Here is an 85539-nt window from a genome sequence, read left to right as displayed (position 1 = left end):
GGGGCCACCCTCCTCGGCGATCGGGTTAGTCAGGACGTTGATATGGTCACAGTGCGCTTCAACTACCGCTTCGGCGGCTACGGCTATCCTCCCGTCGCGGCGAAATACTGACCTTCTTCTAGACGTTTTTGTCAGCACAATAGGCCGGGCAGGTTTGCCCGGCCTTTTTGTTAGAAGGCGTATGTCCGCATGATTGCGAAGCAATCCATCAGATCATCTCGAACAAATCGCAGAGTGATCGCAGAACGCATCAATGGCGCATTGGAGACCGGCGACATCGTGGAGATCTGTCACGCAATTGGGGCAGCCACTCGGCAGCACAACATTGCAGACCTCGCGCGCCGTGCTGGCATCGAAAGGACAAGCCTCTATCGCGCATTCGCCGGAGAAGAGAAGCATCCCAATTTCAGCACAGTCCTACACGTTCTCGGCGCGATGGGATTTGAGTTGCGCGTGATAGCGCGCCAGAACGCTCAGGCGCGTAATTCGGGCGACCAAACGCCCCAGCCGCCAACTGCGTTTGATCTGGACTGAGGGGGCAAACTGCAACCGCAGGCCAATGTGTGGACCGGCAGCGCGTCAATGATGAACGACACCATATAGCCAGACCATCAGCACCGCTAAAATTATGGTCCATAAAACAGAAAAAGCGAACGCACGCTTATTGAAGTTCATTCTTCACTCCCAGCGATCACCTCGTCGGCGCGCAGCTGACCCGCCGGTCGTGCGGGACTATTGATCTGCCTCAAGCGCCCGATGATGGGCGCTGAAAGCATTCAATGGGGCACCGCAACAACCTGCGCGCCTGTCATCCCGGCGGAGGGACGCGGACTGATCGCGGGTCAAGGAGGACAAGAAATGATCAAGCTGTTCGCTATTGCGAGTTTTGCGCTTTCGATTGCAACATCGGTGCAAGCCATGACGCCTGCACCGATCGCTCAAACGGACAATGATATGATCACGCAAATTGCCGCCGCTTGTGGTCCGGGCAGGACGCGAGTCAACGGCGTATGCGTGGCCAGAACTACCATCCGTCAAACCCGCCGAGCCGTTCGCAGATGCGTGCGATGGCAAGGTGGGGTCTGCGCCTTGTACGAATGAGGACTTCCACTGGCGTTCGATCTTACAGCCGGACGCCAGTACGTTCCGATTGAACCGACGTGATTGAGCAGGCCGGATGCGGGATTCCGCTTAGTGAAGCCCGACAGTGCGTCAGTTTTTGCCGCATGCAAGCAATCTCTACGTTACACCTTTGTAGGTTCTCCAACTTGCCAATCGCTCGGCCGCGTCCGCGATCTTGGCTGGTGGGCTGACGCGCAGCTTGGCGAGCAAGCGCGTTCGCTGTTGTCCGACTTGCTTGGCGGTCCCGCCAAGTCGCTCGGCGATCTGAGCATCAGTCTTCCCAGCGGCGAAGCGCCTCAGGAGCTGCTTCTCGCGCGGACTTAGCGGCAGTTTGCTCATCGGCCATTTATCTGGGCTCGGCGCCGTCCGGCCTGTTTCAATGCGCCAAGTGCACAAACGCATTTGGGACGACCGGCAGTGGAGTGCAAGCGCATTCAGTCCGGCAAGAACATGGCAATGGCCAGCGCTCCCAGCGCGGCTAGCAAGAGTAGCGCAATGAACAGACGATCTACACGCCCCATGCCCCTCGCTAACAGGATCAGCCCCGACCAAATTTTGATGCAGATCAATGCCGAGCCCTAGTCAATGGTTCTCGGCATGGAGGTGCGATGGGGAATGGAGCCAACCTCTGCCTACGGCGCGTGGCCACTGCATCAGCGGCTTAGGCCAAGCGGCGTCGCCGCTCAGTACGGATACCCGCCGGGGCAAACCCAGTTGCCGTAAGCGTCGTAGCCGCAGCCGCCGCGGTAGTAGGCTCCCGCCGCAGCCGCGCCGACCGCGGCGGCTCCAACCGCCGCCGCACCGACCCCGTAGCGGTAGCCGCGATACGCCCCTGCATACGCACCCCGATAGCCGTAGCGCCCGCCGCGCACAGCGACAGCGCCGCCCCGGTATCCGCGAGCGGCTACCGCGCCACCGCGGTAGCCTCCTGCTCGCACGGCACCACCGCCGTGGTAACCTCCGGCGCGCATGCCGCCGCCGCGGGCGAATGCGTCATCGGAGGTGAAGGTGACCAGCAGCATGGCTGCGGCTGCCGAAGCGATGAGAATCCGACGCAACATTAGCGTTCTCCTTCTTTCGAGAGCGGAACACCGCGGACACCGCACATCGCACCGAGCCACGGGTCTGTCTGAAGCCTCGCGTGCGGGAGCTTCGCGGCCTTGACTTGGATCAAACAAACCTCACGTACATCTACGTGAACGACGCTGCTAGCGATTTGTATTTTGCGGCGGGCGTTGGCGGCGTCGAGGCACCGCCAACTCCGCGCGCATCGCGTACTCTTCGATGAAGAGACCGCCAAGCTCGCTGCCGTGGAAGATGTCGGTGAGCTGACGTTCGACAAACCTGTACTCGGCGCTGCCTTCGCGGGCATCCTCAAGCCGATAAGCCAGCTCTCGGATGATGTCTTCCAGTTCGACCTCTTCGGCGGTCTTCGGAACGTCAGGCGAGAAACGGTGCTGGTCATCAAGGTGTTCGCCAATGTAGATGCCGCCGAGAAATGGTTCGAGGAGAACGACCCCGAGGGCGTCGCGTTCGAGTAAAAGGTTCTGGAGTGAGAAGTGCTGCTACAGCGCGCTGGTTCGCGCCCCATTAGTGCCGCGCTTCAGCCGAGGAAAAAGCACGGATCCGCAGAAGATCCCCGCGGATAAAAAATGCGCTCACCAATGGTGCGACGTTCCAAACGCCTGCCATTACCCTCACCGCTGCACCGCCCAGCGCCATGGTAGCGGTACGCGGGTGGCTCTGCGGGCGGTTTAGCCGTGGTTACGCGGTGGTTCCATTCGAGTCGGGCGAACTGACGGTCAAAAACACTACTACAATATACGTAATTTAATCAGTGAGTTGAATGGTGCCGCAAGAGGGACTCGAACCCCCGACCCCGTCATTACGAATGACGTGCTCTACCAACTGAGCTATTGCGGCGGACCAATGAGGGGCCAGCATGGCGGCCCCAGCTACGCGCGCCCCTGATATCGGGCATGGCCGGAATTGGCAAGGTCAAGCCGGGCCGAACTTGCCGATCAGCGGCCCCAGCGGGACCAGAAACCCCGCCAGCCGCCGGCCTGGGCCTTCGGCGTGCCGATTTGTTCCGTAAATTCATCGCTGGGCCCCTCGTCATCGATCCCGGGGTCATCTGGCGCGCGGATGATCGGGATGACGGCGGGAATCGGGGAGGACGCTGGCTTGCCGAGGTCGGCTCGGGCACGGAATACGGGCGTAGCCGCAATGGGGCCTGATTCGGCGGGCCCTGGGCCCGGTTTGGCCTCAGTTGCCGAAATAGCCGGCTCGGGCGCCTTCACGTCGACCGACTTGGCTTCGATCTGGGCGTCAGTCTTGGCTTCCGGAAGCTTGGCTTCCAAAGGCTTGGCTTCCAAAGGCTTGGGCGCGGGCGGCAGATTGTCCTGCGCGGCGGGCGCAGGCGCTGGCGGGACCGGTTCCAGCGCCTCGCTGCTCACGGTGATCCGCTTCGGCGGCGGGGCAGCCAGCATGGCCTCCTCGAACGGGGAGGCCTCGATCGTCGTGCCCTTGTCCGAGGGCAGACTTGCCACCGGCGTCTGCCATTGGAAGGCGTCGAGCCGGCCAGTAACCGGCGAAACCGGACGCCAGCGGTTGCTGACATAGCCGTCGGCGGTCCAGGCCGGGTCGTGACGCGCGCGCACGGCGCGCAAGGTCCAGGCCCGCGCCCGGCCGCTATCGCCATGCTCGGCGCGCTCGATCTCCGCCATCAGCAGCGCAACCCGTTGGGTCGGATCGTTGATCAGCGGCGCCAGCGCCTCGCGCGCGCGGGCAAATTCGGATGCGTCGATCGCGGCGCGCGCGAGTGCGAGCTGGCCCTCGACATGTCCGGGCGTCTTGGCCGACAGCGTCTCGATCCGCTGCAAGCGCTGCCGCGCGGAATCGCCGAGCTTCACATGCGCATAGGCGTCCGCGAGATCGGGATGCGGATGCGCGAGCCAGGCGGCTTCCACCAGCTTCATGGCGCGACGCACCTGGTGCGCCTCGCTCTCGAATTTCGCGGCAAGGGCAGCAGCCGGCACCAGCGTCGGCGCGAGCTTCACCGCTTCCATCACGCTCTCGCGCGCGACGTCGCGGTCCATGGTCTCGAGCTCGAGCGCACGCGCGGTGAGCAGCACGCCGCGCTGCCGGCGCCAGGCCTTCTTGTCGATCAGGCCTGCCGAGAGATTTGAATCGAGGATCGCGAGTGCGCCGCTCCAGTCGCTGCGGGCACAGCGGAAACCGAGCACCGCCTGCGAGGCCCAGGTCGAGGACGGCGACAGCTTGATCGCCTCCTCCGCGATCATCACCGCGGAGACCGCGTCATCGGCACGCTGCGCCTCGATGAAAAGGCCGCGCAGGCCAAGCAGCCGCGTGTCGGGACGTTCGGCCATGGAACGGAAAGCGCGCTGCGCCTCCTCACGATTGCCGTCGAGCTGCGCCGACTGTGCATGCAGCAGCAGCGCCAAAGGATCGTCCGGCGCATGCCGCCGCGCGGCTTCCGCGTGGCGGCGCGCGAGCGCGGTGTCGCCGTGGCCAATCGCCAGCAGGCCATGGGTGATGGCGTGACGGCCGCGCGCCTGACGCTTCTCGTGACGACGGCGACGCATCCGCGCCGGCGTTCGCCAGACCCCGCTCAAAATGCTCCAGGCGACTATGGCAGCCACCGCAAGGACGCCGAGCGCGAACGCGAACACCGGCACTGTCGTCGTGGCGCGCAGATTACCCCACGTCAGGATGATATCGCCGGTCTGATCGGCAACCCAGGCCGCGCCGGCCGCGGCAAGTGCGATGAGGATGAGGAACGATACGACGCGAAGCATGGTGATCCCTTCAGGCGCGGTCTATTGCGCGGGTTTGGCGAGATCCGCCATGGCATCGTCGGCGAATTTGCGGGATGCGGCGAGTGCGGCATCGCGCGCATCGGCCTTGTCGAGCCAGGCCTTTGCGGCTTCGCGATCGGATTCCGGCAAGCCCTTCAGCTCGCGCCGCGCCGTTTCGAAATCGTTGCGCAGCGCCGCCGCGGTCACCCGCGCGACGATTGCGCCGCGATCATTGCCGACACCGTCGGTGCGCTCGATGCGGACGAGCTTTGAGGCGCCCGCCTGAAGGTGTTCGATAATGCCGCCGCTGGTCTGCGCCTCCGCCGGCGGCGACAACTTCGGCACGATGTTGAGGAGCTCGCGGCTCAGCGCGACCGGAGACGGGACGCCTGTGGACGCGAACGTCTCGAGCGGCTTCAACGCCTGCGGATCGGGCGCGAAGGATTTCGCTGCCGCGAGCTGCGCTGCATAGCCATCGCCGTGACGGACGGCAACGTCGAGCAGCGCCGCCGCAACGACGCGACGCATCGCCTTGTCGTCGGTGGACTTTGCATCGGCGATCTTCTCGCCCTGCTGTGTAAGCTCGGCGCGCTCGGCCTTGATGGTGCGTTCGAGCTGCGCGATGCGATCGTTGATCTCAGACAGATCCGGCGCGGCGCCCGCGTCGCGCGGCGCCGACTTCACGTCGTTCAGTGCGCTGCCAAGCTTGTCCGATTGCGTACGCAGGCTCGCAATGTCGCTGCGCAAGGCGGCGACGGATTTGTCCAGCGCGTCGAGCCGCGCCACTGCGGCCGGGTCCACCGCTGGAGCCGCTGCTTTGTTGACCTTGGTCTCGACAGCGGCGACGCGCCCGCTCAATGCATCGACCGTCGCAGTCGTAACCTGCGGCGCCGCCGATGGAGCTTGCACAGGTTCCTGGCCGACCTGGGGCCAGCCCAGCATCCAGCCGACCGCGATCACCAGCGCGGCTGCAACCGCGCCCGACAGCGGCGCGATGACCCAGGGGGACACCGGCTTAGACGTCGGAGGCACCGCGGCCTGGGCCTCGGCGCGTTCGGGCTCGTCTTCCAGCCTGGCTGCTTCGGGCTTGGCTGTTTCGGGCTTGGCTGCCTCGGCCGCGACCGATTCGGCTTTGGCCGCATCGGCCTCGGCCGGCTCCGGCTCCGGCTCATCAGCCGCCTGCTGCGGCTGGGTGGACACCTCGGTCGCCTCGAGATCGATGGTGGGCGGAGTGCGCTTTGCACGACCTGACTCGGGGGCCAATCCTGCGTCTTCAGGCTTGTCTTCGGCCATCGTGACGTTTCCCTCACACTTGCAAGCGACGTACTCGGACCGGACCCCTCAACTCAAGGATTCGGCCCGTTCTCTTACGCCAAACGGGTGCGCAAAGCACGCGCCAAGGTCTCAAATAAGGCATTTTCGTCCGGCGAGGCCGCGACCGCAACTTGCGTCGCGCCGGCCTCGCGGAGCACGCCGGCAATGCTCTCGGACAGGCAGCACTGCGGAATCGACAATGCGGAGATTTCGACCCCCTCGTCGCGTGCTGCATCCAGGAAGGCGCGCGCGCTGCGCCGCGAATAATGCAAGACGGCTCGGATGCCATCGGCGGCAAACCCTTCGCAGACCTCGCGCGGCAGATGCTTGACCGGCGCCATGCGATAGATGGTTTGCGTCGCCACGTTGAACCCCTCCGCACCGAGCTCGGCCGAGAGATCGCGCGACAGATCCGCGCCCGCGAGATAAAGCAGCGTGCTCTTTTTCTTCACGACCTTGTCGCGCGCGCTTTGCAGCACCTTGTCCCTTAATGCCGCAGCATCGCCGCCGGCAACGATGACCTCGGTAAAGCCGGCCTCGCTCGCGGCGCTCGCGGTGTGCTCGCCGACCGCGAACAGCGGCAGCTTCGACAGACGAAGCTCCGGCAATTGCGGCGCGATGGCTCGTATCGCGTTCGCCGACGTGACGATGATGCCACTATAGCTTGCCTCGCTTTCGTCACGAAACGCGACCGGCTCGAACTTGAGCGCTGGCGCCAGCAACACCACATAGCCCAGGGCACGCAAGTCTGCCGCGGTGGCCTCATTGTCGGGATGCGGCCGTGTGACAAGAATGGCCATGATCTCTATTCTCCGGCGCACCGCAACCTGGTGTTCCAGAAGTTGTAAGGCGCGATTGCCTTTGGCGACCCCGGAATGCTACCGGACGTACCAGAACTCTGCTTTGCGGAAGAGCGCAAGGGCGCAAATTGGATAACAATTCGCCAATGCTGGTATTGGGCATCGAAACCACCTGCGACGAAACCGCCGCAGCCGTGATCGCGCGCACAGGCGACGGCGAAGGCAGGATTCTCTCCAACATCGTGCGCTCGCAGGTCGAGGAGCACGCCCGCTTCGGCGGCGTGGTGCCGGAGATCGCTGCGCGCGCCCATGTCGACCTGCTCGACGGTATTATTGACCGCGCGATGAAGGAGGCCGGCGTCGGCTTCGCCGAGTTGTCGGGTGTCGCGGCCGCGGCCGGACCGGGATTGATCGGCGGCGTGATCGTCGGGCTCACCACGGCAAAGGCGATTGCGATGGTGCACGACACCCCCCTCGTCGCGGTAAACCATCTCGAGGCGCATGCACTGACGCCGCGGCTGACCGATCACCTCGAATTCCCCTACTGCCTGTTCCTGGCTTCGGGCGGCCATACCCAGATCGTCGCCGTGGTCGGTGTCGGACAATATATTCGGCTCGGCACCACCGTCGATGATGCGATCGGCGAAGCCTTCGACAAGGTCGCGAAGATGCTCGGGCTGCCTTATCCCGGCGGACCGCAGGTCGAGCGCGCCGCGGCAGACGGCGATGCGACGCGATTTGCGTTTCCGCGGCCGATGCAGGGACGGCCCGATGCCAATTTCTCACTGTCGGGATTGAAGACGGCGGTGCGCAACGAAGCGAGCCGGATCGTTCCGCTCGAGCCACAGGACATCAGCGATCTCTGTGCGAGCTTTCAGGCCGCGGTGCTCGACTCGACCGCAGACCGCCTGAGCATGGGCTTAAAGTTGTTCCGCGAGCAGTTCGGCGCGCCGCAAGCGCTCGTCGCGGCCGGCGGCGTCGCCGCCAATCAGGCGATCCGCGGCGCGTTGCAGGACGTTGCCGATGCGGCCGGAACGCGGCTGATCATGCCGCCGCCCGCGCTCTGCACCGACAACGGCGCGATGATCGCATGGGCCGGCGCCGAGCGTCTCGCGCTCGGCCTCACCGACACGATGGACGCCCAGCCCCGCGCACGCTGGCTGCTCGATGCAACCGCGACGGCGCCCAAAGGCTACGCCAACACGCGCGCGGGATTCTAGCGATGACAGCCTTTCAGTCCGTCGCAGTGATCGGCGCGGGAGCCTGGGGCACGGCGCTGGCGGCTGTCGCTGCACGGGCGGGAAGAACCGTGACGCTGTGCGCACGTAATTCCGAGCACGCAGGCCGGATCGCATCGTCGCGCGAAAATCCGCGGCTTCCTGGCGTAAAATTGTCTCCCGACATCGTGGTGACGAGCGAGCTGGCGCTCGCGGCGCGCGCAGAGATCCTGTTGATCGTGACGCCCGCGCAGCACCTGCGCGGCGCGGCCAACACGCTGGCGCCGCATTTGACAAAACCAACACCGGTCATTGCCTGCGCCAAGGGAATCGAGCACGGCACGCACAAATTCATGACCGACGTGATCGCGGAAGCCGCGCCCCTCGCGCAGCCTGTGATCCTGTCGGGACCGAGCTTTGCCGATGACGTCGCGCGCGGCCAGCCGACGGCGGTGACGCTGGCCGCGAAAGACGAGCAGCTCGCTAGCTCCCTGGTGCAGGCGCTGGGCTCGCCGACCTTCCGCCCCTATCACTCGACCGACGTGCGCGGCGTCGAGATCGGCGGTGCGGCCAAGAACGTGCTGGCGATCGCGGTCGGCATCGCGGTTGGACGCAAGCTCGGCGCCTCCGCGCAGGCTGCGTTGACCACGCGCGGCTTTGCCGAACTCGCCCGCTTCGGCCGTGCGCTCGGCGCGCGTAGCGAGACGCTTGCAGGCCTGTCCGGCCTTGGCGACCTGATCCTGACCTGCTCAAGCCCGCAGTCGCGCAATTTTGCGCTCGGGCTTGCGCTCGGGCGCGGCGAGGCGCCGCCAGCCGGCAAGCTCGCCGAAGGCGAATTCACCGCACCCGTGCTGATCGAGCTCGCATCTTCGCAAAATATCGAGATGCCGGTATCAGAAGCGGTGGCGGCGATCCTGAGCGGCAAGAGCACGATCGACGCCGCAATATCCGGACTTTTGACGCGCCCCTTCAAGGCAGAGGAATGATTTCCGACGTCATGCCCGCGCTTGTCGCGGGCATCCACGTCTTGATATTGAGTACCTGGCAAAGATGTGGATGGCCGGGACATAGGCGAGCGAAGCGACGCCGTCCTTCGGACGGCTATGCCCGGCCATGACGAACGGATGGGACGCATTATGAATTACTGGCTGGTGAAATCCGAACCGTCCGTCTGGTCGTGGGACCAGCAGGTCGCCAAGGGCGCCAAGGGCGAGGCCTGGACCGGCGTGCGCAACTTCACCGCGCGGCAGAATCTCGTGAACATGAAGAAGGGCGACAAGGCGTTCTTCTATCATTCCAACGAGGGCAAGGAGATCGTCGGCATCGCCGAGATCATCAAGGAGGCCTATCCCGATCCGACCGACAAGACTGGCAAGTTCGTCTGCGTCGACATCAAGGCCGACAAGCCCTTGAAGACGCCAGTGACGATGGCCGCGGTCAAGGCCGACAAGAAGCTCGCCGACATGGCGCTGGTGAAATATTCGCGCCTCTCGGTGCAGCCAGTAACGGCAGATGAATGGAAGCTCGTCTGCAAGATGGGCGGGGTGTAGCCGCTGCCGTCGCCGAATTGTAGGGTGGGCAAAGCGAAGCGTGCCCACCTCTTCTTTCGCAATCATTGAGAGATGGTGGGCACGGCGCGCAAGAGCGCGCCTTTGCCCACCCTACGGCAGCCAACTACTTCGTCAACTTTCCGGCAGCGCGAAGATCTCGCAAGGTGATGCTATGCCGCGAAGCGAATGCATCCCGAGCGGCAGCAATGGCGTGTCGGTCTCGGCGGCCAGCGCACCCGACACCAGAACCGTCTTGCCGAGCGGCTTGCACAATCCCTCGAGCCGGCTCGCCAAATTGACGGCCGAACCGATCGCTGTGAAATCCAGCCGATTGGCGGCGCCGATATTGCCCCACAACATCTCGCCGAGATGAAGCGCGGCGCCGAACGACAGCGACGGCAATCCCTGGCGGCGCCGTTCGTCATTCAAATGCATCATGCCGGCGCGCGCCGCGGTCGCCGCGCGCAAGGCGGCGCTGCAAGCCTCACGCGGTGATGCGCCCACGACCGGAAAAATCGCCAGCACGCCATCGCCGATGAATTTCAGCACCTCGCCACCAAAGGCGTGCACCGCGCCCGCGATGCGATCGAACCAGGCATCGAGCGCCGAGATGACTGCAGCCGGTGGATTGCCTTCCGACAGCGCGGTGAAGTCGCGCAGGTCGGCATAGAGCAGTGCAGCCTGGATGGTTTCACCGAGATCGCGACGTAGCGGCGCCGCCAGCACGCGCTCTGCGCTGCGCCGGCCGAGATAGGCTTCGAGCGCTGCTGCCAGCGTGGCCCGTGCGGCGAGCACGGCGAGCGGTGCGGTGGCAAAGCGCGCGGCTTGCTGGAGATCGTCGATCTCGCGCGGCGTGAACGGGCGCGGCCCGATCCAGCCGAGCAACGGCCCGTCCTGACGCGGCCCGATCGTGTCTTCGTGGACGATGCCGGCGGCTGTCGCGCTCAGCCAGCGCCGGCCGGCGTCGTTGCGCGGCGCAAGTGCGGCTGCGCCCTGCACAAATCCGAGAGCTTCGACGACCTCGCCGCTTTCGGCGCGCCACAGCCAGGTTCGCTGTGCGATCAGGGGATGCGGGACGTCCAATGTCAGGCTGCCCGCGACGAGCGGCAATCCATCCGCAACCAGATGCGCGCCGAGATCCGCGAGCAACCGGTCGGCACCCGTGGTCTCGGCAGCCGCATCGACGAGCCAGGCGAGCGTCGAGGACAACTGCATGGCGCGATCATGCGGTCTGCCCGCCATTCTTGTCACGACCTATCGTTGATGGCGGGCCTTGAAGAGGCGTTGTCGCGGCGCCATCTGCCTGGTGCAGCCAGGGAACCGACGCCGATGACTGATCCATTCATAGTCCGCCGCGAGACCCACATCGCGGCCCCGCGTGCCACTGTCTTCGCTTACCTCGCCGACCCCGACAAAATCGTGAACTGGATGGGCTCGGAGGCGACGTTCGAGACGCAACCTGGCGGACTTTACCTGCTCAAGGGCATTGGCCAGCGCGGCGGCGCCGCCCGCGGCGCGTTTCGCGAGGTCGTGCCGGTGCATCGGCTCGCCTACACGTTCGGTTGGGAGGGCGGTCAGGAAGTGCCACCCGGCTCGAGCCTGGTCGAGATTGACCTGATCGAACGCGATGGCGGCACGCTGTTGCGCATGACGCATAGCGGCCTGCCGACTGCAGAACAATGCGAAGCCCACAGCAAGGGCTGGGCCCATTATCTGGGTCGGTTGAGCCTCGCGGCCGGGGGCCGAGATCCCGGGCCCGATGTGATGAAGTCTGAGGGCAAGATGTAGCGGGCGTTACTCGGCGGAATTCGTAGGGTGGGCAAAGCGAAGCGTGCCCACCACTTCTGTCGTGATCGCGGAGAGATGGTGGGCACGTCGCTTCGCGCCTTTGTCCACCCTACGACAGGGCAGATTGGTTACACCGCGGCCGTCGCCACCACCTGCGCCAGAAGCTGCTCGCGCCTGGCCTGCGAGCGCTGGCCCTTCATCGTCGCGGCAAAACGCTCGAGGATACCGTCCTCGAACGCGGTGACGATGGTGTCGTGGACGTAGCTCCTGCGGCAGATCGCCGGCGTATTGGAGAGCTGGTCGGCAGCGGCACGGATCGCGTCCAGGACCTGGCGCTTGCGGCCGCGCTGGCTGGTCGCCGGCGTGATCCGCGACAGCGATTCCACGACGACGGCCGAGGCCATCAGGGTACGAAAATCCTTGAGCGAAATCTTGATGCCGGCGATCTCGCGCAGGAACGCATTCACCTGCGTGGTATTCACCGAGCGCACGGTGCCGGAGGCATCGCGATACTGGAACATGCGCTTGCCTGGAACGCCCTGCAGAATGCCGATGGCGCGGACCAGCTTGGCCGCGCCACATTCCTTCCGCACCGCCTTGCCGCCCTTGGCCTTGAACGTCAGCACGAAGGAGTCGTCTTCCAGCGTAACGTTGGACTTCAGCAGCGTGGTGGCGCCGCGGGTGCCGTTGAGGCGCGCGTAGGATTCATTGCCCGGACGGATCGCGGTGCGGGCGATCAGCTCGATCACCGCCGAGAGCGCGAACTCGCGCGTCGGCTCCTCGCCGGAGAGGAACATCGAGACCTTACGCCGGATCTTCGGCAGCGCGCCGACGAGCTTTTCCAGGCGATGCGCCTTGCGCTGCTCGCGCACCTTTTCCCAGTCGGCGTGATAGCGATATTGCAGTCGCCCTGCGGCATCGCGCCCCACCGCCTGCAGATGCGAGCTCGGGTCGGCCGAGTAGCGCACCTCGCGATAGGCCGGCGGTACCGCCATGGCGTGGAGCCGGCGGATGGTGCGGGCGTCGCGGATATGGGCGCCGTTGGGGCGGACGAAGGAATAGCCCTTGCCGCGCTTGATGCGGCGGATGGTCAGCTCGTTCTGGTCGCCGAGCCGCAGGCCCAATTCCCTGGCCAGCGCCTCGACCGAGGTCGAAGGTGCCGTATCGAAGATCTTCTTGGGGCCGGGACGCCTGAAACCAGTCGGTTTCGGCCATTGTCCGAGGGCTTTGGCGAGCGCAATTGCGGCGGGATCGGCTGAAGCGGGCCGCATCGTCCCGAAATTCTGCTGATCCATCATAGTCTTACGCCTTAGCTCCGCCTGTTATCGAACAATGCTGTTGTTTTGATTTTTGTTCCCAGGGGTCTCGTTGGACCCCGGTCAGGCCATTTAGGAGGTTCCGAACGGCATTGCGAGTCCCGAATCAGTGACGAGAGGTTGCCAAATACCTCTTCCGGGTGCATGGAGGGTCTGCGTCGCCGCTTCCGCAAGGTTCGGTAAAGAGCGAAATAGCCCTCGCGCCGGTTGTCTCAGATTTGCGACAGCCGCCCTCACTGACCTTGATGTTTCGCATGGCCGGATGCCCGCCGAAGGTCCAGCTTGTCCTCCTTGTCGGGCGCGGTTAGCCCGACGCATAATCTTTCAAATGATGTCGGCGTGGCGTTGAGCTTGCCGTTTGGTGGAGGAAAACATGTCCGAGAAGATCTACGACGTGCCGGCAGATTGGGCGAAGCGCGCCTGGGTCGATCAGGCCAAGTACAAGGACATGTACGCCCGCTCGATCTCAGACCCGAACGCTTTCTGGGCCGAGCAGGCCAAGCGCGTCGACTGGATGAAGGCACCGACCAGAATCGAGAACGCCTCCTTCGCACCCGGCAACATCTCCATCAAATGGTTTGAAGACGGCGTCCTCAACGTCGCCTGGAACTGCATCGACCGGCACCTCGCCAAGCGCGCCAACCAGACCGCGATCATCTGGGAAGGCGATGATCCCTCGCAGTCGAAGCACATCACCTACAAGGAGCTGCATGACGAGGTCTGCCGGATGGCCAACATCCTGCGCACCCGCAACGTCAAGAAAGGCGATCGCGTCACCATCTACCTGCCGATGATCCCCGAGGCCGCCTACGCGATGCTGGCCTGCGCGCGGATCGGCGCGATCCACTCGGTGGTGTTCGCCGGCTTCTCGCCCGACAGCCTTGCCCAGCGCATCAACGACTGCAAATCCAAGGTGATCATCACCGCCGACGAGGGCCTGCGCGGCGGCAGGAAGGTGCCGCTGAAGGCCAATGTCGATGCGGCGCTCGCCAAGACCGAGGGCGTCGACTGGGTCATCGTCGTCAAGCGCACCGGCGGCAAGGTCGACATGTCGCCGTCGCGCGACCTCTGGTACGACGACGCGGCCAAGATGGTGACGACGGAGTGCCCGGCCGAGCACATGCACGCCGAGGATCCGCTGTTCATCCTCTACACCTCGGGCTCGACGGGCACGCCGAAGGGTGTGCTGCACACCTCGGGCGGCTATCTCGTCTATGCCGCGATGACGCATCAATACGTGTTCGACTATCACGACGGCGACGTCTACTGGTGCACGGCGGATGTCGGCTGGGTCACCGGCCACAGCTACATTCTCTACGGTCCGCTGGCCAATGGCGCGACCACGCTGATGTTCGAAGGCGTGCCGAACTACCCCGATAATTCCAGGTTCTGGAACGTCATCGACAAGCACAAGGTCAACATCTTCTACACCGCGCCGACCGCGATCCGCGCCTTGATGCAGTCGGGCGACGAGCCGGTGAAGAAGACCTCGCGCGCCTCGCTGCGCCTGCTCGGCTCGGTCGGCGAGCCCATCAATCCGGAAGCCTGGGAGTGGTACCACCGCGTGGTCGGCGACGACCGCTGCCCGATCGTCGACACCTGGTGGCAGACCGAGACCGGCGGCATCCTGATCACGCCGCTGCCGGGCGCGACCAAGCTCAAGCCGGGCTCGGCGACGCTGCCGTTCTTCGGCGTGGTGCCCGAGATCGTCGATGCCGACGGCAAGGTGCTGGACGGCGAGACCACCGGCAACCTCTGTCTGACCCGGTCATGGCCGGGCATGATGCGCACGGTCTATGGCGATCACGCCCGTTTCGAGCAGACCTATTTCTCGACCTACAAGGGCAAGTATTTCACGGGCGACGGCTGCCGGCGCGACGCCGATGGCTATTACTGGATCACCGGCCGCGTCGACGACGTCATCAACGTCTCCGGCCACCGCATGGGGACTGCCGAGGTCGAGAGCGCGCTGGTTGCGCACGAGAAGGTCTCGGAGGCCGCCGTGGTCGGCTTCCCGCACGACATCAAGGGCCAGGGCATCTACGCCTATGTCACCCTGATGGCCGGCGTCGAGCCGACGGAAGATCTGCGCAAAGAGCTCGTGACCTGGGTGCGCAAGGAGATCGGCCCGATCGCCTCGCCCGACCAGATCCAGTTCGCCCCCGGTCTGCCCAAGACGCGCTCGGGCAAGATCATGCGCCGCATCCTGCGCAAGATCGCCGAGGACGAGCCGGGCAGCCTCGGCGACACCTCGACGCTCGCCGATCCTGCCGTGGTCGATGACCTCGTCAAGAACCGCCAGAACAAGAAGCAGACGTCGACGTAAGAACGCACTCGTGCCCCGGACGCAGCGCAATGCGAAGTATTGCGCTGCTGAGCCGGGGCCCACAGCATCACCATCAATCCTTGCGTAGGTCCCGGCTCAGCGCAGCAGCGCTAAGGCGCTGCGGCGCGTCCGGGACACGAGACTGTCCCTCGCTTCAGCAGCGTCGGCCCGACTCATGCCCTCACGCACTTGTCAGGGCGTGAGCGGACGCGCCCGCGTCTTTCCCGCCGAGTGTTGTTTTCCGGTCATTTACTTTAATTCGAACTTTTCCTTTGTTCCCCCTGCTTGCTCGGCCCAAGGCGCACGCGTGGAAACCACCCGGTTAACGCGCGCGGTTAAGAATGTGTGGGCGAGCGGGCGATTGCCGGATTTTGCGTAGATTTCGACGACCCGTTCGGGGCACCGGATAAGGAAATAAGTGATGTCGATGAAGATTGCGGTGGCATTGGCCGCCACCATCGGAGCGGGGATCTTGATGTCGACGGCGGCCGAGGCGCGGCCGGAAATGGTGGGGCTGCACGGCGGCGAATATTCCCCGGGCACCATCGTGGTCAGGACCAATGAACGGCGGCTCTATCTCATCCTCGATGGCGAGCACGCGATGCGCTACCCGGTCGGCGTTGGCAAGTCCGGCAAACAATGGGCCGGCACCACCCGCATCGACGGCAAATATCGTAACCCGGCCTGGTCGCCTCCGGCGGAAGTGAAGCGCGACAAGCCGCAGCTTCCCGACGTGATTCCTGGCGGCTCGCCACGCAATCCGATGGGCGTTGCGGCGATGACGCTGGCCGGCGGCGAATACGCCATCCACGGCACCAACGTGCCGGGCTCGGTTGGCGGCTTCGTCTCCTACGGCTGCATCCGCATGCTCAACGACGACATCAGCGACCTCTACAGCCGCGTGTCGGTCGGCACGACGGTCGTCGTGACGCGCTGAGAACGAACTGCTTCGAGACGACAAGCCGCGTTTTTTACGCGGCTTTTTTATTGCCAGAAACGCCAGCTGCGCGCGCACCAGCCCCCGCGATGGCCGCCATTGTAGCTGCGGGCGTAACCGCCAGCGAGCAGCGCTGCCGACACGTTGGGCGTGCGCTGGGTGGCAACATCGGCGAGAATGCGTCCGTATTTCTCTTGGCCAAGATTGTAGATCACGACGCCGCCCTGGCCGAGCAGATTGCGTAGCGCATCGGTGGCAGCTTCGGCCTTGTCCAGCTCTTCCCGACAGGACGCCTTCAATTCGGGCGCATCGATGCTGCGCAGGCGAACCCGCGCAACGAGATCGCGCCCGTTGCGTTGATGCACGCGCGCGACAAAAGTGTCGCCGTCGATGGTGCGGATGACGTCAACCGACTGGCGAATGTCGGGATTGCCTGCGTGCTGCAGGATGATCTCGGCGTCCTGCGCCCGTTCGTCACCGGCATGCGGCACGGGCCAGTGGGTCCCGTGCCGGTAGGTGAGCACGACCGCGGTTGCGACCACGACCACGAACATCCACGGCAACAGGCCTGAGAAACGGCGGCCGAATGGCGCGCCGCCGAACGATGGCCGATGGGAATTGATTCGGTCGCGGGGAGACATCAGCCGACGCTAGGGCTGAGTCGGGCGAGCCGGCAAGAGACGGCCGGTCTCAGAAGTCCGAGGCGATGCCCTTACGCTCCCAATCGCCATAGCGCGTCGGCTCGGGACCTTTCGGCCCCTGCAACTCTTTTGGTGCGGCTTCGGCATCGGCCGCAGCCGCCCGCCGGCGTGCCTCGGCTTCCGCCAGCGCGCGCTGAGCGGCCGGAGTCAGCGGCTTTCGCTGGGGAGGGCTGGTCGGAGTGTCGTTCATTTCTGGCTTCCTAGCCCAGGCGCGCGCCTCGCGCGATCGGAAAAAACGCCGCGCATAGGGCAGAGATCGTCATGCAGGGCTGAAAAAACCAGAGCCGATTCTTACATTTGGCATATTCGCATGCCACAGATGCGCATCTTCAGGCATGCGCCCTCACGGCGGAACTGCCGCTCGCTCAGAACCTTACCTCCGCATGCCATCTCAACGTTTTGCTCCACCTACCGAAGTGCCCGGTCTCGCGGCGCGGCGGATCGCCGCCGATATCGTCGATGGTGTCCTGCATAAGCACCGCACGCTCGATGACCAACTTGACGGTGGCGGCGCCCATCCCGGGCTGAAGACACTCGCCGATCGCGACCGCGCGCTGATGCGACGCATGGTGGCGACCGTGCTGCGCCGGCTCGGCACACTCGGCCACGTGCTGTCGCGCCTGCTCGACAAAGGCATCCCCGGCGAGGCACCGCGCGCGCAAAGCGCGCTCCTGATCGGTGCCGCGCAGATTCTCTGGATGGATGTTCCCGATCACGCGGCTGTCGATCTCTCGGTCCGCCTGGTGCAATCCGATCGCCGTGCCGCGCGCTATGCCGGCCTCGTCAACGCCGTGCTGCGGCGCTGCGCGCGAGAGGGCAAGGCGCTGGTGGAGGAAGTCGCGACGCAATCGCTCGACCTGCCGCCCTGGCTGCTCGCGCGCTGGAGCGCGCATTATGGCGAGACCACCGCGCGCGAGATGGCGCTCGCGCTCGGCCATGAACCCTCTCTCGATCTGACCGTGAAGTCCGACGCCGCGCAATGGGCAAGCCGCCTCCATGGCGAGGTGCTGCCAACCGGAACCGTGCGCACGCTGCTGCACGGCTCGGTGACCATGCTGCCCGGCTTCAGCGAGGGCCAATGGTGGGTCCAGGACGCCGCGGCCACGCTGCCGACCCGACTGTTCGGCGACGTCGCTGGCAAGTCCATCGCTGATCTCTGCGCCGCTCCGGGCGGCAAGACGGCCCAGCTGGTGCACGCCGGCGCGAATGTTGTCGCGGTAGACCGCTCGCCGGCGCGTGTGGCACGGCTGCGCGAGAACCTGGCGCGGCTGTCGCTGCAGGCCGAAACCGTCGTCGCCGACGCCGTGGAATGGGCGGGTCCGCAGCACGGCTTTGACGGCATCCTGATCGATGCGCCCTGCACCTCGACCGGCACGATCCGCCGTCATCCGGACGTGGCCTGGCTGCGCCAGGAGTCCGACATCGCGGCGCTGACGGCGCTTCAGCAGCGCCTGCTGCGCAAATCCGTCTCGCTGCTCAAACCGGGCGGAACGCTGGTCTATTGCACCTGCTCGCTGGAGCCCGAGGAAGGCGAGCAGGCGATCGCCGCGCTGCTGGCAGCGGAGCCGGCGCTGCGCCGCGTACCGATTCAGCCGTCCGAGGTCTCGGGGCTAGCTGAGATCATTACCACCGCGGGCGACCTGCGCACCTTGCCGAGCCATTTGCCAAACGCCGACCCACGGCTCGGCGGGCTCGACGGGTTCTTTGGCGCCCGGCTCGTTAAATCCTGATTTTGCACCGGATTTTACGCCGCCGACGCTGATTCGCCGCCTTTCAAGGTGGTGTCAGCCGACCGATTTTGGGATTAAAAGGATTCGTCAGGAATCCTCTCCCCCTTCAAGGCAAGGCGTGTCGGTCGCTCAACGCAGACGCATCTCGACGTTGGTCATGAACCGCTTCGCGCGGAACATGCTTGCGCGCGCGAGCGGCGGTCCCGTGGCGCTGTCGAGGCTCTGGCCAGGCCGCACCGACCGGCTGATCATCGCGCCGCACGACTTGCGCACCGCGGACGCGACCCGCGCGGCCGAGATCTATGCCGGGCGCTTCGTGTTCGCCGGCAAGATCGTCAATTGCCACGGCCGCTCGATCTTCGATCTCGAGCCGCCGTCAGAGGACTGGGAGGTCGCCCTGCTCGGCTTCGGATGGCTGCGTCATTTGCGCGCCGCCGACACCGCGCTGACGCGAGCCAACGCCCGCGCGCTGGTCGAGGACTGGATCTCCAATCCCGCCAACAAGCGCCGCGCCGTGGCCCGCCGCGCCGACGTGCTGGCGCGGCGCGTGATCTCGCTGCTGTCGCAGGCGCCGCTGGTGCTCGGTGATACCGACAACAAATTCTATCGCCGCTACCTGCGGGCGCTGGCGCGCGAGATCCGCTACCTCCGTTTTGCGATGGTCGACATCCCCGACGGGGTGCCGCGGCTGCAAGTGTTGATCGCGCTCTGCTACGCCTCGCTCTGTCTCGCCAACCAGGCGCGCCACATCCGCAGCGCCTCGCGAAAACTGTCCGACGAATTGCAACGGCAAATCCTCCCCGACGGCGGACACATCTCCCGCAATCCCGGCGCGTTGATCGAGCTCCTGATCGATTTGCTGCCGCTGCGGCAGACCTTTGCCGCGCGCAACATCGCGCCACCGCCGGCGCTGCTGAACGCGATCGACCGCATGATGCCGATGCTGCGTTTCTTCCGGCACGGCGACGGCAACTTTGCGCTGTTCAACGGCATGAGCGCGACGCCGTCGGATCTGCTCGCCACGCTGCTCGCCTATGACGACACCCACGGCGCGCCGATGGCGACCATGCCGCATACCGGCTTCCAACGCCTCGACGCCGGAGCGTTGACATTGATCATGGATACCGGCGCGCCGCCGCCAGCCAATGTCAGCCACGACGCCCATGCCGGCTGCCTGTCGTTCGAACTGTCCTCGGGCACGAGCCGCATGGTGACCAATTGCGGCATGCCGACGACGGGACGCGACAATTGGCGGCCATTCGCACGTGGCACCGCAGCGCATTCGACGCTGATCTACCACGAAACATCGTCCTGCCAGTTCGTCGAACTGTCGGCGATGAAGAAGCTGCTGCACGGCGCGCCTGTGATCAGCGGGCCGGCAGTCGTCGAGAATTTTCGCGAGGTCGTGGCGAACGGCACGCTGCTGACGACGTCGCATGACGGCTACCTCGCCAAGTTCGGCGTGATCCACCGGCGTGTGGTGATGGTCGCCAATGACGGCGCGCGGCTCGACGGCGAGGACACGCTGTCGCCGCCGCAGGGCGGACGGCTCAAGGGCGCGAACGCCGATTTCGCCCTGCGCTTCCATTTGCATCCAGCGGTGAAGGCGAGCCGGCTGTCGGACGCCCGCGGCGTGATGCTGGTGCTGCCGAACCGCGAGGTCTGGACCTTTGAGGCAATGGACGACAAGGTCGATCTGGAGGACAGCGTGTTTTTGGCCGGCAATGACGGCCCGCGCCGCACCGCGCAGATCGTGATCCGGCAAGACGCGCGCCAGGCCCCCTCGATCCGCTGGAGCTTTGTCCGCTCCACCGCCTCGCCTCAAGTCACCAACGCTCGTCGCAATGCCCGGCGTGAACCGGAACTTCCGCTCTAGACGCGCCCGGCTCGCGCCCATCCAGCCGTTGTGAAGATCGCCGAAAGCTGGTAACGAGCAGCCGCTCGCGCGACTGGCGACCTTGGATGGAGCACCATCGGGAAGCGCGGGACACATCTGCCGCGCGCCTGGGCATAGGTACTCCCTTAGACAGAGGATCTTGCCCCATGACTGATGCGATGACTGACCATTCCCGCCGCGTCACCCGCGCCCTGCTTTCCGTTTCCGACAAGACCGGTCTGATCGAGTTCGCCAAGGCGCTTGCCGCCCATGGCGTCGAGCTGGTGTCGACCGGTGGCACCGCAAAGGCGATCGCGAGCGCCGGCCTCAAGGTGAAGGACGTCTCCGAGCTGACCGGCTTTCCCGAGATGATGGACGGCCGAGTCAAGACGCTGCATCCGAAGGTGCATGGCGGCCTGCTCGCGATCCGCGACAACAAGGAACATGCCGACGCGATGAAGACGCACGGGATCGCGCCGATCGATCTCCTCGTCGTCAATCTCTATCCGTTCGAGGCGACCGTCGACAAAGGCGCAGGTTTTGAAGAGTGCATCGAGAACATCGACATCGGCGGTCCCGCGATGATCCGCGCCGCCGCGAAGAACCACGACGATGTCGCCGTTGTCGTCGATGCGCAGGATTACCGGGCCGTGCTCGATGAGCTTGCCGCCAACAACGGCGCGACCACGTTGAAGCTGCGCCGGCGCCTCGCCGCAAAAGCCTATGCCCGCACCGGCGCCTATGATGCTGCGATCTCCAACTGGTTCAATCGTCAGCTCGAGATCGACGCGCCCGACTATCGTGCCTTCGGCGGCAAGCTGATCCAGGCGCTGCGCTACGGCGAGAACCCGCACCAGACCGCCGCGTTCTATGCGACGCCCGACAAGCGGCCGGGCGTCTCGACCGCGCGGCAATTGCAGGGCAAGGAGCTCTCCTACAACAACATCAACGACACCGATGCGGCCTATGAGTGCATCGGCGAGTTCGACGCCAAGCGCACCGCAGCCTGCGTCATCGTCAAGCACGCCAACCCCTGCGGCGTCGCGGAAGGTCCCGATCTCGCTACCGCCTATCGCAGGGCCCTCGCCTGCGACTCGACCTCCGCCTTTGGCGGCATCATCGCGATGAACCGCGCCCTCGATGCCGACACAGCGCGCGAGATCACGAAGATCTTCACCGAGGTGATCATCGCGCCCGATGCCAGCGAGGAAGCGATCGCCATCATTGGCGCGCGCAAGAATCTGCGCCTGTTGCTCGCCGGCGGCCTGCCCGACCCGCGTTCGGCAGGTCTCACCGCCAAGACCGTTGCCGGCGGCCTGCTCGTGCAGAGCCGCGACAACGCCGTGGTCGACGACATGACGTTCAAGGTCGTGACCAAGCGTGCACCGACTGACGCCGAGATGCGCGACCTGAAATTCGCGTTCCGCGTCGCAAAGCACGTCAAGTCCAACACGATCATCTACGCCAAGGATCTTGCCACCGTCGGCATTGGTGCCGGCCAGATGAGCCGGGTGGATTCGGCGCGGATCGCGGCCCGCAAAGCCCAGGATGCGGCGAACGAGCTGAAGCTTGCCGAGCCGCTCACCAAGGGATCGGTCGTAGCCTCTGATGCGTTCTTCCCGTTCGCCGACGGCATGCTCGCCTGCATCGAGGCCGGCGCCACCGCCGTGGTGCAGCCCGGCGGTTCGATGCGCGACGATGAGGTGATCAAGGCCGCCGACGAGCACGGCATCGCCATGGTGTTTACGGGGACGCGGCACTTCCGGCACTAATTTGCTCGTCATTCCGGAGCGATGCGACGGGACCGCGCAGGCGCGGCCCGGAGCATCGAATCCGGAATCTCGCACTACAATCGCCAGTTTCGGGGTTCGCGCTTCGCGCGCCCCGGAATGACGGCAATTGCCGCTACTCGCGCACGCGCGTCAACAGCGCGAGCCCGGCCGCGAAGAACACCACCAGCACGCCCATGCCGGCCTTCTGGCTTGCGGTCCCGGCCGTGATCGCGCCGATCAGGAGCGGGCCGATGAAGGACGTCACCTTCCCCGTCAGCGCGAACAGGCCAAAATACTGCGCGATGCGATCCTTCGGGGCGAGACGGATGAGCAGCGTACGCGAGGCTGCCTGGAGCGGGCCGCCGGCCGCGCCGATCAGGCAGCCCAGCACGAGATAGGCGCGCTCGGCCGCGCCCGCGAACATGGCGCCACCGGGCGCGGGCGGCGCGACGCTGATGAACAGAATCGAATCCTTGTCGACCAGCAGGATCGCGGCGAGTGACAGCAACAGGATCAGCATGCTGCCCGCGATCACGCGCTTCGGTCCGAGGAGATCGTCGAGCTTGCCGCCGAGCCACGCGCCGAAGGTGCCGGCGATCGCCAAGATGATGCCGAAGGTGCCAATCTGGATCGTGTGCCAGCCGAACGTGCCGGCGGCATAGATGCCGCCGAAGGCGAAAAGCGACACCAGACCGTCGGTGTAGATCATGTTCGCCAGCAGGAAGATCGCGAGCGATTTCTGTCGTGGCAGTTCGCCAAGCGATTGCTTCAACTGCGCGAGCCCTGCGTGTAGCGCCGCGCGCACGGGCCGCTTGGCGGGATAATCCGGCGTGAACAGGAACATCGGCGTCACGAACACGATGAACCAGAGACCCGTCAGCGGTCCCGTGATGCGATCGCCCTCATGCATGGCCGGATCGAGTCCGAACAGCGGCTTGAAACCAAGCAGCGTACGCCCGGTCTCCGGGTTTGCGGCGAGAAAGCCGAGCACGATGATCAGGCTGATGATGCCGCCGACATAGCCGGTGGCCCAACCATTGCCGGAGAGCCGCCCGATCCGCTCTGGCGGCACAAGCGTCGGCATCATCGCGTTGTTGAAGACGGTCGCGAACTCCGCACCGACGCTAGCGAGTGCCACGGCCGCAAGCAGCGGCGTGATGATGGCGGGATCGCCGGGCTTGCCGATCCACAGCGCACAAGAGCCGAGCACCAGCATGGCGCCGAATGCAGCGATCCAGGGTTTACGCCGGCCCGCAGCGTCCGCGACGGCCCCTAACACCGGCGACAGCAGGGCAATGATCAAGCCGGCGGCCGCCATCGCGAATCCCCACAGCGACTGTCCTGCCGCGGCGTCCGGCGCGACGCTTGTGGCGAAATAGGGCGCAAACACGAACGTCGTGATCAGGGTGAAATAGGGCTGTGCGGCCCAGTCGAAGAAGATCCAGCTGACGACGGCGGCGCGCGGGGGATAAGTTCGCTCCATATCCGTCATATCGGTATCAGAGGCGATCGTCGTCATCAGCATTCCCCATCACGAACAGTTTTGCCTCTCTCAGCGCAAACGGTATAGCATTGCCGTGACGGCTGTGGAGTGGCGCCCAGACACGACAGAAAGACACGGCAGTAACAAGGCACGGCGGAATTTTGATGATGTCGCTTGTCCTGACACGACGAAACGTCGTAGCTGCCCTCACGATTATAGGTATCGGTCTGTTGCCAGCGCGCGCTCAGGATGCGCGCCGTATCTACGAGCCGCCCGCGCTCGACACAGTTCATGCCATCGCCGCCGAGCACGGCATGGTGGTGGCGCAGGAAAGGATCTCTGCGCAGATCGGCGCAGACATCCTGCGGAGCGGCGGCAACGCGGTGGACGCCGCGGTTGCGACCGGTTTCGCCATGGCCGTGACCTATCCGCGCGCGGGCAATATCGGCGGCGGCGGCTTCATGGTGATTCATTCCGCCGACCGCAAGGAAGACGTCGCGATCGATTATCGCGAGACCGCGCCCGCTGCGACCACATCAGACATCTTCCTCGGCGCCGACGGCAAGCCCGATATCGCCAAGTCGCGCGACTCCGCACTCGGCATCGGTGTGCCCGGCACCGTTGCGGGACTGGCGCTGGCACTGGAGACATACGGCTCCGGCCAGTTCACGCTGGCGCAATTGCTGGAGCCGGCGATCGCGCTGGCCCGCGACGGTTTCGTCATTAGCGACGATATCGCCGACACCTTGCCGGGCGCACACAAGCGGTTCGCGCGCTGGCCGTCCTCGGCGAAGATCTTCTCGCGACCGGACGGCACGCCGCTGCAAGAGAATGACCGGCTGGTGCAAAGCGATTTGGCTAAGACGCTGTCGACCATCGCCGCCCAAGGCCCGCGCGGATTTTACGAGGGACCGGTCGCCGAAAAGCTTGCCAAAGCCGTCACCGATGCCGGCGGCATCATGACTCCGGAGGATCTGCGGTCATACAAGCCCGTGATCCGCGAGCCGGTGCGCGGCAGCTATCGCGGCTTCGACATCGTCTCGATGCCGCAGCCGTCGTCAGGTGGCGTGGTGCTTGTCGAGACGCTGAACATCCTGGAGGGCTTTCACCTCTCGGATCTGAAGCAGGGCTCGCCGGCCTCCCTGCATCTGCTGATCGAAGCCATGAAGCGCGCCTATGCGGATCGCGCGCGTTATCTCGGCGATCCCGCTTTCGTCAAGGCGCCAATCGAGACACTGATCGCCAAGGACTATGCCGCCAAGCTCCGCGCCGGCATCAATGCCGACGGTGCCACGCCGGCGAGCGAGATCGTGGCGAGCGCGACGCCGCCGCGCGAAGGCAGCAACACCACGCATTTCTCGGTCGTCGATATCAGCGGCAATGCGGTGAGCAACACCTATACGCTGAACTTCAGCTATGGCGTCGGCCTTATCGCTGACGGCACCGGTGTGCTGCTCAACAACGAGCTCGACGATTTCACCGCGGCGGTTGGGGCCTCCAATGCCTATGGCCTCGTCGGCTACGAGGCCAATCTGCCTGGACCGGGCAAGCGGCCGCTGTCCTCGATGTCGCCGACCATCGTGCTGAAGGACGGCAAGCCGGTGCTCGTGACAGGCTCGCCCGGCGGCAGCCGCATCATCTCGACGGTGCTCCAGGTGATCGTCAACGTGCTCGACTATCATATGGATGTCGCCGCTGCCGTCGCAGCACCGCGGCTGCATCACCAATGGCTGCCGGACGAAGTGCGCGTCGAGCGTGGCTTTTCCGACGACGTGCTGTTCGAGCTGAAGGCGATGGGTCACCTCGTCGTCGAGCCGATGGGCCAGACCTCGGCCAACTCGATCGCGGTGACGCCGAACGGCCCGTTCGGCGCACCGGACCCGCGCACACGGGGCGCCGCGGCAGCGGGGCAATAACTTTAATCGTCATTCCGGGGCGATGCGACGGGATCGCGCGAGCGCGACCCGGAGCATCGAATCCGGAATCTCGCGCCACAATAATGACGATGGAAACGACTCTACCGCCCGACCTGGTACGGCCCGCCCTTCTCCAGCGCGCGTTGATAGGCCGGGCGCGCGTGAACGCGCTCGAGGAACGCCATTGCCTTGGGATGGCCCTGCTCGAGTCCGCCGCGCGCTTGCGCCGCCTCCAGCGGAAAACTCATCTGGATATCGGCGGCGGTGAATTCGGGCCCGGCGAACCATTCGCTCTTTCCGAGCTCGCCTTCCCAATAATCCATGTGCTGCTTGATTTGCGGATTGACCAGCGCAGTCAGCGCCTGGTTCGACACTTTGCGCACCAGGGGACGCAGCAGCGCCGGCGCGCGCTTCGGCATCAACGTGAACAGCAGCTTCAGCAGCAGCGGTTGCATCGCCGAGCCTTCGGCATAGTGCAGCCAATAAGTGTAGCGCAGCCGCTCCGGCGTGTTCGGCGGCGGGATCAGGCTTCCCTGGCCATATGTGCCGACGAGGTATTCAACGATCGCGCCTGATTCGGCGATGGTGTTGCCGTTGTCGGTGATCACGGGCGACTTGCCGAGCGGATGGATCGCACGCAGCTCCTTCGGCGCGCGCATGTCCGGCTGGCGCTGATAGCGCACGATCTCGTAGGGCACGCCCAACTCCTCGAGCAGCCACAGCACGCGCTGCGAACGTGAATTGTTGAGGTGGTGAACGGTCAGCATTTTGAGGTCCCCCGCTGGTCTCGGGCGCGTTGGTGCCAGCCCGGCGGGCGATTGTCGAGCCAGACGGTCGCTCTTTTTACCCGGGCATATTGACGCCTTTATTTTACCCGGATATTAACAAGCTGTCTCGTCAAATTTCACAGTGATTTCAATGCAGGAAACCTTCACAGCCTTTGTCGACCAGCGGCGCCTAGCCTCGGGGCCGATCGCGGATGTGGCCTTGGCGGTCAAGCGCGCGGATGCGTTCGCGGGCTCGGCGATCGTGATCTTCAGCGACTTGAGCGGGCGGGCGGCCGATTTCGACCTGCGCGGCGACGACCAGGACGTGCTGGCCCGCCTGGCGACAATCGCTCCGGCAGAAGCTGACGGGGGCATTGAGCCGGCGACTGCGCCGCGCGGCCGCGGGCGGCCCAAGCTCGGTGTGGTGGCACGCGAGGTGACACTGTTGCCGCGGCATTGGGACTGGCTCAACGCGCAGCCGGGCGGCGCCTCGGTCGCGCTGCGCAAGCTCGTCGACGAGTCGCGCCGTGCAAGCGGCGATCGCGACCGCGAGCGGCAGGCACGCGATGCCGCCTACCACTTCATGTCGGCGATGGCGGGCAATCTCGCGCATTTCGAGGAAGCCTCACGCGCGCTGTTCGCAGGTGACCGCCGGCGCTTCGCAGCGGAGATCGCCGACTGGCCCGCCGACATCCGCGACCACGTCCTGAAACTCGCAAGCAGCGACCGCGCGTAACGCGCCCCGGTCAAAGTATGATGAGCATCATGAAGCGGGTGGACCTGCCGCGCGCGCTGCGCCACAATGAATGCAAAGCGAGCTCTCGGGAGGACGGTTTTGACGCACGCCCCACAATTCCTGTTCGATTTCGGCAGTCCCAATGCGTTTCTCAGCCATGAGGCGATCCCTGCGATCGAGCAGCGGATCGGCGTGAAATTCGAGTATGTGCCGATCCTGCTCGGCGGCATCTTCAAGGCGACCAACAACAAGTCGCCGGCCGAGACGCTCGCCGGCATCAAGAACAAGCGCGAATTCCAGGCGGTCGAGACCGAGCGTTTCCTCAAACGCTTCCGCGTACAGCCCTATGTCTGGAACCCGTTCTTCCCCGTCAACACGCTGAACCTGATGCGCGCGGCGATCGCGGCCCAGCTCGAAGGCGTGTTCGAACAATATGTCGAAGCCGCGTTCCATCACATGTGGCGCGAGCCGAAGAAGATGGACGATCAGGAAGTCGCCATGAAGGCGCTCGCATCGTCGGGCCTCGATGCGCAGAAGCTGTTCACACGTACCCAAGAACCCGATGTGAAAGCAAAGCTGATCAAGAACACCGAGGAGGCCGTCGCGCGGGGCGCGTTCGGTTCACCGACGTTCTTCGTCGGTAACGAAATGTTCTTCGGCAAGGAGCAGCTGCGCGAGGTCGAGGAGACGGTGTCGGGAAAGTGATTCTGACCCAACGCGCGAAGTGAGGTATCTCCCCGGTGTCGTCCTGGCGAAAGCCACGACGGCGGCGAATTAAAAGCAAGAACAAACGGAGCACCCCATGCGCATTCTCGTGGTCGGCGCCGGCGCCATTGGCGGCTATTTTGGCGGCAGGCTGTTGCAGGCCGGGCGCGACGTCACCTTCCTGGTGCGGCCACGGCGCGCGAGCGAGCTTGCGAGCGCCGGCCTCGTCATCAAGAGCCCAAACGGCGATGCAACGCTGACGAATCCGCCGGCGGTGCAGGCGGGCAAGCTCGACGAAAAATTCGACGTCGTGCTGCTGAGCTGCAAGGCGTTCGACCTTGACGATGCCATCAAATCGTTCGCGCCGGCGGTCGGGCCGAACACCACGATCATTCCCGTGCTCAACGGCATGCGGCATCTCGATGTGCTGGACCAGAAGTTCGGCGCCGAGCGCGTGCTCGGCGGGCTCTGCGCCATCGCCGCGACGCTGAACGAGAAGCGCGAGGTGGTGCAGCTTCAGCCGATGCAGTCGATCAACTACGGCGAGCGCGACGGAAAACTGTCGGCGCGGGTGAAGGCGATCGACGAAGTCCTCACCAGCGGCATCGCCGGCGCGGGCGCGAGCCACAGCATCATGCAGGACATGTGGGAGAAGTGGGTGTTCCTCTCCTCGCTTGCTGCGTCGACCAGCCTGATGCGCACCTCCGTCGGCAACATCCTGGCGGTCGCCGGAGGCAAGGACTTTCTCCTGGGCATGTTGGATGAGACCAGCGCGACAGCCACCGCGGCGGGCTATGCCCCCGGCGGGCCGTTCTTCGAACGGGTCAAGGGCCTGATCACCACCGAAGGCTCGCCGATGACCGCGTCGATGTTCCGCGACATCAAGGCGGGCCTGCCTGTCGAGGCCGATCACATCATCGGCGACCTCATCGCGCGCGCCGATGCTGCGAAAGTGCCGGTGCCGAAACTGCGCATCGCCTACACGCATTTGAAGGCGTATGAGAAACAGCGGCTGGCGTAACTAGCTGGCCCCACACACCGCCGTCGTCCCGGACAAGCGGAGCGCAGATCCGGGACGACGGCGGAGTTTTGTCGCGGTCTTCGCTCACATCTACTACAGATGCGCGAGATAGTGCGCGAGCGCGGTGATTTCTTCCTCGCTCAGCGAATAGGCGATGTCGGCCATTGCGGCGACGCCGCCGCCGACGCGCAAGCCGGCTTTGTAGTCGTGCAGCGCCTTCACCAGATATTCCTCGCGCTGGCCGGCAAGGCGGGCGACGGCCTTGGTGCCGGCATAGCTGTCGGTGTGGCATGAGGCGCAGCGGCGACCGATGGCTGCTTCCTTGCCCTTTTTCGACAGGTCGGGATCCTTGTCCTCCGGGCCTTTCGGCGGCGTGAGCTGCGAAAAATAGGCGCCGAGACTGCGGATGTCCTCGTTGGCAATCTGTTCCGCGATCGGCTGCATCTGCTCGTTCTTGCGCGAGCCGGCGCGAAAGAACACGAGCTGCCACTGCAAGAACTGATCGGGCTGGCCGGCAAGCGAGGGGATGTTCTCGGTCTGCGAGATGCCGTTGTCGCCGTGACAGGCGGCGCAGACTGCCGCTTTCTCCTTCACGTCGGCAGCGTGCGCGAAGGGAATAGTGGCAAGCGCGGTGAGCGCAAGTGCGATGATCGCGTGAGAAGCAAACTGCCGGTACATGATCGCAGGATTCCGCTCTAACAGGCTCGTCATTCCGGGGAGCCCGAAGGGCGAGCCCGGAATCCATAACCCCAAGTCGTGGTTATGGGTTCCGGACTTGCGCGCAAGCGGCGCGCAATCCGGAACGACACTGTCCAGGACTTAAAGACCAAAACTCAAAAACAAGGGCTGCGGCCGCCGCGCCGGCCACCGCAGCCCCTCGTCACGTCGCGCTACTTCTTGCTGTAGCTGATGCGATAGATCGCGCCGGCCCAATCGTCGGCGACGAGGATCGAGCCATCCTTGGCGAGGACGATGTCGTCGGGACGGCCAAGATAGCCCTGGTCACCTTCGAGCCAGCCGGAGGCGAACACTTCCTGCTTGGGATTCTTGCCGTCGGGCCCGACGATCACGCGCACGATGCGCGCGCCCTGGTACTTGTGCCTGTTCCAGGAGCCGTGCTCGGCGATCAGGATGTTGTTCTTGTACTCGGCGGGGAATTGGTCGCCGGTGTAGAACTTCATCCCGAGCGGAGCGACATGCGCGCCGAGATTCAGCACGGGCGGCGTGAACTCCGAGCACTTGTGGCCCATCGCGAATTTCGGATCCGGTAGATCGCCCTGGTGACAATAGGGATAGCCGAAATGCTCGCCGATCTTGGAGATCATGTTCAGCTTGTCGCTGGGTAGATCATCGCTGATCCAGTCACGCGCGTTCTCGGTGAACCAGTATTTGCCGCTGCGCGGATCGACGTCGCCGCCGACCGAGTTGCGGACGCCGAGCGCCCAGGTCTCGGCATTGCCGGTCTTCGGATCGACGCGCCTGATCTGCGAGACGCTGGTCGGCGGAATGCCGACGTTGAAGGGCGGTCCGAACGGAATGTAGAACCAGCCGTCCTTGTCGGCCGCGAGGTACTTCCAGCCGTGTGCGGCGTAGGACGGCATGTCGTCATAGACGACCTTGCCCTGGCCGAGATTGTCGAAGTTGGCTTCCGCGTCGTCGTAGCGGATCAGCTTGTCGACGGCGATGACGTAGAGCGCGCCGTCCTTGAAGGCGAGGCCGGTCGGCATGTTCAGACCCTTGAGAACGGTCTTGACCTCGCGCTTGCCGCCATTGTCCTTGATCGCATAGACGTTGCCGAGGCCGAACGAGCCGACGAACAGCGTGCCCTTGTCACCCCAGGCCATCTGCCGCGCGGCGAGAACGCCGGGCGCCCAGACCTCGATCTTGAAGCCCGCCGGCAGCTTGATCTTCTTCACGATGTTGGCGAGCTCGGCCTCAGAGGCGCCGGTCGGCGGCCCGGACGGCGGCGCAAGACCTTTCTGCGCCTCGGTCTCATCCCCCAGGAACCAGTCATCCGGCGGATGCGTCCAGAACTCCTTGGTGCCGGATTCGTATTTCTTCAGCGCCCGGTTCTTGTCCTGCTGCTGCTGCGCATTCACGACGCTTGTCCCCGCGAGCAGGGCAACCGCCGCAAACGCAAAGATGGATCGATGGAATATGGATGTCATCGCGTCACTCCCCTAAGGCGGCCGTGGCGGCCACACCGTTATTGTTTTGCTATTCGAGAGGCGAAGTTCGGAGTCTGTCGACGGAGGCAGACACGAAAAGGTTAGCACATCTGCAAGCGCTGAGAAGCGTGGCTAGCGTGTCGCGATCAGCCTCAATAAAAATTGAGAGAGAACTTCTCTGCGGGCGTGTCACGCGAGTATGCCCGTTCTCGCTGCAACGCGGAATCACAGGGCGAGCGACTATTTCACAAGCAACGCTCGCGTGCGCGCGGTGAGAATTATGAGACTACGGGATAAGGCCCGCGATCGAAGACGGTGTCATGGTAACCTTTTGAGCCCACCTGACGCGCCAGCGCGCTGCGAAAATCGCGGTTCTCGCGCAGGCTGCTCAACACGTGGGCAAAGTCGAATGCCGGCCGCCAGCCCAGCTCGCGGCGCGCGCGATCGTTGACGTAGACACGGTCGATGGTTGGAAACAGGCGCCAGTCCCGCGCCGCGTAAAGTTTTGCGCAATCGGGATAGAGCGTATGCACGACACGCGCGGCGTCCTCGGCCAGGGCAGCGAGGTGGCTTTGCGTGAACGGGCTCGTCGCCGACACGATGTAGCGCGCGAAGCCGATGTTAGGGGCGCGCTCGACGGCGAGGAGGTGGGCGCTGACAGCGTCCGCTATATCCAGCCGGCGATAGAGCAGCTCATTGGCCTGCGCGTTCTCGGTCGCAAAGCTCGCCCGCGCCGAGGGATCGTCGTCCTCCTCCGGAAAGAAGCGCGAGGTTCGCAAGACGATGACGGGAAGCCCGCTCTCGCGGACAAACAGCTCGCACAGATTCTCCGCCATCAGCTTGGTGGTGCCGTAGATGTTCTTCGGCACCGCCGGCAGATCCTCGGTGACCCAGACGGCGGAGTTCCCCGCTTCGGGCCGGAGCTGCGAGCCGAACGCGCTGGTAGTGCTGGTAAAGACGAAGCCCTTCACGCCGGCGGCGGCCGCCGCCTCGAGCAGGTTGAGCGTGCCGGTGACGTTGGTGTCGATGAAGTCCTGCCTGGAATGCGTGGCGACATGCGGCTTGTGCAGGGTGGCGGTATGGATGACGGCGGTGACGCCTGCCATCGCGGCCTGCACGAAGCCGGGATCGGCGATCGAGCCCACCTGATCGGTGAACTCCGATTTCTTCAAATCAACCCCATGCACAGTAGACCCCTGCGCGCGAAGCGTCCGGAGAATGGCTTCCCCGAGATGGCCTGCGCTGCCGGTGACCAGGATTGTCATTGCGCGTCCAACGTACGTGCCGGATGGAGCCGCCCGAAGGCGATCCGGTCCTGTCAGGCTTGACGCTGGGAGAAATTGGAGCGGGCGAAGGGGCTCGAACCCTCGACCCCGACCTTGGCAAGGTCGTGCTCTACCACTGAGCTACACCCGCGTCCTGTGTCGGTCGCATGACGCGCCGGCAACGGCTGTCGTATGCCAAAAGCGGGCGGCGAATGCAACAGCTACCCGTGGCATCAATTCGCTTTCGGGGACCTAAATGAGCCCCGAATCGGGTCGAAAGCCCCCGGAAACGCCCAGGAACCACCGAATCGCTTACCACGGATTGAAATTCGGCCGTCCCGGCCCAATTTAGGAGCCGGGACAGCAGCATATGGGACGGCGTCGTGCTAAAGAGCCGCCTTTCCGGACATCAGACGAGAGGACTTCCGTGACGATCATTGACCAGGGCAACGGAGCGGCGGGCCAGGCTGCGCCCGATCTGATCAAGGACACGACCACCCAGACCTTTGTGAAGGACGTCATCGAGGAATCGAAGCGCCAGCCGGTGCTGATCGACTTCTGGGCGGAGTGGTGCGGCCCATGCAAGCAACTGACCCCGGTACTGGAAAAGGCGGTCAAGGCGGCCAAGGGCAAGGTCAAGCTGGTCAAGATGAACATCGACCAGCACCCGGCGATTCCGGGCCAGATGGGCATCCAGTCGATCCCGGCCGTGATCGCCTTCGTCAACGGCCAGCCGGCCGACGGCTTCATGGGCGCGGTGCCCGAGAGCCAGGTCAACGCCTTCATCGAGCGCCTGACCAAGGGTGTCACCGCGCCGGGCGAGGTCAACGTCGCGGAGATCGTGAAGGAAGCAGACGCCGTGCTCATTGAGGGCGACGTCGCGGCTGCTGCGCAGATCTATGCCGAGGCGCTGTCGCACGATGCGACCAACATCGCCGCGCTCGCGGGCCTTGCGAAATGCTACGTCACGTCGGGTGCCATCGAGCAGGCCAAGCAGACGCTCGCCATGGTGCCGGAGTCCAAGCACGGCGATGCGGCGGTCAAGGCGGTGCAGGCCGCGATCGATCTCGCCGAGCAGGCGGAGTCGCTCGGGCCGGTCGCGGAGCTGGAACAGAAAGTCGCCGCCAACCCGCTCGACCATCAGGCGCGGTTCGATCTTGCGACCGCGCTCAATGCGCAAGGCGACCGGGCGGCGGCAACCGACCAGCTGCTCGAGATCGTCAAGCGCGACCGCAAATGGAACGATGATGGCGCACGCAAGCAGCTGATCCAGTTCTTCGAGGCCTGGGGCGGCGCCGACGATGCGACCGTCGAGGGTCGCAAGCGGCTGTCGACCATCCTGTTTTCTTAGTTGTTGGAGCGTGATCTTTTTCCGGATCATGCTCTGAGGCGATTGGCGCCATGTGAACCAGCGGGGGACCGGGGTATGCCGATCAACATCGAATATCGCGGGCCCGCCGATCTTCCCGAGATCATCCCGGTGTTTCCGCTGCCCGGCGCATTGCTGCTGCCGCGCGGGCAGATGCCGCTCAACATCTTCGAGCCGCGTTACCTGTCGATGGTCGACGACTCACTTCGCGACGGCCATCGCCTGATCGGCATGATCCAGCCTGACGTGGCGCATTCGCCGAAGAATTCGGACAAGCCGGTGCTGTTCAACGTCGGCTGCGTCGGCCGCATCACCCAGCTCGCCGAGTCCGGCGACGGCCGCTACATCCTCGAGCTCACCGGGATTGCGCGCTTCAAGGTGGTCCAGGAGCTCGAGGTGCTGACATCCTACCGGCAGTGCAAGGTGAACTTCTTCGCCTTCACGGATGATTTCACCGCCCGCAAGGGCGAGGACGCGGTCAACCGCGATGCGCTCCTGGTGGCGCTGGCCGACTTTCTGAAGGCCAACAACCTCAAGGTCGACTGGGAAGGCGTCGAGAGCGCACCCAACGAGGCGCTGGTCAATGCGCTGGCGATGATGTCGCCCTACGGTCCGGCGGAAAAGCAGGCGATGCTGGAAGCGCCCGACCTCAAGACCCGCGCCGAAATCCTGATCGCCGTCACCGAGATGGACCTCGCCAAGAAGCGCACGAGCGGCGATCCGCCGCTGCAGTAGTGCTCGCGGCGTCAAGCCGCGCGGCGAACGTCCGGATATTGCCGGCGCAGCCAGTCCGCCCAAGACAATTTGCCGCGCACGCCCTGGCTGACGACAAAGCCCATGCCGCGAGCTCGCGTTTCCGACAATGATATCGGCAGGATCCTCCGGTGGAAACCACGCGCGTGCAGATACTGGCGCGCGAACTCGGCAAGGCTGCGATCTTCGGGACCGCCGATCTCCGCTCGTGCTCCACGCGCACCATCGAAGGCGCAGGTCACGATGTAGTCGGCGACATCAGACGTATCGACCGGATTGAACACCGTCGTCGGCATGGGCCAGGCCGGAAGCCAGGCCTGTCGGGCCAGCAGTTTGTCGAGCAGGTAATAGAACGGCATTGCGCGAACGACGGACCATGACAGCGTGGAACTGCGGACGAGCTTTTCGCCGGCGAGCTTGACGCGGGCATAGGGCAACGTCGCCTCATCGAGGCCGACGATCGAGACGTGGAGAAAGTGCCGGACGGATTGGTTGCGCGACAGCGACAAGAGCCGCTCGGTGCCCTCGACGTCGACGGCGGAAGGCGAGCTGAAGAAATCCACCGGCCTGAAGCCGCCCCGGCGCGCGATCGGCGAGTAGGTCGCTGCATTGATGACGGTGTCGACACCGTGCAGCGCTTCCCTCAACCCCGCGCCTGTTACGAGATCGCCGACCGCCCATTCGACGTCTGAACGGGAGCCCGGCGTTCTTGCAAGGACGCGGACGCGATGTCCGCAGGAGACGAGGCGATCGACGATGTCCTGGCCCAAATGCCCCGTGCCGCCGGTAACGAGCGTCAATGGCATGTATCACTCCTCATCTCGGTCGCCATCTTGGTCACGGAAGCGAACGAGAATGGTTTCGCCGGTTGCGACCAGCGAAATGTTTCCAAACCGGTCCTCGGTAAAGAGTTCCGCCCGGGCAAAGATCTGCCTACTCCCGGCGCGCAGCATTCTGCCCTTGGCAACGAGAGCGCTACCCATCGCCGGCTTCATGCAGTTCATCGAGAAATGCGATGCGGTCACCGAACCGACCTTTGTGGCTGCGGCGAACCCACAGGCCGTGTCGAGGAGGGCCGCGATCATGCCGGCGTGGAGATGTCCGGAATATTGCGTGAAGCTGTCGTCCCATTTCATGCGGATTTCAGCTTCACCGTTTGCGGCCGCGACGACCTCGAAGCCTGCGCGCAGATTGAAGTTGGCCCACGCATTGATGGCGGCGAGATGCCGGAGATCAAAGCCGGCATCGGAATGGTTGCGCTGCTCCATCGCGACACCGCTAATAGCCCGCAACCGCCAGCGCGACCACGGCGCTCATCCCGATCCAGCCGGGGTGCACGGTCCGCGTCGCCAGCGCGTTGGCGATGGCGGCGAATCCGAACACCACCGCGAGCGTTGCGATGATCCAGTGTCGCGCGGCGTCCGATCCCATCCAGGGTGCGGCAATCAGAAGCACGCCGCCGGCAAACCACGCCACCGTACCGGCCTGCCAGACCAGGCGGATGAGCGTTCGCAACCGCGGCGGCTCGATCGTGGCGCGGGCAAAGACTTGGGTCTCGCCGAGCACGGCGTGGCCAATTGTGACCAGGATCGCGATGACGCCCGCCGCTTGCAGAAGCAGATCGCGCATTGGCATCTCCATCATAGACCATACAGTGATGTATGGTCGTTATAGCGAGAGGCGCTGGCGCCTGTCAATACAGTTGTGTATGGTGCGGCATCATGGGAGGTGGGAACCGATGGCCGATCAGCTCTCGGCGCAGGATTGGGTCGATCTGGGCCTGAAGACGCTGGCAAAAAGCGGCTTCACGGCGCTGAAAGCCGATCCACTGGCCAAGGCGATGGGGGTTTCCCGCGGCAGCTTCTATTGGCACTTTGCGGATCTCGCCGCGTTCCATGCCGCCATCCTCTCGCGCTGGCGCGAAGTCGCCACCGAACAGATCATCGCAGCCGTCGAGGCGGCCAAGAGCGAGAACAAGAGCGAGAGCAGGGGTGCGGAGCCGCTCGCCGTACTGCTGAAGTTGACCTTCGGCAGCAAGCTCATGCTGGAAAAGGCGGTACGGAGCTGGGCTGCCAACGATGCGCGGGCGCGCGCCGCAGTCGTCGCAGTCGATCGCCGCAGGCTCGACTATATCGAGAGCCTCTTGAAGCAGGCCGGTCTCGCTGAGGAGGTCGCACGCCCCCGGGCGCAGATCCTGTTCTGGGCCTTCTTCGGCTTTGCCCTTTCGGACCAGACGCTGCCGGCGGACAAGCAACAGGCCGCACTCGACGAGCTCCTGCGGATTGCCGCACGATGAGCTCTTGCGGTTGGTCTCGAGCTGCTCAGCCTGCGGCGATCGCGCGCCGGGGCGGCTCGGATCCGACCAGCCGCATCAAGGCGATCGTGACCAGGACGACGGCAGCGTAGATCACGAGCTGCATCGCGGTCGGCTGGTCGGTGTAACCAATGAGCGTGTGCAGGGTGCGGCCCAGGATGCTGTCCTCGGAGAGAAGCCAGCTCGTGTCCCACACCACCGTATCGAGTGCGGTGAGCCAGTTGGCGCGTTCGAGGAACGAGACCGCCTGCGCGGCCATGCCGGCCGCGAGCAGGGTGATGAGCACCGTCGTGGTCGTGAACAGCGCGCGCGGCGGAATCCGCAAGAGGCCGAAATAGGTGAGGAGGCACACCGCGCCGCCGAGCACGAGGCCGAGCAGGCCGCCGAGCAACAGGTTCATCGCCGTGCCGCCATCGGACGCGGCAACGCCATAGAGAAACAGCGCCACCTCGCTGCCTTCGCGCAGCACCGCGACCCCGACCACGACCGCCAGCGCCAGCAGCGATTTGGATCCTTCGGCCACCGCCTGGCCGACAGCGCGCAATTCGCCCGCCATCTCCTTGCCGTGTCGCGCCATCCAGACGTTGTGCCAGGTCAGCATGATCACGGCGACGCCAAGGATCGCCGCGTTGAACAGCTCCTGCCCCATGCCTTCGAAGAGCTGCGACAGGGCGCCCGCGAACGCCGCGACCACGCATGCGCCCAGAACGCCCGCCAGCACGCCGCCGGCGATCCAGCGATTGCGATGCTTAACCGAACGCGTCACCGCGAGCACGATGCCGATGATCAGACCGGCCTCGAAGACTTCGCGGAAGACGATGATGAGCGCGGCGAGCACGAACTGAACCTTATTCGACGACGAGCGTGCCGCGCGCCTTCTCGTTGAACTCGTCGAAGAACTCGTAGCGGCCGGCCTTCTGGGCGCGGACGTTGACGACGGCTTCGCCCTTCGACGGAATCACCTTCTCGACCTTGAGCGTCTTGCTCTCGAACTCCATCGCCTTGGCGGTGTTGTTCTTGACCTTGACGGTGATCGGCTTGCCGGCCGGTGCGCGCAGCTCGTTCGGCTGGAACGCGCCATCATAGGCGATCTGGAGTTCGGTCGCCTGCTGCGCGTTCGCGGCTACGAGCGGCAGCAGCGCAGCGACGCAGAGCGCAGCGAGGGCGAAAGACCTTGGGTTAAGCGAAGCAAACATGGATCGGCGTGTCCTAGGGCTTTGGAATGGTCGAAATCGATGGCAAGCGCATGCCGCGCTGCCTGCCGTCCTGCAAACCAAAAATCGGCGCTGGCGGCTAGGCGGCGCCCTCGCAAAGGGACTTACTCTACAGCTATTCTAAGTTATGACGCCGCGCAGAAAGCCTGGTTGCACCGGGAATTACGCAGCACCCGGCATCCGTATGCGGCGACACGCCGCAGCTTTCTGTGCTAAAGCGCGATGAGATCAGGATGAATCATCATCGCGCTTTAGGTTGTCGTTTGAGCATGATCTTCTCGGAAAGCCGCTTCACACTTTTCCGGATCATGCCTTAGGGCTGGACCACCGCCGGAGACCATTTATGACCACGCCAACCGAACGCCCCGAAGCCACCGTCGATCCCAAGCTTCTGGAGATCCTGGTGTGCCCGCTGACCAAGGGGCCGCTCGAATTCGACGCCGCCAAGCAGGAGCTGATCTCGCGCTCCGCCAAGCTCGCTTATCCCATCCGCGACGGCATCCCGATCATGCTGCCGGAGGAGGCGCGGAAGATTGATTGAGAGAGGTGCCGGCGCAATCGCGCGAGAGCCGCTCCAAACATTCGGTGTCATCCCGGCGAAGGCCGGGACCCATAACCCCAGGGAGTGGTTGTGGCGCGAAATTGGTAACCACGAGTCTTCGCCAAACTCCTCCCTGTGGTTATGGATCCCGGATCTGCGCTCCGCTTCGCTGCGCTTGTCCGGGACGACAGCGGAGAGTGTGGGACGCGCGAACCCTACAACGCCTCGCCCTTCAACAATTTCGGCACTTCACCGGTGAGGCCGGCGGCCTGGCGGATGAAGAGATTCTTCAAAGGCGGGGCGCGATCGACGATGCCGAGGCCGATGTCGCGCACGGTGCGCAGCAGGGTGGACTTGTTGGAGAACAGGAAGTTCAGCGAATTCGTCGCGACCCCCATCGCCATGGTGTCGAAGCGCCGCCAGCGCTGATAGCGCTCGAGCACATCGCTCTGGCCGATATCCATGCCGAGCCGCGCGGCATCGACGACCACTTCGGCGAGTGCCGCGACATCCTTCAGGCCCATATTGAGGCCCTGGCCCGCGATGGGATGGATGACATGCGCGGCATCGCCGACCAGCGCGAGGCGCTCGGCGATGAAGGAGCGGGCGACGAAATAGGACAACGGAAATGCGCGCGGCTTGTCCATTGCCCTGATCTCACCGAGATGCAGGCCAAAGCGCTGCTCGAGCTCGCTGTGGAATTCGTCTTCACTCAGCGCCGTGATGCGCGCGGCCTCGGTGCGGCCCTCGGTCCACACCAGCGAGGAGCGTTTTCCCGTGAGCGGCAGGATCGCGAAGGGGCCGGCGGGCAGGAAATGCTCCTCGGCGCGACCCTCATGATCGCGCTCATGGCCGACGGTGACGACGATGCCGGATTGATCGTACTCCCAGCCATGGGTGGCGATGCCGGCGCGCTCGCGCAGCTTTGACTTGGCGCCGTCGGCGGCGATCAGCAGGCTCGCCGCGACCACGCTGCCATCGCCGAGCGTCACGTCGATGCCGTCAGGGCGCGCGTCGTAGGACGCAACAGGGGTGGCGCGAAGATCGATGCCTTCGGCCTCGGCCCGCTTGACCAGCACGTCGATGAGCTGGCGGTTCTCGATCATGTGAGCAAAGGGCTCGCCGGGCTCGACATCGCCGGCGAAGGTCAGGAACACCGGACGGGTGACGTCCTCAAGCTTTGAATCGGTCACGACCATGTCGAGGATCGGCTGCGCGCCGCCCTTGACCTCGTCCCAGGTCCCGATCGCCTCGAACAGCCGGCGGCAGGCCGCGACGATGGCGGTGGCGCGCGGGTCGCGGCTCGGCCGTGTGGCGAGCGCCGGATCGGCGACGATCACCGGAATTTCGGCACCCAAGCCCTGGCGCAACGCCAGCGCGAGCGCGAGCCCTGCAAATGCGCCGCCGCCGATGACAATGCTACCCTGTACTGACATACCCTGAATCCCGGCTAACTCTTGGCCTTGCTAGCAGACTTGAGCTGGGCGAAACAGGGCGGTGAACCAAGGGCCGTTCCTCGCGGTCATTCCGGGGCGCGCGACCCGAACTCGGGTTTACCCGAGTTCGGCTTGTTAAGTTAACCAAGTCGGCAACAGCCGACGTGGTTGGCGAACCCGGAATCTGGAGGTTTCGGCTCGAGATTCCGCCTTCATCGTTACGCGATGCCCCGGAATGACGACACCTTGAAAGCGCCATCATGTCCAAAAGCCTGATCGACCTCATCTCAATCCTCGATATCGAGCCGCTCGAGGTGAATTTGTTCCGCGGCAACAGCCCGAAGACGAGTTGGCAGCGGGTGTTCGGCGGGCAGGTGATCGGGCAGGCGATGGTTGCGGCCTGCCGCACGGTGGAGGGCCGGCTGCCGCATTCGCTGCATTGCTATTTCATCCTGCCGGGCGACCCGCAGGTGCCGATCATCTACCAGGTCGAACGGCTGCGCGACGGCAAGAGCTATTCGACGCGGCGTGTCACCGCGATCCAGCACGGCAATGCAATCTTTTCGATCATGGTCTCGTTCCATGCGGAGGAGGAGGGCGCTTTCGATCATCAGGACAAGATGCCCGACGTGCCGCCGCCGGAAAAACTCACGGCCGAGGAAGTCGCGAAGCAACCGATGTTCCGCGAGATGCCGGACTTCATCCGCCGCTACTACGAATCCGACCGCCCGATCGAGCTGCGGCCAGTCGAGATCGGCCGCTATTTCGGCCAGAAGATCGAGGACGGCCGCATCCACGTCTGGATCAAGACAGCAGCAAAACTGCCGGACGATCCGGCGCTGCACATGTGCGCGCTGGCCTATGCATCGGACTTCTCGCTGCTCGATGCGGTGATGGCGCGCTACGGCCGCACGTTGTTCGACAAGCGCATGATGCCGGCGAGCCTCGACCACGCGATGTGGTTTCACCGCCCGTTCCGCGCCGACGAATGGCTGCTCTATTCGCAGGATTCGCCGAGTGCGCAATCAGGCCGCGGCTTGACCCGCGGCCTGATCTTCAAGCCCGACGGCACGCTGGTGGCTTCCGTCGCACAGGAAGGCTCGGTGCGCGAGCGGAAGGGCTGATGCTCTAGACCGACCCCTTCGGCGCGAGCTCGGTCTGCGACGCCAGCCAGCCCATCATCCAGCGATACATCCAGGGAATCGGGATGATGAAGAAGCAGAGGATGGCGGTCACGATCCCGCGCCAGAGCATCTCGAGCCCGGTGCCCCTGAACACGATGTCGCGCCGCGTGCCCTCGATGCTGCGGCACATCCAGCGGATCTGGGCCACCGCGACCCACGCCCAGCCGATGATGGTAATGATGGAGATCGCGAACAGCAGGTTCCAGCCGATATAGGCCCAGACCGAGCCGGTGAAGCTGAGGCCGAGCGGCTGCCCGTTGGAGGCGAGGTTCGCGACCATCCATTTGATCAGCAGCCATGCCAGCACGATCTCGAAGATGGAGACCAGAGTGTTGAGCAGCTGGATGCCGATGAAGTTGACGGCGATCAACAGAACGACGAAGCCGAAATACCAGGGCACCAGCGTCATCGCATTGCCGGTGAAGCTGAGATTCGGCCGTCCCGGAACCTTCACGCAGGACACGATCCACTGCGTGTACCAGACGAACACCCACGGCGCCGGGATGACCAGGACCATGCCGATCAGCAAGACGATGGAGCGCCAGGTGAACTCCAGGATGTCGAAATCGATCGAGAGCGCAGAGCCACCAGCGCTGTAACCGCCGCCGCTATAGCCCCCGGCGGAGGCCATCGTGGGCGGTCCGCCCGCGGGAATGATCGGCGGCGCGCCGCCGCCAGCCATCAATCCCGGGATTTCGGCAGCCTTCTGCCAGCCCGCCATGCCCTCGGTCCACACCAGCGTGTCCGGGCGGACCACGCCCTGGGCAATGAGATCCCGGAATTGCCCTTCCGGATAGGGCCCCTGTTGCTTGCCTTCGGCTGCGTAGAACCAACTCGCCATGAAATGCCCCCTATCTCAAACATACTTTTGTACCGGCCGGAACGGTTCGGTTCACCGCATCCATGCCAAAAATGCATTGTGGAGGACGACCGGCTGCTCTGTACAGAGGCGGCGGTCCTCGTGGACCCGCCTTTTTCCCTCTTCAACCTGCAACATTTTTATGCCATTTGCCCAGAAAGATGCCAGATTGACGCAGCGCCAACTGCGTATTGTGTGGCGAAGCCCCCGGGGAAACAGGCCTGACCATGAAACTCGTCGTCGCGATCATCAAACCCTTCAAGCTCGATGAGGTCCGCCAGGCGCTGACGGCGATCGGCGTGCACGGCATGACCGTCACCGAAGTGAAGGGTTACGGCCGCCAGAAGGGCCATACCGAAATCTATCGCGGCGCCGAATATGTCGTGAACTTCCTGCCCAAGCTGAGGATCGAAATCGCGGTCCCCTCCGACATCGCCGACAAGGCCGTCAGCGTCATCACCTCGACGGCGCGCACCGGGCAGATCGGCGACGGCAAGATCTTCGTCACGCCGATCGATCACGCACTGCGCATCCGCACCGGCGAGACCGACAGCGACGCGTTGTAAGTTTGACTGGTCGCCAGCCCCTCATGGTGAGGAGCGCGGAACGCGCGTCCCCGGACGATACCCGCGGCCATCCTTAGTGACGCGCGCAAGCGCGCTCCTCGGGATGAGGTGGAGTGCTTGTGACGTTGTGAGAAGAACTCTTATCTGAAACGCGCCGGGCAATGACGCCATAGCGCGCGTTCGCTTTCCATACTGGGGGAAACGACATGGCGGCCACTTTGCGCCGCGCAGCCGCCATGGCTGTGCCGATCGGACTGATGTCCGCGATCTCACTGGTGACGCCGGCGCACGCCGCGACGAGCGAGATCAACAGCGCCGACACCGCCTGGATGATCGTCGCCACCGCGCTGGTGCTGATGATGACGATCCCGGGGCTTGCGCTGTTCTACTCAGGCATGGTGCGCAAGAAGAACGTGCTTGCGACCATGGCGCAGAGTCTCGCCGCAGTGACGCTGATCTCGATCCTCTGGGTCGCGTTTGGCTACTCGCTGGCCTTCGTCGGCGACGGCCCATGGCTCGGCTCGCTCGACCGCTGGTTCCTCGCCGGCATGACCCTGGACAGCGTGAACCCGGCCGCGAAGACGATTCCGGAAGCGCTCTTCATGCTCTACCAGATGACCTTTGCCATCATCACCGTGGCGCTGGTCGCAGGCTCCGTCGCCGACCGCATGCGATTCTCCGCCTATCTGGTGTTCTCGATCGGCTGGTTCATCTTCGTCTACGTTCCGCTGGCGCATTGGATCTGGGGCGGCGGCTTCCTCGCCAGCATGGGCGTCCTGGATTTCGCCGGCGGTCTCGTCGTGCATCTCTCCGCCGGCACCGGGGGCCTCGTAGCTGCGATGGTGATGGGACGCCGTCACGGTTATGGCACGGAGAACCTGTCGCCGTTCGATCTCTCGCTTGCGGTGATGGGTACCGGACTGTTGTGGGTTGGCTGGTTCGGCTTCAACGGCGGCTCGGCGCTGGCGGCCAATTCACACGCCGTGATGGCCATCATCGCCACGCATCTTGCGGCCTGCTCGGGCGCCGTGACCTGGGGCGCGATCGAATGGTCGACGCGGCGCAAGCCCTCGGTGCTCGGCATGATCTCGGGCGCGGTCGCCGGCCTCGGCACCATCACGCCGGCGTCCGGCTTCGTCGCGCCCTGGCACGGCATCGTCATCGGCATCATCGCCGGGGCGGTCTGCTACTGGGCCTGCACCTGGCTGAAGCTCCGCTTCAAATATGACGATTCGCTCGACGTGTTCGGCGTTCACGGCATCGGCGGCCTGACCGGCACGCTGCTCGCCGGCGTGTTCGCGACCAGCGCGATCGGCGGCACCGCCGGCCTGATCGAGGGCCAGCCGCAGCAGCTCCTGATCCAGCTCTACGGGGTTGCCGTCACCTTCGTCTGGTCGGCGGGTGCGAGTTTCATCCTGCTGAGGCTGGTCGCCCTGTTCGTCCCCTTGCGCGTCTCGCGTGAGCACGAATTGGAAGGCCTCGACATTTCCCAGCACGGCGAGGCGTTGCAGTAGCTCCTTGCGGGTCGCTCGAAGCACTGGCCAGGGTGAGCCCGCTTCGGGCTTGCGCAACACATAAGTGTATGCTTATGTATTGCCATGCTCGAAGCCGATATCTTCAAGGCGCTGGCCGACCCGACGCGCCGAAAGGTCTTTGAAAAGCTCGCTGGCGGAAGCCTCAATGCCAGCGCGCTGCGCGACGGATTGGAGATCAGCCAACCGGCGATGTCGCAGCATCTTGCGGTTCTGCGTGCAGCAGGTCTCGTGCGCGAACAGCGGCAGGGCCGATTTGTGAACTACGAGGTCGATCCGGACGGCATCGCCACCATCGGGACATGGCTTGCGCGCTACCGCGCCTACTGGCCGAAGCGCATGGAAGCGCTCGCCGATCTCTTGAAGGACATGGATCAATGAGCGATGCAGCGAAGCCTGATCAGCCCGACGCAGCCCTGGTGCTTGAATATGACTTCGATGCGCCGCCTGCAAAGGTCTGGCGCGCCGTGACCATTCCGGCGCTGCGCGAACGCTGGCTGCCGGATTGCGACCTCGCGGGCGCCGAGCCCGAATCGTCGGTCACGGGCGAAGAGGTGCGTTACCGGCTCCGCGAGTCCGAGCCCCCGTTTCGAGAAAGCCACGTCACCTTCAGGATCGAACCGAACAAGGCTGGCGGCACCCGGTTTCGCATCATCCAGGAAGCCTGCGACATCAGAGCAAAGCGGCCGCAGGCGGCCAACACCAACTGCTGCCTGATGCGCGCGGCCTGATCTCATCGCGCGTTAGCAAGCAGAACGACTTCATCACCTACGGAAATGGAGGTCGCCGATGCGCGACATGCTGCAGCTCGTCCCTATGGTCGTCGAACAGTCCAGCCGCGGCGAACGATCCTTCGATATCTACTCCCGGCTCCTGCGCGAGCGCATCATCTTCCTCAACGGCGAAGTCAATGATGCAATGTCCGGGCTCGTCTGCGCGCAGCTGCTGTTCCTGGAGGCGGAGAACCCGAACAAGCCGATCAATCTCTACATCAATTCCTATGGCGGCGTGGTCACCAGCGGACTTGCGATGTACGACACCATGCAGTTCATCAAGGCGCCGGTTCATACGCTATGCATGGGCACGGCGCGCTCCATGGGGTCGTTCCTGCTGATGGCCGGCGAGCCCGGTCACCGCGCCGCGCTGCCCAATGCGAGCCTCCACGTGCATCAGCCGCTCGGCGGCTTTCAGGGCCAGGCGTCTGACATCCTGATCCATGCCACCGAAATGCAGGAAACCAAGCGGCGCATTATCCGGCTCTATGCACAACATTGCCGGCGCCCTGAGCAGGAGGTGGAACGGACCCTGGATCGCGACCACTTCATGAACGCGCAGCAGGCGGTCGAATGGGGACTGATCGACAGGGTTTTTGCGGAACGCGACGCCACCTGATGGTCCGATAGGGCCCTTCAGCCGCTACCGTCCGGCTGTTCCATGCTCAGCGGAGCTTGCGAGCTTCAGCCCGGTCGCGCTGGTCGCGCGCTTGCGCATCACGCGTGAGCACGAATTGGAAGACCCGACATTTTCCGGCACGACGCGGCGCTCCGGTAGGCGCTCTCACGTATCAAAATACCGTTTCCCTGCCTGACACGTGAGCAACATTGTGTCGGCAGCCTGTTCTGCATTCGATTTGAGCAGACGTGATTATGTTTTAGGCGCGACCTATTAGCGCAGTGCAGCGTGACATCCGCAAAGCGGGAAAAGCGTCGCATTCATAGTCCGTTAGGCAACGACATCGATCTGGCACGGCATTTGATTCTCAGGGCCCGGCTGTGCCCGCGGTGTGAAGCTTCTCCTCGTGGTGAACCAGTCGAGAACGCCCGGCCACGTCCGGACCGGGCCCAAGCGGGGATAGGACCCATGAAAATTGTTATGGCGATTATCAAGCCATTCAAGCTGGAAGAAGTCCGTGACGCCCTGACCGCCATCGGCGTTCACGGTCTCACGGTGACGGAAGTCAAGGGATACGGCCGGCAGAAGGGCCATACGGAAATCTATCGCGGCGCCGAATACGCCGTGAGCTTCCTGCCCAAGATCAAGATCGAAGTCGCCGTCGCCTCCGAGCAGGTCGACAAGACCATCGACGCCATCACGTCGGCTGCGAAAACCGGACAGATCGGCGACGGCAAGATCTTCGTCATCAACCTCGACCATGCGGTCCGCATCCGCACCGGCGAGGCCGACGCCGCGGCACTTTGATTTCGCGCTCAACCTTTATCGAATCAGGAGAAAATGAAATGACGTTTAAGCGTCCCTATGGCGCGGGACTGGCCGCCCTCGCAGTCGGCATGTTCGCTGCGACCGCAGCCTACGCCGAGCCAACGGTCAACAAGGGGGATAACGCCTGGATGCTGACATCGACAGTGCTCGTGCTGTTGATGACGATCCCGGGTCTTGCGCTGTTCTATGGCGGCCTCGTCCGCTCCAAGAACATGCTCTCGGTTCTCGCCCAGGTGTTCTACACGGTCTGCGTCGTCACCGTGCTCTGGGCCCTCTACGGCTACAGCCTCGCCTTCACCGGCGGTTCCGACTTCATCGGCGGCTTCTCCAAGGCCTTCATGATGGGCATCACGACGGACTCGAAGGTGGCGACCTTCAGCGTCGATGCCAACATCTCGGAGCTCGTCTATGTCTGCTTCCAGATGACCTTCGCGGCGATCACGCCCGCCCTCATCGTCGGCGCCTTTGCCGAGCGCATGAAGTTTTCGGCGGTCGCGCTGTTCATCCCGCTCTGGGTCACGCTGATCTACTTCCCGATCGCGCACATGGTCTGGTACTGGCCGGGTCCGGACGCGATCCAGGATGCCGCCAAGGCTCTGGCTGCTGCGGGTGATGCGGCGGCGAAGACGGCGGCCCAGGCCCAGCTCGACGCGATCAACGCCGACGCTGGTTGGGTCTTCAAGAAGGGCGCGATCGACTTCGCGGGCGGCACGGTGGTGCACATCAATGCCGGCATCGCCGGTCTCGTTGGTGCGCTCCTGATCGGCAAGCGCACCGGCTACGGCAAGGAGCTGATGGCCCCGCACTCGCTGACCATGACCATGATCGGCGCCTCGCTGCTCTGGGTCGGCTGGTTCGGCTTCAACGCCGGCTCCAACCTGGAAGCCAACGGCGGCGCAGCCCTCGCCATGACCAACTCCTTCGTCGCCACCGCAGCCGCTGCGCTGTCGTGGATGTTCGCGGAGTGGATCGTGAAGGGTCATCCCTCGGTGCTCGGCGCGCTCTCCGGCGCGGTCGCGGGTCTCGTGGCGGTAACCCCGGCGGCCGGCTACTCGGGCCCGATGGGTGCGATCGTGCTCGGCCTCGTCGTCGGCGTCGTCTGCCTGTTCTTCTGCACCGTGGTGAAGAACGCCCTCGGCTACGATGACTCGCTCGACGTGTTCGGCGTGCACTGCGTCGGCGGCATCGTCGGCGCGCTGGGCACCGGCATCCTCGTCAACCCGGCGCTGGGTGGTGCGGGCATCATCGACTACACCGCGATCCCGCCGAAGGTTGCCGATTACGACTTCGCGGCACAGATGATCTCCCAGATCTGGGGCGTCTCCACCACGCTGGTGTGGTCCGGCATCGGCTCGGCGATCCTCTACAAGGTCGTCGACGTGATCGTCGGCCTGCGTGCCAATGTCGAGACCGAGCGTGAAGGCCTCGACATCACCGAGCACACCGAACGCGCTTACAACATGTAACGCTCTCCTCCCGGATGCGATCTTCGAACGAAGATCGCATCCAGAACTACGGTTTGGGCACATACCCGGCAATGCCCCGACCGTTGAGGGGCTCCAGCGCAAGTTGGAGCCCCTTTCTTTTTGCCAGCTTCTTCTTTGGCCCGTGTCACAAAAGAAAAACTTGCCAAGCAAGCCGGCCGGCGCCGAAATAACGACCTCAACGAACAACAAAGGAGGTCGTCATGCGGCTGGAAGGTGGATGCTATTGCGGCGAGGTGCGTTACGTCGCCGAGGGCGATCCGATGATGCAGGCGCAATGCCATTGCCGCGAATGCCAGTACATCTCGGGCGGCGAGCCCAACACCTTCATCGCGATGCCGGCGTCCGGCTTCACCTACATCACCGGCCAGCCCAAGCAGTTTACGCGCAAGGACCTCGCGCGCGCCGTGACACGGGAATTCTGCGCCGAATGCGGCACGCATCTGGTGACGAAGGTACCGGGCCTGCCGGCCGCGATCGTGAAGGTCGGCACGCTGGACGACCCTGCGCAGTTCAAGCCGCAGATCGCGATCTATACCTGCGACAAGCAGGAGTTCCACCAGATCCCCGAAGGGATGCCGACGTTCGAGAAGCTGCCACCGCACTAGACCGCAAAGTCGGTGCGCTCCCTCTCCCGCTTGCGGGAGAGGGCTGGGGAGAGGGTATCTCCGCAATCGATACTCCCAATGTGGAGAGCGCCCCCACCCGGCGCTTCGCGCCGACCTCCCCCGCAAGCGGGCGAGGTTGAGCGAGCCCGCGGCCCAATCGCGCTATTCCACCAGCAGAGACGCGATCACGCCGCCACAAGCGCGCGCTCGTCGGCCTCGACAACACGATCACGACCGCGGCGCTTGGCAGCATAGAGCGCGCGGTCGGCTATCCGGATCAACTCAGCGAGCTCGGCATCGGCGCAGGACACCGTGAAGCCGAGGCTGATGGTGACGCGCTCGAGATTCTCGCCGATCGGGATTTCGCGGCTCGCGCAGGTCGTGCGCAGCGCCTCCGCGTGTCGTTCAGCCTGATCGCGAGTGACGCCGACCATGAGGCCGGCAAACTCCTCGCCGCCATAGCGCGCGACCAGCACGCCCTCGGTCCGCGCGAGCTGCCGCAGCACGTCGGAGACCTCGACCAGCACCTTGTCGCCGGCGTCATGGCCGAAGCGGTCGTTGATCGACTTGAAGTGATCGATGTCGCACAAAAACACCGTCACCGGCACGCTGCGCTGGCGCGCCGAGGTCAGCGCGAGCGCCGCCGCGTCATCGAAGCCGCGACGGTTGAAGAGGCCGGTGAGCTGGTCGGTCTGCGAGATGCGCGCGAGCTCGCGGCGGGTCAGCGTCAGTTCCTGCATCAGAAGCGCCGAGCGGTAGCTGAGCGCGCCGGACAGCGAGGCCGAGATCGCAGTCGCGATGCACAGGCTGAAGCCGATGATGTAGCCGACGCTCACCGTGGCGCTGAAATCGGTGCCGAGATGCAGCAGCAGCGTCGATGCGGTCATGACGATGGTCAGGCCCGCTGATATCGCCGCGCGCCTCGCTGTATGGCGAAGCACATCGCCATGTGTCGCAATCTGAATGGTCACACACCGCCCCCGCTTGTCGCCTGTAGCCATAACACCGGCGCGACCAGCGAATCGCCAACGCGAAAACCTTCTTGGAGGAGGGGGTTAATGGGGCGCGACGGCCTTGCCTAAAATGCCGGGAAACGGAACCGTCGGTGGCCGCGCATCCCCCTCCTATCGGCGCCAATTATTCGGCACTGGACGGGGGGACCGACCGATGGTTAATCGCGTCTTAACCTCGCCCTATCTATGGTGAACTGAACCGCTTCCGGCCGGTGCGATCTGCAACCGGCAGTTCCAAGAGTGCTGGCGCCCAACGTATGGCTATGACCGCTTCATCCCGTGCGCCGCAGGGCAGTGGAAGCTCTGATACCGAACGCTCGCCATTTGTCCGGCTGAACGAGCTCCTGGTCCCACACCAGCCGGGTAAGCCTTTGATTACGCTCGCGGTTGGCGAGCCGCAGCACCCGGTGCCCGACTTCGTCGGACCGGTGCTGGCAAAGCACATCGCCGATTTCGGCCGCTATCCGCTGAACAATGGCATCGAGCCGTTCCGGAAAGCCGCCGCAAGCTGGCTCGGCCATCGCTTCAACCTGCCCCGTCCGGTCGATCCCGAGAGCGAGGTCCTCGTTCTCAATGGCAGCCGCGAAGGGCTGTTCTTCGCGGCAATTACGGCCACGCGCTATGTCGGCCCGCGTCCCGGCAAGCCGGCGATCCTGATGCCGAACCCGTTCTACCCGGTCTATGGCGCCGGGGCCCGCGCCGCCGCTTGCGAGCTGGTCTACCTGCCGACGACGGTCGAGAACGGTTTCCTGCCCGACCTCGATGCGATCGACGAGGCGACGCTGGCGCGCACCGTCGCCTTCTACATCGCCTCGCCCGCCAACCCGCAGGGCTCGGTCGCCTCGCGCGATTACTTCACCCGCCTGAAGGGCCTCGCCGACCGCTATGGCTTCGTCATTCTGAGCGACGAGTGCTACTCGGAAATCTACACGCGGGAAGCGCCGGGCAGTGCACTCGAATACGCCGGCCCCGACTTCACACGCGTCGTCGCCTTCCAGTCGCTCTCCAAACGCTCGAACCTGCCGGGCCTGCGCGTCGGCTTCGCCGCCGGCGACAAGAAATTCCTGAGCCTGTTTCTCGAGCTGCGCAGCGTTGCCGCACCACAGGTGCCTGTGCCGCTCCAGCATGTCGCCACCGTTGCCTATGGCGACGAGGCGCATGTCGAGGAGAACCGCAGGCTCTACCGCATCAAGTTCGATCTCGCCGACCAGATCCTCGGCAATCGCTACGGCTATCGCCGGCCCGCGGGTGGCTTCTGCGTCTGGCTCGACACCTCGCCGCTCGGCGACGACGAGGCCGTGACCTTGAAACTCTGGAAGGAAGCCGGCGTACGCGTCGTGCCGGGCAGCTATCTGGCGCGGCTCCAGCCGGAGGGGTTCAATCCGGGCGCAGGCTTCATCCGCCTGGCGCTGGTGCAGAACGGCGAGGTTACCGCCGAGGCGCTGCACCGGCTGGTCACGACGTTGGGTTAGGCGATGAGCATGTCGGCAATCGAACGTGTCATCCCACTGGTCGGACACCTGCCGCCGTCGATCCGTGACGCGCTGACGCGCCGCGTGCGCGAGCTCGCCGGTCTTGGCCTGATCGCGCTGTCAGGCATCGCCGCAACCGCGCTGATGACCTGGTCGGTGCAGGACCCGAGTCTGAGCCACGCCACCTCGCGGCCGATCCGCAACATCCTCGGCTATGCCGGCGCGATCGGCGCCGATCTCGCGATGCAGATTCTCGGTCTCGGCGCGATCATGCTGATCCTCACCGTCGCGGTGTGGGGCTGGCGCATGATGACCCACCGCCCGTTCGATCGCGAGGCGCTGCGGCTCGGCTGCTGGATCCTCTGCACGGTGATTGCGGCAGGTTTTGCGAGCTGCTGGCCGCATGGCGGCGCATGGCCATTGCCGACCGGGCTCGGCGGCGTGGTCGGCGACGCGCTGGTGCGCGCACCGGCCGTGATCTTCGGACCCGCGGGCGCCATCTATCGCATGGTGTTCGGAACGATCCTGTTCGTCGCGATGGCCACGACGTTCCTGATCGCGTGCGGCCTCGGCGCGCGCGAGCGCGACGACGACGAGCTGACGCAGATTGAGGACGACGACACCCCATTCGAGGAAGAGGAGGAGGACCGCGGTTCGGTGTCGCTCGGCTGGCTGTTCCATGCGCTGATGAGCACGAAGGCGCGGATCGTCTGGCTGTGTAGTGCCGCCTATCGCTCGCTGGTCTCGAGCGGGTCAAAGCCGCGCACCGCCTCGTTCGATCGCCAGGAGCCCAATCTTGGCGGCCGCGCCGCGCCCTCGATCTCGCCGCATGCCGACAATGAGGACGAGGATTACGAGGAGGAGGAGAGCGAGGAAGAGGAAGACGAAGAAGAGGAGGAGGCGCCGGCCGCGCGCACTTCGCGCAAGAAGGCTGCACCGAAGGCGCCCTCGAAAAAGTCTTCCGACAAGTTCGACCTTCCGTCCGTCTCGATGCTGGCTGCGCCGAAGGCCGGCGATCGCCAGCCACTCAGCAAGGCCGAGCTGGAAACCAATTCGCGTTCGCTCGAAGGCGTGCTCGGGGACTTTGGCGTGCGCGGCGAGATCGTCAAAGCCAATCCGGGTCCGGTCGTCACGCTATACGAGCTGGAGCCGGCACCCGGCATCAAGTCATCGCGCGTGATCGGACTTGCCGACGACATCGCGCGCTCCATGAGCGCGCTGTCGGCCCGCGTCGCCGTGGTGCCCGGCCGCAACGCCATCGGCATCGAGCTGCCGAACGCGCATCGCGAAAAGGTTTATTTGCGCGAGCTGCTGGTGGCGAAGGAGGCGACCGAGACGGTGGCAAAACTGCCGCTCTGCCTCGGCAAGACCATCGGCGGCGATCCCGTCATCATCGATCTGGCGCGAACGCCGCACATGCTGATCGCCGGCACCACCGGCTCGGGCAAGTCGGTCGCCATCAACACCATGATCCTCAGCCTGGTCTACAGGCTGCGCCCGGATCAGTGCCGGCTGATCATGGTCGATCCGAAGATGCTCGAACTCTCCGTCTATGACGGCATCCCGCATCTGCTCACCCCCGTCGTGACCGATCCGAAGAAGGCCGTGGTCGCGCTGAAATGGGCGGTGCGCGAGATGGAAGAGCGCTACAAGAACATGGCCAAGCTCGGCGTGCGCAACATCGACGGCTACAATGCGCGCCTGCTCGAGGCCAAGGGCAAGGGCGAGGAGCTGACGCGCACGGTGCACACCGGCTTCGACAAGGAGACCGGCAAGGCGATCTACGAGGAAGAGAAGCTCGCACTCGATCCGCTGCCCTACATCGTCATCATCGTCGACGAAATGGCCGACCTGATGATGGTCGCCGGCAAGGACATCGAAGGCGCGGTGCAACGCCTCGCGCAGATGGCGCGCGCCGCCGGCCTGCACGTGATCCTCGCGACGCAGCGTCCCTCGGTCGACGTCATCACCGGCACCATCAAGGCGAACTTCCCGACCCGCATCGCCTTCCAGGTCACCTCCAAGATCGACAGCCGCACCATCCTGGGCGAGATGGGCGCCGAGCAGCTGCTCGGCCAGGGCGACATGCTCTACATGGCCGGCGGCGGCCGCATCAGCCGCGTGCACGGCCCGTTCGCCTCCGACGAGGAAGTCGAGAAGGTGGTGCGTCACCTCAAGACGCAGGGACAGCCGGAATATCTCGAAGCGGTCACTGCTGAAGAACCTGCCGAGGACGAAGACGGCGCGGTTTTCGATGCCACTGGCATGGGTGGGGATGGCGGCGGCGACCTGTTCTCGCAGGCCGTTGCCATCGTCAAACGCGACCGCAAGGCCTCCACCAGCTACATCCAGCGCCGGCTTCAGATCGGCTACAACCGCGCCGCCTCGCTGATGGAGCGCATGGAACTGGAAGGTATTGTCGGACCGGCCAATCATGCCGGCAAACGCGAGATCCTGGTCGAGGAAGAAGACAGCCATATGTGAGGCAAAAGGCGCCGAAACGGGCCTCACAATGAGTTTTTCACGCAAAAACGATATCTGCTTTTGCGCGAAACCACGGTAAAAGGGCGCCAAGCCACACAGGACGACGCGTTGACCGGAAATCCAGATATTCGATTGGCTGCCTCCTTCGCCGCGCGCAGCGCGCGGCTGGCGAGCATGCTTGTCATCACCGCCTCGATGGCTGCCGCCAGCGCGACGTCGTTCGCGCAGACCGTCCCCGTTCCGAAACCCGCACCGAAGGGCCGCGACGGCGGGCAGATGAGCGGCGGGCCCGCCACGACGGGCGCCACCCAGACGCCGCCCAATCCGATCATTCCGGATCCGCGCCGCAACGTGCCGAGCAGCATCTTCCAGACCTTTGACGATAAGCAGAAGGCGCAGGCCGCCAGGGTCAGCGCATATCTGTCGTCGTTGCAGACGCTGGTCGGCAATTTCGTGCAGGTCGGGCCCGACGGCAGCAAGACGCAAGGCGACTTCTACATCCAGAAGCCCGGCAAGATGCGCGTCGAATACGATCCGCCGAATCCGATCGACATCATCGCCGACGGATCCTCGCTCGTGGTGCGCGACCGCAAGCTCGCGACCCAGGACGTCTATCCGCTGTCGCAGACGCCGCTGCGCTTCCTGCTCTCGGACCGCATCGACCTGATGAAGGACACCAACGTCATCAACGTCACCGCGGACGATCTCTTCATCAGCGTCACCATCGAGGAGAAGCAGGCGCTGATCGGCACCAGCCGTCTGCTGCTGATGGTCGGCGCCAAGGACGGCCAGTTGAAGCAATGGACGGTGACCGACCCGCAGGGCTACGACACCACCTTCGCGGTCTACAATCTCGACAGCACCAAGAAGCTCGATCCGAACATGTTCAAGATCGACTTCACCAACTACAACGTCCCGTCGCCGGGTTGAGTTGCAGATTTGTAGGGTGGGTTAGCCGAAGGCGTAACCCACCGCTTCCGTTGCCGCGGAAACCAAAGAGGTGGGTTACGCTTCGCTAACCCACCCTACGAAGCTACAAGCGCTTCGTGCCCTGTGGACAAACCTCTCCACCATATCAAACCATGCTATGACGCATCCCTCATGCGTCTCTCCCTGACAACCTGGAACATCAATTCGGTGCGGTTGCGCATCGATCTCGTCGCCAAATTCCTCAAGAGCGCGCGGCCGGACGTGCTGTGCCTCCAGGAAACCAAGTGCATCGACGATGCCTTTCCGCTCAAGCGATTCAAGCGGCTCGGCTATGAACACGTCGCGCTGAACGGGCAGAAGGGCTATCACGGCGTCGCCATCGTCTCGAAAATTCCGTTCGAGAATACCGACATCCGCACCTTCTGCGACAAGATCGATTCGCGCCACATCTCGGTGTCGTTCGGCGAAAAGGCGCAGCTTGCAAAACCGCTGGTGCTGCACAATTTCTACGTTCCCGCCGGCGGCGACATTCCCGATCCCGCGCTGAACGAGAAATTCGACCACAAGCTTCGTTTCCTCGACGAGATGAAGGCGTGCGAGCCGCTGCATCCGCGCGGCGAGGACCGCCACATCCTGGTCGGCGATCTCAATGTCGCGCCGCATGAGAACGACGTCTGGTCGCACAAGCAGCTTCTGAAGGTCGTCTCGCATACGCCGATCGAATGCGAGAAGCTGATGGCCGCCCTTGATGCCGGCGAATGGGTCGACGTCGCGCGCGAGCGCATTCCGATGTCGGAAAAGGTCTATACGTGGTGGAGCTACCGCGCCGCCGACTGGACCGTCGGCGACCGCGGCCGCAGGCTCGACCACATCTGGGTCTCGCGCGCGCTCAAGGATGCGGTCAGCGATTTCAGGATTCTTCGCGACGCGCGGAGCTGGGAGCGGCCGTCGGATCATGTGCCGGTGACGGTGACGCTGGAGGCGTGAGCTCAGGGCTGCCCGTAGCCCGGATGGAGCGAAGCGAAATCCGGGTCAGTCGCGCCGGATCGAAACGAATCCCAGATTGCGCTTCGCTCCATCCGGGCTACGAAAGACGGCTAGTTATTCAGCTTCGAACCCGCCATCAGAATATCGCTGGCGATCTGGCTCGACCGGATCGCGAACTCGTCGCGAAGGCGGAGGGCGGCGGCGGGATCGCTCTCCAGCACGCGCTGAAACAGGCTGCGGGCGACGCGGATGACGGAGGAGTGCTCCAGCGCGATCGCGCTCGACGGACGCTTCATCGGCACCACCAGCGCAAGCTCGCCGATGAGCGTACCGGGGCCGGCGATCATCTCGGCACCGGCGCCGTCCTCGACGCGAAAGGCGCCGCGCTGAACCACGAAGCCGGCGTCCGCGTCATCGCCCTTATTGAAGAGGACATCGCCGCGCACGAAGTCACGCTGCTCGGAACCGATCGCCAACATGCGCAACGAGGCTTCTCCCAACAGGCGCAGTGTCGGGACACGCTCGAGCAGCGCTACGTCGTCGTCGATTGACATTCAGTTCCGTGGCTCAAAGGCCCGCAATCTAAAACGATTCGCGAGGCCTTCGGAGCGTATCACGGCACCAGCTTGTAGCCACCGGCTTCCGTGACCAGGATTTCCGGGTTGGCGGCGTCCTTCTCGATCTTCTGCCGGAGACGGTAGATATGGGTTTCCAGCGTGTGGGTGGTGACGCCGGAATTATAGCCCCAGACCTCCTGGAGCAGCGTCTCGCGCGAGACCGGCATCTGGCCGGCCCGGTAGAGGAAGCGCAGGATGGCGGTTTCCTTCTCGGTAAGCCGTACCTTGCGCGCGTTGGCGGCGGTCAACATTTTCGAGCCCGGGCGGAAGCTGTAGGGCCCGACCGAGAACACCGCGTCTTCGCTCGCTTCATGCTGACGAAGCTGGGCGCGAATGCGCGCCAGCAGCACCGCGAAGCGGAAGGGCTTTGCCACATAGTCGTTGGCACCGGATTCCAGGCCCAAAATCGTGTCGGAATCCGTATCGTGCCCGGTCAGCATGATGATCGGGGCCTTGAAGCCGCCCTTGCGCAAGCTGCGCACCACCTCGCGGCCGTCGGTGTCGGGCAGGCCGACATCCATCAGCACGAGATCGGGGGAATTGGCCTTTGCGGCGCTCGCGCCCTTTGCGCCGGTATCGACGGCCGAGGCTTCGAACTCTTCGTGCAGCGATAATTGCTCCACCAACGTATCGCGCAGATCGGAATCGTCATCCACGATCAGGATCTTGCGGGCATTGGCCATGGGGTCATCCTTTTGGGGTCGAACTCCGACGCGCGCATGCCGCGTGAGAGCTGCGATTGGTAAGTTAGAGGTCGCCGTTATTATTGTTGTTCGTCTTGAAGTAGTGGGCTGCTACCGATTCTCAAGCCAGAACTACTCTAACGCAGAATAGCAGGGCTTTTCGATGAATGTCCTGTAATGAAGCCGACACCGCGCCTTCACATGAAAAGACAATATATATCAATTGCTTACGCCAAAAACGGACCGCTTTCCACGATCCGGGTGAGGGCGTCGGCAGGTAATCCGCGGCGGGGCTGGCTGACTGCCGGGCCCCTGACGATTCCCGTGGCGCTGGGCCGTGGCGGCATTCGCGCCAACAAGCGCGAGGGCGACGGCGGCACGCCCAAGGGCAGCTTTCGGCCGCGGCAGCTGTGGTGGCGGGGCGACCGCCACCGCCGGCCGCAGACCTTCCTGCCGGTCCGCGCCATTCGGCCCGAGGATGCCTGGTGCGAAGATCCCGCCGACCGCCATTATAACCGGCCGATCCGGCGCGGGGCGGGGCAGGGCGGCGACCGGCTCACGCGCGGCGACCAGCTCTACGACTTCATCGTCGAGATCGACCACAACACACGGCCACGCATTCGCGGCCGTGGCAGCGCGGTGTTTTTGCATCTGGCGCGCGACAATTTCGGACCCACGGCGGGCTGTGTCTCGATGAGACAAGCGGCAATGCTGCAATTGTTGCGGCGTCTGGGACCAAAGACCAGGATCATCATCGGGTGAGGGACCATGCTCGACGAGAACCGAATCAAAGCTGCCTCGCGCGTGCTCGCGGGCCACTGGCGCGCCGGCACCAAGCTTGACGCGCTCGAAAACGCCTTGCGGCCGCACTCGCGCAGCGAGGGCTACGCCATCCAGGCTGCGCTCGAATCCGCGTCAAGCGGCACGCTGTTCGGGTAGAAGATCGCGGCGACCAGCGAGGCCGGGCAGAGGCACATCAATGTCAGGGGACCGATGGCCGGACGCATCCTGAGCGAGACCGTCATCGCCGATGGCGGCACGGCCTCGATGAGGGGCAACGAGATGCGGGTCGGGGAGCCGGAATTCGCCTTCCGCATGGCGCGCGACCTGCCGCCGCAGTCTTCGCCGTTTGGCGTCGACGAGGTACTTGCGGCGGTCGATACGCTGCATCCCGCGATCGAAATTCCGGACTCGCGCTTTGCCGATTTCGTCAGCGCCGGCGAGGCGCAGCTCATCGCCGACAATGCCTGCGCGCACCTGTTCGTACTGGGCGCGCCGACCACAGTGGATTGGCGCGCGCGTGATCTCGTGGAGGAGCGGCCGGAGATCACGCTGCGCGGCCGGCGCCATGTCGGCCATGGCAGGAACGTGCTTGGCGATCCCCGTATCGCGCTCGCCTGGCTCGCGAACGAGCTGCGCGCGCTCGGTATCACGTTGAGAGCAGGCAGGTGGTGACGACAGGCACCTGCCATCCGCCGCTACCGATCGAGGCCGGCGATCATCTCGCCGCGGATTTCGGTGCGCTGGGGAAGGTATCGGTGAGGTTCGCGTAGGCGCCACCAACACCGCCGTCGTCCCGGGGCGCGCGAAGCGCGAGCCCGGGACCCATAACCACAGGAAGAAGCTGCGGCGCGAGCTGGCAACCGCGAGTCTTCGCCAAACTGCTGCCTGTGGTTATGGCTCCCGGATCTGCGCTCCGCTTCGCTGCGCTTGTCCGGGACGACAGCGCTTCAACACTAGCGATGCCCGAAGATCGCCGAGCCCACGCGGATATGCGTGGCACCTAGCATGATGGCGGTGGCGAAATCGGCGCTCATGCCCATCGAGAGATCTTTCAATCCGTTGCGCGCGGCGATCTTGGCGGTGAGGGCGAAATGCGCGGCCGGCGGCTCGTTCGCGGGCGGGATGCACATCAGGCCGGAAATGTTGAGCCCATAGCTGTCGCGGCAGCTTGCGATGAAGGCATCCGCCTCGCCGGGCGCGACGCCGGCCTTCTGCGGCTCCTCGCCGGTGTTGATCTGGACGAAGAGCTGCGGGTGCCTGTTCTGGGATTCGATTTCCTTGGCTAACGCTTGGCAAATGCTCGGACGGTCCACCGAATGAATGGCGTCGAACAGCGCGACCGCCTCTTTCGCCTTGTTCGACTGCAGCGGTCCGATCAGATGCAGCGCGATATCCGAGTAACTCGAAATTAACGCCGGCCACTTTGCCTTGGCTTCCTGCACGCGATTTTCTCCGAATACGCGCTGCCCCGCGTCGATGACCGGTGTAATTGCATCCGCAGCGAACGTCTTCGACACCGCGATCAGCGTCACCGCGGCGCGATCGCGCTGTGCGTCCTTGCATGCGCGCGCGATCTCCTGCTCCACGGCGGCGAGCGCATTTGGTGAATGCCCGGTTAGCGGCAAGGCGTTGGCTTCTGTCATGACGTCGCTCGAGACCCGTGTGACTACCGAGGTAGTTCCAATTTTACCGACTTCAAGAAAGGCTTCTTGAACCCTTGGAACTAAGTTGCGCGCGGGGTGGGTAGCACAAAAATGGTCAACGTCAGTCTCAACCGCAAACGCGCGAAACTCAAGCAGGTTCTCGGAATCCGGGCCCGGCTTGCGTTGCTCGCGGTGATTCTGGTGGTACCCCTGATGCTGGAGCGCATCCGCTCGCTCGAAGACGCGCGCGTCAAGCAGATCGCGCAGGCGACGACCGAGTTCACGACCATCGCGCGACACAGCGCGGACGCACAGCGCGAGGTGATTTCGTCGGTCGAGACGATATTGAAATCCGAGGCTTTCATCCGCGCCTCCGCCGGCGGCGTCAGCAAGAGCTGCGACGTGCTGCGCGCGAGCCTGCCGGCCAGCCTGCCCTGGATCCGCACGCTGCTGATCGCCGGCCAGGACGGCCGCATCCAGTGCTCGACCAACAACATGTATGTCGGCCTCGACTTGAGTGACCGGCCCTATTTCCAGCAGGCGCAGGAGACCGGCCGCTTCGTGCTCTCCGATTTCCTGCTGTCAAAGCCGTCGCAAACGCCAACCGTGATGGCGGTCTATCCGGTCTCCGCGCTCTCGGGCACCTCGGACGCCGTCGTGCTCGCGACCGTGAACCTCGACTGGATGTCGAAGATCATGAACAATCTGGGCGGCCGCTCCGGCATTTCTGCCGTGCTGGTCGACAGCGCCGGCACGGTGCTGGCCGCGCCCGCGGACCAGTACAGCGCGGTCGGCCGCCCGCTCGACAATCTGCCGCTGATGTCGGCGATTGCCGACATGGCGCTCCGCTCGGACCAGGACGAAGGATCGCTGTCCTTCATGGCGGTCGACGGCTCGCGCCGCGCGGTCAGCTACATGCGCATCGCCGGCACCAATGCGCGCCTGATTGCCAGCATCGACGAGGACAAGGTCTCTGCCGCCGTCAGCCGCGACATCCGCACTGCCTATCTCCAGCTCGCTTTCGTCGTCGTGTTCGTTCTGCTCGGCGCGCTGATCGCCGCCGAGAAGCTCGTGATCAAGCCGATCGAGATGCTCGCCGACATGGCCAAGCGCTTTGGCCAGGGCGACCTCTCGGCCCGCGCCGCGCGCAATCGCCTGCCCGCCGAGTTCGTGCCGCTCGCCCGCGCCTTCAATGCGATGGCAGCCCAACTCGGCCAGCGCGAGCGCGAGCTGATCGCGAGCAACGACCGGCTTACTGTCATGGCCTCGATCGACATGCTGTCGGGCCTTGCCAACCGCCGCGGCTTCCAGAGCCGCCTCGACTTCGAATGGATGCGCGCGCAGCAATATGACAGCGACCTGTCGCTGCTGATGATCGACGTCGACCATTTCAAGCTCTTCAACGACACCTATGGCCATCTCGAGGGCGATTCCTGCCTGACCAGGGTCGGCGAGACGCTGTCGGGGATTGCGGCCGACACCATGGGCTTTGCCGCGCGTTATGGCGGCGAGGAATTCTGCCTGTTGCTGCCGAACACGGACCTCACGCGCGCCATAGAGATCGGCGAAACCGTTCGCGCTGCGGTGCTGCGGCTGTGCCTGCCGCATATCACCTCGAGCCACATGATCGTCACCGTCTCGATCGGCGTTGCCGCGGCGCGGCCCAATGAGGCCTTGCGTCCGGGCGACCTGATCGAAGCGGCCGATGCCGCGCTCTACGCCGCCAAGCATCGCGGCCGCAACACCGTCGTCGAGCACGGTCTGGTGCAGGAGAGCGAAGGCGCCGGCGCGATCGCGATGGCGGGCTGAAACAGCTCACGCTCAGGCCGTTTTGAAGGCCTTAGACGTTGACCCCACAGCGGTTTTTGTGGCCTAGTCCGCCGTCTTTACGACGGCCGAACCCTAGAAAACCGCAACGATTCCATGACCTCCGAACGTTATAACGCCCGCGATTCCGAACCGCGCTGGCAAGCCGCCTGGGACGAAAAGGCCATCTTCGTCTCCCGAAACGACGATTCGCGGCCGAAATACTATGTGCTCGAGATGTTCCCCTACCCGTCCGGGCGCATCCATATCGGCCATGTCCGGAACTATACGCTCGGCGACGTGCTGGCCCGCTTCATGCGCGCCAAGGGTTTCAACGTGCTGCACCCGATGGGCTGGGACGCCTTCGGCCTGCCTGCCGAGAACGCCGCGATCGAGCGCAAGGTCGCGCCGAAAGCCTGGACCTACGACAACATCGCCGCGATGAAGAAGCAGCTTCGCTCGATCGGGCTGTCGCTGGACTGGAGCCGCGAGATCGCGACCTGCGACCCCTCCTACTACAAGCACCAGCAGAAGATGTTTCTGGACTTCCTGCGCGAAGGCCTCGCCGAGCGCGAGAAGCGCAAGGTGAACTGGGACCCCGTCGACATGACCGTGCTCGCCAATGAGCAGGTGATCGACGGCCGAGGCTGGCGTTCGGGCGCCGTTGTCGAACAACGGGAAATGAACCAGTGGGTCTTCAAGATCACGAAGTACTCGCAGGAGCTGCTGAGCGCGCTGGATACGCTCGACCGCTGGCCCGACAAGGTGCGGCTGATGCAGCGCAACTGGATCGGTCGGTCCGAAGGCCTGCTGATCCGCTTCGCGCTGGATCAGGCAACGACGCCCGCCGGCGAGAGCGAGCTGAAGATTTTCACCACGCGCCCGGACACGCTGTTCGGCGCAAAGTTCATGGCGATCTCGGCCGATCATCCGCTGGCGCAGGCTGCCGCCGCCAAGAACCCGAAGCTTGCCGAGTTCATCGCCGAGATCAAGAAGATCGGCACCGCGCAGGAGATCATCGACACCGCCGAGAAGCAGGGTTTTGACACCGGCATCCGCGCGGTCCACCCGTTCGATCCCTCCTGGAAGCTGCCGGTCTATGTCGCGAACTTCGTGCTGATGGAATACGGCACCGGCGCGATCTTCGGCTGCCCGGGCCACGACCAGCGCGACCTCGACTTCGTCAACAAGTACAATCTCGGCGTCACGCCGGTGGTGTGCCCCGAAGGCCAGGATCCGGCGACTTTTATCATCACCGACACCGCCTATGACGGTGACGGCCGCATGATCAATTCGCGCTTCCTCGATGGCATGACCATCGACGCGGCGAAGGAAGAGATCGCAAAACGCCTGGAAAACGAGATGCGCGGCAACGCGCCCGTCGGCGAGCGGCAGGTGAATTTCCGCCTGCGCGACTGGGGCATCTCGCGCCAGCGCTATTGGGGCTGCCCGATTCCGGTGATCCACTGCCCGAAATGCGACGTCGTGCCGGTGCCGGATTCAGAGCTGCCGGTGAAGCTGCCTGATGATGCGACCTTCGACAGGCCGGGCAACGCGCTCGACCATCATCCGACCTGGAAGCACGTCACCTGCCCCAAATGCGGCGGCAAGGCACAACGCGAAACCGACACCATGGACACCTTCGTGGATTCGTCCTGGTACTTTGCGCGCTTCACCGATCCCTGGAACGAGGCCTCGCCGACGACGCCTGCAGTCGCCAACCGGATGCTGCCGGTCGACCAGTACATCGGCGGCGTCGAGCACGCGATCCTGCATCTGCTCTACAGCCGCTTCTTCACCCGCGCGATGAAGGCAACCGGCCACATCGCGCTGGATGAGCCGTTCGCCGGCATGTTCACGCAAGGCATGGTGGTGCACGAGACCTACCAGAAGGCCGACGGCACCTATGTGCAGCCGGTCGAGGTGAAGGTCGAGACCGGCAGCAACGGCCGGCGCGCCACGCTGCTTGCGACCGGCGAAGACATCCAGATCGGCGCGATCGAGAAGATGTCGAAGTCGAAGAAGAACACGGTCGACCCCGACGACATCATCGAGACCTACGGCGCCGACGTCGCGCGCTGGTTCATGTTGTCGGACTCACCGCCCGACCGCGACGTGATCTGGAGCGACGAGCGCGTCCAGGGCGCCTCGCGCTTCGTGCAGCGGTTGTGGCGGCTGGTGAACGAATCCGCAGAGGCCTCCAAGGGCGCGCCTGCGGCCCGACCGGCGAGCTTTGACGCCGATGCGCTCGCCCTGCGCAAGGCGGCTCATGGCGCGCTGGACAAGGTCACGATCGGAATCGAGCGGCTGCACTTCAACGTCTGCCTCGCCCATATCCGCGAATTCGCCAATAGCCTGTCCGAAGTGCTTCAGCGCCCCGGCCAGCCGGCGGACGACCTCGGCTGGGCCATCCGGGAGGCCGGGACCATCCTGGTCCAGCTGTTTTCCCCGATGATGCCGCATCTGGCCGAGGAGTGCTGGCAGGTGCTGGGCCAGAGCGGCTTCGTCTCGGAGGCCGTGTGGCCGCAAATCGAACGCGATTTGCTGGTTGAAGACACCGTGACCCTGGTGGTCCAGGTCAACGGCAAGAAGCGGGGTGAGGTCACGGTTGCAACAGTGGCCCAGAATCCGGAAATCGAGGCTGCCGTTTTGGCGCTCGATGCGGTAAAACTGGCCCTGGACGGCAAGCCCGTCCGCAAGGTGATCATCGTCCCCAAGAGGATCGTGAATGTTGTCGGCTAGGATCCGCATCGCAGCCCGCCTCGTCGCGGTTGCCGCCCTCGCGGCAATGACGGCCGGCTGCTTCCAGCCGATGTATGCCGAGCATACCGACGGTACTCCGGGATTGCGGGACAAGCTGATGGGGGTGGAAATCCCCCCTGTCGACAAGGCCAATGCCTCGCGCGAGGCTCGGGTCGGGGTGGAAATCCGCAACGCCCTCGCCTTCAAGCTTTATGGCACCGCGACCGGTGCGCCGCCGACCCACCGTCTGGTGCTGCGGTTCTCGACCAGCCGCTCCTCGTTGATCGTCAGCTCCGCAACCGGCCTTCCGACGAGCGAGAATTACGGCATCGACGTTCAGTATAATCTGATCGACAACGCGACCAACCAGTCGGTGATGACCGGCACCACGTTCTCGCGCGTGTCCTACGACATCCCCGGCTCATACCAGCGCTTCGCCCGTCAGCGCGCCGTTCGCGATGCGGAAGACCGTGCCGCCAACGAGGTCGCCGAGAACATCTCGACCCGCCTCGCCGCGTTCTTCACCGCCGGCACGTAACTGCTCCTTGTCATTCCGGGGCACGCGAAGCGTGAACTCGGAATCTCGATCCATAACCTCTGGATTCCGGGTTCGCGCGCTGCGTGCCCCGGAATGACGATTTGGCCCATGGTCGCGCTGCGCGGAAAAGAGATCGACGCCTTCCTCGCCCGCCCCGATTCGGGCCGCCCGATCATCCTGCTTTATGGCCCCGATGCCGGCCTGGTGCGCGAGCGCGCCGACGCGCTGATTGCGTCCGCGGTCGATGATCTCAACGACCCCTTCTCGCTGGTCAAGCTCGACGGCGATGAGCTCTCGGCTGAACCCTCGCGCCTCGTCGACGAAGCCATGACCGTGCCGCTATTCGGCGGCCGCCGCGCCATCCGCGTGCGCGCCGGCTCGCGCAGCTTTGCCAGCGGTGTCGACACGCTTGCCGAGATGAGCGTGAAGGACTGCCGCATCGTGATCGAGGCCGGCGAGCTCCGCCCCGAATCGCCGCTGCGCAAGGTTTGCGAACGCGCCAAGACGGCGGTCGCGATCGGCTGCTATCCCGACACCGAGCGCGATCTCGCCAGACTGATGGAGGACGAGCTGCGCGTTGCCAATCTGCGTATCGCGCAGGACGCCCGCGCTGCGCTGATGTCGTTCCTCGGCGGCGATCGCCAGGCCTCGCGCAACGAGCTACGCAAGCTGACGCTATATGCTCACGGCAAGGGCGAGATCACGCTCGACGACGTGATGGCGGTCGTCGCTGACGCGTCCGAGCTGAAGCTCGATCCGATCGTCGACGGCGCCTTCGCCGGACGCCCCGACATCGTCGAAAGCGAGTTCGCCAAGGCGATGATCGCCGGCACCTATCCCGGCATCATCATCTCCGCCGCGCAGCGCCAGGCGGCCTGGCTGCACAAGTCGGCACTCACCGTCGCCGAGGGCACGCCGATCTCGGCCGTACTCGAAGGCGGATTTCCGCGGCTGCATTTTTCACGAAAGCCCGCGGTCGAAACCGCGTTGCGCAATTTCAGCGTGGCGCGACTTGCCGGCATCATCGAACAGCTTGCAACCGCAGCCCTCGACACCCGCAAGCAGCCGTCCCTCGCCGCCGCAATCGCGCAGCGCACGCTGATGGCGATCGCCGCGAACGCGAAACGGCGCGGCTGAGCGCTCGCTCTATCCGCGCGTCGTTGTGGCGCCGTCCTCAACCTACGTCGTCCTGGACAAGCGAGCGGAGCGAGCGCCGATCCAGGACCCATTACCCCAGGGAATAGTTTGGCGAAGACTCGTAGTGACCCGCTTCTCGCCACAACTTCTCCCTGTGGTACTGGGTCCTGGCTTTCGCCAGGACGACACCGAGGGTGTGGCCGATTGCCTGGTCCACAACGCCTGAGGAAGTCGCGGTCTCAGTCTAGAGCACACCCTTCGCCAGCCGTCGCATCACCTCGTCGAGCTGCTCGAGGTTGCGGTAGTTGATCTGGACGGAGCCGCCGGGATCGCGGTGGTTGACGGTCACCTTGAGCCCGAGTGCGTCGCTGACGCGCTTCTCCAGATCGACCGTATCGGGATCCTTCTCCTTGGCCCCGACGCGCGCCTTCTGAGGCTTGCGCTCCGGCACGCCCTCCTCGTGCGCGAGCGCTTCGGCCTGGCGCACGTTGAGGCCCTCTTCCATGATGCGCTTGGCAGCGGCGAGCGGGTCAGGCACGCCGATCAGCGCACGGGCGTGGCCGGCCGTCAACTGTCCGGTCGCGATCAAGGCCTGCACCTCCGCCGGCAGTTTCGTCAGGCGCATCATGTTGGCGACGTGGCTGCGGCTCTTGCCGACGACTTTTGCGATGTCGTCCTGGCTGCGTTTGAACTCGTTGGCAAGCGCGTGATAGCCTTGCGCCTCTTCCATCGGGTTGAGGTCTTCGCGCTGCACGTTCTCGATGATCGCGAATTCCAGCGCATCGCTGTCGCTGATGTCGACTGGAACGATCGGCACCTCGTGCAGGCCTGCGAGCTGCGAGGCACGCCAGCGCCGCTCGCCAGCGATGATTTCGTAGCGGTCCTGCGTGCCCTTCACCGGACGGACTACGATCGGCTGGATCACGCCGTGCTGCTTGATGGAGTCGCTGAGCTCCTTGAGCTCTACTTCCGAAAATGTGCGGCGCGGGTTGCGCGGATTGGGCTTGAGGAATTCGATCGGCACCTTGCGCTGCGTGCGCGGCCGCTCGACATGCGCGGCCTCACCGCCGACGTCACCGATCAGACTCGCAAGACCCCGGCCCAGTCGCGAACGCGCTTCGTCGGCCATCGCCAGCTCCCTTGGATTCAACTCGAACGCTCCTGTTACTTTGTCCTCGTCATTCCGGGGCGCGCGAAGCGCGAACCCGGAATCTCGACGTTGTTCAATTTCAAATCTCGAGATTCCGGATCAATTCGCGTACCGCGAATTGTCCGGAATGACGTCGCCTGGATTCAATGCGTGGTGCGCAGCTCGCGCTCGCGCTGGATCACTTCGGTGGCAAGCCGCAAGTAGGCTTCGCTGCCGACGCATTTGAGATCATAGACCAGCACCGGCTTGCCGTAGGACGGCGCCTCGGAGATGCGCACGTTGCGCGGGATCATGGTCTTGTAGACTTTCGCGCCCATGAACTGACGGACGTCGGCGACGACCTGGTTCGAGAGGTTGTTGCGCGAGTCGAACATGGTCAGCACGATGCCATGGATCGACAGATTGGGATTGAGCGTCGAGCGCACCTGCTCGACGGTCTGAAGCAATTGCGACAGGCCTTCGAGCGCGAAGAACTCGCATTGCAACGGCACCAGGATCGCATCGGAGGCCGCCATCGCATTCACCGTGAGCAGGTTGAGCGAGGGCGGGCAGTCGATCAGCACGTAGGTGTAGTCGGCATCCGGCGAGACGTTGTTGTTGAGTGAGCCGATCGCATCGCGCAGCTTGAAGGCGCGACCGGGCGTGGTGCCCAGCTCGAGCTCGAGGCCGGAGAGGTCCATCGTCGAGGGCGCGATGTGCAGCCGCGGCACCGCAGTCGACACCACCGCTTCACGCAACGCGGCTTCGCCGACCAGCACGTCATAGGTTGAGCAGGAACGGTTGCGGCGATCGATGCCGAGACCCGTCGAGGCGTTGCCTTGCGGATCGAGATCGACGATCAGGACGCGCTCACCAATCGCTGCGAGTGCCGTTCCGAGATTGATCGCCGTGGTTGTCTTTCCCACGCCGCCCTTCTGATTCGCGAGGGCCAGGATCCGCGGATGGCCCTGCGGCACCGCCTCGGTCTGCTCCTGCTGAGGTTCGTCAATCACGGTCATGCCACTTCCCCACTCGACCCCGTTTTCCAGGCCTCACCCACGCCGCTGGATAGTGTCCAGCTCCACGATCCAACCGTCGCCCGTGCGGCTTTGGTGGAGCTTAGGACGAATAGTCCAATATTTAGCGGCTTCGGTCAATTCAGCCTCTACATCTTGGCCCTTAGGAAACAACGCTTTTGCACCGCTGCGCACCAAGGGCTCCGCAAAGCCGATGAGTTGATGTAGCGGAGCCAGTGCGCGCGCGGTGACGCAATCGACCGGGCCGGTGATTCTATCCACATTATCCCCGATCTCTGCGAGATGTACGACCCCCGGCGCGCAGGCTACGCGGATTGCTTCGCGCAGGAAGGCGGCCTTCTTCGCGATGCGCTCGACGAGGTGGACGCTGGCGCCCGGCACTTCCGCCATCACGCAGGCCAGGACCACGCCCGGAAAACCGCCGCCGCTGCCGAGATCGGCCCAGCGCTTCGCTGATGGTGCAAGCGAGACGAGTTGGAGCGAATCGGCGATGTGGCGGGTCCAAAGGTGCGACAGCGTCGATGGCGCGACCAGATTGGTCTTGGCCTGCCACTCCCGAAGCAGCGCGACGTAGCGATCGAGGCGTTCCTCCGTTTCACGTGAAACCGGCGCTAGCTTGAGGGCGGCGGCCTTGTCCGCCGCCAACGCCGAGTCCAGTGTCGCGGCGCTTTGCGAAGCCGCGGGCTTCCGAGTCCCCTCGCCCACGTCGGGTTGCCGTGATGAGGATTCCCTCTGGGATTTCCCCTTGGCTGGTCCGCGCTGTTTCACGTGAAACGCCTATGCGGTCGCCTTGGAGGTCTTCCGGCGAGCCTCGCGACGCAGGTACGCGGCGAGAATGCCCAGCGCCGCCGGCGTCATGCCATCGATCCGGCCGGCCTGACCGACCGTGAAGGGCCTCGCCTTCTCGAGCTTGGCGCGCACCTCGTTCGAGAGCCCGGGTACGAGTTGGTAGTCGACATCGGCGAGGACCAGCCCTTCATCCCGCCGGAAGGCTTCGACGTCGGCGCTCTGGCGCTCCAGGTAGACATCGTACTTGGCGTCGATCTCGAGGTGGGTCGCGATCACGGTGTCAATGGCCGACAGCTCGGGCCAGATCGCGCGAACCTGGCTCCAGCCAACGTCCGGATAGGCCAATAGCTCAAAGGCCGAGCGGCGCTGGCCGTCCCGGTTCAGGGACAGCCCATGCCTGGCTGCTTCATTCGGCGTCAGCGTCAGCGATTTCGACAACGTCTTGGCGGCCTGGAGGGCTGCCATCTTGGCGCGATGGTGCTGGGTCCGGGCGCTGCCGACGCATCCCAGGTCAATGCCCTTCTCGGTCAGGCGCTGGTCGGCATTGTCCGCCCGCAGCGTCAGCCGGTACTCGGCGCGCGAGGTGAACATCCGATAGGGCTCGGAAATGCCGCGAGTGACGAGATCGTCGATCATCACCCCGAGATAGCCGTCGGCCCGGTCGAATACCGTGAGCGCCGCCCCACTCGCGGCCAATGCCGCGTTCAGGCCGGCAACAATGCCTTGAGCCGCGGCCTCCTCATATCCCGTCGTGCCGTTGATCTGCCCGGCCAGGAACAGTCCCTCTACCCGCCTGGTTTGGAGGGTCGGATCAAGCTCCCGAGGATCGACGTGGTCGTATTCGATGGCGTAGCCCGGCCGGACCATCTTGACCCGCTCAAGGCCCGGGATGCTGGCGAGGATCGCGAGCTGGACCTCCTCCGGCAGCGAGGTCGAGATGCCGTTGGGATAGACGGTCGGATCGTCGAGACCTTCCGGCTCCAGGAAGATCTGGTGGCCGTCCCGGTCGCCGAAGCGGACGATCTTGTCCTCGATCGAAGGGCAATAGCGCGGTCCCGTGCTCTTGATCTGGCCGGAGTACATCGGCGAGCGATGCACATTGGCCCGGATCACCTCATGGGTCGCAGCCGTCGTCCGGGTGATGCCGCACTGGATCTGCGGGGTCGTGATCCGCTCGGTCATCACCGAGAACGGCTCCGGCGGATCGTCGCCGGGCTGCATCTCGACCGCCGTCCAATCGATCGTCGTGCCATCGAGCCGCGGCGGCGTGCCGGTCTTGAGCCGGCCCAGCGTGAAGCCGGCCTGCTCAAAAGACTTCGACAGACCCATTGCCGGCGCCTCGCCGACGCGCCCTGCCGGCCAGTTCTTCTCACCGAGATGGATCAGGCCGCGCAAGAAGGTGCCGGTGGTGACCACGACAGCCCCTGCCCGGATCGTGCGGCCATCGGCCAGACGGAGCCCGGTGACGCGACCATCCGATGAGATCAGCTCGTCCGCCTCGCCTTCGATCACGCTGAGACCATCGGTCTGTTGGATCGCGGCCTGCATTGCGGCAGCATAGAGCTTGCGGTCGGCCTGGGTCCGGGGACCGCGAACTGCCGGGCCCTTGCGGCGATTGAGCATGCGGAACTGGATGCCGCCGGCATCCGCAACCCGGCCCATCAGACCATCGAGCGCATCGACTTCGCGGACCAGATGGCCCTTGCCGAGGCCGCCGATGGCGGGATTGCAGGACATCGCGCCGATGGTGGAGAAACGGTGCGTCACCAGAGCGGTCGCCGCACCCATCCGGGCGGCCGCAGCCGCGGCCTCACAGCCGGCATGGCCGCCGCCAATCACGATGACGTCGAAGCTCTCTCGCTCTGTCCGCATAGGCGGACTTCTAGCTCAGGCATGAAGAAGCCGGAAGAAGAAACTGGGTGAGACGGTTGTTTCACGTGAAACAGTGGCACGGGCAAAGCGTTTTCGCGAAAACAACCCCATGCAAGGTAGATGACACCGAGCGAGCCCTGTTTCACGTGAAACAACTTGGGTCTGCTCGGCGGGAAAGGTGTGAAGACAAACGGCGTCATTGCGGGCGCTGCGAAGCAATCGAGAATCTTCCCTCGGAAGCAGCCTGGATTCGATCACCGAATTAGTGAACTTGCACAGCAATGACGACCCTGAATGAGCGTGCCTCGCGCACAACCATCACCGCTCGCGCGACAAGGCCAATCGCGCACCCGCGCATGTTTCACGTGAAATAAAAGCAGTGGAACAAGCGATAGTTCTACAATGAAGAACTAGCGCTACTTTCCGATACAGAATTTCTGGAAGATGGCCCCGAGGACGTCCTCGACATCGACCCGGCCCAGGAGCCGGCCGAGCGCGTAAGCGGCGGCGCGGAGTTCCTCGGCGGCGAGCTCCTCGCCTTCGCCAAGGAGATCGAGGCTCCGCTGCAGCGAGCCGACGGCCTGGATCAACAGGTCGCGCTGCCGTGCGCGGGTGACCAGCGCGCCCTCGCTCGTTCCGAAGAACTCGCCAGCGAATTCCACCAGCGCCGCGATCAGCTCGGGCAGTCCGTCACCGCGCCGCGCCGAGATCGCAAACATCCTGGCCCGCGGGTCAGGCCCCATAGCCTTGTTCGCTTCCGGCCTCAAGGCCGCGCTCGAGGTCTCCCTCAATATCTCTTGTAAGTTCTCCTGGCCAAGGTCGATCTTGTTGCGCACGGTCCAGACCGGCGCGGTCCCGATCGGCTGGCCCTCCTCGTTGCGATCGGCATCCGCCAGCCACAACACGAGGTCGGCGTCCGCAGCGCGGGCGCGGGCACGGCGCACGCCTTCCTGTTCGACGGGATCATCGGTGTCGCGAATGCCGGCGGTGTCGATCACGGTCACGGGATAGCCGTCGAGATCGAGCTGCACCTCGATCACGTCGCGCGTCGTGCCGGCATGCGGCGAGACGATCGCGACCTCGCGCCGCGCCAGCTGATTGATCAACGTCGACTTGCCGACGTTCGGCGGACCGGCGATCGCGACCACGAGGCCATCGCGCAGACGTTCAGCTTGACCCTGCGCTGCAAGCACTTTTGCGATCTCGTCCTGCAGCGCCTTGATCTTCGCGCGCGCCGGCGCGAGCAATTCCGCTGATACATCGCCTTCATCGGAGAAGTCGATGCCGGCCTCGATCAGCGCGGACGCCTCGATGATTCGCTCGCGCCAGTCGCGCGCACGCTCGCCAAGCAGTCCCCGCAATTGTCGCAGCGCCTGCCGACGCTGCCGATCGGTGTCGGCGTGGATAAGATCGTCGAGGCCCTCGGCCTCGGTGAGATCGAGCTTGCCATTCTCGAAGGCGCGGCGGGTGAACTCGCCGGGCTCGGCCGCCCGTAGATTCGGAATTAGCGAAATTACAGCGAACAACGCGGCGAGCACGGCGCGACCGCCATGGACGTGAAATTCGGCGACGTCCTCGCCGGTCGCGCTCGCGGGCCCCGGAAACCAGAGCGCCACGGCATCATCGATCGCCTGGCCATTTGCGTCCCGCAGCAGCACACGGTGTGCAAGCCGCGGCTTCGGCGCTTCGCCCGCAAGTCGCGTTAGGACCTGGCCGGCCTCTGCGCCGGAGACGCGAACGATCGCGATCGCGCTTGGTGGCCGGCCTGACGACAATGCGAAGATGGTCTGGTCGCGGGGATGCATGGCTTATTTGTCCGTGCGCCCGCCAAAACGCAAATCTCGATTTCTGGGTCTCTTCGGAAGCTTCAGGGCTTTCCTGGTGCAGCAAACGCCTGACGTTGCACCGCATTATGAAGCGCAGCATTTTGCTGCATATTTTTGGTTCCAGCGGGCGCGCAAAGTGACCAAATCATAAAATTATATCGTTATATCAATTATTTAACGTACGTCTGGCGACGACAGCTCGATTCACATTTTGCTGCAATCTCCCGCAGCAAAGCCGCAGCATAAACGCAAAAGGGCGCCCGAAAGGCGCCCTCCGCGAAATTGCCGCAACAGCCGATCAGGTGTTCATCGAATCGAAGAACTCGGCATTGCTCTTGGTCGAGCGCAGCTTGTCGAGCAGGAAGTCGATCGCGTCCATCGTGCCCATCGGGTTGAGGATGCGGCGGAGCACGTACATCTTCTTGAGCACCTGCGGATCGGTGATGAGCTCCTCCTTGCGGGTGCCGGAGCGCGAGATGTCGATCGCCGGGAAGGTGCGCTTGTCCGAGACCTTGCGGTCGAGGATCAGCTCCGAGTTGCCGGTGCCCTTGAACTCTTCGAAGATGACTTCGTCCATGCGGCTGCCCGTATCGACCAGCGCGGTCGCGATGATCGTCAGCGAGCCGCCCTCCTCGATGTTACGCGCGGCACCGAAGAAGCGCTTCGGCCGCTGCAACGCGTTGGCGTCGACGCCGCCGGTCAGCACCTTGCCGGATGACGGCACCACGGTGTTGTAGGCGCGACCCAGACGGGTGATCGAATCGAGCAGGATCACGACGTCGCGGCCATGCTCCACCAGGCGCTTGGCTTTCTCGATCACCATCTCGGCGACCTGGACGTGACGCACCGCCGGCTCGTCGAAGGTCGACGAGACAACCTCGCCCTTCACCGAGCGCTGCATGTCCGTGACTTCTTCCGGACGCTCGTCGATCAGAAGCACGATCAGATAGCAGTCCGGATGATTGGCAGTGATGGAGTGCGCGATGTTCTGCATCAGCACGGTCTTACCCGTGCGTGGCGGTGCCACGATCAGCGCGCGCTGGCCCTTGCCGATCGGAGCTACGATGTCGATCACGCGTGCAGAGAGATCCTTCCGCGTCGGATCGTCGATCTCCATACGAAAACGCTGGTTGGGAAATAGCGGCGTGAGGTTGTCGAAATTGACCTTGTGCTTGGCTTTTTCCGGATCCTCGAAATTCAGCGTGTTGACTTTGAGGAGCGCGAAATAGCGCTCGCCCTCTTTCGGGCTGCGGATATGGCCTTCGATGGTGTCGCCGGTGCGCAGGCCGAAGCGGCGGATCTGCGACGGCGAGACGTAGATGTCGTCCGGGCCCGGCAGGTAATTGGCGTCCGGCGAGCGCAGGAAGCCGAAGCCGTCTGAGAGCACCTCGACGACGCCCTCGCCGACGATGTCGGTCTCAGCGAGCGAAAGCTGTTTGAGGATGGCGAACAGCAGCTCCTGCTTACGCATGGTGCTGGCATTCTCGACCCCATTCTCTTCCGCGAACGAGACGAGCTCGGCCGGGGTTTTGGACTTGAGGTCTTGGAGTTTGATTTCCCGCATTGGGGTGGTCCTGTGGGGTAACCTTGGAAGGGGGGTGCAAGGAGGCTTCGAAAATGCGGACGCGAGCAGGTAAGGTCCGCAGGTCTAGCAAGGTGAGTGCCGGTGGGGCTTCAAACCTGATGCGGCGCCCGGCTTTCGAAGAAGCTCGGACACAACCACATCCGCCTGCGTTGGGTGGGGATAGAGATAATATAGAAAATCGCTTGGCCCTCCGCAAGCCGAAGCACTGAGCGGCGCCCCTCGAACTTTGCCTAGAACGGCTTCACGATCACCATGATCACGATGAAGATCATCAGGATCGTCGGCACCTCATTGATAATACGATAGAATTTCTGGGTCCGCGGCCGCAGGTCGGCAGCGAAATCCTTGCGCCAGCGGGAAAAAAAGCCGTGGACCGCGGACATCGCCAGCACCAGTGCCAGTTTTACGTGCAACCAGGGCGAGGTGAACCAATGGCCGGACCACGCGAGATAGAGGCCGGCGAGCCAGGTCACGATCATCGCGGGGTTGATGATCGCCTTGAGAAGCCGGCGTTCCATCACCTTGAAGGTTTCCGACTGCTTCGAGCCGACCTCAGCCTCGCAGTGATAAACGAACAACCGCGGCAGATAGAGCATGCCGGCCATCCAGGAGATGACGGCGATCACATGCAGCGCCTTGATCCAGGGGTAGAGCTCGTCGAGCATTTCCAACGTCCGAATTTCAAGCCCAGCGCAGGGATCGCTGGGGATAGTAAGAACTCGTTAAGTTCTTCCAGCGCACACATATCCGTCCGTAGCGCCCTTCTCAAATCTAGAATCTTAGATTCTTAAGGTTTGAGTCTGAATGACGGTGGATTGGACTCACGCAATGCTGTCAGGCATTTTGCGGGAGCTTGTACACATCCATCAACATATCCGCCGCGGTTCCGGCGAACGCGGATAATTCATCCATCTTCAAAGACTTGTGAGAAATTATCGGCAGCTTATGAAAAGGCTTGCCGGCGCTGTCCCGCTTCCGCCTCGCGCAGCCCTGAGACTTGTCCTTCCGGGCAGCGATGTGAAGAAACTTGGCCGTTATCCCGCTCGTCCTGTCGCGCATCCCTTTCCGAGGGGTTAAGCTCCACAGAAGTTCACAAACTGCCCAGCCGTCATCCCAAGCCTTCAGAAGAGTTTTCGTGCCGACCTCCAACAATTATTTCCATCTCCATCTGGTTTCCGACTCCACCGGTGAGACCCTGATCACCGTGGCGCGCGCGGTCGCCGCGCAATACGCCAACGTCACGCCGGTCGAGCATGTCTATCCGCTGGTGCGCAGCCAGAAGCAGCTCGATCGCGTGCTCGACGAGATCGAGGAAGCGCCGGGGATCGTGCTGTTCACGCTGCTGGAGAAGGATCTGGTCTCCCGACTCGAAGACAAGTGCAAGGAGATCAACGTTCCGAGCCTGTCGATCATCGGCCCGGTGATGCAGTTGTTCGAGGCTTATCTCGGTGCGGCAACGACGGGTCGTGTCGGCGCCCAGCACGTGCTCAATGCGGAATATTTCAAGCGCATCGACGCGTTGAACTACACGATGATGCATGATGACGGGCAGCACGTCGACGGCCTGGAAGAAGCGGACGTCGTCCTCGTCGGCGTGTCGCGGACGTCGAAGACGCCGACCTCGATTTATCTCGCCAATCGCGGCATCCGCACCGCCAACGTGCCGCTGGTGCCAGGCATTCCTGTGCCGTCCCAATTGGAGACGTTGACGCGGCCGCTGGTGGTGAGCCTGCACGCGACGCCGGAACGGTTGATCCAGGTCCGGCAGAACCGGCTTTTGACGATGGGCGCCGATACCAGCAGCGACACCTATATCGACAAGCAGGCGGTGGCGGATGAAGTCGCCTTCGCACGGAAGCTCAGCGCCAAGCATAATTGGCCGTTGCTCGAGGTGACGCGCCGCTCGATCGAGGAAACGGCGGCTGCGATCATGAAGCTCTATACCGACCGGCAACGCAACCGTCCCTCGAACTAGGCCGTCTATGTCCCTCTGGCGCGGCAAAGCCCCACTGATCCTGGCCTCGCAAAGCCAGGCACGAAAAATGCTGCTGGCGAATGCGGGCCTCGCGTTCGAAGCAAGACCTGCCGATATCGATGAGCGCAGCGTGCAGGAAGCCTCGAAGCTGTCCAGCCCGCGCGAGATCGCGCTGCTCCTGGCGCGTGAAAAGGCGAAGGCGGTATCCGTTCAATACCCCGGCTGCTACGTTATCGGCGCCGACCAGACCTTGGCGCTCGGCGAGCGGCTGTTCACAAAGCCGTCCGGCCGGGCTCAGGCGATGGCGCAACTGCATGATCTCGCCGGCCGCACCCATGCGCTGCACTCCGCGGTTGCCGTGGCGCGTGACGGCGCGATCCTGTTCGAGGATGTTTCGGTCGCGCGCATGACCATGCGACTAATGACTGAGGCTGAGCTCTCCGCCTATCTCGATGCCGCCGGCGATGCCGTGACCACCAGCGTCGGCGCCTATCAGCTCGAAAGTCTCGGGATTCATCTGTTCGAGAAGATCGACGGAGATCATTTCACCATCCTCGGCCTGCCGCTGTTGCCGCTGCTTGCGTTCCTGCGGCGCGAGAGTCTAGTTGCGGTGTGAACCGACAAATGGCTGCGACCTGATGCTGATTCTCGGACTGACCGGCTCGATCGGGATGGGCAAATCCACCACCGCAAAACTGTTTGCGGAGGCCGATGTCCCCGTCTACGACGCCGATGCCGCCGTCCATCAGCTCTATGAGGGTGAGGCGGCTCCTGCGATCGAAGCTGCCTTTCCCGGCACCACATGGAACGGCAAGGTCGATCGTGCGAAGCTGTCGGCGCGCGTGGTCGGCGATGCCGCGGCGATGAAGCAGCTCGAGCAGATCGTCCATCCGATGCTCGGCGCCTCACGCGGGAGGTTTTTCGCGGATGCCGAGGCCAGGGAGGCGCCCGTCGTGGTGCTGGACATTCCGCTGCTGTTCGAGACCGGCGGCGAGAAACGCGTCGATGCAGTCGTCGTGGTGACGACCTCCCCGGAACTCCAGCGCGAGCGTGTGCTGGCGCGCGGCACCATGGATGCCGAAAAGCTCGATGCCATCATAGCCAAGCAGATGCCCGATGCCGAGAAGCGCAAGCGGGCCGATTTCGTGGTGGATACCTCGCACGGGCTCGATCCCGTGCGGGCGCAGATCAAGCAGATCCTGGCCGAGGTCGTTAAGATGCCGCAGCGGCGAAGCTGATTCGCTCACCCACCGGCACCGTTAAATCATGCGCGAAATCGTTCTCGACACTGAAACCACCGGCCTTGATCCCCTGCGTGGCGACCGCCTGGTGGAAATCGGCTGTGTCGAGATCTTCAATCGCATGCCGACGGGGCAGACCTTTCACCGCTACATCAATCCTGAAAGGGACATGCCGGCGGAAGCCTTTGCGGTGCACGGCCTGTCGAGCGAATTTCTTTCGACCAAGCCGCTGTTTCACGAAGTCGTCGACGAGTTCCTGGAATTCATCGGCGATGCGCCGCTGGTGATCCACAACGCCTCGTTCGACATCAGCTTCATCAATGCCGAGCTCGACCGCATCAAGCGCGTGGCGATCCCGCGCGAGCGGCTGGTCGACACGCTCCTGCTGGCGCGGCGCAAGCATCCCGGCGTGTCGAACCGGCTCGACGATCTCTGCTCGCGCTATGCGATCGACAATTCCCACCGCACCAAGCACGGTGCATTGCTGGACTCCGAGCTGCTCGCAGAAGTCTATGTCGATTTGATCGGCGCCCGGCAGTCGCAGCTCATCCTGGCATCGGAATCCGAGGAGATTCGTGTCGGAACGAGTGGGGACATGCCGCGGCGGCAGCGACCGGCACCGCTGGCCCCACGCGTCAGCGACGCCGAGCGCGAGGCCCATCGAGCCTTCATCGCGACGATGGGTGAAAAGGCGATCTGGAACGAATATCTCGCCCAGCCGCCGGCTGGCCCAGCCTGACTTAGCTAACGCATCCCCGATTCGCTGATGACGATATCGACAGGGACAATCGTCACGCACCTCGTGTAGGCTCATCCTCCGGCAACCTCCGGCCGAAGAGCGAGTGCGCAATGTCCCTCCAATCCGCGTCCATCCAGCCTGCCCCAGAAGACAACACCATCGCCACCCTCGTCGACGAGCTCGATGCCCTCGCCGCGGAGGCAATGGCCGAGTGGAAGGTGCCGGCCGTGACGCTCGCGGTGGTGCAGGGTGGCGAGACGGTGCTGCTCAGGGCCTGGGGCCAGCGCGATGTGGAAGCCGCGCTGCCGGCGACGCCGGACACGCAGTTCCTGATCTGCTCGATCACAAAAACCTTCACCGCCACGGCGCTGGCACTGCTAGTCGACGAGGGACGCCTCGACTGGAGAAAGCCCGTCCGCGATTACATCCCCGAATTCCGCCTGCACGATCCGGCCGCCACCGAGCGCGTCACCGTGCGCGACCTGCTCTGCCATCATTCCGGCCTGCCGCGCCACGACTGGATCTGGATTCCCGGCGATCTCTCGCGCGGCGAGATGCTGGCGGCGCTTCGTCACATCGAGCCGGCCCGCGATATCCGGACCGAATTTCAATACAACAACCTCGCCTACAACGTTGCCGGCATCGTCGCAGAGCGCGTCAGCGGCCTGAGTTACGAAGAGTTCGTCCGCTCGCGGCTGACGGACAAGCTGCACATGCCGGTCGGCTTTTCGGCCGAGGAGCATGCCGCGGCCGACAACGCCGCCGTTCCCTATTTGTTAGAGCGCGGCGACGAGCGCCGGCGCGCCAAATTCTTCCCCATTGCAACCACGGCCGCCGGCGCGATCATCACCTCTGTCGCTGCGCTCGCCAACTGGATGAAATTTCTGCTGGCCGAAGGCGAATTCGAGGGCCAGCGCCTGCTTTCGCCTCAGCTCATCCGGGAGATGCAGTCGCCCCGCGTCTTCGGCGGCGCGCCCGAATTCGAGGAATACGGCCATGGGCACTACGGGCTGGGTTTCAACCACACCGCCTATCGTGGCGAGCGCGTTGTCGGACATTCCGGCGGCTGGCTCGGCTGGCATACGCTGATGCGCCTGGTGCCCGAGCGGAAGCTCGGCATCGCCGTTTTCACCAACAACGGCGGCAATGTGGTGACGAGCATCCTGATCAACCGCATTCACGATCACCTCGCCGGCAAGATGCCCGTGCCGTGGCTGGACCGTTTTCGCGACATGCGCCGCAAGACGCTGGCGCAGCAGAAGTCGGACGAGGCACAAAAGCGGGTGGCGTGCAAGCCGGACACGCGGCCGAGCCATGATCTCGCGGACTTTTGCGGCACCTACGAGCACCCGGCCTATGGCCGTGTCGCCATCACGCTGGGCGGCGACAGCCTGCACTGGGCCTGGCGCGGCACGAAGGCAACTCTGGCCCATCGGCACTACGATTCGTTCCAGCTGCCCTATATCTACGGCGAGCTGAACCCGGACGATCTCGTGGTCACCTTCACGACCGACCGCGACGGCGACATCGCGAGCCTCTCGGTCCAGCTCGAGGTTCAGGTCACCGACATCGTCTTCACCCGCGCGCCTGCTGGCGAATGCATGGACCCTGCCTTCCGCGCGGCCTGCGCCGGCAGCTACACCCGCGGCGACGCAACTCATGTCGTGACGGAGGATGCCGAGGGCGAGCTGATGCTGAAAATCCCGTTTCAGCCGCTCTACCGCCTGCGACCCTATCAGGGCTCAACCTTCGCGATTCTCCAGCTCGACGGCTACCGCGTCGAATTCCGCCGCGGCCCAACGGGCAGCATCGACGAACTCGTCTACCATCAGCCGAACGGCACCTTCATCGCCAGGCGGGCCGAAGCGGCTTCGTAAGGTGGGTTAGCTAGAGCACGATCGGTTTTATCACCTCTCCCCGCTGGGAAGAGAGGTGAACGCAGGCAACTTACCGTAAATTACAGCCTGCCTCAGCTCGGCTTGACCTGACCCTGTGCGGCCATCTGCCGCTCCATGTTCTGTCGGTAGAGGCCGACGAAATCGACCGGATCCAGCATCAGCGGCGGGAACCCGCCGTCACGCACGGCAGTGGCAATGATCTCGCGGGCGAACGGGAACAACAGCCGCGGGCACTCGATCATGACCAGTGGATGCAGGTTCTCCTGCGGCACGTTGACAATGCGGAACACGCCGGCATAGGCGAGCTCGAAGGAGAACATCACCTTGCCCGCGGTCTCGGCCTTGCCCTCGACCGACAACACGACCTCGTACTCGTGTTCCGACAGGTTGTTGGCGTTGACGTTGATCTGGATGTTGATCTGGGGCTGCTGGCTCTGCGGCTGAAGCGAGGCCGGGGCGTTCGGATTCTCGAACGACAGATCCTTGGTATATTGCGCCAGCACGTTGAGCTGCGGAGCCTGGCCTGCCTCGGGGGTGCCGTTTCCGTTGGTCATGAAAATGTCTCCTTACCCGAATGGGCCTGATATCGCGGCCGGTTGGCTAACATAGGCCCGCCTCGTTCCACAAGGACGAACGGCGACGGATTCGGCCTCCTGGCAGCATCGAAAAGGGTGGTCCCTTACCCGTCCTGGCCTGAGGGAGTACATCTTAAACGATTGAAGATGCGCGATTTCCAGTCAGGATCCGATTTCCCCTTAAGGATAAAACGCGCTACAATTCGCGCTGTGCCAAAAGGCGCCATTGGCCGGGCAAGATTTCGTGCCTACATCGCTTGGATCTGAACGGACCTAAAAAGGTGATGAGGCTTTGCCGTTCCTGTATGGAACGGTTGACTGGCCGGACTGATTTCCCCGGCGAAGACCCTGAGCAGAGACTAGAGAGCGAACACGACGTGGACATCTACACCATCATCTTCCTAGCGCTGGCGGTCTTCATTTTCCTGCGCCTGCGCAGCGTGCTCGGACAGCGGACCGGCAACGAGCGGCCTCCGTTCGACCGGACCGCTCGCAATGCGCTTCAGGGTGCCCAGGACAAGAACGTCGTGACCATGCCGGGCAAGGTGATCGATCAGGCTCCGCTGGCGCCAACCGCCGACGTCACGCAGCCTGCCGACCGCTGGAAGGGCCTGACCGAACCCGGTACTGCCTTGGGCCAGGGGCTGGACGCGATCGTCGAAAAGGACTCTTCCTTCGATCCGCGCCACTTCCTGTCCGGCGCGCGCAGTGCGTATGAGATGATCGTGCTCGCCTTTGCCAATGGCGACCGCCGGTCGCTGCGCGACCTCTTGTCCTCGGAAGTGTTCGAGAGCTTCGACGCCGCGATCAAGGAGCGCGAGAAGAACGAGCAGAAGACCGAGACGCGCTTCGTCTCGATCGACAAGGCCGAGCTGGTCGGCGCCGAGATGCGCGACCGCACCGCGCAGCTCACCGTCCGCTTCGTCTCGCAGATGATTTCGGTGACCCGCGACAAGGCCGGCAACATCGTCGACGGCAACGCCGACAAGGTCGCCGACATCACCGACATCTGGACCTTCGCCCGCGACACCACCTCTCGCGATCCGAACTGGAAGCTGGTTGGCACCGGAAGCGCGCATTAAGGCAGCCCTGATAAATTTCGCGACGGCGCTGTGCGCAGGTGCCGTTGTGCTATCGTCGTTTTCGCTCGGCGCCGAAGCGGCGCGCCGTCATCATCACAGCCGCGTTGATCCCGAAATCGCCGCCCCGCCGCCGCGCGCCTTGCCCTATCCTCATCTCGCGTTGCCTTTGGAGATTCCCGGCGCGCAATATCTCCCCCTCGCCTGGTCCGAGGTGGCCGGCTGGAGTGATGACGATCATCTCGCGGCCTACAAGGCGCTTCGCGCGAGCTGCAAATCGATCGCCGCGCAGCCGCCGCCGGTCGTCGAGCCCAAGGTTGTTGATCCGAAGCCCATTGGCGGTTCGCTCGGCGAGCCGTGCCGGATCGCCAAATCGCTCGAGCTTTCCGACGAGCCCAAGGCCAAGGCGTTTTTCGAAGAGCATTTTTCGCCGCTGCGGATCTCGCGGCTCGGCGAGGCCGACGGTTTCGTGACCGGCTATTACGAGCCCGTGCTCGACGGCTCGCACGTCCAGACCGACATCTATAACGTTCCGGTCTATCGCCGCCCCTCCAACCTGTTCGTGCGCGGCTTCAAGCAGGACACGCCGAGCCTGCCCAACAAGGGCCCGGTGTACCGCAAGATCGGCCGCCGCAAGCTCGTCCCCTATTACGACCGCGGCGAGATCGAGGATGGCGCGATCGCCGGCCGCGGGCTCGAGCTCGCCTGGCTCAAGGACCCGACCGATCTTCTGTTCGCGCAGATCCAGGGCTCGGCGCGGATCAAATTCGACGACGGCTCCTCGATCCGTATCAACTACGACGCCTACAACGGCTATCCCTATACGGCGGTCGGACGCATCCTGATCGAGCGCGGCATCATCCCGAAAGAGGAGATGTCGATGCAGAAGATCAGGGAGTGGATGGCGCAAAATCCCGACGGCGCCAAGGAGCTTCGCCGCCAGAACCGCTCCTACATCTTCTTCCGCCAGATCAATCTGTCCGACAAGGACGAGGCGGTCGGTGCGCAGGGCATCCCGCTGACGGCGGGCCGTTCGATCGCGGTCGACAAATCGCTGCATGTCTATGGCACGCCGTTCTTCATCGAGGGCGAGCTGCCGATCGACTCCGAGAAAGCCAAAACGCCGTTCCATCGCCTGATGATCGCGCAGGACACGGGATCGGCCATCATCGGCCCCGCGCGCGCCGATCTCTATTTCGGTGCCGGCCAGGAAGCCGGCCGCGTTTCGGGCCGGCTGCGCCACAACATGCATTTCGTGATGCTGGTGCCGAAAAGCCTCGATCCCGTTGCGCGCGGTTCGAGGCTGCCCCTGCCCGATCCGCGGCCGTCCGCGAAGATCGCAAAGCTGTTTCCGCAAACTGATCCGGCGAGGCCTGTTGAATCAGGGAAAGCTGGCGCGGTGCCAACCACCGTGTCACAAGCCGAGGGCGCCACCGTCGCGGTGGCGAGCCCGGTGCCGCTGCCGGAGCCGCGTCCCAACATCAAGCCCGCCCGCGAACAGCGCAGGCACGTGCGCCGTCATAACAGCCCGCAATGAAGCGATCGTCCCGCCCGCCTGTCCTGGATCCGCCGCCCTCGCCCCGCCGCCGCGCGCTCAGCGACGACGAGCGTGCGCTGTGGGACATGGTCGCCAAGCAGGTCAAGCCGCTCCGAAAACGTCGCGTGACGAAGGTGGAGGCGGCGGCGCGCTCCGAAGTTTTGCCGGCGGCGCCCGTTGCGAGGCATCCGGCATCTGCGAGGCCCATTGTCCCCGCGCCGGCGCCCCGCGCGGCAAAGCCGGCTGTGCCGCCCCTCGCGCCGCTCGGCAAGCGCGAGCGCACAAAACTGTCGCGCGGCCGCAGCGAGATCGACGCGCGGCTTGATCTGCATGGCATGACCCAGATGCGCGCCCATCGCGCACTCTCGGGCTTCATCCAGCGCGCCCATCACGACGGGCTGACCTTCGTGCTCGTCATCACGGGCAAAGGCCGGGGCGGGGGCGAAAGCGGCGTGCTGCGCCGCCAGGTGCCGGAATGGCTGAGCCTGCCGGAATTCCGCGCTTTCGTCGTCGGATTTGAAGAGGCGCATATCGGCCACGGCGGGCAGGGCGCGCTTTACGTGCGGATCAGACGCGCGAGGTTTTAGAGAACTGGATTTGGCCGCGGGCTCCCTTAACCTCTCCCGCTTGCGGGAGAGGTCGCGCACCTGCGAAGCGGCTGCTGGTAGTGAATCCTCAGAACGGCCGCACGATCCCGACGCGCGGGATCAACGTGACGATGAGGCCGAAGACATTCGTCTTGCGATCCTCCGACGGGATCGGCCCTGCTTCCTGCTTGGCCGGCAGCATCTTCACTGCGTGCAGGATCAGGAACATGCAGACCGCCCAGTTCGAGATCCAGCGCGAATAGTCGAACACCATCGCGAACATCACGACATAGGCGAGGCTGACACCAATGATGCCTGTGATGACGAGACGCCGGTGCGTCTCGTCGGCGAGTGCACGGGTCAGGTCCGCGAAATAACGCCAGAGCGGCGTGTGCAGCCAGATCAGTAGCGCAAAGACGGGCACGCCGAGAATGTTGTGGGGCATGCGGCCCCAGGTATCCGCAAGCTCCTTCGAAAGCGGCTGATACCAGATGTAGCTGAATTGCAGGAGATCGGTGCGCGCCGGGTCAGCCATCCGGCCCTTGAGGTACGCGACGAAATCCGCCTCCGGTATCGGCATCGTTCCCAGGAACTGCGCGGCGAAGAACAGCGCACTGACACAGAGCAGCGCCACGAGCCCGAACGCGACGTTCGCGCGATTGATGCCGTGCGTAAGATAATGCCTGACGACGACGATCGTGATGATCGTCGGCACATACATCAAGAGATGAATGTGGTGGATCAGGATCAGCACGATCGAGAACAGCGCGGCGAGCGCAACATAGAGCAGCGATCGTGCCGGGATCAGCAGCAGCACGATCGCGAGCGCGCAGCCATAGATGTCGAAATGGCCGAGCGTGTGCATGAAGTTCTTCAGGAAGAACGGCGAGCCCGCGATGAACACGAACAGCGGCAGCGTCTTCTCGTTGAGACCGAAGACCTTGCGGAAAAGCTGAACGAACAGAGCAAGCGTCACCAGCCACGTCACGCCGCCAAGCGCGAACACCAGCCACACCGGCACCTTGGTCGTGATCAACCCAACGATGGCACCGATCAGCGCGCGCTTGATGAAGCCGAAATGATAGTCGACGAGCAGGTGGATGTAGGGGACATAAGGCGGCAGCAGGATTTTGTGGATGAACACGCCGGCGATCACGGCGGCGTTGATCGCCAGCAGCAGGCGCCAGGGGTTTTGAAGGATTCGCGCGGTCACGCCGCACCGGAACTGGCGAGGGTTGTCTCCGCTGTCGTCCCGGACAAGCGAACAAAGCGAGCGCAGATCCGGGACCCACAACCACAGGAGGTCGTTTGAGCCGAGATTGGGGCCGCCATCTGTTTCAACAATAAGCGCTCGGGGTAATGGGTCCTGGCTTTCGCCAGGACGACAGCGGCATGAATAGCGCGATCGCTCGGAATTACAAAATAAACCGGCTCAGATCGGCGTTCTTGGCGAGGTCGCCGATATGCTTCTGCACGAAGTCGGCGTCGATCCGGATGGTTTCGCCGTTGCGGTCGGGCGCGGTGAAGGAGATCTCGTCCAGCACCCGCTCCATCACGGTCTGAAGCCGCCGCGCGCCGATGTTCTCGACCGTCGAATTGACGGCAACCGCGATGTCGGCGAGCGCGTCGATGGCTCCGTCGGTGATGTCGAGCGTCACGCCTTCGGTCTGCATCAGCGCGACATATTGCTTGATCAGCGAGGCCTCGGGCTCGGTGAGGATGCGCCGCATGTCGTCGCGCGTCAGCGCTTGCAATTCGACGCGGATCGGCAGGCGGCCCTGCAGCTCCGGCAACAGGTCGGACGGCTTTGCGACGTGGAACGCGCCGGATGCAATGAACAGAATGTGGTCGGTCTTCACCGTACCGTGCTTGGTCGAGACGGTGGTGCCTTCGATCAGCGGCAGCAGGTCGCGCTGCACGCCCTCGCGCGAGACGTCGCCGCCGACGCGGCCGTCGCGCGCGCAGATCTTGTCGATCTCGTCCAGGAATACGATGCCGTTGTTCTCGACCGCGCTGATCGCCTCCAGCGTGAGCTGGTCGGTATCCAGGAGCTTGTCGGATTCCTCGTTGACGAGGATCTCGTGCGAGCCCTCGACCGTCAGCCGCCGCGTCTTGGTGCGGCCCCCGAGCTTGCCGAAGATGTCGCCGATGGAGATCGCGCCCATCTGCGAGCCCGGCATGCCCGGGATCTCGAACATCGGAAGGCCGCCGCCGCTGGACTGCGTCTCGATTTCGATTTCCTTGTCGTTGAGTTCGCCGGCGCGCAGCTTCTTGCGGAAGGATTCGCGCGTCGCGGAGCTCGCATTGGCGCCGACCAGGGCATCGAGCACGCGCTCCTCGGCGGCGAGCTGGGCGCGCGCCTGCACGTCCTTGCGCTTCTTCTCGCGCACCTGGGCGATGGCGACCTCGACGAGATCGCGCACGATT

At 64.3% G+C, this 85539-nt stretch carries 82 protein-coding genes, 2 tRNA genes, 1 pseudogene and 1 riboswitch (1 of these 86 only partly in view); of the genes and pseudogenes, 47 read left to right on the top strand and 38 right to left on the bottom strand.

Features of this window, described 5'->3' with window-relative positions:
- Positions 1 to 189 precede the first annotated feature (189 nt).
- Both Q3C01_RS07310 and Q3C01_RS07305 read left to right on the top strand, forming a co-directional pair.
- Positions 190 to 534 carry an addiction module antidote protein gene (locus Q3C01_RS07310; protein ID WP_458144640.1) on the top strand — a complete coding sequence of 115 codons (345 nt, stop codon included), beginning with the start codon at positions 190 to 192 and terminating at the stop codon, positions 532 to 534.
- A gap of 324 nt (positions 535 to 858) precedes the next feature.
- On the top strand, positions 859 to 1101 hold the full coding sequence (locus Q3C01_RS07305; RefSeq protein WP_458144639.1) for a hypothetical protein: 243 nt from the start codon (positions 859 to 861) through the stop codon (positions 1099 to 1101).
- A 138-nt stretch (positions 1102 to 1239) separates the two neighbouring features.
- Here Q3C01_RS07305 and Q3C01_RS07300 read toward each other — a convergent pair whose 3' ends face one another.
- Positions 1240 to 1461: a helix-turn-helix domain-containing protein gene (locus Q3C01_RS07300; protein ID WP_458144638.1), complete on the bottom strand. Its 222-nt coding sequence runs from the start codon at positions 1459 to 1461 to the stop codon at positions 1240 to 1242.
- Between the two features lie 344 nt (positions 1462 to 1805).
- Positions 1806 to 2183, bottom strand: coding sequence for a hypothetical protein (locus Q3C01_RS07295; RefSeq protein WP_458144637.1), 378 nt, complete (start codon positions 2181 to 2183; stop codon positions 1806 to 1808).
- Between the two features lie 162 nt (positions 2184 to 2345).
- Here Q3C01_RS07295 and Q3C01_RS07290 point away from each other — a divergent pair, with 162 nt between their 5' ends.
- Positions 2346 to 2663 (top strand): hypothetical protein, encoded by a 318-nt coding sequence (locus tag Q3C01_RS07290; RefSeq protein WP_458144636.1) that lies wholly within the window; start codon positions 2346 to 2348, stop codon positions 2661 to 2663.
- Between the two features lie 306 nt (positions 2664 to 2969).
- On the opposite strand, the gene Q3C01_RS07285 is transcribed toward Q3C01_RS07290, so the two are convergent.
- The 4 genes from Q3C01_RS07285 to Q3C01_RS07270 form a co-directional block, all read right to left on the bottom strand.
- Positions 2970 to 3045: transfer RNA gene (locus Q3C01_RS07285), tRNA-Thr, on the bottom strand.
- A 98-nt stretch (positions 3046 to 3143) separates the two neighbouring features.
- Positions 3144 to 4940, bottom strand: coding sequence for a heme biosynthesis protein HemY (locus Q3C01_RS07280; RefSeq protein WP_458144635.1), 1797 nt, complete (start codon positions 4938 to 4940; stop codon positions 3144 to 3146).
- Positions 4941 to 4961: 21 nt separating this feature from the next.
- Positions 4962 to 6233, bottom strand: coding sequence for a COG4223 family protein (locus Q3C01_RS07275; RefSeq protein WP_458144634.1), 1272 nt, complete (start codon positions 6231 to 6233; stop codon positions 4962 to 4964).
- A gap of 74 nt (positions 6234 to 6307) precedes the next feature.
- Positions 6308 to 7054, bottom strand: a complete 747-nt coding sequence (locus Q3C01_RS07270; protein ID WP_458144633.1) for a uroporphyrinogen-III synthase — start codon at positions 7052 to 7054, stop codon at positions 6308 to 6310.
- Positions 7055 to 7200: 146 nt separating this feature from the next.
- Here Q3C01_RS07270 and tsaD point away from each other — a divergent pair, with 146 nt between their 5' ends.
- The 3 genes from tsaD (at position 7201) to Q3C01_RS07255 (ending at position 9821) form a co-directional block, all read left to right on the top strand.
- Complete coding sequence (tsaD, locus tag Q3C01_RS07265) at positions 7201 to 8274, top strand: tRNA (adenosine(37)-N6)-threonylcarbamoyltransferase complex transferase subunit TsaD (protein WP_458144632.1); 1074 nt, start codon at positions 7201 to 7203, stop codon at positions 8272 to 8274.
- Positions 8275 to 8276: 2 nt separating this feature from the next.
- Positions 8277 to 9257 (top strand): NAD(P)H-dependent glycerol-3-phosphate dehydrogenase, encoded by a 981-nt coding sequence (locus Q3C01_RS07260; protein ID WP_458144631.1) that lies wholly within the window; start codon positions 8277 to 8279, stop codon positions 9255 to 9257.
- A 150-nt stretch (positions 9258 to 9407) separates the two neighbouring features.
- On the top strand, positions 9408 to 9821 hold the full coding sequence (locus tag Q3C01_RS07255; protein ID WP_458144630.1) for an EVE domain-containing protein: 414 nt from the start codon (positions 9408 to 9410) through the stop codon (positions 9819 to 9821).
- A 132-nt stretch (positions 9822 to 9953) separates the two neighbouring features.
- On the opposite strand, the gene Q3C01_RS07250 is transcribed toward Q3C01_RS07255, so the two are convergent.
- The gene (locus Q3C01_RS07250) at positions 9954 to 11036 is read right to left on the bottom strand and encodes an adenylate/guanylate cyclase domain-containing protein (protein WP_458144629.1); all 1083 of its coding nucleotides are present in this window, start codon (positions 11034 to 11036) and stop codon (positions 9954 to 9956) included.
- Positions 11037 to 11150: 114 nt separating this feature from the next.
- Between Q3C01_RS07250 and Q3C01_RS07245 the strand changes: the two genes are divergently transcribed.
- Positions 11151 to 11609 carry an SRPBCC family protein gene (locus Q3C01_RS07245; protein WP_458144628.1) on the top strand — a complete coding sequence of 153 codons (459 nt, stop codon included), beginning with the start codon at positions 11151 to 11153 and terminating at the stop codon, positions 11607 to 11609.
- Between the two features lie 128 nt (positions 11610 to 11737).
- Here Q3C01_RS07245 and Q3C01_RS07240 read toward each other — a convergent pair whose 3' ends face one another.
- Positions 11738 to 12907, bottom strand: a complete 1170-nt coding sequence (locus Q3C01_RS07240; protein ID WP_458144627.1) for a DNA topoisomerase IB — start codon at positions 12905 to 12907, stop codon at positions 11738 to 11740.
- Between the two features lie 391 nt (positions 12908 to 13298).
- Between Q3C01_RS07240 and acs the strand changes: the two genes are divergently transcribed.
- Together acs and Q3C01_RS07230 are read left to right on the top strand one after the other, a co-directional pair.
- Complete coding sequence (gene acs / locus Q3C01_RS07235; protein ID WP_458144626.1) at positions 13299 to 15251, top strand: acetate--CoA ligase; 1953 nt, start codon at positions 13299 to 13301, stop codon at positions 15249 to 15251.
- A 421-nt stretch (positions 15252 to 15672) separates the two neighbouring features.
- Positions 15673 to 16188, top strand: coding sequence for a L,D-transpeptidase (locus tag Q3C01_RS07230; protein WP_458144625.1), 516 nt, complete (start codon positions 15673 to 15675; stop codon positions 16186 to 16188).
- Positions 16189 to 16235: 47 nt separating this feature from the next.
- On the opposite strand, the gene Q3C01_RS07225 is transcribed toward Q3C01_RS07230, so the two are convergent.
- Together Q3C01_RS07225 and Q3C01_RS07220 are read right to left on the bottom strand one after the other, a co-directional pair.
- On the bottom strand, positions 16236 to 16829 hold the full coding sequence (locus Q3C01_RS07225) for a thermonuclease family protein (protein ID WP_458144624.1): 594 nt from the start codon (positions 16827 to 16829) through the stop codon (positions 16236 to 16238).
- A 49-nt stretch (positions 16830 to 16878) separates the two neighbouring features.
- Complete coding sequence (locus Q3C01_RS07220; RefSeq protein WP_458144623.1) at positions 16879 to 17079, bottom strand: DUF1674 domain-containing protein; 201 nt, start codon at positions 17077 to 17079, stop codon at positions 16879 to 16881.
- A gap of 193 nt (positions 17080 to 17272) precedes the next feature.
- Between Q3C01_RS07220 and Q3C01_RS07215 the strand changes: the two genes are divergently transcribed.
- From Q3C01_RS07215 to purH, 3 genes are all read left to right on the top strand, one after another.
- On the top strand, positions 17273 to 18619 hold the full coding sequence (locus Q3C01_RS07215; RefSeq protein ID WP_458144622.1) for an RsmB/NOP family class I SAM-dependent RNA methyltransferase: 1347 nt from the start codon (positions 17273 to 17275) through the stop codon (positions 18617 to 18619).
- A gap of 157 nt (positions 18620 to 18776) precedes the next feature.
- Complete coding sequence (locus Q3C01_RS07210; protein WP_458144621.1) at positions 18777 to 20495, top strand: heparinase II/III family protein; 1719 nt, start codon at positions 18777 to 18779, stop codon at positions 20493 to 20495.
- Positions 20496 to 20554: 59 nt separating this feature from the next.
- A riboswitch (ZMP/ZTP riboswitch) is annotated at positions 20555 to 20636 on the top strand.
- Positions 20637 to 20674: 38 nt separating this feature from the next.
- A complete protein-coding gene (gene purH, locus Q3C01_RS07205; RefSeq protein ID WP_458144647.1) occupies positions 20675 to 22267 on the top strand; it encodes a bifunctional phosphoribosylaminoimidazolecarboxamide formyltransferase/IMP cyclohydrolase in 1593 nt (530 codons plus the stop codon).
- Between the two features lie 133 nt (positions 22268 to 22400).
- On the opposite strand, the gene Q3C01_RS07200 is transcribed toward purH, so the two are convergent.
- Positions 22401 to 23786, bottom strand: a complete 1386-nt coding sequence (locus Q3C01_RS07200) for an MFS transporter (protein WP_458144620.1) — start codon at positions 23784 to 23786, stop codon at positions 22401 to 22403.
- A gap of 128 nt (positions 23787 to 23914) precedes the next feature.
- Here Q3C01_RS07200 and ggt point away from each other — a divergent pair, with 128 nt between their 5' ends.
- Complete coding sequence (gene ggt / locus Q3C01_RS07195; protein ID WP_458144619.1) at positions 23915 to 25666, top strand: gamma-glutamyltransferase; 1752 nt, start codon at positions 23915 to 23917, stop codon at positions 25664 to 25666.
- Positions 25667 to 25767: 101 nt separating this feature from the next.
- On the opposite strand, the gene Q3C01_RS07190 is transcribed toward ggt, so the two are convergent.
- Entirely contained in the window at positions 25768 to 26433 is a 666-nt protein-coding gene (locus tag Q3C01_RS07190) for a glutathione S-transferase family protein (RefSeq protein ID WP_458144618.1), read from the bottom strand.
- A 151-nt stretch (positions 26434 to 26584) separates the two neighbouring features.
- Here Q3C01_RS07190 and Q3C01_RS07185 point away from each other — a divergent pair, with 151 nt between their 5' ends.
- The 3 genes from Q3C01_RS07185 (at position 26585) to panE (ending at position 28895) form a co-directional block, all read left to right on the top strand.
- The gene (locus Q3C01_RS07185) at positions 26585 to 27169 is read left to right on the top strand and encodes a DUF2239 family protein (RefSeq protein WP_458144617.1); all 585 of its coding nucleotides are present in this window, start codon (positions 26585 to 26587) and stop codon (positions 27167 to 27169) included.
- A gap of 99 nt (positions 27170 to 27268) precedes the next feature.
- Complete coding sequence (locus Q3C01_RS07180; RefSeq protein WP_458144616.1) at positions 27269 to 27874, top strand: 2-hydroxychromene-2-carboxylate isomerase; 606 nt, start codon at positions 27269 to 27271, stop codon at positions 27872 to 27874.
- A gap of 97 nt (positions 27875 to 27971) precedes the next feature.
- A complete protein-coding gene (panE, locus tag Q3C01_RS07175) occupies positions 27972 to 28895 on the top strand; it encodes a 2-dehydropantoate 2-reductase (protein ID WP_458144615.1) in 924 nt (307 codons plus the stop codon).
- A gap of 93 nt (positions 28896 to 28988) precedes the next feature.
- On the opposite strand, the gene Q3C01_RS07170 is transcribed toward panE, so the two are convergent.
- The 4 genes from Q3C01_RS07170 to Q3C01_RS07155 all read right to left on the bottom strand — a co-directional run bounded on the left by Q3C01_RS07170 (position 28989) and on the right by Q3C01_RS07155 (position 32479).
- The gene (locus tag Q3C01_RS07170; protein WP_458144646.1) at positions 28989 to 29573 is read right to left on the bottom strand and encodes a c-type cytochrome; all 585 of its coding nucleotides are present in this window, start codon (positions 29571 to 29573) and stop codon (positions 28989 to 28991) included.
- Between the two features lie 212 nt (positions 29574 to 29785).
- On the bottom strand, positions 29786 to 31063 hold the full coding sequence (locus tag Q3C01_RS07165) for a PQQ-dependent sugar dehydrogenase (protein WP_458144614.1): 1278 nt from the start codon (positions 31061 to 31063) through the stop codon (positions 29786 to 29788).
- A 278-nt stretch (positions 31064 to 31341) separates the two neighbouring features.
- Entirely contained in the window at positions 31342 to 32328 is a 987-nt protein-coding gene (locus tag Q3C01_RS07160) for an NAD-dependent epimerase/dehydratase family protein (RefSeq protein WP_458144613.1), read from the bottom strand.
- Positions 32329 to 32404: 76 nt separating this feature from the next.
- Positions 32405 to 32479, bottom strand: a tRNA-Gly gene (locus Q3C01_RS07155).
- A gap of 276 nt (positions 32480 to 32755) precedes the next feature.
- Here Q3C01_RS07155 and trxA point away from each other — a divergent pair.
- A complete protein-coding gene (gene trxA, locus Q3C01_RS07150) occupies positions 32756 to 33679 on the top strand; it encodes a thioredoxin (RefSeq protein ID WP_458144612.1) in 924 nt (307 codons plus the stop codon).
- A 75-nt stretch (positions 33680 to 33754) separates the two neighbouring features.
- Positions 33755 to 34432, top strand: a complete 678-nt coding sequence (locus Q3C01_RS07145; RefSeq protein ID WP_458144611.1) for an LON peptidase substrate-binding domain-containing protein — start codon at positions 33755 to 33757, stop codon at positions 34430 to 34432.
- Positions 34433 to 34443: 11 nt separating this feature from the next.
- Here Q3C01_RS07145 and Q3C01_RS07140 read toward each other — a convergent pair whose 3' ends face one another.
- From Q3C01_RS07140 to Q3C01_RS07130, 3 genes are read right to left on the bottom strand one after another with little or no spacing between them, the layout of a single operon-like run.
- Entirely contained in the window at positions 34444 to 35256 is an 813-nt protein-coding gene (locus Q3C01_RS07140; protein ID WP_458144610.1) for an SDR family oxidoreductase, read from the bottom strand.
- A 3-nt stretch (positions 35257 to 35259) separates the two neighbouring features.
- The gene (locus Q3C01_RS07135) at positions 35260 to 35718 is read right to left on the bottom strand and encodes a PaaI family thioesterase (protein ID WP_458144609.1); all 459 of its coding nucleotides are present in this window, start codon (positions 35716 to 35718) and stop codon (positions 35260 to 35262) included.
- A gap of 10 nt (positions 35719 to 35728) precedes the next feature.
- Positions 35729 to 36079 carry a hypothetical protein gene (locus Q3C01_RS07130; protein WP_458144608.1) on the bottom strand — a complete coding sequence of 117 codons (351 nt, stop codon included), beginning with the start codon at positions 36077 to 36079 and terminating at the stop codon, positions 35729 to 35731.
- A gap of 109 nt (positions 36080 to 36188) precedes the next feature.
- Here Q3C01_RS07130 and Q3C01_RS07125 point away from each other — a divergent pair, with 109 nt between their 5' ends.
- The gene (locus tag Q3C01_RS07125) at positions 36189 to 36746 is read left to right on the top strand and encodes a TetR/AcrR family transcriptional regulator (protein ID WP_458144607.1); all 558 of its coding nucleotides are present in this window, start codon (positions 36189 to 36191) and stop codon (positions 36744 to 36746) included.
- Between the two features lie 25 nt (positions 36747 to 36771).
- Here the strand turns inward: Q3C01_RS07125 and Q3C01_RS07120 are convergent, their stop codons facing one another.
- On the bottom strand, positions 36772 to 37602 hold the full coding sequence (locus tag Q3C01_RS07120; RefSeq protein ID WP_458144606.1) for an FTR1 family iron permease: 831 nt from the start codon (positions 37600 to 37602) through the stop codon (positions 36772 to 36774).
- 10 nt (positions 37603 to 37612) lie between these two features.
- Positions 37613 to 37960: a cupredoxin domain-containing protein gene (locus Q3C01_RS07115; RefSeq protein ID WP_458144605.1), complete on the bottom strand. Its 348-nt coding sequence runs from the start codon at positions 37958 to 37960 to the stop codon at positions 37613 to 37615.
- A gap of 361 nt (positions 37961 to 38321) precedes the next feature.
- Here Q3C01_RS07115 and Q3C01_RS07110 point away from each other — a divergent pair, with 361 nt between their 5' ends.
- Positions 38322 to 38519, top strand: coding sequence for a Trm112 family protein (locus tag Q3C01_RS07110; RefSeq protein WP_027525074.1), 198 nt, complete (start codon positions 38322 to 38324; stop codon positions 38517 to 38519).
- 215 nt (positions 38520 to 38734) lie between these two features.
- Here Q3C01_RS07110 and Q3C01_RS07105 read toward each other — a convergent pair whose 3' ends face one another.
- On the bottom strand, positions 38735 to 39955 hold the full coding sequence (locus tag Q3C01_RS07105) for a ubiquinone biosynthesis hydroxylase (RefSeq protein WP_458144604.1): 1221 nt from the start codon (positions 39953 to 39955) through the stop codon (positions 38735 to 38737).
- Positions 39956 to 40215: 260 nt separating this feature from the next.
- Here Q3C01_RS07105 and tesB point away from each other — a divergent pair, with 260 nt between their 5' ends.
- Positions 40216 to 41079, top strand: a complete 864-nt coding sequence (tesB, locus tag Q3C01_RS07100) for an acyl-CoA thioesterase II (protein ID WP_458144603.1) — start codon at positions 40216 to 40218, stop codon at positions 41077 to 41079.
- Positions 41080 to 41083: 4 nt separating this feature from the next.
- Here the strand turns inward: tesB and Q3C01_RS07095 are convergent, their stop codons facing one another.
- The gene (locus Q3C01_RS07095) at positions 41084 to 41980 is read right to left on the bottom strand and encodes a DUF4339 domain-containing protein (RefSeq protein ID WP_458144602.1); all 897 of its coding nucleotides are present in this window, start codon (positions 41978 to 41980) and stop codon (positions 41084 to 41086) included.
- Positions 41981 to 42225: 245 nt separating this feature from the next.
- Here Q3C01_RS07095 and Q3C01_RS07090 point away from each other — a divergent pair, with 245 nt between their 5' ends.
- The 8 genes from Q3C01_RS07090 to Q3C01_RS07055 all read left to right on the top strand — a co-directional run bounded on the left by Q3C01_RS07090 (position 42226) and on the right by Q3C01_RS07055 (position 48408).
- Entirely contained in the window at positions 42226 to 42564 is a 339-nt protein-coding gene (locus Q3C01_RS07090) for a P-II family nitrogen regulator (protein WP_063706748.1), read from the top strand.
- A gap of 206 nt (positions 42565 to 42770) precedes the next feature.
- Positions 42771 to 44078 (top strand): ammonium transporter, encoded by a 1308-nt coding sequence (locus Q3C01_RS07085; RefSeq protein WP_458144601.1) that lies wholly within the window; start codon positions 42771 to 42773, stop codon positions 44076 to 44078.
- Between the two features lie 84 nt (positions 44079 to 44162).
- A complete protein-coding gene (locus Q3C01_RS07080; protein ID WP_458144600.1) occupies positions 44163 to 44477 on the top strand; it encodes an ArsR/SmtB family transcription factor in 315 nt (104 codons plus the stop codon).
- Positions 44474 to 44827, top strand: a complete 354-nt coding sequence (locus Q3C01_RS07075) for an SRPBCC family protein (RefSeq protein ID WP_458144599.1) — start codon at positions 44474 to 44476, stop codon at positions 44825 to 44827. The genes Q3C01_RS07080 and Q3C01_RS07075 overlap by 4 nt, the downstream gene beginning before the upstream one ends.
- Positions 44828 to 44885: 58 nt before the next feature.
- The gene (locus Q3C01_RS07070) at positions 44886 to 45488 is read left to right on the top strand and encodes an ATP-dependent Clp protease proteolytic subunit (RefSeq protein ID WP_458144598.1); all 603 of its coding nucleotides are present in this window, start codon (positions 44886 to 44888) and stop codon (positions 45486 to 45488) included.
- A gap of 468 nt (positions 45489 to 45956) precedes the next feature.
- Positions 45957 to 46295 (top strand): P-II family nitrogen regulator, encoded by a 339-nt coding sequence (locus Q3C01_RS07065; RefSeq protein WP_027535364.1) that lies wholly within the window; start codon positions 45957 to 45959, stop codon positions 46293 to 46295.
- Positions 46296 to 46333: 38 nt separating this feature from the next.
- Positions 46334 to 47782 carry an ammonium transporter gene (locus Q3C01_RS07060; protein ID WP_458144597.1) on the top strand — a complete coding sequence of 483 codons (1449 nt, stop codon included), beginning with the start codon at positions 46334 to 46336 and terminating at the stop codon, positions 47780 to 47782.
- Between the two features lie 221 nt (positions 47783 to 48003).
- The gene (locus Q3C01_RS07055; RefSeq protein ID WP_458144596.1) at positions 48004 to 48408 is read left to right on the top strand and encodes a GFA family protein; all 405 of its coding nucleotides are present in this window, start codon (positions 48004 to 48006) and stop codon (positions 48406 to 48408) included.
- Between the two features lie 185 nt (positions 48409 to 48593).
- Here Q3C01_RS07055 and Q3C01_RS07050 read toward each other — a convergent pair whose 3' ends face one another.
- Positions 48594 to 49379 carry a GGDEF domain-containing protein gene (locus Q3C01_RS07050; protein WP_458144595.1) on the bottom strand — a complete coding sequence of 262 codons (786 nt, stop codon included), beginning with the start codon at positions 49377 to 49379 and terminating at the stop codon, positions 48594 to 48596.
- 299 nt (positions 49380 to 49678) lie between these two features.
- On the opposite strand from Q3C01_RS07050, the gene Q3C01_RS07045 reads away from it, so the two are divergent.
- The 4 genes from Q3C01_RS07045 (at position 49679) to Q3C01_RS07030 (ending at position 55294) form a co-directional block, all read left to right on the top strand.
- Positions 49679 to 50893, top strand: coding sequence for an aminotransferase class I/II-fold pyridoxal phosphate-dependent enzyme (locus Q3C01_RS07045; protein WP_458144594.1), 1215 nt, complete (start codon positions 49679 to 49681; stop codon positions 50891 to 50893).
- A gap of 3 nt (positions 50894 to 50896) precedes the next feature.
- Positions 50897 to 53377, top strand: coding sequence for a DNA translocase FtsK (locus Q3C01_RS07040; RefSeq protein WP_458144593.1), 2481 nt, complete (start codon positions 50897 to 50899; stop codon positions 53375 to 53377).
- Positions 53378 to 53551: 174 nt separating this feature from the next.
- Positions 53552 to 54307 (top strand): outer membrane lipoprotein carrier protein LolA, encoded by a 756-nt coding sequence (locus tag Q3C01_RS07035; RefSeq protein WP_458144645.1) that lies wholly within the window; start codon positions 53552 to 53554, stop codon positions 54305 to 54307.
- Positions 54308 to 54478: 171 nt separating this feature from the next.
- A complete protein-coding gene (locus Q3C01_RS07030; RefSeq protein WP_458144592.1) occupies positions 54479 to 55294 on the top strand; it encodes an exodeoxyribonuclease III in 816 nt (271 codons plus the stop codon).
- A 110-nt stretch (positions 55295 to 55404) separates the two neighbouring features.
- Here Q3C01_RS07030 and Q3C01_RS07025 read toward each other — a convergent pair whose 3' ends face one another.
- On the bottom strand, positions 55405 to 55848 hold the full coding sequence (locus Q3C01_RS07025) for a cyclic nucleotide-binding domain-containing protein (protein ID WP_458144591.1): 444 nt from the start codon (positions 55846 to 55848) through the stop codon (positions 55405 to 55407).
- Positions 55849 to 55907: 59 nt separating this feature from the next.
- Entirely contained in the window at positions 55908 to 56594 is a 687-nt protein-coding gene (locus Q3C01_RS07020) for a response regulator transcription factor (protein WP_027525091.1), read from the bottom strand.
- Positions 56595 to 56795: 201 nt separating this feature from the next.
- Between Q3C01_RS07020 and Q3C01_RS07015 the strand changes: the two genes are divergently transcribed.
- Positions 56796 to 57356, top strand: coding sequence for a L,D-transpeptidase family protein (locus Q3C01_RS07015; protein WP_458144590.1), 561 nt, complete (start codon positions 56796 to 56798; stop codon positions 57354 to 57356).
- A 6-nt stretch (positions 57357 to 57362) separates the two neighbouring features.
- A pseudogene (locus Q3C01_RS07010) lies at positions 57363 to 58147 on the top strand (2-keto-4-pentenoate hydratase).
- A gap of 183 nt (positions 58148 to 58330) precedes the next feature.
- Here the strand turns inward: Q3C01_RS07010 and Q3C01_RS07005 are convergent.
- A complete protein-coding gene (locus tag Q3C01_RS07005) occupies positions 58331 to 59020 on the bottom strand; it encodes a YggS family pyridoxal phosphate-dependent enzyme (RefSeq protein ID WP_458144589.1) in 690 nt (229 codons plus the stop codon).
- 111 nt (positions 59021 to 59131) lie between these two features.
- Here Q3C01_RS07005 and Q3C01_RS07000 point away from each other — a divergent pair, with 111 nt between their 5' ends.
- The 4 genes from Q3C01_RS07000 (at position 59132) to holA (ending at position 65243) form a co-directional block, all read left to right on the top strand.
- On the top strand, positions 59132 to 60829 hold the full coding sequence (locus Q3C01_RS07000) for a diguanylate cyclase domain-containing protein (protein WP_458144588.1): 1698 nt from the start codon (positions 59132 to 59134) through the stop codon (positions 60827 to 60829).
- 114 nt (positions 60830 to 60943) lie between these two features.
- On the top strand, positions 60944 to 63568 hold the full coding sequence (gene leuS / locus Q3C01_RS06995; protein ID WP_458144587.1) for a leucine--tRNA ligase: 2625 nt from the start codon (positions 60944 to 60946) through the stop codon (positions 63566 to 63568).
- Positions 63555 to 64106: an LPS assembly lipoprotein LptE gene (locus tag Q3C01_RS06990; protein ID WP_458144586.1), complete on the top strand. Its 552-nt coding sequence runs from the start codon at positions 63555 to 63557 to the stop codon at positions 64104 to 64106. The genes leuS and Q3C01_RS06990 overlap by 14 nt, the downstream gene beginning before the upstream one ends.
- A gap of 108 nt (positions 64107 to 64214) precedes the next feature.
- A complete protein-coding gene (gene holA, locus Q3C01_RS06985) occupies positions 64215 to 65243 on the top strand; it encodes a DNA polymerase III subunit delta (RefSeq protein ID WP_458144644.1) in 1029 nt (342 codons plus the stop codon).
- A 244-nt stretch (positions 65244 to 65487) separates the two neighbouring features.
- On the opposite strand, the gene Q3C01_RS06980 is transcribed toward holA, so the two are convergent.
- From Q3C01_RS06980 to Q3C01_RS06945, 8 genes are all read right to left on the bottom strand, one after another.
- Positions 65488 to 66372: a ParB/RepB/Spo0J family partition protein gene (locus tag Q3C01_RS06980; protein WP_458144585.1), complete on the bottom strand. Its 885-nt coding sequence runs from the start codon at positions 66370 to 66372 to the stop codon at positions 65488 to 65490.
- 164 nt (positions 66373 to 66536) lie between these two features.
- Positions 66537 to 67391, bottom strand: a complete 855-nt coding sequence (locus Q3C01_RS06975) for a ParA family protein (protein WP_458144584.1) — start codon at positions 67389 to 67391, stop codon at positions 66537 to 66539.
- A 33-nt stretch (positions 67392 to 67424) separates the two neighbouring features.
- Positions 67425 to 68066, bottom strand: a complete 642-nt coding sequence (rsmG, locus tag Q3C01_RS06970) for a 16S rRNA (guanine(527)-N(7))-methyltransferase RsmG (protein WP_458144643.1) — start codon at positions 68064 to 68066, stop codon at positions 67425 to 67427.
- Between the two features lie 120 nt (positions 68067 to 68186).
- The gene (gene mnmG / locus Q3C01_RS06965) at positions 68187 to 70070 is read right to left on the bottom strand and encodes a tRNA uridine-5-carboxymethylaminomethyl(34) synthesis enzyme MnmG (RefSeq protein WP_458144583.1); all 1884 of its coding nucleotides are present in this window, start codon (positions 70068 to 70070) and stop codon (positions 68187 to 68189) included.
- 416 nt (positions 70071 to 70486) lie between these two features.
- The gene (gene mnmE, locus Q3C01_RS06960; RefSeq protein ID WP_458144582.1) at positions 70487 to 71875 is read right to left on the bottom strand and encodes a tRNA uridine-5-carboxymethylaminomethyl(34) synthesis GTPase MnmE; all 1389 of its coding nucleotides are present in this window, start codon (positions 71873 to 71875) and stop codon (positions 70487 to 70489) included.
- A 319-nt stretch (positions 71876 to 72194) separates the two neighbouring features.
- A complete protein-coding gene (gene rho, locus Q3C01_RS06955) occupies positions 72195 to 73460 on the bottom strand; it encodes a transcription termination factor Rho (RefSeq protein ID WP_027525104.1) in 1266 nt (421 codons plus the stop codon).
- A gap of 251 nt (positions 73461 to 73711) precedes the next feature.
- The gene (gene hemJ / locus Q3C01_RS06950) at positions 73712 to 74146 is read right to left on the bottom strand and encodes a protoporphyrinogen oxidase HemJ (protein WP_458144581.1); all 435 of its coding nucleotides are present in this window, start codon (positions 74144 to 74146) and stop codon (positions 73712 to 73714) included.
- Between the two features lie 169 nt (positions 74147 to 74315).
- The gene (locus tag Q3C01_RS06945) at positions 74316 to 74630 is read right to left on the bottom strand and encodes a hypothetical protein (RefSeq protein WP_458144580.1); all 315 of its coding nucleotides are present in this window, start codon (positions 74628 to 74630) and stop codon (positions 74316 to 74318) included.
- Between Q3C01_RS06945 and Q3C01_RS06940 the strand changes: the two genes are divergently transcribed.
- The 5 genes from Q3C01_RS06940 to Q3C01_RS06920 all read left to right on the top strand — a co-directional run bounded on the left by Q3C01_RS06940 (position 74617) and on the right by Q3C01_RS06920 (position 79313).
- On the top strand, positions 74617 to 75456 hold the full coding sequence (locus Q3C01_RS06940; protein ID WP_458144579.1) for a pyruvate, water dikinase regulatory protein: 840 nt from the start codon (positions 74617 to 74619) through the stop codon (positions 75454 to 75456). The two genes, Q3C01_RS06945 and Q3C01_RS06940, sit on opposite strands and share 14 nt — an antisense overlap.
- A 7-nt stretch (positions 75457 to 75463) precedes the next feature.
- Positions 75464 to 76072 carry a Maf family protein gene (locus Q3C01_RS06935; RefSeq protein WP_458144578.1) on the top strand — a complete coding sequence of 203 codons (609 nt, stop codon included), beginning with the start codon at positions 75464 to 75466 and terminating at the stop codon, positions 76070 to 76072.
- A gap of 22 nt (positions 76073 to 76094) precedes the next feature.
- Positions 76095 to 76694, top strand: a complete 600-nt coding sequence (coaE, locus tag Q3C01_RS06930; RefSeq protein ID WP_458144577.1) for a dephospho-CoA kinase — start codon at positions 76095 to 76097, stop codon at positions 76692 to 76694.
- Positions 76695 to 76722: 28 nt separating this feature from the next.
- Positions 76723 to 77436, top strand: a complete 714-nt coding sequence (gene dnaQ / locus Q3C01_RS06925) for a DNA polymerase III subunit epsilon (protein WP_458144576.1) — start codon at positions 76723 to 76725, stop codon at positions 77434 to 77436.
- Positions 77437 to 77546: 110 nt separating this feature from the next.
- The gene (locus Q3C01_RS06920; RefSeq protein ID WP_458144575.1) at positions 77547 to 79313 is read left to right on the top strand and encodes a serine hydrolase; all 1767 of its coding nucleotides are present in this window, start codon (positions 77547 to 77549) and stop codon (positions 79311 to 79313) included.
- Between the two features lie 92 nt (positions 79314 to 79405).
- Here Q3C01_RS06920 and secB read toward each other — a convergent pair whose 3' ends face one another.
- Positions 79406 to 79888: a protein-export chaperone SecB gene (secB, locus tag Q3C01_RS06915; RefSeq protein ID WP_449380321.1), complete on the bottom strand. Its 483-nt coding sequence runs from the start codon at positions 79886 to 79888 to the stop codon at positions 79406 to 79408.
- Between the two features lie 398 nt (positions 79889 to 80286).
- On the opposite strand from secB, the gene Q3C01_RS06910 reads away from it, so the two are divergent.
- From Q3C01_RS06910 to Q3C01_RS06900, 3 genes are read left to right on the top strand one after another with little or no spacing between them, the layout of a single operon-like run.
- A complete protein-coding gene (locus tag Q3C01_RS06910) occupies positions 80287 to 80991 on the top strand; it encodes a Tim44/TimA family putative adaptor protein (RefSeq protein ID WP_458144574.1) in 705 nt (234 codons plus the stop codon).
- A complete protein-coding gene (gene mltA, locus Q3C01_RS06905; RefSeq protein ID WP_458144573.1) occupies positions 80969 to 82525 on the top strand; it encodes a murein transglycosylase A in 1557 nt (518 codons plus the stop codon). Before Q3C01_RS06910 ends, mltA begins: the two co-directional genes overlap by 23 nt.
- Positions 82522 to 83112, top strand: a complete 591-nt coding sequence (locus Q3C01_RS06900; RefSeq protein WP_458144572.1) for a Smr/MutS family protein — start codon at positions 82522 to 82524, stop codon at positions 83110 to 83112. The genes mltA and Q3C01_RS06900 overlap by 4 nt, the downstream gene beginning before the upstream one ends.
- Positions 83113 to 83200: 88 nt before the next feature.
- Here the strand turns inward: Q3C01_RS06900 and Q3C01_RS06895 are convergent, their stop codons facing one another.
- Together Q3C01_RS06895 and hslU are read right to left on the bottom strand one after the other, a co-directional pair.
- The gene (locus Q3C01_RS06895) at positions 83201 to 84325 is read right to left on the bottom strand and encodes a hypothetical protein (RefSeq protein WP_458144571.1); all 1125 of its coding nucleotides are present in this window, start codon (positions 84323 to 84325) and stop codon (positions 83201 to 83203) included.
- Positions 84326 to 84527: 202 nt separating this feature from the next.
- Positions 84528 to 85539: the 3' portion of an ATP-dependent protease ATPase subunit HslU gene (gene hslU, locus Q3C01_RS06890; RefSeq protein ID WP_458144570.1), read on the bottom strand. 293 nt of this gene lie beyond the right edge of the window; only the last 1012 of its 1305 coding nucleotides appear in the window; its start codon lies off the right edge, out of view; its stop codon occupies positions 84528 to 84530.

The sequence above is a fragment of the Bradyrhizobium sp. UFLA05-109 genome (assembly GCF_054185165.1).
Note: the sequence above shows the minus strand (reverse complement) of the source record. Positions and strands in the feature narration are given on the sequence as shown.

What these genes read in the sequence shown, in the direction of transcription:
- Q3C01_RS07310 (WP_458144640.1), top strand. Translation starts at nt 190, where the DNA reads ATGATTGCGAAGCAATCCATCAGATCATCTCGAACAAATCGCAGAGTG.
- Q3C01_RS07305 (WP_458144639.1), top strand. Translation starts at nt 859, where the DNA reads ATGATCAAGCTGTTCGCTATTGCGAGTTTTGCGCTTTCGATTGCAACA.
- Q3C01_RS07300 (WP_458144638.1), bottom strand. Translation starts at nt 1,461, where the DNA reads ATGAGCAAACTGCCGCTAAGTCCGCGCGAGAAGCAGCTCCTGAGGCGC.
- Q3C01_RS07295 (WP_458144637.1), bottom strand. Translation starts at nt 2,183, where the DNA reads ATGTTGCGTCGGATTCTCATCGCTTCGGCAGCCGCAGCCATGCTGCTG.
- Q3C01_RS07280 (WP_458144635.1), bottom strand. Translation starts at nt 4,940, where the DNA reads ATGCTTCGCGTCGTATCGTTCCTCATCCTCATCGCACTTGCCGCGGCC.
- Q3C01_RS07275 (WP_458144634.1), bottom strand. Translation starts at nt 6,233, where the DNA reads ATGGCCGAAGACAAGCCTGAAGACGCAGGATTGGCCCCCGAGTCAGGT.
- Q3C01_RS07270 (WP_458144633.1), bottom strand. Translation starts at nt 7,054, where the DNA reads ATGGCCATTCTTGTCACACGGCCGCATCCCGACAATGAGGCCACCGCG.
- tsaD (WP_458144632.1), top strand. Translation starts at nt 7,201, where the DNA reads ATGCTGGTATTGGGCATCGAAACCACCTGCGACGAAACCGCCGCAGCC.
- Q3C01_RS07260 (WP_458144631.1), top strand. Translation starts at nt 8,277, where the DNA reads ATGACAGCCTTTCAGTCCGTCGCAGTGATCGGCGCGGGAGCCTGGGGC.
- Q3C01_RS07255 (WP_458144630.1), top strand. Translation starts at nt 9,408, where the DNA reads ATGAATTACTGGCTGGTGAAATCCGAACCGTCCGTCTGGTCGTGGGAC.
- Q3C01_RS07250 (WP_458144629.1), bottom strand. Translation starts at nt 11,036, where the DNA reads ATGCAGTTGTCCTCGACGCTCGCCTGGCTCGTCGATGCGGCTGCCGAG.
- Q3C01_RS07245 (WP_458144628.1), top strand. Translation starts at nt 11,151, where the DNA reads ATGACTGATCCATTCATAGTCCGCCGCGAGACCCACATCGCGGCCCCG.
- Q3C01_RS07240 (WP_458144627.1), bottom strand. Translation starts at nt 12,907, where the DNA reads ATGATGGATCAGCAGAATTTCGGGACGATGCGGCCCGCTTCAGCCGAT.
- acs (WP_458144626.1), top strand. Translation starts at nt 13,299, where the DNA reads ATGTCCGAGAAGATCTACGACGTGCCGGCAGATTGGGCGAAGCGCGCC.
- Q3C01_RS07230 (WP_458144625.1), top strand. Translation starts at nt 15,673, where the DNA reads ATGTCGATGAAGATTGCGGTGGCATTGGCCGCCACCATCGGAGCGGGG.
- Q3C01_RS07225 (WP_458144624.1), bottom strand. Translation starts at nt 16,829, where the DNA reads ATGTCTCCCCGCGACCGAATCAATTCCCATCGGCCATCGTTCGGCGGC.
- Q3C01_RS07220 (WP_458144623.1), bottom strand. Translation starts at nt 17,079, where the DNA reads ATGAACGACACTCCGACCAGCCCTCCCCAGCGAAAGCCGCTGACTCCG.
- Q3C01_RS07215 (WP_458144622.1), top strand. Translation starts at nt 17,273, where the DNA reads ATGCCATCTCAACGTTTTGCTCCACCTACCGAAGTGCCCGGTCTCGCG.
- Q3C01_RS07210 (WP_458144621.1), top strand. Translation starts at nt 18,777, where the DNA reads ATGAACCGCTTCGCGCGGAACATGCTTGCGCGCGCGAGCGGCGGTCCC.
- purH (WP_458144647.1), top strand. Translation starts at nt 20,675, where the DNA reads ATGACTGACCATTCCCGCCGCGTCACCCGCGCCCTGCTTTCCGTTTCC.
- Q3C01_RS07200 (WP_458144620.1), bottom strand. Translation starts at nt 23,786, where the DNA reads ATGACGACGATCGCCTCTGATACCGATATGACGGATATGGAGCGAACT.
- ggt (WP_458144619.1), top strand. Translation starts at nt 23,915, where the DNA reads ATGATGTCGCTTGTCCTGACACGACGAAACGTCGTAGCTGCCCTCACG.
- Q3C01_RS07190 (WP_458144618.1), bottom strand. Translation starts at nt 26,433, where the DNA reads ATGCTGACCGTTCACCACCTCAACAATTCACGTTCGCAGCGCGTGCTG.
- Q3C01_RS07185 (WP_458144617.1), top strand. Translation starts at nt 26,585, where the DNA reads ATGCAGGAAACCTTCACAGCCTTTGTCGACCAGCGGCGCCTAGCCTCG.
- panE (WP_458144615.1), top strand. Translation starts at nt 27,972, where the DNA reads ATGCGCATTCTCGTGGTCGGCGCCGGCGCCATTGGCGGCTATTTTGGC.
- Q3C01_RS07170 (WP_458144646.1), bottom strand. Translation starts at nt 29,573, where the DNA reads ATGTACCGGCAGTTTGCTTCTCACGCGATCATCGCACTTGCGCTCACC.
- Q3C01_RS07165 (WP_458144614.1), bottom strand. Translation starts at nt 31,063, where the DNA reads ATGACATCCATATTCCATCGATCCATCTTTGCGTTTGCGGCGGTTGCC.
- Q3C01_RS07160 (WP_458144613.1), bottom strand. Translation starts at nt 32,328, where the DNA reads ATGACAATCCTGGTCACCGGCAGCGCAGGCCATCTCGGGGAAGCCATT.
- Q3C01_RS07145 (WP_458144611.1), top strand. Translation starts at nt 33,755, where the DNA reads ATGCCGATCAACATCGAATATCGCGGGCCCGCCGATCTTCCCGAGATC.
- Q3C01_RS07140 (WP_458144610.1), bottom strand. Translation starts at nt 35,256, where the DNA reads ATGCCATTGACGCTCGTTACCGGCGGCACGGGGCATTTGGGCCAGGAC.
- Q3C01_RS07135 (WP_458144609.1), bottom strand. Translation starts at nt 35,718, where the DNA reads ATGGAGCAGCGCAACCATTCCGATGCCGGCTTTGATCTCCGGCATCTC.
- Q3C01_RS07130 (WP_458144608.1), bottom strand. Translation starts at nt 36,079, where the DNA reads ATGCGCGATCTGCTTCTGCAAGCGGCGGGCGTCATCGCGATCCTGGTC.
- Q3C01_RS07125 (WP_458144607.1), top strand. Translation starts at nt 36,189, where the DNA reads ATGGCCGATCAGCTCTCGGCGCAGGATTGGGTCGATCTGGGCCTGAAG.
- Q3C01_RS07115 (WP_458144605.1), bottom strand. Translation starts at nt 37,960, where the DNA reads ATGTTTGCTTCGCTTAACCCAAGGTCTTTCGCCCTCGCTGCGCTCTGC.
- Q3C01_RS07110 (WP_027525074.1), top strand. Translation starts at nt 38,322, where the DNA reads ATGACCACGCCAACCGAACGCCCCGAAGCCACCGTCGATCCCAAGCTT.
- Q3C01_RS07105 (WP_458144604.1), bottom strand. Translation starts at nt 39,955, where the DNA reads ATGTCAGTACAGGGTAGCATTGTCATCGGCGGCGGCGCATTTGCAGGG.
- tesB (WP_458144603.1), top strand. Translation starts at nt 40,216, where the DNA reads ATGTCCAAAAGCCTGATCGACCTCATCTCAATCCTCGATATCGAGCCG.
- Q3C01_RS07095 (WP_458144602.1), bottom strand. Translation starts at nt 41,980, where the DNA reads ATGGCGAGTTGGTTCTACGCAGCCGAAGGCAAGCAACAGGGGCCCTAT.
- Q3C01_RS07090 (WP_063706748.1), top strand. Translation starts at nt 42,226, where the DNA reads ATGAAACTCGTCGTCGCGATCATCAAACCCTTCAAGCTCGATGAGGTC.
- Q3C01_RS07085 (WP_458144601.1), top strand. Translation starts at nt 42,771, where the DNA reads ATGGCGGCCACTTTGCGCCGCGCAGCCGCCATGGCTGTGCCGATCGGA.
- Q3C01_RS07080 (WP_458144600.1), top strand. Translation starts at nt 44,163, where the DNA reads ATGCTCGAAGCCGATATCTTCAAGGCGCTGGCCGACCCGACGCGCCGA.
- Q3C01_RS07075 (WP_458144599.1), top strand. Translation starts at nt 44,474, where the DNA reads ATGAGCGATGCAGCGAAGCCTGATCAGCCCGACGCAGCCCTGGTGCTT.
- Q3C01_RS07070 (WP_458144598.1), top strand. Translation starts at nt 44,886, where the DNA reads ATGCGCGACATGCTGCAGCTCGTCCCTATGGTCGTCGAACAGTCCAGC.
- Q3C01_RS07065 (WP_027535364.1), top strand. Translation starts at nt 45,957, where the DNA reads ATGAAAATTGTTATGGCGATTATCAAGCCATTCAAGCTGGAAGAAGTC.
- Q3C01_RS07060 (WP_458144597.1), top strand. Translation starts at nt 46,334, where the DNA reads ATGACGTTTAAGCGTCCCTATGGCGCGGGACTGGCCGCCCTCGCAGTC.
- Q3C01_RS07055 (WP_458144596.1), top strand. Translation starts at nt 48,004, where the DNA reads ATGCGGCTGGAAGGTGGATGCTATTGCGGCGAGGTGCGTTACGTCGCC.
- Q3C01_RS07045 (WP_458144594.1), top strand. Translation starts at nt 49,679, where the DNA reads ATGGCTATGACCGCTTCATCCCGTGCGCCGCAGGGCAGTGGAAGCTCT.
- Q3C01_RS07040 (WP_458144593.1), top strand. Translation starts at nt 50,897, where the DNA reads ATGAGCATGTCGGCAATCGAACGTGTCATCCCACTGGTCGGACACCTG.
- Q3C01_RS07035 (WP_458144645.1), top strand. Translation starts at nt 53,552, where the DNA reads ATGCTTGTCATCACCGCCTCGATGGCTGCCGCCAGCGCGACGTCGTTC.
- Q3C01_RS07030 (WP_458144592.1), top strand. Translation starts at nt 54,479, where the DNA reads ATGCGTCTCTCCCTGACAACCTGGAACATCAATTCGGTGCGGTTGCGC.
- Q3C01_RS07025 (WP_458144591.1), bottom strand. Translation starts at nt 55,848, where the DNA reads ATGTCAATCGACGACGACGTAGCGCTGCTCGAGCGTGTCCCGACACTG.
- Q3C01_RS07020 (WP_027525091.1), bottom strand. Translation starts at nt 56,594, where the DNA reads ATGGCCAATGCCCGCAAGATCCTGATCGTGGATGACGATTCCGATCTG.
- Q3C01_RS07015 (WP_458144590.1), top strand. Translation starts at nt 56,796, where the DNA reads ATGAAAAGACAATATATATCAATTGCTTACGCCAAAAACGGACCGCTT.
- Q3C01_RS07005 (WP_458144589.1), bottom strand. Translation starts at nt 59,020, where the DNA reads ATGACAGAAGCCAACGCCTTGCCGCTAACCGGGCATTCACCAAATGCG.
- Q3C01_RS07000 (WP_458144588.1), top strand. Translation starts at nt 59,132, where the DNA reads ATGGTCAACGTCAGTCTCAACCGCAAACGCGCGAAACTCAAGCAGGTT.
- leuS (WP_458144587.1), top strand. Translation starts at nt 60,944, where the DNA reads ATGACCTCCGAACGTTATAACGCCCGCGATTCCGAACCGCGCTGGCAA.
- Q3C01_RS06990 (WP_458144586.1), top strand. Translation starts at nt 63,555, where the DNA reads ATGTTGTCGGCTAGGATCCGCATCGCAGCCCGCCTCGTCGCGGTTGCC.
- holA (WP_458144644.1), top strand. Translation starts at nt 64,215, where the DNA reads ATGGTCGCGCTGCGCGGAAAAGAGATCGACGCCTTCCTCGCCCGCCCC.
- Q3C01_RS06980 (WP_458144585.1), bottom strand. Translation starts at nt 66,372, where the DNA reads ATGGCCGACGAAGCGCGTTCGCGACTGGGCCGGGGTCTTGCGAGTCTG.
- Q3C01_RS06975 (WP_458144584.1), bottom strand. Translation starts at nt 67,391, where the DNA reads ATGACCGTGATTGACGAACCTCAGCAGGAGCAGACCGAGGCGGTGCCG.
- mnmG (WP_458144583.1), bottom strand. Translation starts at nt 70,070, where the DNA reads ATGCGGACAGAGCGAGAGAGCTTCGACGTCATCGTGATTGGCGGCGGC.
- mnmE (WP_458144582.1), bottom strand. Translation starts at nt 71,875, where the DNA reads ATGCATCCCCGCGACCAGACCATCTTCGCATTGTCGTCAGGCCGGCCA.
- rho (WP_027525104.1), bottom strand. Translation starts at nt 73,460, where the DNA reads ATGCGGGAAATCAAACTCCAAGACCTCAAGTCCAAAACCCCGGCCGAG.
- hemJ (WP_458144581.1), bottom strand. Translation starts at nt 74,146, where the DNA reads ATGCTCGACGAGCTCTACCCCTGGATCAAGGCGCTGCATGTGATCGCC.
- Q3C01_RS06935 (WP_458144578.1), top strand. Translation starts at nt 75,464, where the DNA reads ATGTCCCTCTGGCGCGGCAAAGCCCCACTGATCCTGGCCTCGCAAAGC.
- coaE (WP_458144577.1), top strand. Translation starts at nt 76,095, where the DNA reads ATGCTGATTCTCGGACTGACCGGCTCGATCGGGATGGGCAAATCCACC.
- dnaQ (WP_458144576.1), top strand. Translation starts at nt 76,723, where the DNA reads ATGCGCGAAATCGTTCTCGACACTGAAACCACCGGCCTTGATCCCCTG.
- Q3C01_RS06920 (WP_458144575.1), top strand. Translation starts at nt 77,547, where the DNA reads ATGTCCCTCCAATCCGCGTCCATCCAGCCTGCCCCAGAAGACAACACC.
- secB (WP_449380321.1), bottom strand. Translation starts at nt 79,888, where the DNA reads ATGACCAACGGAAACGGCACCCCCGAGGCAGGCCAGGCTCCGCAGCTC.
- Q3C01_RS06900 (WP_458144572.1), top strand. Translation starts at nt 82,522, where the DNA reads ATGAAGCGATCGTCCCGCCCGCCTGTCCTGGATCCGCCGCCCTCGCCC.